Below are 112,123 nucleotides of genomic sequence, written 5' to 3'. Positions count from 1 at the left end.
TATCCACGTTGATCAGCAGCTCGACCGGCAGCAGGTGGACGATGGCATAGGCCACGCCCACGCCGCCCAGCAGCACGCCGAGAAAATTGAAGATCCCCGACAGCACCACCGCCAGGTGCGGCGGCATGGCCTTGGTGTAGATCACCGTGGCGACGGCGTTGGCCGTGTCATGGAAGCCGTTGATGAATTCGAAGGCCAGGACGAAGGTCAGGGCCAGCACGAGGCTGAGGCCGACCCAGAGGTCTAGGCCATGGAAGAGGTCGAACATGGAGGCGGGGGCAGGTTCCGGCGAAGGTGCCGATTATTGCAGATTTGTGACCTGTCCCCGATGAGTCCGGACAAGCTCTCGGCATGGCGCCGGCCCGGGGCGGAAGAATGCGATAGCATCCGGGTTTCGGCGCCGCCCGTGGATACGCGCGGCTAGCCGCCGCCAGTTCCTCCATTACTCGCCATCCCGCCATGAACGCCTCCGCCCGCCTAGTCCGCAGCCACCCCGACGAATTGCTCATCGGCCTGGTATCCGTGTCCGATCGCGCCTCCGCGGGCGCCTACCAGGACCAGGGCCTGCCCGCGCTGCGGGAATGGCTGGGAACGGCGCTGGCCTCGCCCTGGCAGGCGGTGGACCGGCTGATTCCGGATGAGCGCGAGGGGATCACCCGGACGCTGATCGAACTGGTCGACGATTGCGGCTGCGACCTGGTGCTGACCACGGGCGGCACCGGCCCGGCCCGCCGCGACGTGACGCCCGAGGCCACCCTGGACGCCGGCACTCGCGAAATGCCTGGGTTTGGCGAGCAGATGCGCCAGATCAGCCTGCGTTTCGTGCCCACCGCAATCCTGTCGCGCCAGGTCGCGGTGATCAGGGAGACGACCGAGCATGCGGCGTTGATCGTCAACCTGCCGGGCCAGCCCAAGTCCATACGCGAAACCCTGGAGGGGCTGAAGGGCGATGACGGCGCCACCCTGGTGCCGGGCGTGTTCGCCGCCATCCCGTATTGCATCGATCTGATCGGCGGTCCCTACGCCGAGACCCGGCCCGAGGTGATCGCCGCCTTCCGCCCGAAATCGGCGCGCCGCGCGCAGCAGGCCTGAGCGGCCGCTGCGGTATAGTTTTTGACTTGCCGATCAACCCCGTTTTGAGATGCCCGCCGACATGAAGGTCCGCCTCGCCCTGTCCCTTACCGTTCTCGCCGCGCTGTCGGCCTGCGCCAACGTCAAGGACGTGCGCAGCCGCGATCCTGTCTTCTATGGCTCCACCCAACGCAGCGCCGAGGATTACACCGCCTGCGTGGCCAGCGCCTGGAAGGCGCAGGGCATCAAGTTCGAGCAGAAGGCCGTGCGCAACGGTTTCGAGCTGGTCCAAAGCGACAGCCTGGGCGTGGAGGCGGTGCTGACCACTACGCACTGGAAGGGCAAGACCGAGACCCGCCTGTCCACCCGCATCAATCGCCGCGATCAGAGCATGATCGAGCCGGCCAACCTGTGCCTGTGATCATGACGGGCACGCGCCGCGACGTGCTGCGGCTGGGCGTGGCCGCGGCGGCGTTATTCGCCGCCGGGCCGCTGCGCGCGCAGCAACAGCAGGGTTTCATTTCCCGCAAGCTCAACGCTCCGGTTCCCGGTGGCGTGGCCGTGCTGGCGCTGGGCGATGGCCCGGCGGCGCCGGAGGTCACGTTCCTGGAGCGGCGCGCGCTGGTCGTGCGCGAGGAAGGGCGTCAGTGGATCGCCGTGGTGGGCATTCCCCTGTCGGTCAAGGCGGGCGAGCAGCGTGTGTCCATCCGCGATGCCAAGGGCGCGCGCGAACTTGCCTTCACGGTGCGGCCCAAGGAATACGCCGCGCAGCGCATCACGCTGAAGAACCCGCGCCAGGTCAATCCCAGCGACGAGGACATGAAGCGCATCGAGCGTGAAATGGCCGAGCAAAGCGCGGTCAACCGAAGCTATCGCGCCGGCGTGACGCCCAGCAACCTCATCCTGGACCGTCCGGTGCCGGGCGGCCGCCTGTCGAGCCCCTTCGGCCTGCGGCGCATCTTCAACGGCGAAGAGCGCAATCCGCATTCCGGGCTGGATTTCGCCGTGCCTGCCGGCACGCCGATCAAGGCGCCGGCCGCTGGCGTGGTGACGCTGGTGGGGGATTATTTCTTCAACGGCAAGACTGTGTTCCTGGACCACGGCCAGGGCATGGTCAGCATGTTCTGCCACATGTCGGCGATCGACGTGAAGGTGGGGGACGAGGTGCCGCGCGGCGGGGTGGTGGGCAAGGTGGGCGCCACGGGCCGCGCCACGGGGCCGCACCTGCACTGGAACGTCAGCCTGAACGATGCGCGGGTCGATCCCGCGATCTTCATCGGCGCCTTCAAGCCCTGATTGTCGCCGCGCAGGCGCGCGGCGGCCGGACGCTCAACCGGCCAGCGCGGATTCGGTCGGGTCTGGCTGGGCCGAGGGGTGCTGCAGCGCGATCCGGTGCAGCGCGTACTGGTGCATGCGTTCGGCGTAGAGCATCTGTTCGTGGAGCTGCAGCAGTTCGGCTTCCTGTTCGTCCAGGCAGTTGTCGAACTTGATCTTGGCGTCGGCGTAGGTCAGCCCGGTGTTGCGCAGGCTGTTGATGAAAGCCTCGCGCGACTGGCTGAGCAGGCGCAAGCCATTTTCGCCCCTGGCGAATTTCCTGCGCGCGCGGTCAAGCTGATCGGCGGCGGCTTGCAACTCTTGGTTCAGGTCCATCTTGCTTCATGCGTGTGCCGCCGGCAGGGCGCGGGCGGGAATGCGGCATTTTTCCATGAACCGCCGCATCCTGCATTACGGCACGGCGCCGGCCGGGGTTAAGCGGCCGCGCCATCCGTCATTGCGCGCCTTAGCGGCGATGCGCGGGCGGGCGGCTGGTGGGGGCGGGACCGCGCTCGTCCTTGTGACGGAAATTGATGCGGCCCTTGGTCAGGTCGTAGGGGGACATTTCCAGCGTGACGCGATCGCCGGCCAGGATGCGGATGCGGTGCTTGCGGATACGGCCCGACGCGTAGGCGCCGACTTCGATGCCGTTGTCCAGCTTCACGCGGTAGCGGCTGTCGGGCAGTACTTCGTCAACGATGCCGTCCAGTTCGATGAGTTCTTCTTTTGCCATGGTCTACTCCTTGATCATTGCGCGGCGCCATGCGGGCGGCATGGCATGCCGCGTGAGCGGCGACGCGTGCCGGAGGCGGTAAGCCGGGTCCGGCGGTTGGAACGCAAAACGTCCGGGCAGGCGCGGGTAAGGGCCACGGCATCCCGAGTGGATGTCTGAAATGACGGATACCTGCGCCGCGAGGCGCTGGGGTGCGCGCGATGCGCGGCTTGGTCGCAGCCGGGCGCTGTGCGCGAGGCTGGAAGAAGCGTGGGAACGGTTGCCCAAGCCTTGAGGCAAGAGACGCTCGCTCAGGAAAACCAGCCAGGACGCTCGTGGTGCGATGCGGCGTCGAAGTCAGGTTTTTGCGGAAAATCACCGGCTTATGTTAACGCAACGCGCCTTCTTTAGCCAGTTTTTATCCGGCTGATAGCCGCGATAGTAGTAATTGAACGACGCGTTTGGGCGAGGCGCCCGCGTCCGCCAACGGATGCGGCGCGGGCGCCAGGCCCGCCGGCGCGATACAGGGCGCCGGGCTGGCGACGCGCCGGCGTCAGGCGCCCGGAACGTGGGTTTCGTAGTCTTGCGACAGCGTTTCCAGGGCGGACCAGAACGGGCCGGGCTGGCGGCCTTCCAGCCGGGCCGACAGCACGCGCAGATGGGCATGCCAGCCTGCGGCCACGTCGACCATGGCGGCGCGGTCGGCCAGCTTGCGGTGGGTCAGCGTCAGCAGCGTTCCCTTGTCTTGGGCCTTCAGTTCGAACAGGACTTCCGACGGCTGCCCGGGCGAGCCGCCCCAGGTGTAGGCCAGCGCACGCGGCGGCTCGCAGCGCGTGATCACGCCTTGCGTGGTCACGCCGTTTTCATAGGCGCGGAAGGGCTCGGGCGTGGGCTCGTCCACCGACGAGAGCTGATTGTGCAGGAACCGCAGCGTGACGCCGCCGCCCACCCGCAGCTCCATGTCGCCGCTGGCCAGCCACTGGCCGCGCTTGTCGGATTCGGTCAGGTACGCCCAGACCGTTTCGATATCGGCAGGCAGCAGGCGTTGGAAGCGGATGGTGGCGGGGTCCAGCACGGTGCCGTGGTCATTCATGGCTTTCTCCTGTTTGCGGTGTCGGACGCGGGTTCGCCAGCAGCGCGGTTTCCAGCGCGTCCAGCTTGTCCGACCAGAATCGTTCATAAAAGCGCAGCCATTGCATGGCCTCGGCCATGGGTTCGGGATTCAGGCTGCAGACGTGGTTGCGGCCGCGGATCGACCGCCGGATCAGTCCCGCGCGCTCCAGGGCCTGCACATGCTTGGAGGCGCCGGCGAAGCTCATGCGCAGGGGCGCTGCCAGCTCGCCGATGGTCAGGTCGCCCTGCGACAGGCTGCGCAGCATGTCCCGGCGCGTGGGATCGGCCAGGGCGCGGAACACGGCATCCAGATCGGGGGCGGGGAGAGATTCAACCATAAGGTTGAATATAGCGGAGGCTGAGTCGCAAGCTCAACCGTTTGGTTGAATTAATTTGTAAATGGCGCCTGAGCCCTGCGCGGTCGGGCAGACCCGCATCGCGGCGAGGCCGCTAGGGATTGGATTCCGCCGCCGCTCCCAGCGCGCCGTCATGCCTGGGCAGGTCGTCGGTGATCTCGAACCAGGGCGCGCGGTCGGCCACGTGGCAATGCGCCGATGGCCGCACGCCGGGATCATCGTCCAGCGCGCCCAGCGGCAGTCCATAGACCTCCGGCGTCTGGTCCAGGCGGCTCAGCAAGGGCGTGCCGCAGGCCTCGCAGAAGCCGCGATAGTTGCCCGGCGATGAGCAATACCAGGTGATGTGGTTCTCGCCGCGCGTCCATTTGAAGTCGGCGGCCTGGACCGTGGCGCGGGTGCGGAAGGCGGCGCCGTGCGCCTTGCGGCACATGCCGCAATGGCAATTGACGACGTCGGTGAGCGGGCCGGCGATTTCATAGGCCACGCGGCCGCAGAGGCAGGAACCTTTGATCATGATGTCGCCTCGCTCAGGTGTGTAAGGGCACGTCTTCGAATATACCCGCGGCGCGCGGTGCCGGCGTGGCGGCAAATGACAAGAGTCTTTCAGTCGGTTGCCTGACCCCGATTTTCGGCCAATTGTTTCCATCTTCGGGTCATCGCGCTGTCATGCCCCAAAAACAGAATGCCGACATCGACGAACACATCAAGGGGGTCGCGATGAATTACGCCATCGACGTGCAGGGCCTGAGCAAATCCTTCCATGCCGGCGCCAAGGCGCTGGACGATGTCAGTCTGCAGGTGGCCGACGGTGAAATGGTCGCCTTGCTGGGCGCGTCCGGTTCCGGCAAGTCGACGCTGCTGCGCCATCTGGCCGGTTTCGTCGCGGGCGACGCGGGCTCGGGCAGCGTCACGGTCAATGGCCAGCTGATCCAGCGTCGCGGCAAGCTCAGCCGGCAGGTGCGAGGCGCGCGCGCCAGCATCGGCTTCGTGTTCCAGCAGTTCAATCTGGTGGGCCGCCTGCCGGTCATCACCAACGTACTGACCGGCATGCTGCCGCGCGTGCCGCTGTGGCGCAGCCTGACGCGCTGGTTCCGGCGCGACGAAGTCCGCGCCGGCCTGGACGCGCTTGCCCAAGTTGGTATAGACGACTATGCATTCCAGCGCGCCTCGACCCTGTCCGGCGGCCAGCAGCAGCGCGCCGCCATCGCGCGCACGCTGGTGCAGAACGCCCGCGTCATCCTGGCCGACGAGCCGATCGCCTCGCTGGATCCCGAATCCTCGCGCCGCGTGATGGACACGCTGGCGCAGATCAACCGCAGCCGCAAGGTGGCCGTGGTGGTGTCGCTGCACCAGGTCGACGTGGCGCTGCGCTATTGCCCGCGCGTGGTCGCGCTGCGCCACGGCAAGGTCGTCTTCGACGGCCCCAGCGCCAACCTGACGCCGGCCATGCTGAGCGAGCTGTACGGCTCTGAGCTCAACGAACTGCTGCCCGAAACCGCCATCGCCGCTCCCGCCATGCCGGGATTGGCGCCGCTTGCCCGCCTGGTCGCCGCCTGAGCGCATTCACTTTTTCACCCGGAGCCCTTCATGCTACGCAGAACCGCCATTACCTTCATCGGCGCCATCCTCGCCGCCGCCGCGCTGCCCGCGGCCGCGCAGGACGGCAAGACCCTGAACTTCGGCATCATTTCCACCGAGTCCTCGTCCAACCAGAAGCAGGTCTGGCAGCCCGTGATCGACGACCTGAGCCGCGCCATCGGCGTGCCGGTCAAGCCTTTCTTCGCCTCCGACTACGCCGGCATCATCGAAGGCATGCGCTTCAACAAGGTGCAGATGGCCTGGTATGGCAACAAGTCGGCCATCGAGGCGGTGGACCGCGCCAACGGCGAGGTGTTCGCCTCGGTCATCGACAAGGACGGCAACCCGGGCTACTGGTCGCTGCTGATCGTCAACAAGGACAGCGACCTGAAGACGCTGGACGACGTGCTCAAGCGCGGCGCCAGCCTGAGCTACGGCGCGGGCGATCCCAACTCCACGTCCGGCACCGCAGTGCCGGGCTATTACCTGTGGGCCGCCAACAAGATCGAGCCCAAGACCTTCTTCAAGACCGTGCGCGCCAGCAACCACGAAGCCAACCTGCTGTCGGTGATCAACAAGCAGGTGGACGTGGCCGTCAACAACACCGAGTCGCTGGAACGCTATCGCATCAGCACCGGCAAGGACGCCAACGAGCGCGTGCGCGTGTTGTGGAAGTCGCCGCTGATTCCGGCGGATCCGCTGGTCATGCGCAAGGATCTGCCGGCCGATCTGAAGGTCCGCATCCGCGACTTCTTCGTCAACTACGGCAAGGGCAAGGACGCCGAGCGCGAACTGGCCAACCTGAAGGCGCTGACCTACAAGGGCTTCCGCGCGTCCGACGATCAGCAGCTGGTGCCGATCCGCCAGATCGAGCTGGCGCGCGCCAAGGCCAAGGTCGAGGCCGACACCACGCTGGGCCAGGCCGAAAAGCAGAAGCAGCTGGCGGAGCTGGATCGCAAGCTGGCGGACCTGGGTCAACCTACCGCCAAGCAGTAAGCGCTGGCGGCGGACCGGATCCGACATCCCGGTCCGCCGCGACGATGCCGCCGCGCCGCGGGGCGCGCCGGCATGCGAGCTTTGTTCTCTTTCATCCCCGCGGAGCGTGATCAATGAATATGGCCCTCCAGGCTTCCCGTACCTCCGTCGCCCCGCGCTCGTCGCTGCCCATGCTCATCACATGGGCCGTCATCCTGGCCCTGTTGGTCATGTCCTGGCGCGGCGCCGACATGCGGCCGATGGACCTGTTGCGCGATTCCGGCAACATGGCGCAGTTCGCCGCCGACTTCTTCCCGCCGAATTTCCGCGACTGGCGCATGTACCTGGACGAAATGATCGTCACGGTGCAGATCGCTGTCTGGGGCACCTTCCTGGCCATTGTGCTGGCCGTGCCGCTGGGCCTGCTGTGCTCGTCGAACATGGTGCCGGCCTGGGTCTACCAGCCCATGCGCCGGCTGATGGACGCTTGCCGCGCGATCAACGAAATGGTCTTCGCCATGCTGTTCATCGTGGCCGTCGGCCTGGGCCCGTTCGCCGGCGTGCTGGCGTTGTGGGTTCACACCACGGGCGTGCTGGCCAAGCTGTTCTCCGAGGCGGTCGAGGCCATCGACCCGCGCCCCGTGGAGGGCGTGCGGGCGACCGGCGCGAACGCGCTGGAGGAAATCGTCTACGGCGTGATCCCGCAGGTGTTGCCGCTGTGGATCTCGTACTCGCTGTACCGCTTCGAATCCAACGTGCGCTCGGCTTCGGTCGTGGGCATCGTGGGGGCGGGCGGCATCGGCACCGTGCTGTGGGACATCATCCGCAGCTTCCGCTACGCGGAGACCTGCGCGGTCATGATCATCATCGTCGCCTTCGTGGTGGTGATCGACATGACCTCGGCGCGGATCCGCAAGGCCTTGGTGTAGCGCGGATGGGGCCGCGTGTCGCGGCCCCGTTCATGCCCCGGCGCAGAGCGCCCGCAGCGCGGGCAGGGCGACCAGGCCCAGCAGTCGGGCCGTGTGCAGGTTTGATGCCGACACCGCCGGGCGCGGCATCAGGAAGTTCAGCGTGCCCAGGCAGGCGCCGTCCAGCACCACCGGCACGTTGATCACCGAGCGCAGTCCCAGCGCCTGGATGGCGGCATGGTCGTCGAAGAAGGCCTGGATCGCGTCCTCGCCTTCGCCCACGAACACCTTGTGTTCAAGCAGGACATGCCGGCCCCACGCCGTGCCGGCCTTGTCCTTGCCGCCGCCCGGCGGGTAGGCGGACGGATTCGAGCTGTACAGCCGGACCACGCGCATGCGCGCCGCATCATGCCGGTTGACCGTGAACAAGGCGTGGGCCAGCGCCGCGCCGGCGTAGGCGTCGATCGCCGCGAGCGCGGCCAGCGGATCGGCATCGGCGTAGGCCTGCTCGATCCGCCGCAATTCGTCCTGCCCTGCGGCTGGAAGCGGCAGCAAGGCGCTCATTCGGCCGTCACTCCCAGTTCCTTGATCAGCTTGCCGTATTTGTCGGCATCGCGCGTCAGCGTCTTGGCGAACTGCTCGGGCGTGGTGTCCAGCAGCAGCACGCCCATGTCCGCCATCTTCTTGACGACGTCGGGCCGTTTCAGGATCAGGTTGATTTCCTTGTTGAGCCGGGTCGTGAGGTCGGCCGGCAGGCCCGCCGGACCGAACGCGCCGTACCAGACCGACAGCTCGTAGCCGGGCAGGGTCTCGGCCACGGTCGGCGTGCCCGGCAGCAGCGGCGAGCGCTGTTCCTCGGTGACGGCCAGCAGCTTGAGCTTGCCGCTCTGCACGTGCGGCAGCGTCTGCGTGCCGGCGCTGAACAGGACCTGGGTGCGGCCGGCCACTGTGTCCAGCACGGCGGGCGCGCCGCCCCGATAGGGCACGTGCACCATCTTCACGCCCGCGGCCTTCTCGAACAGCGCCGCGCTCAGGTGATTGGTCGAACCCTGTCCGGCCGAGGCGTAGGCGACCTTGTCGGGATTGGCCTTCAGGTAGTCGATGAACTCGCGCACATTGTTCGCGGGCACCGAGGGATGCGTGACCATGGTGTTGGTCACCAGCGCCAGTTCGGCGATGGGCGTGAAGTCTTTCACGCCGTCGAATGGCATGTTGGCGTACAGCGCCTGGTTCATCGTGTGCGTGCTCATCGAGCCCACCAGCAGCGTGTAACCGTCCGGCTTGGCGCGCGCGACATAGGTGCTGCCGATGTTGCCGGACGCGCCCGAGCGGTTCTCCACGATCACCGATTGCTTCAGCGATTGGGTCAGTCCCTCGGACAGCACGCGCGCCAGGATGTCGGTGGAACCGCCGGCTGCCCAGGGCACGATCAGGGTGATCGGCTTGTCGTCGGGCCAGGCGGCCCGGCTCAGTCCGGGCGCCGTCAGCGCGAGACCCAGGGCCGCGGCGGCCAGCTGTTTCAGGAATGCTTGCTTCATTGTGTTTACCCCTTGCGGTGTGTGCCGGTCTCGATGCCGGCTGGAATCCGATATCCGATGGCCGGGATCTAGCGACCCACCGCGTAGCCCTGCATGCCGCGCGGATTCGCGCCCGCGCGCAGCAGCAGCCCGCCTTCCGGCGCCGCTTCGCGGGTACAGGCGCTGATGCGGCCCTCCGACCAGGCCGGACCGATCACCACCTCGTGGCCGGCCTGGCGCAAGGCTTCAATGGTGGCCGCGGGCATGCGCGATTCCACCGTGACGCGGTTGCGCTTGAACGCGCGGGGCCAGAACGAACCCGGGAAGTGATCGACGTGCCACGATGGCGCTTCGATCGCCTCCTGCAGGTTCAGGCCGGCGGCATGGCGCAGGAAGAACTGCACCGTCCATTGGTCCTGCTGGTCGCCGCCGGGAGTGCCGTACACCATGTAGGGCTTGCCGTCGCGCAGCGCCAGACCGGGCGACAGCGTGGTAAGCGGGCGCTTGCCCGGCTGCAGCTGGCCTGGCACGCCGTCGTCCAGCCAGGTCATCTGCAGCCGCGTGGTCAGGGGAAAGCCCAGCGCCGGCACCACCGGGCTGGACGACAGCCAGCCGCCCGAGGGCGTGGCGGCGACCATGTTGCCGTGCCGGTCGATGACGTCGATCTGGCAGGTGTCGCCCACGAACAATTCGCGTTCGGCCCATTCGGCCACGGGCGGCAGGGCGGCGAAGGTGGGCTCGCCCACGCCGAACCGGGTGTCGGACGCCGCCAGCGTGCGCCTTGCCGCGTCCAGGTCGGGCAGGCACGGTGGCCGTCCCTCGGGCTGGCCGGGCCGCCAGTCGGGGCAGGCGGTGTCATTGATCAGCGCCGCGCGCGTGCGCGCGTAAGGCTCGCTCAGCAGCGCCTGCAAGGGCACCTCCACGAAGGCGGGATCGCCGTACCAGGCGGTGCGGTCGGCGAAGGCGAGCTTGGCGGCTTCGGCGATGCGATGCACGAACTGCGGCGATTCCGGGTCCAGCCCGTCCATGCCCAGGTGGCGCAGGATGGCCAGCTGTTGCAGATGCGCGGGGCCTTGCGACCAGGGGCCGCATTTGGCCACGGTGTAGCGGCCGTACTGCACGGTCGCCGGCTCGTCGTAGCCCGGCCGCCACTGCGCCAGGTCGGCCTTGCGCAGCAGGCCGCGGTTGCGCTGGCCCGTGGTGTCGCGCACGGCCGCATGTGTGTAATAGGCGTCGATCTCGTCGGCGACGAAGCCTTCGTGCCAGATATGCAGCGCGGCCTCGATGCGGCCGCGGCGGTCCCGGCCGGCGGCTTGCGCCTGTTCCACGATGCGCGTGTAGGTGGCCGCGATGCCGGGCGTGCGGAACAGGGCGTCCGGCGCCGGCGCGCGGCCATTGCGCAGCCAGACCTCGGCCGAGCTGGTCCATTCGTCGCGGAACAGGGCCTGCACCGCCAGGATGGCCTGGGAGATGCGTGGCACCAATGGAAATCCGTCGCGGGCGTAGGCAATGGCAGGCGCGAGCACGTCGGCCAGCTCCCAGGTGCCGTAGTCGCGCAGCAGCGTGAGCCAGGCGCTGAAGGCGCCCGGCACGGTTGCCGGCAACAGGCCGATGCCGGGCACCAGGTCCAGACCTAGACTACGGAAATAGGCCGGCGTCGCCAGCACGGGCGCCGGTCCCTGGCCGCATAGCGCGCGCATGCGCTGCTCGTCTTCGCTCCAGAACAGGATAGGCACCTCGCCGCCGGGGCCGTTCAGGTGCGGCTCGACGATCTGCAGCGCGAAGCCGCCCGCCGCCGCGGCGTCGAAGGCGTTGCCGCCGCGTTCCAGCACGCCCATGGCGACTTGCGAGGCGAGCCAGTGCGTGGACGACACCACGCCGAAGGTGCCTCGGATTTCGGGGCGGGCGGTGAATGCGGAGGACATGCCGGTCTGCGCCTGAAGCTGGGGACCAGGCCAGTATAGGAGCGTGAAATAACTGCGCGTATATTTGTTGGCATATCTGAATAACCATATGGCTATGGGAGGCCTGCATGGATTGGGATGGGGTTCTAAGCCGGAACCGCCGAAAATTCCGTCAGCCGATCAACGTGGCTTGTCCCGCGCCCGGTCGATGGGGTAGACCCAACAGTCGTGTCACTAGCCGCCATTTCGATCACGGCAATGCCAGCCGGACGTCACGTCCAGATTGTTCCGGTCTGGATGAGGCCGACTGACGTCTCGGATGACGGGTGGCATACAACTGCTGTGAGTCCTGCAGGGGGGCAGCTGCCTGACCGGACGGCGAGCATCAGCCCATCTCATGTATTAGTCATGTCAGCTTTGACACTGCGCACGCGACGGCACCCGACCCGTTGCAGACCCCCAGACATATGGAAAGCTGACGCTCAACGTGGAGTTAGCCGGCGCGGCGCGGCTTCATCGCGCAGCGTCCGTGTTGATGGATGGGTTAGAACTCTCTGGGGCACACATTTGAGAAAGACTATTTTTCAGCCAACGCAAAACCCGCGTTGCCAGATGCAACCACTGAGACAAATACAAACGGCACTGGACTAGTATTTAGAGCGCCATGCACTTGGCCAGGTTTTGCTATGGCAATATCTCCAGCCTTTAGATGAGCGACTTTGCCGCCTCCTTGGTAATACTCAGCCTCTCCAGAGATAACCGTCCAAGTATCTTGGCCGTCCGGGTGAACATGAGCGGTTATTTCTTGCCCAGGATGGGCATGCCAAACAACAACTGCTGAGTCCTTGGTTTCCAGAACCACTGAACGAATTGGTTCGCCGTCAGACGGACGAATATATTCTGTTACCGAAAATATTCTTGATTCCATTTCCATATCCACTCCAAAAATCAATTTGGCTTGAGAAGTTATTACAGAACAACTGTATCCGAGAGTTCTACGTTGCCGATAACCGGCCCGAAACGGCGGCGCAACGCGCCGCTGTTGGGGGTCCGTGTTCATCGGCGGGTTAGACCTGTGCTTGCGTAAGACGAATATCGACTTCTCGGTCGACGTATTTCCATTCCTCTGACGCACGCAGTTCGGAAAGCAGCCTGTTGAACTCAACCTCATGAATTGGCGCGTATTCGAACCAATTCAGAAAATCGAACGGTTCATTCTCTGAGAGGTCGCGGCAGTGGTGGAGCTTGCGCGCTACTGCAGGCAAATACTGAAGCCCGATTTGGACGTGCTTCGACTGTTCGAAAACGCTCCGGCGTTCGTCTTGCGTGAGCTCCCACCAAGCTGCGTTCTTCCGGATCGGTATTAGCGCACCGCACGTTGCTTCTGGGCGCGCCAGACCTTGCTGCTTCGCTACAATTTCATTCTTCTCTGCGCGCATGACATATCGTTCATTGCTGGTTATTCCACGAAGTATCCAGGGTGCATTGGTTTCAGACTGCAACTCTGAAGCGGATACGACGTTGAGCCTTTTGGCTTCAGGCAGGGGCTCGCCAACTCTCGTTTCGGCCCTGACAATCCGCCAAGGGCCAATGTCTGCGCCGACGAAAGCAAATAATCGTGTATCCATTTCAATCTTTCATGTGTGAATGTTTTAACTCTTGCAGCTTCGAAGAACCTATCTGCCGATCCCGTGCTTGTGCATCATCGCCTCCGCGCAACTGCGACGACCGCCCGCAGCAATCACATTGAACTTTCGAATCGAAACTGCTGAAGCGAACCTACGCGGACGTACGGCCGCAGTCTGTGCGCTGCCGGACGGAGCGCTGCCAATTTGCGCCTACTGGCAGGCTGTGAGTGCGCGGATGGGCCAGCGACCTCCCTTCATAGAGGGAGCGAAGCAGGTCAGAGACACTATTGAACGTCCGCTACCGGGAAGATGCTTGACCGTCCGCAACTGGCCGCCTGCCGCCGACCGCGGTCTGGCTCGAAAGCAGTCTGTCAACGCGCCGTTTCATTGTTGCCATGATCATATCTTAATCGCGCACAGGCGGCCACAGGCGGGCAGTATGAACCAGCGTCAGTATCCACACCGTTTCGCCGTCGATCTGATACACCAGGCGATAGCTTTCGTGCGGGATCAACTCGCGGGTCCCGGGAATCTTTCCCGGCTTGCCCAGCATGGGGTGCTGGATCAAGCGGGCGGCCGCGTCGCTGAAAATCTCATCCATCCGGGCCGCCGCGCGCGGATTGTCGGCTGCGATGTAGTCCCACACATCGGCACGGTCTTGCTGCGCTTCGGGCGTCCAAACAACCCTCACGCCTGGCTCGCCACACTGGCACGCCGTGCGGCGAATTCGGCCTCAACTTCATCGTTCGACCGCCCCAATCCAGCGCGCATCGAAGCCCGGCCGGCTTCGACCTTGCGGCGCAGGAACTCGTCGTACTCGCGCGACTCGCGCTGGCGCTGAACGAACTCGCGCATCAGCTCGCGCAGCACTTGCGACGCCGGGCGATGGGCCGCCTCGGCTTCGGCCATAAACTCGGCGCGCAACTCAGGCTCCAGCTTCATCGTGAAAACGGCTTGTTTTGACATGATCGGGGCCTCCTGCCACTTGATACTAACAAAGTATATACGCCGTCATTACTAAGCGCTATTCACAGAACGCTGCAAGGCGGGCGTGCGCTAGGCCAAGGCCTGTCGGAAAACATTTGTTTTTCGACAGGCCTTCAACGGTCCTCTGCACCAACCTCCGAGTGGCCGCAAAATTGTGCGGAAAACTCTGTCGCCAGACGCTACCATACGGAAACCTCGTCTTAATGGTTTTCCGCTTATGTTGGTAGGTTACATGCGCGTGTCGTCGGACTCCGACCGCCAGAGCACGAACTTGCAGCGCGATGCGCTGCTCGCCGTCGGCGTCGATGCGCGGCATCTGTTCGAGGATCATGCTTCCGGCGCGAAGGACGACCGCGCGGGCCTGGCGCGGGCGCTCGAATTCGTTCGCCCTGGCGACGTGTTGGTCGTGTGGAAGCTCGACCGGCTCGGCCGTTCGTTGTCGCACTTGCTCGCCATCGTGACCTCGCTCAAGAAAAAGCAGGTGGCGTTCCGCTCGCTGACGGAGAACCTGGATACCACGACGCCCTCGGGCGAGTTTCTGTTCCAGGTGTTCGGCGCGCTCGCGCAGTACGAACGCGCCTTGATCCAGGAACGTGTCGTCGCCGGTCTGGCTGCCGCCCGCAAACGCGGCCGGATCGGCGGCCGGCCGCAGGCGATCACCGGCGAGAAGCTGGAGGCCATCGTCGCTGCGCTCGATGGCGGCATGTCCAAGGCGGCGGTGTGCCGCAACTTCGGCGTCAAGCGAACCACGCTGATCGAGACCCTGGCACGGGTTGGTTGGACGGGCTCTCGTGGAGCGTCATCGCGATGACGACCAAGAGCGAACGATTGACCGTCCTGTCGGACGCCGAGCAGGAAGCCCTGTACGGCCTGCCGGACTTCGACGACGCCCAGCGGCTGGAATACTTGGCGTTGACTGAAACCGAACTGGCGCTCGCCAGCAGCCGGCCTGGTCTCCATGCCCAGGTCTATTGCATCTTGCAGATCGGTTACTTCAAGGCCAAGCATGCCTTCTTCCGCTTCGACTGGAGTGAGGTCGAGCACGATTGCGCCTTCGTGCTGAGCCGCTACTTCCACGGCGAGTCCTTCGAGCACAAGCCAATCTCCAAGCACGAGCACTACACCCAGCGCGAGTGGATTGCCGATCTGTTCGGCTACCGGCCGTGGGCGGCCGAGTTCCTGGCGCAGCTCGCGCAGCAGGCCGCGCAGACCGTGCGGCGCGACGTGATGCCGGGGTTCATCGCCGCCGAGCTGATCGTCTGGCTAAACGAGCACAAGATCATCCGGCCCGGCTATACCACCCTGCAAGAGCTGGTGAGCGAAGCCCTGTCCGCCGAGCGTCGGCGGCTGGCTGGCCTGCTGTCGGAAGTGTTGGACGAATCGGCCAAGGCCGCGCTGGGTCGGCTTCTAGTGCGTGACGACACCCTGTCGCAATTGGCGGCGCTCAAGCAGGACGCCAAGGACTTTGGCTGGCGTCAGATGGCCCGCGAACGCGAAAAGCGCGCCACGCTGGAGCCGCTGCACCGGATCGCCAAGGCGCTGCTGCCCAAGCTCGGCGTCTCGCAGCAGAATCTGCTGTACTACGCCAGCCTGGCGAACTTCTACACCGTCCACGATCTACGCAACCTGAAGGCCGATCAGACCTACCTCTACCTGCTTTGCTATGCCTGGGTGCGCTACCGGCAGCTTTCCGACAACCTGGTCGATGCGATGGCCTACCACATGAAGCAGTTGGAGGACGAAAGCAGTGCGGGCGCAAAGCAATCCTTTGTCGCCGAGCAGGTGCGCCGTCAGCAAGACACACCGCAGGTCGGCCGCCTGCTGTCGCTTTACATCGACGACAGCGTGCCCGATCCCACGCCGTTCGGCGATGTGCGCCAGCGCGCCTACAAAATCATGCCCCGCGATACGCTGCAAACCACCGCGCAGCGCATGAGCGTGAAGCCGGTGAGCAAGCTGGCTTTGCACTGGCAGGCGGTGGACGGCCTGGCTGAGCGCATCCGCCGCCATCTTCGGCCGCTGTATGTCGCGCTCGACCTCGCTGGCACTGATCCGGGCAGCCCGTGGCTCGTGGCGCTGGCCTGGGCCAAGGACGTGTTCGCCAAACAGCAGCGCCTATCGCAACGGCCGCTCGCCGAATGTCCAGCGGCCACGCTGCCGAAACGCTTGCGACCGTACCTGCTGACCTTCGATGCCGATGGCAAGCCGACGGACCTGCATGCCGACCGCTACGAGTTCTGGCTGTACCGCCAGGTCAGGAAGCGCTTCCAGTCGGGTGAACTCTACCTCGACGACAGCTTGCAGCACCGGCATTTTTCCGACGAGCTGGTTTCGCTGGATGAGAAGGCCGCCGTGCTGGCGCAGATCGACATCCCGTTCCTGCGGCAGCCACTCGATGCCCAGCTCGATGCGCTCGCGACCGAGCTGCGCGCTCAGTGGCTGGCCTTCAACCGCGAGCTGAAGCAGGGCAAGCTGACGCACCTAGAATACGACAAGGACACGCAGAAGCTGACATGGCGCAAGCCCAAGGGCGAGAACCAGAAGGCGCGCGAGAAGGCGTTCTACGAGCAACTGCCGTTCTGCGACGTGGCCGACGTGTTCCGCTTCGTCAACGGCCAGTGCCAGTTCCTGTCGGCGCTGACGCCTTTGCAGCCGCGCTATGCGAAGAAGGTCGCCGACGCCGACAGCCTGATGGCGGTCATCATCGCGCAGGCGATGAACCACGGCAACCAGGTCATGGCACGCACCAGCGACATCCCGTACCACGTGCTGGAGAGCGCCTACCAACAGTACCTGCGCCACGCAACGCTGCACGCGGCCAACGACTGCATCAGCAACGCCATCGCCGCGCTGCCGATCTTCCCGTACTACTCGTTCGACCTCGATGCACTGTACGGTGCCGTCGATGGTCAGAAATTCGGCGTCGAGCGGCCGACCGTGAAAGCGCGCCACTCGCGCAAATACTTTGGGCGCGGCAAGGGCGTGGTCGCCTACACGCTGCTGTGCAACCACGTGCCGCTCAACGGCTACCTGATCGGCGCGCACGATTACGAGGCCCATCACGTGTTCGACATCTGGTATCGCAACACGTCGGACATCGTGCCGACCGCGATCACCGGCGACATGCACAGCGTCAACAAGGCCAACTTCGCTATCCTGCACTGGTTCGGCCTGCGTTTCGAGCCGCGCTTCACCGACCTTGGCGATCAGTTGAAGGAACTCTACAGTGCCGACGATCCGGCGCTGTACGATCAGTGCCTGATCCGGCCGGCCGGGAGAATCGACCGCGATCTCATAGTCAGCGAGAAGCCGAACCTCGACCAGATTGTCGCCACGCTCGGACTGAAGGAGATGACGCAGGGCACGCTGATCCGCAAGCTATGCACCTACACCGCGCCGAACCCCACGCGGCGCGCGGTGTTCGAGTTCGACAAGCTCATCCGCAGCATCTACACGCTGCGCTACCTGCGCGATCCGCAACTGGAGCGCAACGTTCACCGCTCACAGAACCGCATCGAGTCCTATCACCAGCTACGCTCAACCATCGCCCAGGTCGGCGGCAAGAAGGAATTGACCGGGCGCACCGACATCGAAATTGAGATCAGCAACCAGTGCGCCAGGCTGATCGCCAACGCGGTCATCTTCTACAACTCGGCCATCCTCTCGCGGCTGCTGATGAAGTACGAGGCGAGCGGCAACGCCAAGGCGCACGCTCTCCTGACCCAGATATCGCCGGCGGCCTGGCGGCACATCCTGCTGAACGGGCATTACACCTTCCAGAGCGACGGCAAGATGATCGACCTGGATGCGCTCGTGGCGGGGCTGGAGCTGGGATGACGGAAATTTCGGCGGTTCTGGCTTAGAACCCCGGGATGGCGCGCGGCTGGGCAACCGGCTCAAGCCCAGGCATCTGCGCCTGCTGGCCGACATCGCCCGGCTGGGTTCGCTGACGCGCGTGGCCGCGGCGGCGGGCATCAGCCAGCCGGCCGTGACCAAGGCGCTGGCGGAACTGGAAGACATCTTCGGCGCGCCGCTGTTCGAACGCACGGGACGGGGCCTGCGGCCGACGCCGCTGGGCGAGCTGGCGCTGCTGCGCGCCGGCCGCATGCGCCATGACCTGGAACTATGGGCGCGCGAGATCGCGTCGGTGCACGAGGGACGCTCGGCCCATCTGCAGGTGGGCGCGGTGCCCTATGTGTCGGCGACCTTGCTGAGCGCGGCCGCCAGCGGGCTGTACCGGCGGCACGGCGCGACCCTGACCCTGCATCGGGCCACCACCGATCAGCTGGTGCCGATGCTGCGCGGGCATGAACTCGACTGCGTCATCAGCCGGGCCACGTCGACGCTGGTGGCGGACGACCTGACCCACCATGTGCTCTACCGGCAGCGGCCGTGCCTGGTCGCCCATGTGGCATCGGCGCGGCGGCTTGCCCGCCGCAAATCCGACTGGGCGGCCGTGGCCGGCATGGACTGGGTCTTGCCTGCAGCCGGCACGCCGACCCGCCGGTTGATCGCCGAGCATTTCATCCACACGGGCCTGCGCGCGCCCGCGCCGGTGCTGGAAGCCTACTCGACCGACGTGATCGAGGGCATGCTGGCGGCCGACGAGGCGCTGGTTTCCGTGCTGCCGGATGACATCGCGGCGGAGGTCTGCCAGCACGGCAAGCTAGGCAGGGTGCCCTGGGATTTCGGCTGGGAGCTTCCGCCCATCAACCTGATCCGGCGCCGCGAGGCCCGGGCGCTGGTGGCGGAAGAGGCGTTCGCCGCCATCCTGCTGGAATGCTGCGCGGGGCAGAAGCGCCAGGGGCCTGGTCCCGGGGCTTAGCGTGGGGTCGCCGTGGTCGCGGTGACGGCCGCCTTCGGCGCGCCGGACAGGACCGAGCGGACCTGGTCCAGCAGGGCCGCCGCCGCGACGTCGGGCGCCTCGTTGTTGTCCAGCCGTATCAGCCGGCACCCTTCGGGTACTGGAAATTCCTGGGCGGCGCGCGCCAGCCGCTGCGCGATGTCGGCTTCGCTTTCCCGGCCGCGTCCGGCCAGCCGGCGCGCCAGCAGCGCGGGGTCGACACGGATTTCCACGGCGGTCAGCGCAGGATAGCGCGCATGCGCCTGAGGCAGGTGTGCGCGCGAACCGTTGACGATGACCGCCGCGCCGCCGGCCAGCCAGGCATCCATTTCCACGCCGATGCCGTAGCGCAGGCCGTGGCTGGACCAACGCAGCGCGAAACCGCCAAGCGCTTCGCGCCGCGAGAATTCATCTTCCGAGAGCCGCAGCGCGTCCTCGCTGGCGCCGCTGTCGCGCGTGATGTAGCGATGCGCGACGATGACGGGTTCGTCGGCACGCAACTGCGCGCGCAGCAGACGCAGCAAGGTGTCCTTGCCGCTGCCGGACGCGCCCATCAGGTAGATCAGGCGCGCGCCGTTCATGCCGCCGCCTCTCCCTGCATATAGGCCGCGCCGGCCACATCCTCGCGGCCGCCGTCGAAACGGTAATGGCGCGCGGCCAGGAAGTCCTCGCCGGGGCCGGGCTGCACGTAGACGCTGACGCCGTCGACGGGCATGGGCCGGCCGGCGAGCGGATCGGCGTAGCGGGCGATGCAGGCCTGCGCCTGGCGCAGCTCGGCGTCCGCCAGTTTTTCGCTCAGGGTGATGTGGAAGGTGAACTGGTCGAACACATAGGGGTAGCCCCAGCGCTCCAGCAGCGCGTGCTGGGCCGGCGCCAGCGGATGGCGCAGGCGTTTGGCCAGTTCCTCGGGCGTGGGCGGGGCGCGCAGCGGATCCAGTTCGCGCACGGCGGCGTCGGCCAGCGCGTGAATGCGTGCGCGGCCCGCCGGGTCGCTCTCGGTCAGTCGCCAGGCCAGGAAGCCGCGCAGGGGCGCGCATTCCAGTTCGATGGCGAAGGCGCTGTGCTGAGCCGCCAGCGCGGCGGCGGCCCGGTCCACATCCGACGGCGCGGCGCCGGCGATCAGGCGGAAGGGGGGCTTGAGCGTGGCGTGCAGGCCGTAGTGGCGCGGCGCGCGCGTCCATTCCTGCGCGGCGGCGGGCATGCCGGGCTGGCGCTCAAGGGCGGCGCCCGTTTCGGCGCAGCGACCGAGCCAGCGGCTGCCTTGTTCCTGCCAGGGACCGGACGGCGCCAGGTACAGCGCGTAACGATGGGCGAGCGGCATGACCGTCAGGCCGCCTGGCGCGCGGCGGACGCGTCGTCCTGGCCCAGGAAGGCGCCGGTGGCGTAACGCAATTCGCCGCCCACGATGGTTGCGCACACGCGCGGCAGGCCGGGCACGCGATCATCCACCACGATGGCGTCGGCCAGCAGGCCCGGCGCGAGCGCGCCGCGATCGTCCAGTCCCGCCGCGCGGGCGGGATTGCGCGAGATCAGGTCCCAGGCCTGCGGCAAGGGCAGCACGCCGTCGTGGGCCAGGCGCATCGCGGCGGCCAGCGGCGCGGGATAGTAGTAGTCGGACGTCAGGATGTCGCACAGTCCGGCGCGGATCATGTCGGTGGCGTTGGGCGCGTTGGTGTGGCTGCCGCCGCGCACGACGTTGGGGCCGCCGAAGACGATGGCGTCGCCCAGGTCGCGGGCCACGCCAGCCGCTTCACGGGTCAGCGGGAACTCCGCGACGCCGCAGCCCAGCTGGTGGTAGTAGCGGCGGGTGGCGGCGTCCGGATCGTCATGCGAGGCCACTTTCAGGCCGGCGGCCTGCGCGCAGGCGGTGAGTTCGCGCATGGCGTCGGCCACGGCGTCGGCCGCCGCCATGGCCTGGCGGATGCGCGCCTGGAAGGTGTCCAGGTCGCATTCGGCGCGGTTGGCGTATTGCAGCAGCTTGCGGTCGTCGCCCAGGCGGCGCGCCATGCCGGGCAGGTGGTCGTTCAAGGCCAGGAAGCGCACGCGGCCCTGGCGGATCCATTCCTGGGCGGTCTCGACGCCGCCGACGTGGTGGGTCTCGAAGCGCAGATGCACGCAGTGCCGCGCGCCCAGCGCCTCGCGCATGCGTTCCAGCGAATCGAACATGCGCTCGGCATAGGCTTCGCCGCGCAGGCCGCCTTCCCAGGACAGGGTGAGGCCGTGGAATTCGGTGGTGATGCCATTGGCCAGCAACTGTCGGTCGACGTCGAACAGGGCGCTGTCGTAGGGAAAGGTCACGCCGGGACGCGGCATGACGGCGCGTTCGAAGGCGTCGCCATGCAGATCCACGATGCCGGGCAGCACCAGCAGCCCGCCGGCGTCGAACCACGGCGCGTCGGAGGCGGCTTGCGGACTGTCGTCGATCCGTCCCGCGCGAAAGCGCAGGCTGGCGGGCGCGATGCCGCCGGGGGTCAGGATGCGTTGGCCTGCGATGCCGGCCAGGGGCGAGGGGGCGTGTGCGTGCGGGTTCATGGAAGCAAGTTAGCGGCTGTGCGTTACAACCAGATGTCTAGATGAATTAAAGGGCCTGCCCGGTTCGTTCGATCCCCGCCGCGGCGGCCGGCTTCCGGGGCCGGCCCACCGCCACGCCGTACTCAGTTGTCGTCGCTGACCATCAGCTGCACCAGGTCCCCCACGAACCGGGTGATGCTGTACTGCAGGGGCGCGCCTTGCTGGTCCACGTTCAGCGCCTCGACCTGCAGGATAGGGCGCGTCTTCGGCTGGCCCAGCAGCCGCGCCACTTCGGGCGAGGGCAGCGCCGCCGTGATGCGCGACCATTTGCGCGTGTAGTCGTCGATGCCGTAGTGCGCATAGACCTTGGACACCGATTTCAGCGCGGTCAGGCGTTCGGCGAAATCGGGAAAGCGCTTTTCGTCGAAGTAGTGTTCGGACGCGCTGATGGGCCGGTTTTCGGCCTTGCCCGCCAGATGCACGCGCAGCAGCGGCGCGTTGCGCGGCAGGCCCAGGTGCTTGGCGATGTCGGCGGCGCGCAGCGTCTGGCTGCCCAGCGTTTCCAGGTGCCCCAGCACGCCCTGGCTGCGCAGGTTCTCGGAAAAGCGCGTGCGCTTGCCGATGGCGTAGTCGATGGCATGTTCCTGCACGAAGGTGCCGCGGCCCTGCTCGATGCGGACCAGCCCGCTCTGTTCCAGTTCACCCATCGCGCGGCGAATGGTGTGCCGGTTGACGGCGAACTTGGCGGCGAGCTCGGGCTCCGAGGGCAGCTGTTCGCCCGCGAGATAGAGCTTGTTGCGGATGTCGTCCGCCAGCGATTCGCCGATTTGCCGCCAGACGGCGATGCCGGAACCTCTTTCAACCATATGGGCGCTCGTATTGTCGCGTCGTCATCAAGAATGGCAGTGATTGTGCACCAAGCCGGCGCGCCCGTGTAGGCCGCGATTGTCATCAAAAATTCACGCCCGGCTGTTGAACTTCTCTTCAGCACGGATCATACTCCGTCCAGTCGTCTAGACGTGTAGAGGAAAAAATGAATCATCCACAATCCGATCAGGCCGAGGCCAACGCGCAACGCGCGGCCTGGATGCGCGTGCTGGCGCTGGCCGAATCGTCCGAGCTGGATGGCGCCTTTGGCGCCCTGGGCAGCCTGCCCGCGCACCGCATGCTGCGGCCCGCGCAATCCGGCATGGCCATGGTGCGCGCGCGCAGCGGCGGCACCGGCACGCGTTTCAACCTGGGCGAGATGACGCTGACGCGCTGCGCGGTCAGCCTGGAGAACGGCGTGGTCGGCATCGCCTATGTGCAAGGCCGCTCGCTGCGTCACGCCGAGCAGGCCGCCGTGGCCGACGCGCTGCTGCAGTTGTCTGAATGGCATGAGGCCGTGCAACGGCAGCTGATCGCACCGCTGGCGCGCAGCCGCGAGGAACGCGTGGCGCGGCAGGCGCAGGTGGCGGCGCGCACGCGGGTGGAGTTCTTCACCATGGTGCGGGGGGAGTAGATCCCCCCCGAAGCGCCTGCGGCGCTTCCCCCCCAGGGGGGCGCCGGCTGCGGACCGGCGGAGCCGGATCCGCGCGGCCCCGCTTGGGACGGCCGTCGCGGGCTTGCGGCGCTTGTGTGGTGGGGCAGGGATGGATGCGGCTTTGCGGATTTGCGGGTTTGGATCGCAGGGCGGGTGGTTGGATCGGAATCTGGAATGGAAATGGACATGCATGCACACACATTGAGTCCGGCGTTGGCCGGGCGGGCGCCGCAGGCGGGGTTTGCGGATCCGGCGGTCGGGGCGCAGGCGGCGTTCCGGGTGGCGCTGGAGGCGCTGGCGCATCCGGGACGGATGCTGGAGATCGAGGCGGATTGCGGGGTGCCGGCGGGGATGTCGCCGGCGATGGTCGCGCTGTTGCTGACGCTGGTGGATGTGGATACGCCGCTGTGGCTGCCCGCCGGCGTCGATGACGAGGTGCGCGCGTTCTTGCGTTTCCATTGTGGTTGTTCGATGGTTGATCAGCCTGGCGAGGCGCGGTTCGCGGCCTTGCCGCGCGGGCATCGGGCGCCTGCCCTGTCCTTGTTCAATCCGGGGGATCCTGCGTATCCGGACCAGTCGGCCACGCTGCTGATCGAGGCGACGGACCTGGAGCGAGGCCGTGCGCTGACGCTGTCCGGTCCCGGCATCCAGGACCGCGCCGCCTTGCATGTCGACGGACTGGAGGAAGGATTTTGGCGTGAATGGCGTCTGAATCATCAGCGCTTCCCGTTGGGCGTGGATCTCTTCCTGACGCAGGGCCGGCGCATTTGCGGCCTGCCCAGAAGCACTCGAGTGGAGAACTGAAATGTACGTTGCCGTCAAAGGTGGCGAACGCGCCATCCTGAATTCCTACCGCATGTTGGACGACTACCGGCGCGGCGATCGCGAGGTGCCGGAGTTGAGCCTGGCGCAGATCCGCGAGCAGATGCCGCTGGCGGTGTCGCGGGTGATGTCCGAGGGCTCGCTCTACGATCCGCAGCTGGCCGCGCTGGCGCTCAAACAGGCCGCTGGCGACGCGATCGAGGCGGTGTTCCTGCTGCGCGCCTATCGCACTACGTTGTCGCGCTTTGGCTACACGCAGCCTTTGGACACGGGCCGCATGCGCCTGCAGCGCCGCATTTCTTCCACGTTCAAGGACGTGCCGGGCGGCCAGATCCTGGGGCCGACCTACGATTACACCCAGCGCCTGCTGGATTTTTCGCTGGAAGCCGGGCGCGAGGCCGATGCCCTGCCGCCGGGCGAGGAAACGCTGGACTCGTCCATGCCGCGCGTCACCGACCTGCTGGCGCACGAAGACCTGATCGATCCCGAGCTGCCGCCGGAAGGCGATCCCGAGCCCTTCGACCTGACGCGCCAGCCGCTGGATTTTCCCGCCGACCGCGCCGCCCGTCTGCAGAACCTGGCGCGCGCCGATGAAGGTTTCCTGCTGTCGATGGGCTATTCCACGCAGCGGGGCTATGGCAATACTCATCCCTTCGCCGCCGAGATCCGCTACGGCGCGCTGGAAGTGGAAATGCACATCGAGGAACTGGGCTTCGCCGTGACCGTGGGCGAGATCGAGGTCACCGAATGCCAGATGGTGAGCCAGTTCTCGGGCAATGCGCAGGAAGGGCCGAAGTTCACGCGCGGCTACGGCCTGACGTTCGGCTATGGCGAGCGCAAGGCCATGTCGATGGCGCTGGTGGACCGGGCGCTGAAGGCCCGCGACCTGGGGGAAGCCGGTGATTCGCCCGCCAATGACCACGAGTTCGTGCTCTATCACAGCGACAACGTCGAGGCTTCGGGTTTCGTGCAGCACCTGAAGCTGCCGCACTACGTGGACTTCCAGGCCAACCTGGAACTGCTGCGCCGCATGCGCGGCGAACGCCTTGCGGCCGCCGCCGCGCCGAACGACATGATGGACGAGGCCGTCACGCCATGAACCCGCAAGCCACGCAACACACCGCGACGGTCGAACGCGACCCGCACTACAACTTCGCCTACCTGGACGAATCCACCAAGCGCATGCTGCGCCGCGCCTTGCTCAAGGCGGTGGCGGTGCCGGGCTACCAGGTGCCGTTCGGTAGCCGCGAGATGCCGCTGCCCTACGGCTGGGGCACCGGAGGCATCCAGGTCACCGCCGCCATCATCGGCCCGGACGATGTGCTCAAGGTCATCGACCAGGGCTCGGACGACACCACCAACGCCATCAACATCCGCCGCTTCTTCGGTCGGGTGACGGGCGTGGCGACCACCGAAGCGACGCCGGCAGCCACCATCGTGCAGACCCGCCACCGGATCCCGGAGACGCCGCTGCGCGCCGGCCAGATCATGGTGTTCCAGGTGCCGATTCCCGAGCCGCTGCGCTGGCTGGAGCCCAGCGAGACCGAGACCCGCACCATGCACGCGCTGGCCGAATATGGCGGCATGCACGTCAAGCTGTACGAGGACATCGCGCAGCATGGCCATATCGCCGCCACCTATGACTATCCGGTCATGGTGAACGGGCGCTACATGATGCGGCCGTCGCCCATTCCGAAGTTCGACAATCCCAAGCTGGACCAGAGCCCGGCGCTGATGCTGTTCGGCGCCGGCCGCGAAAAGCGCGTCTACGCGGTGCCGCCCTATACATCGGTCAAGAGCCTGGACTTCGAGGACCATCCCTTCGCCGTGCAGCAGTGGGACCAGCATTGCGAGCTTTGCGGCTCGCACCAGAGCTTCCTGGACGAGATCATCCTGGACGACGCCGGCACGCGCCGCTACGTCTGCTCGGACACCGAATATTGCAACGACAGGCAGGCGCGCCAGCGCCAGCAGGAGGAAGCGGCATGAACCTTCAGGCCGATATCGGCGCGGACGTCCGTCCGCGCGGCGTCCACGGACAACCGGAGAAGAACCCCCGGCCGCTGCTGTCCGTGCGCGACATGACGCGCACCTGGGACGGGGTGCATGGCTGCCGCGACGTGAGCTTCGACCTGCACGCCGGCGAAGTCCTGTGCGTGGTGGGCGAGTCCGGCTCGGGCAAGAGCACGCTGCTGTCGGCGGTGTCGTGCCAGGCGCCGCTGGATTCGGGCAGCGTCTGGTACGACACGCGCGACCAGGGCCTGATCGACCTGTCCTCGCTGTCGCAGGCCCGCCTGCGGCTGCTGTCGCGCACCGACTGGGGCTTCGTGCGCCAGCATGCCCGCGACGGCCTGCGTATGCAGGTCAGCGCCGGCGCCAACATCGCCGAGCGCCTGATGGCCGTGGGCGACCGGCATTACGGCGACCTGCGCCGCGTGGCCGGCAACTGGCTCGCCAAGATGGAGATCGACGTCGGCCGGCTGGACGACGCGCCGGCCTCTTTCTCGGGCGGGATGCAGCAGCGCCTGCAGATCGCGCGCAACCTGGTCACGCATCCGCGCCTGGTGTTCATGGACGAGCCCACCGCCTCGCTGGACGTGTCGGTGCAGGCGCGCCTGCTGGATCTGCTGCGCCAGTTGGTCAACGACCTGGGCCTGGCCGCCATCGTGGTCACGCACGACCTGGCGGTGGCCCGCCTGCTGGCGCATCGCACGCTGGTGATGCGCGGCGGCGCGGTGGTCGAAAGCGGCCTGACCGACCAGATTCTCGACGATCCGCAGCATCCCTACACCCAGTTGCTGGTGTCTTCCATCCTGCAGAGCTGATTCATGTCCAACGCCATATCCATGATCGAGGCGCGGGGCCTCGGAAAAATGTTCACCCTGCACAACCAGGGCGGCATCCGGCTGCCGGTGCTGGACGCCGTCGATTTCACCGCGTCCGCCGGCGAATGCCTGGTGCTGGCCGGTCCGTCCGGCGCGGGCAAGAGCACGCTGCTGCGCTGTCTGTATGGCAACTACCTGGCCACCGAGGGCAGCATCCGCGTGCGTAATGGCGAAGAATGGGTGGAGCTGGTCGGCGCGCCCGAACCGCGCATCCTGGCCCTGCGCCGCGAGGTCATTGGCTACGTCAGCCAGTTCCTGCGCGTGATCCCGCGCGTCTCGGCGCTGGACGTGGTGGCCGAGCCGCTGCGGCAGGCCGGCGTGGACGCGGACGAAGCGCGCCAGCGCGCCGGCGCCATGCTGGCGCGGCTGAACGTGCCGCAGCGCTTGTGGGGGCTGGCCCCGGCCACGTTCTCGGGCGGGGAACAGCAGCGCGTGAACATCGCGCGTGGCTTCATCGCCCGCCATCCCATCCTGCTGCTGGACGAACCCACCGCGTCGCTGGACGCGGATAATCGCAAGGTGGTGATCGCGCTGATCCGCGAGGCGCTGGCCGAGGGCCGCTGCCTGCTGGGGATCTTTCACGATGCCGAGGTGCGCGACGCCGTCGCCACCCGCACGCTGGCCCTGAAGCCGGCGTCCGCGGCCAGCCCGGCCGCGCTGGAGGAACTGGAGCAATGATGCAAGGCACCTATCTCACCCATGCCCGCGTGGTGCTGGAAGACCGTGTGCTGGAAGACAGCGCCGTGCTGATCGAGGACGGCCGCATCGCCGCCATCGAACCGGCCGGCGCGCGGCCCGCCCGCGAGATCGCGCTGCGCGGCCAGACGCTGATGCCGGGCCTGATCGACCTGCACAGCGACGCCATCGAAAAAGAGGCCGAGCCTCGTTCGCGCGTGCTGTTCCCGCTGGATTTCGCCGTGGCCCAGGTCGACCGTCGCAACGCGGCCGCCGGCATCACCACGCCGTATCACGCGCTGTCCTTCGCCAATAGCGAATGGGGCGTGCGCAATAACCAGACCGCCGCCGAGGTGGTGCGCGCGCTGCGAGCCCACCGTCGCCACAGCCTGGTGGACAACCGCGTCCATTGCCGCTACGAAGTCACCGACCCCACGGCGGTGGTCGTGTTGCGGGCGTTGATGGACGAGGGCGCGGTGGACCTGCTGTCGGTGATGGATCATTCGCCGGGGCAGGGCCAGTTCAAGACGCTGGAGTCCTATCTGCAATACATGATGGGCAACCACGCGATGAGCCGCGAGCAGGCCGAAGAGGCGGCGCGGGCCAAGACGCGCGCGCTGGACGGTTCGGTGGCGCGGGTCGAGGCGCTGCTGGCGCACGCGCACGCCCTGGGCATTCCCACCGCCAGCCACGACGACGATTCCATCCAGCGCATCGCCACCATGCGCAACCTGGGCGTGGCCATGAGCGAGTTCCCCATCACGCTGGACACGGCGCGCGCCGCAGTGTCTTGCGGGCTGCCCACCATCCTGGGCGCGCCCAATGTGCTGCGCGGCCAGAGCCAGAGCGGCTCGATGCGGGCCATCGACGCGATCCGCGCCGGCGTGGCCAGCTGCCTGTGTTCGGACTATCAGCCGTCCACGATGATCGCCGCCGCCCACGCCGTCGCGTCGCAGACCGATCTGAGCCTGCCGCAGGCCGTCGCGCTGGTGACGGCCAATCCGGCCCGCGCCTGCGGCCTGGATGATCGCGGCCGCATCGCGCCGGGCTTGCGCGCCGATCTGATCGCGGTGGCGCGGGTTGGCGGGCAGCCGCTGGTCAGCCATACCTGGTCGGCTGGGCGGCTGGTGTTCTCGACCCACTATCATCCGGACAGCGCGCACGCGCCGGCCGTGGCCGTGGCCGCCTGATCCCGCAGGAGTCGTCGATGTCAACACACGCCGTTGTGCAAGCCGTGGCCGCCAGCCCCGGGCATGGCTTCAGCAAGCCGTTGCAGCCGGCCATCACGCTGCTGGCCGGGCTGGGCGTGGAGGGCGACGCGCACATGGGCGTCACGGTCAAGCACCGTTCCCGGGTCCGAGCCGATCCCACCCAGCCCAATCTGCGGCAGGTGCATCTGATCCACGGCGAGCTGCTGGACGAGTTGACCGGGGCCGGTTTCCGGGTCGGGCCGGGCGTCATGGGCGAGAACGTCACCACGCGCGGCATCGACCTGCTGGGCCTGCCGCGCGGCGCGCGGCTGCGCATCGGGCCCGAGGCGATCGTCGAGATCACGGGCCTGCGCAATCCCTGCTCGCAGCTGGACGACTATCAACGGGGCCTGACCGCTGCCGTGCTGGGGCGCAACCCCGATGGCAGCCTGATCCGCAAGGCTGGCGTCATGGGCGTGGTGCTGGCGGGCGGCAGGGTGGCCGGGGGCGACCGCATCCTGGTCGAGCTGCCCGCGCCGCCGTACCGGGCGCTGGAACGGGTGTAGCGGCGCCAGCGCCATCCGGCCCTGCCGCTGGGGCGAAGATGCCGCGAGGCAAAAACGTCGCCCTCGGTCACAGACGCGGCGGCGCGGTTCTGCTTAAATGGCGGGCATGGCATGTTGGCATGCCCCAGCCTTACACGGAGCCCGCGATGGCGCGATTCAATTTCACCCAGGATCCCGAAGAGCCCGATTTGTGGGCGGCCGAGCTGGTGCCGGCCGGCGCCGGACGTCCGCCCATCCACGTCATGATCCAGACCGATGGCGAAGAACCCGGCAGCGGCGCGTCCAAGGCGGTCAAGAGCATCATCGACAAGCTGGACGACCACGTCCTGGCCGCGTCCGAATTCCTGCTCGATCATTATTCCTACGAACAGTGCAAGAAGCACGGCTACGAGGACGACCAGCTGCTGGCCGAGGAAACCGCCGAGGCCATGGCCGGCAAGGCGGTGCTGCGCGCGCTGTGGCTGTTCGACGAGGACGGTGAAGGCTACGAGCTATGGTTCACGCTGCCCTGGGACCCGGTCCATACCTACGACGTGGAGTTCGAGGACGGCGAGCCGGTGGCCTGTTCGGTCAATGACTGAACGGCGCGACTGAACCGCGCGACGGAACGGCGGTACAAAAAAAACGGGCCATTCGGCCCGTTTTTGTCTTACACGCTCTGAGAGGCCGGTTTCGCCGGCGCTTCCTGCGCCTGCGGCGCGGCGGCTTCGCCGGCCGCGGCCGTGGTCGGATCATCCTCGCCGCCTTCCATCTTGGCGATCACCGCGGTGGCCAGGCTGTTGCCCACCACGTTGGTGGCGGTGCGGCCCATGTCGAAGAACTGGTCGATGCCCATAATGAGCAGCAGGCCGGCTTCCGGCAGGTGGAACATCGGCAGCGTGGCGGCCACCACCACCAGCGAGGCGCGCGCCACGCCGGCCATGCCCTTGCTGGTCACCATCAGCACCAGCAGCAGCGTCAGCTGTTGCGAGAAGCTCATTTCGATGTTGTAGGCCTGCGCGATGAACAGCACCGCGAAGGACTGGTACATCATCGAGCCGTCCAGGTTGAACGAATAGCCCAGCGGCAGCACGAAGCCCGAGATGCGCTTGGACACGCCGAAACGCGAGAGCGCCTCGATGGTCTTGGGATAGGCCGATTCGCTGCTGGCGGTCGAGAAGGCCAGCAGGGTGGGCTCCTTGATCAGGCCGCCCAGACGGAACGTGGACTTGCCCAGGAACAGGTAGCCGACCGCGAACAGGATGGCCCACAGCAGCGCCAGGCCCAGGTAGAACTCGCCGATCAGCTTGCCGTAGCTGACCAGCACGCCCAGGCCCTCGGTCGTAATGGCGGCGGCCATGGCGGCGAACACGCCCAGCGGCGCGAAGCGCATCACATAGTCGGTGACGCGGAACATGATCTTGGCCAGTTCGTCGATCATGTTGAAGATGGTGTTGTGGCCCTTGCCGCGGATGAACGACAGCGCCGCGCCGAAGAACAGCGAGAACACCAGGATCTGCAGGATCTCGTTATTGGCCATCGCCTCGGCGATGCTCTTGGGGAAGACGTGGGTGATGAAGGTCTTGAGCGTGAAGTCGCCGGTCTTCAGGCCGGAGGTGAGGCTCGTGTCCGGCAGCGCCAGGTTCAGGTGGGCGCCGGGCTGGAACACGTTCACCAGCATCAGGCCCAGCAGCAGCGAGATGGCCGAGGCGGTGATGAACCAGAACATGGCGCGCAGGCCGATGCGGCCGACGGCGCTGGCGTCGCTCATGCTGGCCAGGCCCGAGACCAGGGTGGCGAACACCAGGGGCGCGATGATCATCTTGATCATGCGCAGGAAGATGTCGGTGATCAGGCTGAAGTACGAGGCGATCTGCTTGGCCTCCTGCGCGTTCTGCGCGTACTTGTTGCAGAGGTATCCCACCAAGACGCCGAGCACCATGGCCAGGCCGATGTAGCGCGTCAGTTTTTTCGTATTCATATCGGTAAAACGCAAAACGGAGGACCGGGTCGCCTGGCGTGAAGCCTGCCGCCGGCACGGGGCGGGACTAGCGGTCTGATGATGGAATGCCAGGGCAAGCCAGGCCGGTTCCGCAGGCGGAAACGGCCGTGCGCGGCGTGCTGCGGCTGCGCGGGTTAACCCTCGGGGCGCGATGTTAACCCCGAGTAGCTGACAGTTAGTTGTAAGGTTGGGGACGGTTGAGTCATGACAAAATCATTTGTCCCCGTACCGCCCCGGAAGGAGCGGGAGAGGGCCCGGTCCGCCGGCGCGCCGGCGGCAGTCACGCAAAAATAATGGAGACAGAGCAATGCCGAAACGCGAATTGTCCGTGCTGGCCTCCGGTTATACCTATCTCGAGGGCCTGCGCTGGCGCGACGGGCGCCTGTGGGCGTCGGACTTCTACACCGAGCAGGTGATCGCCGTCGATCTCGAAGGGCGCATCGAGCAGATCTGCAGGGTGCCGCAGCAGCCATCCGGCCTGGGCTGGCTGCCCGACGGCCGCATGCTGGTGTCCTCCATGAAGGACCGCAAGGTGCTGCGCCGGGAGGCGGACGGGACGCTGGTCGTGCACGCCGACCTGAGCGCCCTGACTGGCGGCCCGATCAACGACATGGTGGTCGACGGCCAGGGGCGGGCCTACGTGGGCAATTTCGGCTTCGATCTGATGGCGGGCGAGCCCGTCGCCACCACCACCGTCGTCCGGGTCGATCCGGACGGCTCGGCCCGCGCCGTGGCCGACGGGCTGTGCTTTCCCAACGGCTCCTTCATCACGCCCGACGGCAAGACCCTGATCGTCAACGAGACCTTCGGCAATCGCATCTCGGAATTCGACATCCTGGCCGACGGCGGCCTCGGCCCGCGTCGCGACTGGGCCGACTTCGGCGCGCTGCCGGCCTCGGATGACCTGCACACGCTGATCGCCGCCTCGGCCATCGGTCCGGACGGTGGCGCGCTGGACGCCGAGGGCGCGCTGTGGGTGGCCGACGCCATCGGCAAGCGCATCGTGCGCGTGGCGCGCGGCGGCCGCATCCTGGAGCAGATCGACACCGGCGAACTGGGAATCTTCGCGGCGGCGCTGGGCGGGCCCGATGGCCGCACGTTGTTCATGGCGGCCGCGCCGGATTTCATCGAGGCCAATCGCCGCGCCAAGCCAGAAGGCCGCATCCTGGTCGCCCGGGTCGACGTGCCGCATGCGGGTCTGCCCTGAACATGCGGGCCTGCCCCGAACGTCGGGGGCGGGGGAGCCCGCCTCGACCCGCGCCGGCCGCCGTCAGGCGTTCCCCGAGGGCTTCTCCCGGCGCCGCCGCCCTCGTCCGGAAGCATGTGGACATAGGGTTGCAAGACCTTTCCGCGAATCCCCCGTAAAATCCCTCCTTATCAGCAGGTTTCAATCATCTCTCAATAAACTGCACCCTTAGGAGGACCACTCATGGCCCTAGTCTCCATGCGCCAGTTGCTCGACCATGCCGCCGAGCATGGCTATGGCATCCCGGCTTTCAACGTCAACAACCTGGAACAGGTCCAGGCCATCATGGAAGCCGCGGCGGAGACCGACAGCCCGGTGATCATGCAGGCCTCGGCCGGCGCGCGCAAATACGCGGGCGAAGGTTTCCTGAAGTACCTGATCCAGGCCGCCGTGGAGTCCTACCCCCACATTCCCGTGGTCATGCACCAGGATCACGGCCAGTCGCCGGCCATCTGCCAGGGCGCCATCAACCTGGGCTTCTCCAGCGTGATGATGGACGGCTCGCTGAAGGAAGACGGCAAGACCATCGCCGACTACGACTACAACGTCGACGTGACCAAGAAGGTCGTGGACATCGCCCACAAGCTGGGCGTGACGGTCGAAGGCGAACTGGGCTGCCTGGGTTCGCTGGAAACCATGCAGGGCGACAAGGAAGACGGCCACGGCGCCGACGGCAAGCTGACCATGGACCAGTTGCTGACCGATCCCGAGCAGGCCGCCGACTTCGTGCGCAAGACCCAGCTGGACGCCCTGGCCATCGCCATCGGCACCAGCCACGGCGCCTACAAGTTCACGCGCAAGCCCACCGGCGACATCCTGTCGATCGCCCGCATCAAGGAAATCCACGCCCGCCTGCCCAACACCCACCTGGTGATGCACGGCAGCTCCAGCGTGCCGCAGGAACTGCTGGCCGAGATCCGCGAGTTCGGCGGCGACATGAAGGAAACCTACGGCGTGCCCGTCGAGGAAATCCAGGAAGCCATCAAGTTTGGCGTGCGCAAGATCAACATCGACACCGACATCCGCCTGGCCATGACCGGCGCCGTCCGTCGCTTCTTCGCCGAGAACCCCAGCAAGTTCGATCCGCGCGAATACCTGAAGCCGGCGCGCGCCGCCGCCAAGGCGATCTGTGTCGCCCGCTACACCGAGTTCGGTACCGCCGGCAACGCCAGCAAGATCAAGGCCCTGCCGCTGACCGAGATCGCCGCCCAGTACGCCTCGGGCAAGCTGGCGCAAGTGGTGCAGTAAGCCATGCAAAGATGGACTGCCCTCCATGGCAGTCCTGATGTGGCATGAAGAAAAGGGCGAGTCCTGCAGGACTCGCCCTTTTTGCTGTTTTGCCGCCGCATAGCGCGTCGGCCTCAGGCTATCGGTGGCGCATTGCCTGGAAAACTGGGCGCGGCGGCATCGATGTGGTGCCAGGACGGCGCCGAGCCGGTCCACAGGCTGACCCGCGCGCGGAAGGCTTCCGGGTCGTCCAGCGAGCCGGCGCGGACCACGTCGTAGTTGGCGCCCTCGGTGCCGCCGAATAGCGGCGTGCCACAGTCCGGGCAGAAGCTGCGCATGACGGCGCGGCCCGAACCGCCGCGGTAGCGGTGCTCCTTGGCCGCGCCGCGCAGCAGCGTGACCGATCCCGCCGGGAACAGCAGCGCGTGGGCCGGCGCGCCGCCGCTGGAATACTGGCAGTCGCGGCAATGACAGGTGGCGGCCGTGATCGGCTCGTCGGTGACCGCGTAGCGTATGGCGCCGCATTGGCAGCCGCCGGTGAAGTGCACCTGCGCGTCAGTCTTCGAGGTGCGTTTTTGGAAAGCATCCTGCATACGACTCTGTCTCCGGGCAAGGGATATGCGCCGTTGCGCCCCGGCCTGATCCTGCGTGCCGGTCTGGGCAGGAAACGTCCGGGCGGTCGGCGCGAATGTGTGCTGCGGCCACCGGACCCGGCGGCCGGATCAGAGGCTAACCCGGTCCCGCGCGCGCGGCAAGGCGGGCCTATTTGCAGTAATCTATGCGCTTTGCAGGATCCGCGCTTCCGGCGCCCGCCTCGCCCCGCGGATTCCCGGTTTCGTCTTGTTCCCGCCCTGGCGCTCGGCCCGAGGCGGGAATCTTCATTTTTGCCATAGGCCATTCCCGTGACTTCTGCTTTGCATCAATCCAGCATCAAGTCCTTGCCGCTGCTGGGACGCGGCAAGGTGCGCGACATGTACGCGGTGGGCGACGACAAGTTGCTGATCGTCGCATCGGACCGCATCTCCGCCTTCGACGTGATCCTCGACGATCCCATCCCCGGCAAGGGCCAGGTGCTGACCGAACTGACCGAGTTCTGGCTGCAGAAGCTCGCCCACATCCTGCCCAACCATTCCACCGGCGTGAAGCCGGAAGACGTGGTGGCGGCCGACGAGGTCGACCAGGTGCGCGGCCGCGCCGTGGTGGTCAAGCGCCTCAAGCCCATCCTGGTCGAGGCCGTCGCGCGCGGCTACCTGATCGGTTCGGGCTGGAAGGACTACCAGGCCACCGGCTCGGTCTGCGGCATCAAGCTGCCCGCCGGCCTGCAGCAGGCCAGCCAGTTGCCCGAGCCGATCTTCACGCCGGCCGCCAAGGCGGAGTTCGGCATGCACGATGAAAACGTGGACTTCGCCCACGTGGTCAAGGAAGTCGGTCAGGAAATGGCCGAGCGCATCCGCGACGTGACGCTCAAGCTGTACACCGAAGCCGCGCGCTTTGCCGCGACCAAGGGCATCATCATCGCCGACACCAAGTTCGAGTTCGGCCTGGACGACGACGGCACGCTCTACCTGATGGACGAAGTGCTGACGCCCGATTCCTCGCGCTTCTGGCCGGCCGACGGCTACCGCGTGGGCATCAGCCCGCCGTCGTTCGACAAGCAGTTCGTGCGCGACTGGCTCGAGACCCAGACCTGGGACAAGACGCCGCCGGCCCCGCGCCTGCCTCAGGATGTGCTGGAAAAGACCGCCGCCAAGTACCGCGAGGCGCTGGACCGCCTGATGGCCTGATCGCCGGTTGCCGGCTCTGGCACGATCCGAACCCCTCGCAGCGCAAGCGCTGCGAGGGGTTCTTTTTTTTCCCGGAATCCACCGGGAATAGGCGATGCCGCAAGGTCGGACAAGTCCGAGATTGCCGGCGCCACCTCACGCCTTGCGCCGCATGCTCCTGCCCGCAACCGCGTCTTCATTGATCAATAAAAGCTGGAAAATGCGCATTTTTCGTCTAATTATTTCCTAATGTGACGCTATACTCGCCAGCGCATTCCTTCCCGACGCCGGGCCGAGGCCGCGCGGGAGTTCTTTCGCCATCAACCGGATGCGGCCCGCAGCCGCCGCAGCAGGGCCTCGCCGCCCGCCGGAAACAAGAAAGGAGCTGCGCATGGTAATGATGTTGCCTTTCCTGACCGGACTGGTCGCGGTGTGGTTTGGCATGCTGGGAAAGCGCCGTCCCGCGGTCGCCTTCTGGATCGTCACCCTGGGGATCTTCGCCGCCTGGTGCCAGCACCACATGACCAGTCCGCTGGCGCTGTCGCTGTAGGGGCGGGGCGATGATCTTTTCTCCGAACCCCGCGCGCGGCTCGCGCTTCCTGAACGGCCTGGCCCTGCTGGGCGTCACCGCCGTGCTGATCGTGGCCTTCGTCTGGCAGATCGCCTACGACGAGCCGCCTTGCCCGCTATGCCTGCTGCAGCGCGTCGCCTTCATGCTGGCCGGCGTGGGCTTGCTGTTGAACCTGCGGCTGGGGCCGTCGCCCATGCACTATGCGATGGTCATCGCCGCCGCGCTGGGCGGCATGCTGGCCTCCGGACGGCAGGTGCTGCTGCACATCGCGCCCGGCGATCCCGGCTACGGCACGACGCTGCTGGGCCTGCATTTCTATACCTGGTCGTTCATCGCCTTCGTCGCGCTCATCGCCTTCTGCGTGCTTATGCTGTCGGCCGACCGCAAATGGGGCGACAGCATGCTCAAGAAGCAGGTGCCGCTAGCGGGCTGGCTCGTCATGGCCCTGTTTTTCGTCATCGTGCTGGTCAATCTGGGCGGCACGACGCTGGAATGCGGTTTCGGGCCCTGCCCGGACAATCCGACGGGCTATCTCTGGCTGGATTCGCTGAGGCTGCGGTAGCGGCCGGCCGGCGCCGGGTAAAATACTGGGTTTCGCGGCGCGCGCCGTGGTTCCCCAACTATTTTTCACTCGACATCGGTCATGACAGCCAAGACTTCCGCAGCGGCGCAGGCCACCCCCGTGGTGGGCGTGATTATGGGTTCTTCCAGCGATTGGGAGGTCATGAAACACGCGGTCGCCATGCTTGAAGACTTCGGCGTGCCGTATGAAGCGCAGGTCATCTCCGCGCACCGCATGCCGCAGGACATGGCCGAGTACGGCGCCGCTGCGCGCGCGCGCGGCCTGCGCGGCATCATCGCCGGCGCCGGCGGCGCCGCGCACCTGCCGGGCATGATGGCGGCCCTGACCGAAGTGCCGGTGTTCGGCGTGCCGGTGCCGTCCAAGTACCTGCGCGGCGAGGATTCGCTGCTGTCCATCGTGCAGATGCCCAAGGGCGTGCCGGTGGCCACCTTCGCGATCGGCGAAGCCGGCGCCGCCAACGCCGCCCTGCACGTGATCGCCACGCTGGCGGGCACGGACGCCGGCCTGCATCAGAAGTTGGTGGCGTTCCGCGCCCGCCAGACGCAGGCCGCGCGCGACATGAAGGTTCCGCCCGAGGCTTGATCCGCATGACTCAATCGACTGCTTTCTCCATCGCTCCCGGCGGCTGGCTCGGCTTGCTGGGCGGCGGCCAGCTGGGCCGCATGTTCTGTCACGCCGCCCAGAGCCTGGGCTACAAGGTCGCCGTGCTCGATCCGGCCGAGGAGTGCCCGGCCGGCATGGTCGCCGACCTGCACATCCGCGCGGCCTATGACGACGAGGCCGGCCTTGCGCGCCTGGCGCAGCAATGCCGCGCCGTCACCACCGAATTCGAGAACGTGCCCGCCGACAGCCTGCGCGCGCTGGCCGCGCGTTGCCGCGTCAGCCCGGCCGCCGATGCCGTGGCCGTGGTACAGGATCGCATCGCCGAAAAAACCTTCATCGCCGCGCAGGGCATTCCCGTCGCGCCGCATGCCGCGATCCGAGGCGAGGCCGACCTGCGCGCCGCGCCCGCCAACCTGTTCCCCGGCATCCTCAAGGTTGCCCGCATGGGTTACGACGGCAAGGGCCAGGCCCGCATCGCCACGCGCGAGGAAGCGCTGGCCGCCTATGCCGAATTCGGTGGCGTGCCCTGCGTGCTGGAAGCGCTGATGCCGCTGGACTACGAGATCTCCGTGGTGCTGGCGCGCGGCTTCGACGGCGCCAGCGTGGTGTTTCCGGTGGCGCGCAACGTGCACCGCGACGGCATCCTGGCGGTGTCCACCGCGTCGGCCGCCGGCCAGGACGCGGCCCACGCAGAACGCCAGGCCCGCGCCACGGCGGCGGCGCAGTCCATCGCGCAGGGTCTGGGCTACCACGGCGTGCTGTGCGTGGAATTCTTCGTCCTCAAGGACGGCAGCCTGATCGTCAATGAAATCGCGCCGCGTCCGCACAACAGCGGCCACTACACCATGGACGCCTGCCTGACCAGCCAGTTCGAGCAGCAGGCGCGCGCCATGGCCGGACTGCCGCTGGGTGGCGTCGACCTGCTGGCGCCGGCCGTCATGCTGAACATCCTGGGCGACATCTGGTACGAGTCGGCCGATACGGACGCGCAGCGCGAGCCCGATTGGGCCGGCGCGCTGTCCACGCCCACCGCCAAGCTGCACCTGTACGGCAAGCGCGAAGCGCGCCGTGGCCGCAAGATGGGCCACGTCACCATCGTCGCGCTGACGCTGGCGCAGGCGCAGGCCGATGCCGCCCGCGTCGCCGCGGCGCTGGGCATGCAGGCGCCGGAGTAGGGCGCGTCCATGGCTATTCCTTCGTCCTGTTCAGCCACGCCCGAGGAAATCGCCCGCGCCGCCGGCCTGCTGTTGGCCGGCGAGCTGGCGGCCTTTCCGACTGAAACCGTCTACGGGCTGGGGGCGGACGCGGAGAACCCGCAGGCCGTGGCCAAGATCTACGCCGCCAAGGGGCGGCCGTCCAACCATCCTGTGATCGTCCATATCGCGCCGGGCGCGGACGTGTCGTACTGGGCCGCGCAGGTGCCGGCCGAGGCGCGGCTGCTGATGGACGCGTTCTGGCCGGGCCCGCTGACGCTGATCCTCAAGCGCGCGCCGCACATCGCGGATACCGTCAGCGGCGGGCAGGACAGCATCGGCCTGCGCTGTCCCTCGCATCCCGTGGCCCAGGCCTTGCTGGCGGCTTTCGCCGCCGGCAAGCCGAACGGGCAGGGCGGGGTGGCGGCGCCGTCGGCCAATAAGTTCGGGCAGGTCTCGCCGACGCTGGCCGAGCACGTGCGCGCGGAATTCCCCGACGAGGTCACGGCCGGCATGCCGGTGCTGGAAGGCGGGGCGTCCGAAGTGGGCATCGAATCCACCATCCTGGACCTGTCGCGGCTGGACCAGGGCGCCGGTCCCGTGCTGCTGCGTCCCGGCCATGTCAGCGCCGCGCAGATCGAGGCGGTGCTGGGCGCGCAGGTGTTCGCGCCCGACGCGGCCGCGCCGCGCGCCTCGGGCACGCTCAAGGCGCATTACGCGCCGCGCACCGAGCTGGAACTGGCCGGCGACGCGCGCGTGGCCGACGTCCTGCAAGGCATCGGCCTGCCCTCGGGCCAGGTGGCGCTGGTGTCGTTCGACCCCGCGCCGGCCTCGACCGATGCCCGCGTGCAATGGCGCCAGGTGCCGTCCGATCCGGCGCGCTACGCGCAGGCGCTGTACGCGCTGCTGCGCGAGCTGGACGCCCAGGGCTATGCCCGCATCGTCGTGCAGGCGCCGCCCGCCAACGACGCATGGCATGCGGTCAACGACCGCATCGGCCGCGCCGCCGCCGCCTTCACGCTCGATACCTCCGACCTGTAGTTTTCGGACAGTCCCGCCTTGCTGGCATGCGTCCGGAGCGGCGCTGCGCCAGCCATGGTCGGCTGGCGGCATTTCCTGGCCTGGCTTCAGGTCTGGCTGAACCCACGGGCATTTCATCGCATCTTCTTGACCGGGCGTCGCTGTTGTCGCGGGGCGACGAAGGCGGTAATTTCAATCAAGGGAAGTAATGATAATGATTGTTATTTGTTATTATTTGTCCCGCAAGATTCCCAGCCCCCTTTGGTAAACGGGCTAGTCAGGGCCGGCGCAAGCCACCCTGCGGCAGTACCGGTCGCATAAGCCGAACCGCGCGTGGCCCCATCGGGATTCAGTGTTTCCTTGTTCCGCCTTGCGGACGTCCATTCCCGCCCACATCCCGACATGAAAATCCGTACTCTCGCCTGCATGGCCGCGGCCCTGCCGTGCCTGGCCCATGCGCAGTCCCTGTCTCCATCAGCAACCCCGTCCGCAATGCCAGCCCAAGCCACGGCGCCCACGGTGTCCATGGACGCCATCAAGGTCGAGGCCAGCGCCGACGCCTCGGCCAGCGGCCTGGCCGAGCCCTATGCCGGCGGGCAGGTGGCGCGCGGCGGCCGCGTCGGCCTGCTGGGCACGCGCGATCTGATGGACACGCCGTTCAGCATCACCAGTTACACCAACGAACTGATCCAGGACAGGCAGGCCCGCAGCGTCGGCGACGTGCTGCAGAATGACGCCGGCGTGCGCGTGGCGCGCGGCTTCGGCAATTTCCAGGAGTCGTACTTCATCCGCGGCTTCATCCTCGGCTCGGACGACGTGGCCTACAACGGCCTGTACAGCCTGCTGCCGCGCCAATACATCGCCACCGAGCTGTTCGAGCGGGTGGAGGTGCTGCGCGGCGCATCCACCTTCCTGACCGGCGCCGTGCCCAATGGCGGCGGCATCGGCGGCGTGATCAACCTGGTGCCCAAGCGAGCGCCCAACGAGCCGCTGACCCGCCTGACCACCGGCATCTCCAGCGGCGGCCAGTATCAGATTTCCACCGACATCGCGCGCCGCTTCGGCCCGGGCGACAGCTCCGGCGTGCGCCTGAACGTGGCGCAGCGCAGCGGCGACACCGCCATCGACGACGAGCACTCGCGTACCAGCCTGGTGTCGCTGGGCCTGGATTGGCGCTCGGCCGACACGCGCCTGTCCGCCGACGTGGGCTGGCAGGAGAACAAGCTCAAGCGCGCCCGCCCGAACGTCAGCTTCGCGCCGGGCCTGAAGGATCACGTGCCCGCGCCGCCCGACGCCAGCTCCAACTACGCCCAGCCCTGGTCGTACTCCAACGAGCGTGATGTGTTCGGTACGCTGCGCGCCGAGCATGACTTCAGCGACAAGCTGACCGGCTGGGCCGCCTTCGGCATGCGCCGCAGCGACGAGGCCAATTCGCTGGGCAACGTCACGCTGACCGACGCGCGCACCGGCGCCGGCAATTTCTACCGCTTCGACAATACGCGCGAGGACAGCGTCAACACCGGCGAACTGGGCCTGCGCGCCAAGGTCCGCACTGGTCCGGTCGGCCATGAATTCGTCGTTTCGGCGTCCTTCTTCGACCTGAAGAAAAAGAACGCCTACGTGATGGACTACGCCAACACGTTCCCGACCAACCTCTACGATCCGGTCTCCTACGGCAAGCCGGCCTTCAGCGCCGGCGCGCTGCGCGGCAACGACCTCGACAATCCCGCCTTGCAGGGCCGCACGCGCACCAGCAGCTACGCCATCGGCGACACCCTGTCCTTCCTGGACGACAAGGTGATGCTGACGCTGGGCCTGCGCCATCAGCGCCTGTCCTCGCGCAGCTATGCATACAACACGGGCAAGGAAAACGGCGCCTATGACGACAGCCGCAATTCCCCCGCGGCTGGCCTGGTGGTGAAGGTGGCGCCCAGCGTCTCGCTGTATGCCAACTACATCGAGGCGCTGGTCGCGGGCGACACCGCGCCGGCCAATGCCAATGGCAAGCCGGTGCCCAACGTGGGCACCAGTCTGTCGCCCTATGTCTCCAAGCAGAAGGAAATCGGCGTCAAGTACGACGGCGATGGCCTGGGCGCCGGCCTGGCGCTGTTCTCGACCGACAAGCCGCGCGCCGCGTATGACGCCAACAACAACTTCACGGCGTCCGGCAAGGACCGCCACCAGGGCGTCGAACTGACTGTCTTCGGCGAGGCGAGCAAGCGCGTGCGTGTGCTGGGCGGCCTGACCTGGCTGGATGCCAAGCAGCGCGCCACCGGCAACGCCGCCATCGACGGCAACCGCGTCATCGGCGTGCCGCGCTTTCAGGCCAACTTGGGCGCGGAATGGGACATCCCCGGCGTGCAGGGCCTGACGCTGGATGGCCGTGTGGTGTACACCGGGGCGTCCTACGCGGACGATGCCAACACGCTCAAGGTGCCCGGCTGGACTCGCTTGGACGCGGGCCTGCGCTACATGATGGATGTGGACGGCCATGTGGTGACGCTGCGCGCCCGCGTCGAGAACATCGCCAACCGCAACTACTGGTCCTCGGTGGGCGGCTATCCCGGCAACGGCTATCTGGTGCTGGGCGGCCCGCGCACCTTCATGCTGAGCGCCAGCATGGACTTCTGAGGCCGCATGCGCGGCGGCCGGCCTACCAGAACCAGCCGCCGCGCGTCAGGTCCTGTTCGCAGCTCTTGTACTGCGTGGTGTAGCGCTCGGCGCGCGCCTTGACTTTCTGGGACACGGTCTTGAGCCAGGCCTTGCGGTCGTAGCTGCGGTTGCGGTAACCGGTCCAGCCTTCGTGGTAGTTCAGGTATTGGCCATAGGCATCGGACTTGGCCACGCCGTTCAGGCGCTGGGTCTTGTGCATGTACCAACCCATGAAATCGATCGCGTCGGCGAAGTTGTCGCGGCTGGAGCCCCAGCCGCCGGCGTCCTTCTTGTAGTCGTCCCAGGTCTCGTCCTTGACCTGGGCGTAGCCATAGGCGGAGCTGACGCGGCCCCAGGGAATGAGGCCCAGGAAGTAATAGCGGGGCGGCACCGCGTCCTGTTTGAAGGAGGACTCCTGGTACATCATGGCCATGGGAATGGGCACCGGCGCGCCCCATTTCTTCTGCACCTTGAGGGCGGCGTCGTGCCAGTCCGGCTTTTCCCGGAAGATGGCGCAGATGTTGTCGGGGTTCGAGGGCGGCGCGGTGGCGCAGCCGGCGAGCGCCAGCAGCAGGGGCGGCATCAGGAGCCGGATCATTGGCGGGGGTTCCTCCAGGCGCTCCACCGGCGTCCCGGCGGGCTATCTGTGTCAATGTGTGCCTGGATTGTATAAAAACGTTTCGTCCAAAATGCGCCGGCTTGGTGAAAAATCGTGAAAAAGATCGCTCGGACTGTCATTCCCGATGAATCAGCGCGCGATTTCGGCCGAATCCTCCGAGGCAAGCTCGCGGCGGGCGCGGCGGCCGAGCGCGCTCTAACAGATGGACACACGGCGCCGGCGTCCGATGTTATCGGGGCCAGATGCACGTGTTAATTTATGCGCCCAGGCGCGAGCGCCCGGCCGTTTGGTCCCACCTTTCCTAATCGTTGAACACCATGCACACGAACGTTGATCGCGCCCAGGCGGGCTCCCTTCGGAAAATGCGGGCTTCGGGCATGTTCGCCCTCGCGGTGAGCGCGGCCCTGACCTTCGCCGTCGTGCCGGGCATCGGCGCCGCGCAATCGGCCCATGGACACCAGCCGGCACAACCCGCCGCTGTCCAACCGCCCGCGACGCTGCCGGCGCCCGCGCCCACGGCTGCCGCCCGCGCCGAGCAGTCGGCAAGCGCCGGCGCCTTGGCGCCGGTGCAGAAGACCGACGTCAAGGACCAGGCCGCGTATGAGCGGCTGCTGGGCAACAGCGGCATCACGCTGCAATGGCTCTGGTCGGCTTCGCGCGGCCAGCTGAACGCCAAGGATGAGAACGGCGTGGTGCGCCTGGAAGGCACGCAGTCCAATTTCGAAGGCACGCTTAAGATCAAGGGCGAGGTCGTGTCCATCGGCAGCGACCGCTTCGTTCTGCGTGGCACCATCCTGATCCTGGACGCGCCGGACAAGGGCCGCCGCTGCGAACGCACGGGCGACTACGAGTTCCGCGCGACCGGCAAGCGCAAGTACTGGCGCATGCAGAAGATGGAAGCCTGCGGCGGTCTGACCGACTACGTGGACGTCTACTACTAAGGCCGCAGGCGCCTGCCCGTTCCCCTGCGTGACGGAACGGGCGCGGTCGCCAGCGGGGCGCGCGACGCGCAGCATGAAAAAAGGCCCTGGATCGCTCCAGGGCCTTTTCGCTTGGTCCAGGCCCGAAGGCCTGGAGGGCGGCGTTTACAGCTCGACGACGTCGGCCACGTCCTTGTAGTCCGCGATCTTGTCGAAGTTCAGGTATTGATAGATCTGGTCGCCGCTCTTGTTGATGACGCCCATGTCCACCATGTATTCCTCCTTGGTCGGAATACGGCCCAGCTTCGAGCAGATGGCGGCCAGTTCGGCCGAGCCCAGGTACACGTTGGTGTTCTTGCCCAGGCGGTTCGGGAAGTTGCGGGTGCTGGTCGACATGACCGTCGCGCCTTCGCGCACCTGCGCCTGGTTGCCCATGCACAGCGAGCAGCCCGGCATTTCGGTACGCGCGCCGGCCGTGCCGAACACGCCGTAGTGACCTTCCTCGGTCAGCTGCGTGGCGTCCATCTTGGTCGGCGGGGCCACCCAGAGCTTGACCGGGATGTCGCGCTTGCCTTCCAGCAGCTTGGACGCCGCGCGGAAGTGGCCGATGTTGGTCATGCAGCTGCCGATGAACACTTCGTCGATCTTGGCGCCGGCCACGTCCGACAGCGTCTTGACGTCGTCGGGGTCGTTCGGGCAGGCCACGATGGGTTCGTGCACGTCGGCCAGGTCGATCTCGATCACGGCGGCGTACTCGGCGTCGGCGTCCGGCTGCAGCAGCTTGGGATCGGCCAGCCAGGCTTCCATGGCCTTGATGCGGCGGCCCAGCGAGCGCTCGTCTTCATAGCCGTTGGCGATCATCCACTTCAGCATCACGATGTTGCTGTTGATGTACTCGATGATCGGTTCCTTGTTCAGGCGCACCGTGCAACCGGCGGCCGAACGTTCGGCCGAAGCGTCCGACAGTTCGAAGGCTTGCTCGACCTTCAGGTCCGGCAGGCCTTCGATTTCCAGGATGCGGCCGGAGAAGATGTTCTTCTTGCCCTGCTTGGCCACGGTCAGCAGATCCTGCTTGATCGCGTACAGCGGAATGGCGTTGACCAGGTCGCGCAGCGTGACGCCGGGCTGCATCTTGCCCTTGAAGCGGACCAGCACCGATTCCGGCATGTCCAGCGGCATCACGCCGGTGGCGGCGGCGAAGGCCACCAGGCCCGAACCGGCGGGGAACGAGATGCCGATCGGGAAGCGGGTGTGCGAGTCGCCGCCGGTGCCGACGGTGTCGGGCAGCAGCATGCGGTTCAGCCACGAGTGGATCACGCCGTCGCCCGGACGCAGCGAAATGCCGCCACGGGTGCTGATGAACTCGGGCAGCGTGTGGTGCGTCTTCACGTCCACGGGCTTGGGGTACGCAGCGGTGTGGCAGAACGACTGCATCACCAGGTCGGCCGAGAAGCCCAGGCAGGCCAGGTCCTTCAGCTCGTCGCGGGTCATGGGGCCGGTGGTGTCCTGGCTGCCGACCGAGGTCATCTTCGGTTCGCAGTAGGTGCCCGGGCGCACGCCCTTGCCTTCCGGCAGGCCGCAGGCGCGGCCGACCATCTTCTGGGCCAGCGTGTAGCCCTTGCCGGAATCGACCGGGTCCTTGGGCAGGCGGAACAGCGTCGACGGCGCCAGGCCCAGCGCTTCGCGCGCCTTGGCCGTCAGGCCGCGACCGATGATCAGCGGAATGCGGCCGCCGGCGCGCACTTCGTCGAACAGCACGTCGGACTTCACTTCGAATTCAGCGATGACTTCGCCGTTCTTGATGGCCTTGCCGTCGTAGGGACGCAGTTCGACCACGTCGCCCATTTCCATCTTGGACACGTCCAGCTCGATCGGCAGGGCGCCGGCGTCTTCCATGGTGTTGTAGAAGATCGGGGCGATCTTGCTGCCCAGGCACACGCCGCCGAAGCGCTTGTTCGGCACGAAGGGGATATCTTCGCCGGTGAACCACAGCACCGAGTTGGTGGCGGACTTGCGCGACGAACCCGTGCCGACCACGTCGCCGACGTAGGCGACCAGGTGGCCCTTTTCCTTGAGCGATTCAATGAACTTGACCGGGCCGCGCTTGCCGTCTTCCTCCGGCTGGAACGCGGCGCCTTCGCGCTTGTTCTTCAGCATCGCCAGGGCGTGCATCGGGATGTCGGGACGGGTGGTGGCGTCCGGGGCCGGCGACAGGTCGTCGGTGTTGGTTTCGCCGGGCACCTTGAAGACGGTGATCGTCAGGCTCTGGGGCAGCTCGGGGCGGCTGGTGAACCATTCGGCGTCGGCCCAGCTTTGCAGCACGGCGCGCGCGTTGGCGTTGCCCTTGTCGGCCTTTTCCTTCACGTCGTGGAAGGAGTCGAACATCAGCAGGGTCTTCTTCAGCGCCTCGGCGGCGATGGTGCCGATTTCAGCGTCGTCCAGCAGTTCGATCAGCGGGCCAATGTTGTAGCCGCCGAGCATGGTGCCTAGCAGTTCGGTCGCCTTGGCGCGGCTGATCAGCGCACAAGCTTCCTTGCCCAGCGCCACGGCGGCCAGGTACGAGGCCTTGACCTTGGCGGCGTCGTCCACGCCAGCAGGCACGCGATGCGTCAGCAGCTCGACCAGGTTCTGCTCCTCGCCGGCGGGCGGGTTCTTCAGCAGTTCGATCAGTTCGGCGGTTTGTTTGGCCGTCAAGGGCAGCGGGGGGATCCCCAGGGCCGCGCGCTCGGCGACGTGTTGACGATAAGTATCCAGCATGGAAGGCCTGCTCAAAGTCGGGTTGGAAGAAGGGTTACCGGACGGATTGTAGAGGCAAGGCCGGCCGCTCGCAAATGTCTTATATCTTATATAAGACTTGCGGCGGCGTGACTGTTGCCGGCAGGCGACGGCATGGTCGTCGTCGATCCGGCCCCGGTTGATTCAGGCGTCGCCCTTACTCGGGCACGGCGTCGTAGACCACCGCGACGCGCTTGAAATTGGCGCCGTATTGTTTCACGTCCAGCTGGAACGGCGCGCTCTCGCCGGGCGCCAGGCGCGGCAGCCGCAGCTCCTCGGAACGGGCGCCGGTCAGCTGGTCTTGCGCGTCGTACAGGCTGATCCAGACCTTGACCTTCTTGACCGCGGCCGGGTCGTCATTGCGCACGCGTCCGTGGACCACCACATACTTGTAGCGGAAGCGGTAGCTGAAGTTCAGCGTGCCGGTGCCGACCGCGGCTTCGGTGTTTTCGACCGTCACCGCCAGCTTGGGGCGCGGGCCGGGCAGTTCGGCGCGCTTGGCGGGAGTCCAGTCCGTCTTGACCTCGGTGTAGCGCGCGAAGTCGCGCCCGACCAGCTCCACCGGCACGCGTTCGCCTGGATACAGATAGGCGGGCAGCTCCCAGGACTGGCGCAGTTCCAGCGGCTGCGAGCCGTCGAACACGGCGATCGAGGCGCGCGGCGACAGCGCGACGTAGCGATCGCTGGTGTTGCTGACCTCGGCGTAGAGCCGGGGGCGGTCGATCTCGTCGAGCAGCCGGCGCGGCGCGCTGAGCTTGAGCTGGGCGGGATCGAACAGGGCGAAATTCTCGTCCAGCAGTTCCAGCGCAGTCAGCCGGGGCTTTGGAATCGCTCGGATGGCCGCCGGGCTGATGCGCTGCATCCGGCTGGCGGCGTTGGCCTGCGTGCTGGCGTCCTGGCCGCCGGACGCCGTGGTCTGGACCATGTATTCATAGGATGCGACCGCGCCTTCGCCGTACAGCTCGCAGCGCACGTCGAAGGTGGTGGCGGCGCCGGCCGCCAGCGAGCCCGCCGCTCCGTAGCCGTTGCCGCTGCCGATCAGCTTGCCGCCGGCGTCGTACAGCATCACCGTGACCTGCGCGCCGGAGATGGCGCTGGCGCCTTCATTCTTCAGGATGCCGACCAGCCGGTGCGCGCCGTCATTCTGGACCAGCTGCACCTTGCTGGCGGCGACCTGCCGGGTGATGGCGCTCATCGCGGGGCTGACCGAGCCGATGCGCAGCTCGTAGCGGCTGTAGGGCTGGCTGGGCAGGTCGATCAGCACCGGGCTGTACTCGCCGGGCAGCAGGGTGCGTGACAGCGGCGAGCCGCTGGCCGAGTTCTGCGCCAGATCGCCCTGGTAGAACTGCGCGCTGACGCTGGGCGCGTTGATGGGCTTGCCAGTCTCGTTGCGCATCATCAGCAGCAGCTGCTTGCGGCTGCCGTTGGCGATTTCACGGGTGTCCGTCAGTTTCACCAGCGAGGCGTCGATGGGCGGAACGCGCGGCGCCGCCTGATACGACGTGCGCGAGGAGCCGTTCATCAGCGAGATGACCACGGGAATGGAGATCACGGCCACCGCGATCGCGGCAGCGGTGATGACCAGATTGGGCTTGACGCGCGGCGTTGCCGGCGCCTGCATGCCGCGCAGGATCTGCTCCAGCCGCTCGGCGACGTTGTCCTCGACCAGCGTCACGGCCTGGCAGTGGGTGCAGCGGTACTCGTTCTGGTCCAGCTTGGTGAAGTGGCCGCTGCCGCAATTCGAGCAGGTCAGGGTCACGGTATTGATGGTGGCGTGTTTGGCTGTCATGGACGCGGGCTGCGGGCGTATGGGTGTCTGGTGCGCACGCGGTGCCTGGGAGGGCTGGCGCGGCGGCTGCGCTGGCCGGCAAGGATAGCGGTGGAGCGGCCATCAGACATGGACGCTCGCATCCATTTGTGACAAAAGATGTGGAGCTGTCCGCTGGCGGGGCCGGACTAGGCCCGGTGCTATCATCGCGTCCTTCTCCATACGCCATCTGGCAAGCGCGTCCGCCGTTCCCAATCGTTTCCTCCCTGGCCGCGCCGCGCGGCGGGCAGAGCCGAGGCAGGTCAGGCTCTTTCCCCGCATGAGCATCTACCAACATCTGCTGTTCCTGGCCTGCGTGGCGCTCGCCACCTATGCGCAGACCATGACCGGTTTCGCCTTCGGCCTGGTGCTGCTGGGCCTGTCCGGGGTGTTCCAGCTGGCCTCGGTGTCCGAGGTGGCCAACGTGGTGAGCGTGCTGTCGCTGGTGAACGCGGCCGTCACGCTGGCCCGCGCCAAGCCGCAGGTGAACTGGCGATTGCTGGCGCCGGCGCTGGGCAGCAGCCTTGCCGGCGTGGTCGCGGGCGTGTTCGCGCTGGCCTGGATCAGCGGTTCGATGGCCGTGGCGCTGCAACTGCTGCTGGGCGTGACCATCATGGCCTGCGCCGTCTTGCTGGTGGCGCGCGCCGAACCCTTGCCGCGCCTGTCCTCGCGTGGTTCCTTCGTCTTCTTCGGCAGCGTGTCCGGCCTGCTGGGCGGTTTGTTTTCCAGCGCCGGGCCTCCCATGGTCTATCACCTGTACCGCCAGCCGCTGCCGCTGGCGTCCATCCGCAACAGCCTGCTGATCCTGTTTTCGTTCAATGCGATGGCGCGCCTTGGGCTCGTGACCAGCCAGGGCCAGTTCCAGGCCTCATCCTTCTGGCTGAGCGCGCAGGCGTTGCCGCTGGTGATCGCCGTGACCTGGGCGGCGCGCCGCTACGGCAGCGCCGGATCGATGAAGACCATCAGGCGCATGGTGTTCGTGCTGCTGCTGGCGGCCGGCGCCGGGCTGGTCGTGCCCGCCGCCCGCCAGCTGGCGGGCGGATAAGGCGCTTGGCCGGCGCGTCCGCGCTAGCGTTCGCCGCTGATGTAGCGTTCCAGTTCGGTAATGATGAACTTTTGCTCGCTCATCACATCCTTGACCAGGTCGCCGATCGACACCAGGCCGACCAGTTTCTGTTCATGGATGACGGGCAGGTGCCGGAAGTGGCGCTCGGTCATGAGCGCCATGCAGTGCTCGCGGGTGTCTTCCGGGCGCACGTAGTAGACCGAGTCAGTCATGATGTCGCGGACCTTGGTGGTGCGCGAGGAGCGGTCCTGCAGCACGATCTTGCGGGCGTAGTCGCGTTCGGTGAGCATGCCCAGCACCGTCTCGCCATCCACCACGACCACGGCGCCGATGCCGCGTTCGGCCATGGTGCGGATGGCGTCGTAGACGGAGGAGTCCGGCGCCACCGTCACGACCGCCGGATTGGACTTTTCCCTGAGAATCTCAGCCACTTTCTTCACGATGCGCTCCCGAATCGCTGCCTGGGTTCAAACCCTGGCCGCCCCGCGCGGCTGATGCCTTCATCGCCGCGAGGCGCGGTCCTGGCTCCATCCTAAGCCCGAGCCCCGACTTGCCGCAAGCGCGCCGGCGGAGCCGGGCGTCCGGGCGACTCGGACCTGTCATCCGGCGGCAACATCGTGCGTCCGGGCGGCGGCGGGCGGCTCGGGTAGCCGCCCGCCGCCACCTGTTCCGGATCAACGGATCAGGAAGCCGGCGCCGACCGGATCGTTCTGGTCGATCACCCAACGCGCCGTGCCCAGGATGCTGGCGGTGCCCTTGACCGTGGGACGGACCGCGCGGGTGCCGTTCAGGTCGACCTCGCCCAGCAGGCAGCCTTCGAAGGTGCCGCTGCCCAGCAGGCCCTCGGAGCGGATCGGCTGGTTCAGGCCAAGTTTGCCTCGGGCCTCGAACATGGCCATCATCGCGCTGGTGCCGGTGCCGCCGGGCGAGCGGTCGAGCTGGCCGGCGCTGAACACGTGCACGTTCTTGTAGAAGGCGCCCTCGATGGTGGGCTCGTGCCAGAACGTGATGAAGTTCAGATTGTTGATATGGGCCTCGGTCGGGTGCTGGATGCGCTGGCGGGCGTTGAGCTGGTCGCGCACGATCAGGCCCATGCGCGACAGCTCGGTGCCATTGTCCGGCGAGATGCGCAGGCCGCAGCGCGACAGGTCGACGATGCCGAAGTAGTTGCCGCCCCACACGATGTCGGCCGACAGCGCGCCGTAGCCGGGCAGTTCCACCGGGATATCCTGCGCGGCCACATAGGCCGGCACGTTCTCGAAGCGCGTCCACAGCACCTGCTCGCCTTCCGAGGCGACTTCCGACACGACCAGGCCGGCGGTGGTCTCGAAGCGGATGCGGGTGATGCCGTCCGGACCGCGCGGCACCAGGCCGTTGGCCACCATCGCCATGCTGACCGCGATGGTGCCATGGCCGCACATGTGCGAATACTCGGTGCCGTCGATATAGATCAGGCCAGCGTCGAACTCGGGGCTGGACGGCGGCGTCAGGAACACGCCGAACATGTCCTTGTGGCCGCGCGGCTCGCGCATCAGCGCCTTGCGCAGCCAGTCATAGCGCTGTTCCAGGAAGGCGCGCTTTTCCAGGATGGTCGAGCCGGCGGGATAGGGGATGCCGCTGTGGACGATGCACAGGGGCTCGCCCTCGGTATGGGTATAGATGACGTCGAACGCGTCTTGCTTGCGCATGGCGTGTGCTCCAGGCTTGGGGGTAGGGTAAGGGTTCATTGGCCGCGTTCGGACAGCATGTCCAGCCCGACGGTCAAATCGAGGATGACGATGGCGATCACCGCTGCCGCGATCGTGGCGCCCGAGACGGCGGCGATGGTCGGATCGATCGTGTACTGCACGTAGTTGAAAAGCTTGACGGGGATGGTGTTCAGGTCCGCCGTGGTGTTGAAGATCGACAGCTCCACGTTGATCCACGACGAGATGAAGGCGAAGATCGATCCGGTCACGATGCCGGGCCGGATCTGCGGCAGCGTCACCAGGAAGAAGGTGGTCCAGGGACTGGCGCCCAGGTCCGCCGAGGCTTCCTCCAGCGCGCGCTGCTCCGGCGTCAGCAGGCCCAGCGTGGCGCGCAGCACGAAAGGGGCGATGATGACGACGTGGCCGATCAGCAGGGACAGGAAGCTGCGCGTCAGGCCGAAATACGCGCCGTACTGCAGCAGCGCCGCGCCCAGCACGATGTGCGGCAGGACCAGCGGTGACATCAGCACCGACGACAGCGCCGCCTTGCCCGGGAATTCGTGGCGCGCCAGCGCCAGGGCGGCGGGCACCGTAAGCAGCACCGCCGCCGCGGTGGCGGCCAGCGCCAGCACGGTGCTGGTGGCGAAAGCCGCCGCGTAGCCGGGCTCGGCCAGCATGGCGCGATACCAGTCCAGCGTCCATCCCTGCGGCGGGAAGGCCAGGTAGGGCGTGGCCGTGAAGGACGCGCCCAGGATCACCAGCAGCGGCAGGGCCAGGTAGGCGAGCACGCCCAGGGCGGACAGGCGGATCAGGCAGCGGGCGATCATCGTGCGCCTCCGGGCGGAACGGCGGCGCGGTTGGCCAGCGCCACCAGGATCAGGGTCAGGACCAGCAGCACCATGCTCAGCGCGCCGCCGTAGTGGAAGTCGAACACCGTGCTGTACTGCTGGAAGATCAGCATGGACAGCACCGTGACGCGCCCGCCGGACAGCAGCGCCGGCGTCACGTAGGCGCTGACCGCCAGCGTGAAGACGATGATGGCGCCGGATATCACGCCCGGCAGCGTCAGCGGCCAGGTGACGTGCACGAAGGTGGCCGCGGGGCTGGCGCCCAGGTCCGCCGAGGCCTGCTCGCAGGCCGGGTCGACGCGCGCCAGCGCATTGCCCACGGCCAGCACCACGAAGGGCAGCAGCACGTAGACTATGCCGATCAGGATGCCCAGCTCCGCGCCGATGAAGCGCACCGGACGGTCGGCGGCGCCGGTCGCCATCAGCGCCTGGTTGATCAGCCCGTTGCGGCCCAGTAGCACCATCCAGCCGAAGGCGCGCACGATGTTGCTGGTGAACAGCGGCACCACCAGCAGGATCACGCAGGCCCGACGCCATGCCCGCCAGCGCACCACCCGCACCAGATACCAGGCCAGCGGATAGCCCAGCGCCACGCAGATCAGGGTGGTGTAGAAGGCCAGCCGGAACGTCACCAGGATCACGTCCCAGTGGTACTGATCCGCCAGCACGCGCAGGTAGTTGGCCGGTGTCAGGGCGGTGCCCGACGGGCCGCCGGTGATGCTGGCCAGCGCCACCACGGCCAGCGGGGCCAGGAAGAAGGCCGCGAAGAACAGCGCGGGCGCGGCCAGCAGCAGGGCGGGCGCGCGCAGGGAGCGGCGCGTCATGATTGTCCGCCGATCAGGTGCAGGTCCGTGGCCGCGAAGGCCAGCGTGGCGGCGTCACCCGCGCGCAGCCCCGCCGGCGCGGCGCCGCCGTGCCGCGCCACCAGCGTCTGTCCGTCCACGTCCACGTGGATCATGCAGTGGCTGCCCACGTTGATCACGTCGCGCACCGTGCCGCTCAGCGCGCAGTCCGCGCCGGGTCCGTCCTGCGCGAGGCGCAGGTCTTCCGGACGCAGCAGCGCCAGGCCGCTGGCCGGCGCGTCGCCGGCCGCGCGCGTCACGCGCAGGCCCTGCGCCTGCAGCCGCAACGCGCCGCCCGCCTCGACGGCGTAGGGGATCAGGTTGGCGTCGCCGATGAACTCGGCCACGAAGCGCGAGGCCGGACGCCGGTAGATGTCGGCGCCCGCGCCGGCCTGTTCGATGGCGCCGGCGCGCATCACGACAATGCGGTCGGCCATGGTCATGGCCTCTTCCTGGTCGTGCGTGACAAAGACGAAGGCGATGCCCAGCCTGGCTTGCAGGTGCTTGAGCTCCAGCTGCATGCGCTTGCGCAGCTTCAGGTCCAGCGCCGACAGCGGCTCGTCCAGCAGCAGCAGCTTGGGCCGGTTGACGATGGCGCGCGCCAGCGCCACGCGCTGCTGCTGTCCTCCGGACATCTCGCGCGGGTAGCGCGGGCCGAACTCGGCCAGGCCCACCATGTCCAGCGCAGCCCGCGCGCGCTCTGCGGCTACGGCCCGCGACGCGCCCTGGCGGCGCGGGCCGTAGGCCACGTTGTCCAGCACGCTCATGTGCGGGAACAGAGCATAGTTCTGGAACACCGTGTTCAGCGGGCGATGATGGGGCGGCAGGCGGCTGACGTCGCGGCCTTCGATCAGGATGCGGCCGGCATCCGGCGTGAGGAAACCGGCGATCGAGCGCAGCAGCGTGGTCTTGCCGCAGCCGCTGGGGCCCAGCAGCGCGACGAACTCGCCCTGGTTGATGGCCAGATCGATGCGGTCCAGCGCCTGGTAGGCGCCGAAGCGCGTCGACACGCCTTCTATGGATAGCAAAGCGGACATGGCGGTTCCTGCATTCAGCGCTTGCGGGCGACCTGGCGGTTCCAGGCCTCGGTGACTTCGGCGCGGCGGCTGTTGATCAGGTTCCAGTCGAACAGGCTCAGGTTCTGCACCGAGCCTTCGGCGCCCCAGGGCAGCTTGCGCGCCACGTCGGGCGGCACCTGGGTGTTCCTGACGGCCGGCCCCAGGTAGAGCCGCTGCGCCAGGCAGGCCGCGGCCTGCGGCGTGAGCGCGGTATCGATGAAGCGCTGCGCGGCGGCCTTGTTCGGCGCGCCCTTGACCAGGTGCAGCCGGGCGTCGGTGGCCCAGGCGCCTTCCTTGGGCACGGCGAAGCCGATCGGCAGGCCCTTGTCGATCAGGTCCCAGGCGCCCACGTTGAAATGCGCGCCGATCACCGCTTCGCCGCTCTGGTAGGCATTGGTGGCCGCACCCGAACTGTCGAAGTACAGCGCCGTGTCCAGCGTGGCGAGCTTGGCGTAGAGCGGGGCCAGGTTGGACGGATCCACCGACCAGACGCGCGCCAGGAAGAACAGGAAAGGCACGCCGGAGGAATTGGCGGGCGAGGGCAGGGCCACCGCGCCGGCGTATTCGGGCCGCCACAGGTCCTTCCAGCTGGCCGGCGGCTGCTTGACCTCGCGCGTGTTGTAGACGATGCCCAGCGAGTAATAGCCGGAGCTGACCGCATAGGCGGCCCCGTCCTTGCGATACACGCCCTGGTCGATCACGTTTTTCAGGTTCGGGATGGCCGCCGGGTCCAGCGTGTCCAGCACGCCCGCCTGCTCGGCCAGCTCGCTGATGCCGCCGTCCAGCCAGGCCACGTCGATGGTGGGCGCGGCCTTCTGCTGCTGGAGCTTGGCCAGCGTCGTGGTCGAGGTGCCGACCTCGGGCGATACCTGCACGCCGGTCGCCTGGGTGTAGGGCTCGGCGACGCAGGCGCGGAACGCGTCTCCCCAGTTGCCGCCGTACCAGGCGACGGTGATCTTCTGCTGCTGCGCGCCCGCCAGCGGGGCCGTGATCAGCCCCGCGGCGAGCAAGGCGGCGCCAACGGCGCCGCGGACGAATGTTGCCATGTCGGATTCCCCTTGTCGTTTGTCGATCCGTGATCTGGACACTGCCTAGCCACATCCGCATCTTGGTGGATGCCCGGGAAAACCAGCTTGAAGGCGCGGGACATAAATTTGAATAATTGCGTCATGCAGCCGCCGCTTTCCGCCCCAACCGAGCCCGTTCCCTATGAAGACGATGCCGATGCCCCGGCTCGGGGAAAACCCGCGCTCGCGGTTGGCATCGTGTTGCTGGACCAGTTCACGCTGGCCGCCTTCGCGGGTTTTGTCGACGCCTTGCGCCTGGCCGGCGATCACGGCGGACGCAGCCGGCAGATCCACACGTCCTGGCGGGTGATGAGCTGGGACGGCAAGCCGCGCTGCTCCAGCGCGGGCCTGACCATCGACGTGGCGGCGGGCCTGCCGGACGATCCCGAGCAGTTCGACTACGTGGCGGTATGCGGCGGCAATGACTACATCAACGGGCGCATGCCCGAGCCCTTGCGGGACTGGCTCCGGCTGGCCGCCGAGCGGCGCGTGCGGCTGCTGGGCATCTGCACCGGCACTTTCGCGTTGGCGCAGGCCGGCGTGGTCGGGCCGCGCACGGTCTGCGTGCACTGGAACGTGCTGGAAGCTTTTCGCGAGCGCTTTCCGCAGACCCGCGCCGTGGTGGACCGGCTGTTCATCGACGAGGGCGACTTGATTTCCTGCGCGGGGTCGACCGCCGCGATCGACCTGGGCCTGTACCTGGTGGCGCGCCATTGCGGCCGCGACAAGGCGCAACAGGCCATGCGCCACATGATGCTGCAGGGCGTGCGGCCGGCGCGCGTGCCGCAGGCGCATTTCCGCAGCGATCTCTCCGGCATCCAGGATCTGCGCGTCAGGCAGGCCGCGCATTTCATCGAGCAGCGCATCGACAATCCGCCGCCGCTGGACGCCATCGCCCGTTATGTCGGCGTCGGGCGCAGGCAGCTGGAACGGGCGTTCCGCCTGGCCACGGGTTTATCGCCGATGGCTTTCCAGCGCCAGTTACGCCTGGAATATGGCTGCTGGCTGCTGCTGAACAAGCCCAGCAGCATTACCCAGGTTGCGCTGGATTGCGGTTTCGCCGACGGCGCGCATTTCTCGCGCGACTTCCGCGCGCATTTTGGCGTATCCCCGCGTCAATATCTGCAATCCGGGGCGGCCGTCGCGCGCGAACCCGATTCCGTGGGCGGTCTGGCGACAGTCTGAATCAATCGGGTTTTACGGGGCGCATGCCGGTTGCTCGCCGGCATATACGGGGCGCACCCGTGATAACCCAGGGAAATTAATGCGCTTTCAGCTTTCCGCAAGACTCGCGCGGCGGGTTTCCCTATTTTTGTAACCCGTTGATATTTTTTTGGAAACCGCGCCCTGGAAAATATTGAGAATGGCGCCTTTTTGAGATTAAATATTTTCGACTGGATACATTCTGCTGTTTTTTGTTTTCAGTAGACCTACCGTCATCGCGGGGATGGCGGAAAACGTAGGCGGCCTGTGGCGCGGCGCGGCGCGCACAGCCGGATCGCGGGCGCGCAGACGGTTTTCCTGATTGTTTTGCGGTTGTTTGTCGGTGTCAGCAGTTTCGTCCATCCCTCGCAGGAGGCGTCATAATGCATTGGCTTACCCTCAACCGCCTGCTCCGCGTCGAACGCGGCATGCAGAAAGCGGATCTATACGGTCAGATCGCGGCAATTCACAAAGCCCAGGCAGTCATCGAGTTCGATCTTCAGGGTCATGTCCTGATGGCCAATCAGAATTTCCTGGACACCATGGGTTATTCCCTGGACGAGGTTCTGGGACAGCATCACCGCATGTTCATACGCCCGGAAGAACGTGATTCCGCCGCCTATGCCGAGTTCTGGGAAAAACTGGGGCAGGGCGCCTACGATGCCGGCCGTTATCGGCGCGTGCGCAAGGACGGCAGCGATGTCTGGCTGCAAGCCACCTACAGTCCGATCTGTGACAAGCGCGGTCGCCCGTTGAAAGTGATCAAGTACGCGACCGATATCAGCGAACAGCAGCAGCGGCAGGCCGATTTCGAAGGCCAGCTGGCGGCGATTTCGAAAGTCCAGGCGATCATCGAATTCGAGCTGGACGGCACGATACTACGCGCCAATGAGCTGTTCCTGGATGCCATGGGCTACCGCGCCGACGAAGTCGTCGGCCGTCATCACAGCATGTTCGTCACGCCGGAGGAGGCGCGCGGCGCCGCCTACCAGGAATTCTGGCGCAAGCTGCGCGAAGGCCGCCATGACGCCGGACAGTATCTGCGCATCGGCAAGGGCGGCCGGCAGGTCTGGATCGAGGCCAGCTACAACCCCATCCTCGATGCCGAGGGTCGGCCCTTCAAGGTGGTCAAGTACGCCACGGACATCACCAAGCGCTTCACCGCCGCGCAGACGCTGCGGGTCACGGTGCAGGGCTTGACCGAGAATGCCGAACGCGCGTCCCAGGCCAACACGCTGGCGCAGGATGCCTGCAAGGTGGCCGAAGAGGGAGGCCGCACGGTGCAGGACGTGGTGCGCACGATGTCCGCCATCACCGACAGCTCGCGCCGCATTTCCGAAATCATCGGCGTGATGGACGGCATCGCCTTCCAGACCAACATCCTGGCGCTCAACGCCGCGGTCGAGGCGGCCCGGGCCGGCCCGCACGGCAAGGGTTTCGCCGTGGTCGCGGCCGAGGTGCGCAGCCTGGCGCAGAACAGCGCCGCGGCGGCCAAGGAGATCAAGGGGCTGATCACCACGTCGGTGGAGCAGATCCAGGCGGGAGCGGTCCAGGTCCAGTCGGCCGGCAGCACCATGGATGACATCGTCACGTCGTCGCACCGGGTCACCGAGATCATGGGCGAGGTGGTCCAGGCATCGCTGGCGCAGTCGTCCAAGCTTGGCGACGTGACCGAAGACATCACTGCGATGACCGCCGACGCCGCCCAGGTGCTCAGGCAATCGACGGCCGAGCGCGAGCTGCGGCCGGTCTCCGTGGTCAAGCCGGTGGCGCAGGGCGTGCGGGCGCGCCCCGCGGCCAATACGCCCATGCCGTCCAAGCCGGTGCTGGAGTACGTCCGCTACTGAGGGGCGCGGCAGGCGGACGGCGGGATGCGCTATAAAGTGCGTCTTGCCTGAACTTCGCGGGCCCGGGCGGCAAGATCTCCGTCCGGGTCCGCCGCCATTGCCACGCCCATGACCGAATCCGAAGCCCTGGCCCTTGCCTCGCACCGTCATTACAAGGGCGGTCTGTACCGCTATGTGGGCGAAGCCCGCCATTCCGAAACGCTGGAAACCATGGTGGTGTACGAACACCTGTGGCCGCATGCGCGCGGCCTGTGGGTGCGGCCGGCGGACATGTTCTTCGGCCAGCTGGCCGACGGTTCGCCGCGCTTCGCGCCGCTGGACGCTAAGTGAGCGGCGCGCGGGCCTTGCCGGCGCCCCTGGCCGCCGCGCTGCATGCGCTGCGCGGCCCTTTCGTCGTGGCCGACCTGGAAACCACCGGCCTGTCCACCGCCAGTTGCGAGATTCTTGAAATCGCCGCGGTGCGCGTGCAGGCCGATGGCGTTTGCGAGCGGGAATATGCGCAGGTGGTACGCACAAGGGGCCGGGTGCCGCCGTTCATCAGCCAACTGACCGGCATCACGCAGGCCGAAGTGGACCGGTTTGGCATCCCCGTGAGGCAGGCGTTCTCGTCCTTCCTGGATTTCGTCGAGGACCTGCCGGTGTTCTTTCACAACGCCTCGTTCGACCGACGCTTCCTGGCGGCCGCCTCGGACCAGACCGGGCTGGCCTTCGCCAACCCGGTGCACTGCACGCTGGCGCTGGCGCGACGCGCCTGGCCGGAACTGCCGTCCCATAAACTGGATATCCTGGCCCGTCACGTGGGCGCGTCGGATCCGACTCACCGCGCCCTGGCCGATGTGCGTACGACCGTGGCGGTGGCGCTGGCCGCCGGGGCCAGGCTGGCGCGGGCTTGATGCCCGCCCGATGACTGCGGGAGCGCGACATGAGCGATTTGCGGGAGATCACGGCGGCGGTGCGCCGATTCGCCGAGGAACGGGAATGGCAGCCCTTTCATACGCCCAAGAATCTGGCGATGGCCCTGGCCGGCGAGGCGGGCGAGCTGCTGGCCCTGTTCCAGTGGCTGACCGCTGAAGAGTCTCGCGGCCTGTCGCCGGCGCGCCTGGCCGAGGTCGCCGACGAGATCGCCGACGTGCAGATGTATCTGGCGGCGCTGGCCGATCAGCTGGACATCGACATCGCCGGCGCGGTCTCGGCCAAGATGGCCAAGAACGCGCTGAAGTATGCGGCGGATCGTTTTCGCGGCAGCGCGCGCAAGTATGACGATCCGCCCGAAGCGGACTGAAGGCTACAGGACTTTCTGCTCGTGATGCACCTGGGGCGGCTCGACGAAGAAGCCTGCCACGAGCTTGCGCCATTCCTGGAAATCGGTGGATTCGCGGAAGTCCACCATGTGGTTTTCCACGGTTTCCCAGTCGACCACGAGCGTGTAGCGCTGCGGTTGTTCGATGCTGCGATAGAGCTGCATGTCGTGGCAGCCGCGGGCGCGCAGGAACAAGGGCCTGGCTTGGGCCACGCCGGCCTCGAACAGCGCCTCCTGGCCTTCACGGACGTGAATGCTGGCGATCTCCTGGATCATTCTGGGTCTCCGTAGGAATGGTGCCGGGCGCAATCCCGCCGGCCGGAGTAGTATGGCTGAAAAACTCCGCACGCGTCGCCCGATGGCAGGCGCGCCAACCCCGTTCCGGCCCCACCGATGACCCGAGTCGCCACCTTGCCGCGCCTCATCGCTGTCCGACTGCTGTGGTATGCGGCTGTCGGTGCGGTTGCGCTGCTTGCCTTCAAGTTGCACACGCAGTTCGGGGCAGATGTGCTGCTGACGGCGATCGCCGCCTACGTGCCCTTGTCCCTGTCGTTCCTGCCCGTCCTGGCCTGGCTGTGCGGTCGCCGCCGCGAATCCGGACGAGCGGACGCGCAAGCCGCGCCGGGTTGGCCGGGATACCTGGCCGCCGCGACCGGCATTGTCATGCTGGCCGGCTATCATGTGGCGGCCGCGCCGTACCTGGCCGAATGCGGCATCCTGCTGTTGCTGGTGGCAGCCGATCTGTGGCTGGTTCGCAAGGAGTCGGCGTACTTCCTGGCCCTCGCCGGCTGACATTCCCTTTCCCGGCCAGATTCTCTCCCGACGCTTCCGACGCCGTGCCCGCCGCCTTTGCTCCGCGACGCCATGTACGCGTCCGTCCGGGGCGAGACGTTCGCCCGTGAAACCTATGCCTGGACCGTCACTTGCATCATCCTGGCCTATGCCCGCGCGGGCCCGACCCGGGATGGCGTAGTCCGCTGGTTTGCGCGGTGCAGCACCTGCTGCTTTCGTCGGCGCCGGCTGACAAACAGCCTAACGCGCATCTGCCATCCACGGACCCGCATGCGCGCTAGGCAAGGCGGGCGAGTCGCGCGGCTGCTTTGCCCTCCATAGTGCTGAGCCGCTCCGGCGGATCAGGCCAAGCCGCCCTCCATTCATCCTCCATATGCATGGCCCGCGCATCCGCGCACGCAAGATGCCCGCAACTTTGGCGAGATTGTGGCGTGCTTGCGCATGGCGCCAGCCGGACGGTCCGCCGTTTAACCGATATCGACACACTTTGGACGGCGCAATCATTCCGTACCAATACGAAAGTTCCACGCGTCCTGCCGCGGCATGACGGGACTGCTGGAGAAGTAGAGGTCCGCGCCGGTCGGCCACCGGCAGCCTGTACATCCGTATCCACGGATCAGGAGGAGCTCAAATGAAAAAGCTCGCAGCAGTCGCAGTCCTGTCGATGTGCGCCGCTTCCGCGTACGCGGCGGGTCCCGGACCCAGCGTATCCATCTCGGGTTATAGCGGGAACATCCATGGCACCGTGTCGTCCGTGTCGACTGGCAGTTCGGTGGTTTCCACCCAGGTCAACGGCTACGGTTCGTCCAGCCAGACCTCGTTCGGCGAAACGGGCGGCGTGGCGCAAGCCAGCGGGTCGTTCAGCCACAACGGCATCGAAACCGTCACCAGCACGCGGCAATACGCCACCAGCGATACCTACGGCCACGTGAGCGGCAATGCGCCGATCATGGTGGGCGACAGCATCGCCAATGGCGGCGCCACGTTCGAGAAGACCGACACGAACGCTTCCGCCACGGGATCGTTCCATGCGGCGACTTTCGGCGCGACGGCGTCGATCCAAGGGATCGGAGGGATTGGCCACTTCCAAGGGTTCAACCACTGAGCCAGCGTTCCGGACGGCTTCGGCCGTCCGGGCAAGGGGACATCATGAAGACCATTGTTCTTGCCCTATCCCTGTCGCTCGCGGCGTTCTCAGCCACGGCGCAGACCAACAGCGCCTCGTCGTCCACCACGTCCGCGACCTCGGGCGCGACCAACGCCGGCAACACGCAAGGCATCACGTTCAATTCCAAATCCGACGCTTCCGGCACCTTGCGCACGGCGCCCGCCATGGGTGGGCAGAGCTTCTACGGCTCGTTCTCTTCGGACAGCTGCATGGTGTCGGCGGGCGGGGGCGGCTCGGTCGTCGGCTTCGGCATGAACGTCGCGTTCCCGATCGAGGATCAGAAGTGCAGCCTGCGGCGCAACTTCGAACGCACCATGCAGGCGGCGGCGTCCACCAAGGATCCCGACCGCTCGCGCCGGCTGGAAACCGCGGCCATCGACATTCTGTGCCAGACGGACGATCGGACCAAGGCCGCGCTGGTGGCGCAGGGGCTGTGCACCAATCCCGCCCTGACCACGGCTGATCACCGCTTCGACAATTCCGCCGTGGCGCAGACCTCGGCGCCGGCCGCCGCGCCGCCCGCCTCGCCGGCCGCGCTCGCGCCCACGCCGCAGACGCCTGTCGCCCAGGCTTTCCCGGTGCAATCGGTGCAGAGCGGCGCCATGAATTCGCCGCCCTTGCGTAACCCGCGCCTGGATCGGCAGGGCATGCTGGATATGTACTCGCCGGGCTGACGCGCGTGGGCAGCGGACCCGGCGGCTAGGACGTGGCGGGCGGAGCCGCCAGGCCCGGCGCGTCCACGGTCCGGGCCGGCGGGGTGGGGGCAAGCAGCACGGTGGTCGGCGATGACACCTCCAGTCCCGCCTCGCGCAGGCGACTCAGCACCGTGAACAACAGTGCGCTGCGCACGCCATAGGCCGCGCGCGGCGATGAGACGTAGCCCTTGGCGTTGAAGATCAGGTTGCCGCCATCCAGGCCATCCAGGAAGACATTCGGCGCGGGCGTGGCCAGGATATCGGCGTGGTCGGCGAAGGCTTGCAGGATGGCGTCGCGGGCGCGTTCGGCGTCCGTCGACAGGGGCATGGGCAGCTTGATCTGCACCAGGCCCAACGGGCTGGAGCGCGTCACGTTGCGCACCGTCTTGGTGATGAATTCCGAATTCGGCACGATCACGGTCGAACGGTCGCTCATCTGGATTTCGGTCGCGCGGACGTTGATGCGCAGGATGTCGCCTTCCACGCCGCCCAGCGAGACCCAGTCGCCGACCTGGACAGGACGTTCCGCCAGCAGGATCAGGCCCGACACGAAGTTCTGCACAATGGCCTGCAGGCCGAAACCGATACCCACGGACAAGGCGCTGGCGATCCAGGCCACCCGTTCCAGTCCGATGCCGGCGGCCGACAGAGCCAGCGCCACCGCCACCACGAAGCCGGCATACCCGAACAGCGTGACCGCTGACAGCTGCATGCCCGGATCCAGTTCCGTGGTGGGCAGATAGCGGTTGGACAGCCAGCGCTTGAGCATCTTCACGCCCAGCAGGGCCAGCGCCAGCACGATGAGCGCCTGCAGCACGGCGCCCGGATGAATCTGCGCCTCGCCGATGGCCAGTCCCTTGCGCAGCTGGTCGAAGCGCTGCAGCAGGTCGGTGGGGCCTTCGCCGAATGGCGCCAGCAGCAGCGTGATGGTCAGCAGTCCCACTGCCACCCGGCCGACGCCGGACAGCAGCACGGCCGCCTGGTCGCGCAGGGTGGGCCGGGCCTTTTCGCCGGTCTCGGGTCGGGGCGAGCTTAGCAGCGAACTGAAGACGTCTTCGATCAGCGTGGACGCCAGATAGCCCGAGGCCAGCACGATCAGCACCCACAGGACCTGCTTGGCCAGGAAGTTGGCGATTGCGACGTAGCCCGCGAGCAGGCTGCCCAGGCTCACGATCAGCACGGCCCAGGCGATGCCGGTCAGCGCCGGCACCCAGGCCGGAATGGTGGCGTCTTCCTGTTTCCGGGCCTGGCGGCGCAGCTTGCGGCCGATGGCGAGCGCGGTCGCCATGGTGGCCATGATCAGGGTGGACACGATCCCGGTCAGCGTGATGGTGGTGGTCAGGCTGGTGTTCAGCAGCACCGTCAGGCGTTCGGCCAGCCAGATCAGCACGATCAGCGCGCCCATCGTTGCCGGCACCCAGCTCAGCCTCTGCGCCACGGCATCGCTGATGGGCGGCAGGCGCCAGGACGGATGGCGGGCCGACAGCAGGGCGCTGCCCAGCCCCGAGGTGTAGCCGCCGAAAAAGACCGTAATGACCATCGCGGCCAGCAGGTTGGAGGTGCTGTCGGACAGCTGTGAATTCCAGTCCAGGCCGACATGGACCAGCACGGCGATGAGGCCGGGCGTGGCGGTCGACAGCGCCACCTGGGCTGCTGCCAGCGCCGATCGGCGCAGGCGTCCTGGCGGCACGCGGTTCGCGGTCAGTCTGAGCAGCGCGCGGCCGATCCCCATCCGCAGCGCGATCACCAGGGCGGTAATGCCCGCCAGCAGCAGCCAGCCCCAGGCGGGTGTCTGCTGCACGGCTTCATAGAGATCGTCTCGCAGCGTGCTTAGGCGTTCCAGGTCGCGCGGAAGCTCGCCCTTGAATTCGTTCCAGAACTGTCCGGACAGGAAGGCGTCGCGGCGCTCGCCCAGGCGGGCCTTGAACTGCGTGCGCAGCTGCGCCGATACCTGCTCGGCGGTCTGTCCCGCGTCCACGGACAGCAGCTTGGCGAGCTTGATCTGTGCGTCCAGCCCGCGCCGGCTGGTTTCCAGGCTCAGGCGCTGGGCGGCGACGTCGGGCGCTTCCTTGCTGCCTTCCGGGGGCGCGCCCAGCTCGTTCAGCCTGGCCGCCACGCTGGCCAGCTGCGGCGCCAGGGTTTCGGCGGCGGCCTCCGCCTTGGCCTGGATGTCCACCGCCGTGCCATAGAGCTGCTGCAGATTGGCATCGTCGGCTTCGTTCGCGATGCGCTTGCGCATGTCGTCGATCTGCTTGCGGGCGCTGGCCAGGTCAGCCTCGATTTCTGCCGGCGTGCCCGGCGTCGCGGCATGGGCGGCGGCGGACCATGCGCCCGACAGCAGCAGCGCCATGGCCAACGCCAGTGATGCGAGCAGGGCGGACGCGCGCGAGCGGCCGGCGCGCGTCAGGGGCAGGGAGGTGTTCGGAAACATAAAGGGTTTGATGAGCGGCTTGCGCCAGGGGAGGCCAGCATAGCAAGGCCGGGGCCGGCGGCTGCAACAAAATTGCGAGCCTGTTTCTTTTATGTGACAGGGGGATGGTGGAGTCGGCCGGTCCGCTTTGTCGGGGTGAGCATCTTTCGCCTTCGCGTTCGCGCGGGGCGTACAAGACTGGGCCTATCCCGGGAGCGGTTCTCGTTTCGCCGCGGGTGGTTCGCCATGTCGAGGTCGTCCCGATTTTGGCCTCCCTAGCACTTCGTCACACACTTCCAGCCAGGCGCGGGCGGCGTAGGACAGGTAGCCGGACTGCTGCCAGATGTGGCCGACCTCCCATTGCAGGCCCGACTTGGCCAGTTTCGCCGTGCTCAGGCCGCGCGTCTTCATGCGGCCCATCAGCGGTTCGGGCAGCAGCGCGACGCCCAGGCCGACCGAGGCCATCGCCACCAGGAAATCCCAGTGCGCGCTCTGGGCTGCGATGGCGGGCTGCATGCCGGCGTCGGCAAAGGCCTGGCGCAGCCGGCGTGTCATGGCGAAGTCATCCGTGGGAACCAGCAGGCGGGAATCGCGCAGGGCCGTCAGCGGCAGGGATGTCTTGCCCGCCCAGGCGGCGTCCGGCGGGCCGATGACCCAGATCGGATGGCTGCCGAAGGCCCGGGCCGCCAGGCCGTGGTCCGGCGCGACGGGCAGGACGGTGGCGCCCACTTCCAGCTCGCCGTCGGCGACCAGGTTTTCCACCGCCTGGCCCGTGCCTTCGCGCAGCGTCAGATGGATGTCCGGATGGCGCTCGCGAAAGCGCTTGACCACGGGCGTGAACAGCAGATTGATCATGGGCGGAATGCCCACTTCCAGCGCGCCGCGGCGCAGGTCCGCCGTTTCACGGATTTCCTCGGACAGCTGGCGCATGGTCTCCAGCACCTGCAAGCCGCGTTGGTACATCACGCGGCCGGTGTCCGTGGGGCGGGCCGTATGTCCGTCGCGGATCAGCAGCTGCGCGCCAGCTTCCTCTTCCAGTTGCCGGATCATCTTGCTGACGGTGGACTGCGTGACGAATAAGGCGCGTGCCGCCTGCGTGAAGCTGGCGTGCCTGACCGTCTCGACAAAGTAGCGCAGCGCGCGCACATCCATGGAGCCATCCCGTCCGCATCGGCGCGGAATTTCAATTAATGAAAAAAGCGACTTGAATGAATGATTTTAAGTCATTACGAGATTTGAAGCCGCGTTCCTATACTGCCGGAAAATCGTCCGCCTTCCCGTGATCCGGGATTGCGGACATCGGGAAACGCCGCGTCAGACGGCGTCCGGACAGAAGGCTGCCGTGCCCGGTCCGGTCGCCGGCCGTCGGCCCTCAAATCTGGAGACACCATGCATCTCGACCGTATCCGCCATTCCGGCCTGCACGCCAGGATCACTTCCGCCGAAGAGGCGGCCCTGCTGATCGAGGACGGCATGACCGTCGGCATGAGCGGATTCACCCGCGCGGGCGACTGCAAGTCGGTGCCTGCGGCGCTGGCCCGGCGGGCGGAGCGCGAGCCGCTGTCGATCACGCTGATCACCGGCGCCTCGTTGGGCCACGATACCGACAAGATGCTGGCGCAGGCCAATGCGCTGGCGCGTCGCATGCCGTTCCAGGTCGACACCACGCTGCGGCGCAAGATCAACCAGGGCGAGATCGCCTTCATCGACCAGCATCTTTCGGAAACCGCCGAACAGCTGCGCGCCGGCCATATCGGGCCCGTCGACGTGGCCATCATCGAAGCCGCCGCCATTACCGAAAGCGGCGCCATCGTGCCCACCATGTCCGTGGGCAATTCGGCGTCCTTCGCCTTGCAGGCCAAGCGCATCATCATCGAGCTGAACGTCGGCGTGCCGGCCGCCATCGAAGGGCTGCACGACATCTATGTGCCGCAGGATCGTCCCGCGCGCGAACCCATCGGCCTGATGGCGGTGGACCAGCGCATCGGCAAGCCCTACATCGAAGTGGATCCTTCCCGGATCGCGGCCATCGTTGTCACCGAGAAGCCGGACAGCCCGTCCAATGCCTTGCCGCCCGACGATGAGACCAACGCCATCGCCGGCCACATCAATGATTTCCTGCGCGCCGAGGTCAACGCGGGCCGGCTGGGCAATGGCCTGTTGCCGCTGCAGGCCGGCATCGGCACCATTGCCAACGCGGTGCTGCACGGTTTCGAATCCTCGGAGTTCGAGCAGCTGTCCATGTATTCCGAAGTGCTGCAGGACAGCGCCATCGAGCTGCTGGACCAGGGCAAGCTGCAATTCGCCTCGGCCTCGTCCATCACCGTATCCAAGCCGGTCTACGACAAGATCCTGGCCAACATCGAGCACTATCGCGAACGCATCGTGCTGCGTCCGCAGGAGATCAGCAACGCGCCCGAGATCGTGCGCCGGCTGGGAATCATCGCCATCAACACGGCGCTGGAGTTCGATATCTACGGCAATGTCAACTCCACGCATGTGGGCGGCACGCACATGATGAATGGCATCGGCGGGTCGGGCGATTTCGCCCGCAACGCGCATCTGGCGATCTTCGTGTCCAAGTCCATGGCCAAGAACGGCGACATTTCCAGCGTGGTGCCCATGGTGTCGCACGTGGACCATACCGAGCACGACGTCGACGTGCTGGTCACCGAGTGCGGCCTGGCCGACCTGCGCGGCCTGGCGCCGCGCGAGCGCGCCCGCGCCATCATCCGCCACTGCGTGCATCCGTCGTACCGCGAGGCCTTGCAGGACTACTTCGACCGGGCCTGTGAACGCGGCGGCCAGACGCCGCATCTGCTGGAAGAGGCGTTCTCCTGGCACCAGCGTTTCAGCGAAACCGATTCCATGCGCCTGTCCAAGGCTGAGGTGCGCAAGGTCGCCTGAAGCGCGCCGCGGCCCGGTCCACTATCGCCGCGAGGCGTGGTGCCGGGCCGGTTTCATGTCTTGTCGTCGCCGGGGCGGCGTTCTTCGGGTTTCTCGGGCGCGGGCACATGACCGCGCCTCGCGCCTTACAGGCCGCGCGCGAGGCTGAGCCTGGCCGAGGGCGTTGTCTTGGATTGGGGCGGAGCGGCGCTTGCCGCTCCGCCTATTTTTTTGGGTTCTCGCCTTCGGCGCAATCTTCGGGCTGGTACGTGACCAGCGACTTGCGCGACAGCTCGAGTTCATCGCGCAGCCATTGCTTGAGCGCGACCAGCGGCGGCCAGTCGCGCAGACTGGGGCGGTAGACCAGATGATAGGTCTGCGCCTGTTCATACTGCACGCGTACCGTCGACAGCTGCACCAGCCTGCCTGCGCATAACGCGTCCGCGGCCAGCAGTTCGCGGCCGAGCGCGATGCCCAATCCTTGTTCCGCCGCCTGCAGCATCATGCCCGCGTCATTGAAGGTCGCGACGGGGTTCACCGGAATGCGCAGCCCGGCCGAGTTGAACCAGTGTTGCCAGACATCGCGCTCGCCCAGCAGGGGCTGTCCGGCGAGTGTCTCGGGCGTGTGGTCCGGCAGGGCGCGCGCCGTTTCGGGGGATGCCAGCGCGATGAGCGGCAGCGGCACATCGAATAGCGGTTCGGATTCGACCCCCGCCCAGGGGCCGCGCCCGAAGCGCAGCGCCGCATGGAATCCATCGCGCAGCAGGTCCACCACCTGCTGCGAGGTTTCCATTTCCAACGTCAGCTCCGGATGACGGGCGCGCCAGCGCGCCATGCGCGGCAGCATCCAGCGCTGCGCGAACGAGGGCAGCACCGAAACCCGCAGTTGCAGGGAACTGCCCGCAGCCGCGGCGGCGGCCGTGCGCATGCCGTCGTCCAGCAGCGCCAGCGCTTCCTGCACGCTGCACAGCAGTGCCGCGCCGGCGGGGTTCAGCACGATGCCCCGGCCGCTGCGCTCGAACAGGTCGAAACCCAGCTGTTCTTCCAGGCCACGGATCTGCTGGCTGACGGCGCTATGGGTCAGGTGCAGGCGTTCGGCCGCGGCGCGCAGGTTCTGCAGTTCGGCCACCGCGCGAAAGGCGGGCAGGGCGTTCAGGGATAGTCGCATGGCTGGAATAAGGGTATATGGATCGCTGGTCAGTTAGTGGTTAGATTAACTGACCAAATCAGGCAAAACAATTTGATTTTCTCTGGGGATTTGGGCGGATACGCTAACCAAAACATTCCAAATCCGGAGCAAATCATGAGTCATCTGCAATCCAGCCCCGCTACTTCCTGCCTTGTCGCCTGCGACGCCGTGCCACCGGCGCGGGATGCCCAGGAACGCTGGGCTCCCTCCAGCCTGCTTGGCCGTCTGCTGCAGGTCTGCCTGCAATGGCGGAACAGGAACCGGCTGCGCAATACGGCGGAAGGCTTGGACGAGCATATCCTGAAGGACATGGGGGCGCCCGATTGGCTGGTCAGCGAGGCCAGTGTCAGCCGGGAGTTCAAGCGTTTGCGCAATATCGACTATTTCCGGTGGTAGTTTCGGCTTGCCGCCCCTAGGGACGCCTGCCAAAGCTCGGCCTGAGCCGGTCGATTCATCATGGCGCCAGGTGCATGCCAGCCGCCCGATGGGGGCGAGGCGGGGGTGAGGTCGACTTCCCTTTAGCAGTCCCTGGGATGTGCTGACGGCCGAAACGCGGTGCTATCTATATATAGAGACGCCATTGTCCATGGGTGGCAAGCAGGAAGGGGGGGCTGGCGCGGCTGGAGCAGGGGTAGGTCGCTGGCTTTGCGCGGTCCTGGGCGATCCGGCAGGTGTCGCTACTCAGACTTGAGCTCGCTCTCTATATAGAGAGATCCCTATAGGAACCATCTGCATACTAGAAGAGGGTTCCTATGGAAGAAAAATGGCCTGGCGTGCCTGACGAGCCAGGACTATCCTGCTCTTGTCAGGCCTTTGCCATGGATGGCGGCGAGCTAAGCGCAGATTTCTTCACTCTTTTTGCGTCGCGCTGATGACAAGCGAAATTTCTGTGCTATAGTCTCGCTCCTTCGCAGTTCAAGCAGTTTTCTGAACCGCGAAGCCAAGCAGGACGCAACGGGTTGTTGGTTTTTCCAGCGATCTGCCGCAGCGGCAAACGAGGTCCTTCGGGGCGTTGAGCGCCAAGCGGTTATTGCAAGGTTCGGTGCAAATCAGGCAGAAGCCAGTTGCACAGACTGCAATAGTGTGTTATAGTTTTGGGCTTGGCTGGTGATGTTGATTCAGGGTTAACCCGGGTGGGCAGTCTGAACAAGATGGCAAGCCAACCGAGGTGTAGCCAACCTTCGATGCGATGCAAATTGAATCGAAGCTGCGGATAGGAAGTTTGAGCGAAAGCACAGGCGACCAGAAAGCAGGGTTGCAAGATAGGATGCAAATTAGGCAAAAGCCGGTTGCATAATCTGCAAAAGTTGTGTTATAGTTTCGGGCTTGGCGGTTGCCGAAAGGTTAGGGAATACCCTGATGTTTCGATAGCTGCTAAGAGGGAGATCCGAAAGGGTTTTCCGGCGAGACCTGAAGGGGTCGCCGTCAAGTGGGTGAAGCGAAATTAAACGCGACGCTGACTTGACAAGCGATAAAAACTTCTTCATAATCTCGTTTCTCTGCTGCTGAGACAGCAGCGACGCGAAAGCGGGTTGAAAGACCTGATTCTTCGAAAGTCGCTGAAGTTAACGGCAGTTGAGGCGAAGTAGTACAGAATTTGGCAGTACCGCTCTTTAACAATTAAACAACCGATAAGTGTGGGCGCTTGATGCGAGTGCGCAGTGATCGGGCCGGGTTTACCTGGTTTGATCGCAAGCACAAGAAATCAAGTGCTCACTAGAAGTGAAGTGCCTTAGATGTCAAGTCTAAGAACATACCTCACTTCCTTTGAGTAGCGACGTATGACTCGGTTCTTCGGAACTAAGAAATACGAATTTATACAGAGATTAAACTGAAGAGTTTGATCCTGGCTCAGATTGAACGCTAGCGGGATGCTTTACACATGCAAGTCGAACGGCAGCGCGGACTTCGGTCTGGCGGCGAGTGGCGAACGGGTGAGTAATGTATCGGAACGTGCCCAGTAGCGGGGGATAACTACGCGAAAGCGTAGCTAATACCGCATACGCCCTACGGGGGAAAGCAGGGGATCGTAAGACCTTGCACTATTGGAGCGGCCGATATCGGATTAGCTAGTTGGTGAGGTAACGGCTCACCAAGGCGACGATCCGTAGCTGGTTTGAGAGGACGACCAGCCACACTGGGACTGAGACACGGCCCAGACTCCTACGGGAGGCAGCAGTGGGGAATTTTGGACAATGGGGGCAACCCTGATCCAGCCATCCCGCGTGTGCGATGAAGGCCTTCGGGTTGTAAAGCACTTTTGGCAGGAAAGAAACGTCGCGGGCTAATACCCCGTGGAACTGACGGTACCTGCAGAATAAGCACCGGCTAACTACGTGCCAGCAGCCGCGGTAATACGTAGGGTGCAAGCGTTAATCGGAATTACTGGGCGTAAAGCGTGCGCAGGCGGTTCGGAAAGAAAGATGTGAAATCCCAGAGCTTAACTTTGGAACTGCATTTTTAACTACCGAGCTAGAGTGTGTCAGAGGGAGGTGGAATTCCGCGTGTAGCAGTGAAATGCGTAGATATGCGGAGGAACACCGATGGCGAAGGCAGCCTCCTGGGATAACACTGACGCTCATGCACGAAAGCGTGGGGAGCAAACAGGATTAGATACCCTGGTAGTCCACGCCCTAAACGATGTCAACTAGCTGTTGGGGCCTTCGGGCCTTGGTAGCGCAGCTAACGCGTGAAGTTGACCGCCTGGGGAGTACGGTCGCAAGATTAAAACTCAAAGGAATTGACGGGGACCCGCACAAGCGGTGGATGATGTGGATTAATTCGATGCAACGCGAAAAACCTTACCTACCCTTGACATGTCTGGAATCCTGAAGAGATTTAGGAGTGCTCGCAAGAGAACCGGAACACAGGTGCTGCATGGCTGTCGTCAGCTCGTGTCGTGAGATGTTGGGTTAAGTCCCGCAACGAGCGCAACCCTTGTCATTAGTTGCTACGAAAGGGCACTCTAATGAGACTGCCGGTGACAAACCGGAGGAAGGTGGGGATGACGTCAAGTCCTCATGGCCCTTATGGGTAGGGCTTCACACGTCATACAATGGTCGGGACAGAGGGTCGCCAACCCGCGAGGGGGAGCCAATCCCAGAAACCCGATCGTAGTCCGGATCGCAGTCTGCAACTCGACTGCGTGAAGTCGGAATCGCTAGTAATCGCGGATCAGCATGTCGCGGTGAATACGTTCCCGGGTCTTGTACACACCGCCCGTCACACCATGGGAGTGGGTTTTACCAGAAGTAGTTAGCCTAACCGCAAGGGGGGCGATTACCACGGTAGGATTCATGACTGGGGTGAAGTCGTAACAAGGTAGCCGTATCGGAAGGTGCGGCTGGATCACCTCCTTTCAGAGCTTAGTGCTCGTGTTAAGCGTCCACTCTTATCGGTTGTTTGATATAGCTGGGATCGGTTGTGGGCTTGGGTAGAGGGATTCCTCCCTGTGTCCATGACTTCTGACTACTGATCCGAGAAGGTTTTGGGTCTGTAGCTCAGTCGGTTAGAGCACCGTCTTGATAAGGCGGGGGTCGTTGGTTCGAATCCAACCAGACCCACCAGGTATTCGCAGGGCGCGGTAAGCGTCGTGGGATATGGGGGTGTAGCTCAGCTGGGAGAGCGCCTGCTTTGCAAGCAGGATGTCATCGGTTCGATCCCGTTCACCTCCACCACTGATTGACGAAGGTTGATCGCCTGGTGAGAAGTAGAGGCTAACTCATAGCGTCGTGTGCAGATTGCAGACGGTTTTATGAGTTAGGTTTTACCTGACAGCTATATTTGTTCTTTAACAATCTGGAAGAAGCACAACAAAATGTGCTCATCGAGTAGTCAGCTTGGCTGATGAAGATGGGTACGGGTTGTGATTGCATTAATTTTGTTCCAAGTTCTCAAGACTGAAGTGAATAACTTCAGACTGCTTTGAAACTTATGAACGGCACAAACGCTAATACTCAGGTCCTATAGCCTACAGCGTTATAGGATCAAGCGACTAAGTGCATATGGTGGATGCCTTGGCGATCACAGGCGATGAAGGACGTAGTAGCCTGCGAAAAGCTGCGGGGAGCTGGCAAACAAGCTTTGATCCGCAGATATCCGAATGGGGAAACCCACTCCGCAAGGAGTATCCCTGACTGAATACATAGGTCAGTGGAAGCGAACCGGGTGAACTGAAACATCTCAGTAGCTCGAGGAAAAGAAATCAACCGAGATTCCGAAAGTAGTGGCGAGCGAAATCGGAAGAGCCTTTACGTTTTAGCATTCAGGATAATCGAACGGGATGGAAAGCCCGGCCGTAGCAGGTGATAGCCCTGTAGATGAAATCTTGAGTGTGGAACTAAGCGTAAGAAAAGTAGGGCGGGACACGTGAAATCCTGTTTGAAGATGGGGGGACCATCCTCCAAGGCTAAATACTCGTGATCGACCGATAGTGAACCAGTACCGTGAGGGAAAGGCGAAAAGAACCCCGGAAGGGGAGTGAAATAGATCCTGAAACCGTATGCATACAAACAGTAGGAGCCTCGTAAGGGGTGACTGCGTACCTTTTGTATAATGGGTCAGCGACTTACATTCAGTGGCAAGGTTAACCGAATAGGGAAGCCGTAGCGAAAGCGAGTCCGAATAGGGCGATTCAGTCGCTGGGTGTAGACCCGAAACCAGATGATCTATCCATGGCCAGGTTGAAGGCACGGTAACACGTGCTGGAGGACCGAACCCACTAATGTTGAAAAATTAGGGGATGAGCTGTGGATAGGGGTGAAAGGCTAAACAAATCTGGAAATAGCTGGTTCTCTCCGAAAACTATTTAGGTAGTGCCTCAAGTATTACTGCAGGGGGTAGAGCACTGTTATAGCTAGGGGGTCATGGCGACTTACCAAACTATGGCAAACTCCGAATACCTGCAAGTACAGCTTGGGAGACAGAGCACCGGGTGCTAACGTCCGGACTCAAGAGGGAAACAACCCAGACCGCCAGCTAAGGTCCCGAATTATCGCTAAGTGGGAAACGAAGTGGGAAGGCATAGACAGTCAGGAGGTTGGCTTAGAAGCAGCCATCCTTTAAAGAAAGCGTAATAGCTCACTGATCGAGTCGTCCTGCGCGGAAGATGTAACGGGGCTAAGCGATAAACCGAAGCTGCGGGTGTGCACTTTGTGCACGCGGTAGGAGAGCGTTCTGTAAGCCTGCGAAGGTGGCTTGTAAAGGCTGCTGGAGGTATCAGAAGTGCGAATGCTGACATGAGTAGCGATAAAGGGGGTGAAAAGCCCCCTCGCCGTAAGTCCAAGGTTTCCTGCGCAACGTTCATCGGCGCAGGGTGAGTCGGCCCCTAAGGCGAGGCAGAGATGCGTAGCTGATGGGAAGCTGGTTAATATTCCAGCACCGTCGTACAGTGCGATGGGGGGACGGATCGCGGAAGATCATCAGGGTGTTGGATGTCCCTGTTGCTGTATCGAAGATGGCGCTTAGGCAAATCCGGGCGCGTAAATCAAGGGTATGGCACGAGCGAGCATAGCTTGCGAAGTGATTGGAAGTGGTTCCAAGAAAAGCCTCTAAGCTTCAGCTGTACGAGACCGTACCGCAAACCGACACAGGTGGACGGGATGAATATTCCAAGGCGCTTGAGAGAACTCAGGAGAAGGAACTCGGCAAATTGATACCGTAACTTCGGGAGAAGGTATACCCCGGTAGTGTGAAGCGCCTGCGCGCTTAGCATGATGGGGTCGCAGAGAATCGGTGGCTGCGACTGTTTATTAAAAACACAGCACTCTGCAAAGACGAAAGTCGACGTATAGGGTGTGACGCCTGCCCGGTGCCGGAAGGTTAAGTGATGGGGTGCAAGCTCTTGATCGAAGCCCCGGTAAACGGCGGCCGTAACTATAACGGTCCTAAGGTAGCGAAATTCCTTGTCGGGTAAGTTCCGACCTGCACGAATGGCGTAACGATGGCCACACTGTCTCCTCCTGAGACTCAGCGAAGTTGAAGTGTTTGTGATGATGCAATCTACCCGCGGCTAGACGGAAAGACCCCATGAACCTTTACTGTAGCTTTGCATTGGACTGTGAACCGGCCTGTGTAGGATAGGTGGGAGGCTTTGAAGCGTGGTCGCTAGATCACGTGGAGCCATCCTTGAAATACCACCCTGGTTTGTTTGCGGTTCTAACCTTGGTCCGTTATCCGGATCGGGGACAGTGCATGGTGGGCAGTTTGACTGGGGCGGTCTCCTCCCAAAGTGTAACGGAGGAGTTCGAAGGTACGCTAGGTACGGTCGGAAATCGTGCTGATAGTGCAATGGCATAAGCGTGCTTGACTGTGAGACTGACAAGTCGAACAGGTGCGAAAGCAGGACATAGTGATCCGGTGGTTCTGAATGGAAGGGCCATCGCTCAACGGATAAAAGGTACTCTGGGGATAACAGGCTGATACCGCCCAAGAGTTCATATCGACGGCGGTGTTTGGCACCTCGATGTCGGCTCATCTCATCCTGGGGCTGTAGCCGGTCCCAAGGGTATGGCTGTTCGCCATTTAAAGAGGTACGTGAGCTGGGTTTAAAACGTCGTGAGACAGTTTGGTCCCTATCTGCCGTGGGCGTTGGATACTTGACGGAGCCTGCTCCTAGTACGAGAGGACCGGAGTGGACGTACCTCTGGTGTACCGGTTGTCATGCCAATGGCATTGCCGGGTAGCTAAGTACGGAAGAGATAACCGCTGAAGGCATCTAAGCGGGAAACTCGTCTGAAGATTAGGTATCCCGGGGACTTGATCCCCCTAAAGAGTCGTTCGAGACCAGGACGTTGATAGGTCGGGTGTGGAAGCGCAGTAATGCGTTAAGCTAACCGATACTAATTGCTCGTGAGGCTTGATCCTATAACACTGATGGTTATGACCTGGTGTATAGCGTATACAAGTGTCGTTCAATACAAAATCTGGCTGCCCCGTCAGCAGCCAGCCAACATCGATTACAACCCGAGTGCGCGATCATCGAGAGAACTCTCTGATGCGCCTGTTGTGTTTCTTCCAAGATTGGAGCGCATGCCCTAGGCGCGCGCTCAACCGGTTACGCCTGACGACCATAGCGAGTTGGTCCCACTCCTTCCCATCCCGAACAGGACAGTGAAACGACTTTGCGCCGATGATAGTGGACGGACGTCTGTGAAAGTAGGTCATCGTCAGGCTTTTATTGCTCAGAACCCCGCAGCTCACCGCTGCGGGGTTTTGTTTTTGTGCGCACGCAAATGCTGTGGCGCCTCGAGGGCGGACAGACCAGCGCCAGGCACAGGCCCGCTACAGCCATGGCTCGCGCAAGACATGAACACAAGAAAGGCCCCGCGGCTCGCGCCGCGGGGCCTTTTACGTTGCATCGCTGTGCGCGCGAACCGGGCGCCTGCCATCGCGGCCGCATGCGGGTCGCCTGCTGGTGACCACACGCCCCGTCCGCGAGGCTCTGGCGGGAATGCGGGCCGCACCGGTCTATCCGGGATGCGGACGCTACAAGCGCCTCGAAGAACAGCGCCGACTGCAAGCGCTCGGATTGCACCTGCGCCGCCACCTTGCCGGCCAGCTCCGGATCTTAAAAAGTTCGATCACAGGACCGCGACGGCGTCGCCCGGCAGCGCGGGCATCGGGTTTTCTCTAGGCCCGGTTCCGTTGTTCACTCCATGGACATGGCGTAATCTGGCGACCGGTCCGCAATCCTGGACCTGGATTTCAATGCGCGGGGCGGTCTACGAGGTCGCCGCGCGCGCATTCTGGAGAGTCAATAATATGAAGCGGTTCTTCTCGTTGGCGGCCGGCGCTCTTGCCCTGGCCTGTGCGTCCCAAGCGGCGGTTGCCGGCCCCACGCTGGATGCGGTCAAGAAAAAGGGTTTCGTGCAATGCGGCCTGACCGACGGTGTGTCGGGCTTCTCCGCCACCAACAGCAAGGGCGAGTGGGAAGGCATGGACGTGGACATCTGCCGCGCCGTGGCGGCGGCGGTGTTTGGCGATCCGACCAAGTTCAAGGGCACCGCGCTGTCGACGCAGCAACGCTTTACCGCCCTGCAGTCGGGGGAAGTCGATGTGCTGCTGCGCACCGTGACGCTGACGCAGACCCGCGATACCTCGCTGGGCCTGTCGGCCGTGGCGGTCAGCTTCTATGACGGCCAGGGCATCCTGGTGAACAAGAAGCTGGGCGTCAAGAGCGCCAAGGAACTCAACGGCGCTACGGTCTGCGTGCAGCCGGGCACGACCACCGAGTTGAACCTGGCGGACTGGTTCCGCGCCAACAAGATCGAATTCAAGCCGGTGGTGATCGACAAGGTCACCGAGGTCGTGCGCGCCTTCGAATCAGGCCGTTGCGACGCCTTCACCGACGACGCTTCGCAGCTGGCCGCCGTGCGCGCCACGCAGGTCGCCAAGCCGGACGACTACGAGATCCTGCCGGAACGCTTCTCGAAGGAACCGCTGGGCCCCATGGTGCGCCAGGGCGACGAGAACTGGCTGGGCATCGTTCGCTGGACGCTGTTCGCGCTGCTGGAAGCCGAGGAATACGGCATCACGCAGAAGAACGTGGATGAAATGCTCAAGAGCAACAATCCCAACGTCGCGCGCATCCTGGGCGTGACGCCGGGCGCGGGCAAGAACATGGGGCTGGACGAGAAGTGGGCCTATAACGCCATCAAGGCGGTGGGCAACTACAGCGAAGTGTTCGAGCGCAACGTGGGCAAGGACAGCAAGCTGAACCTGCAACGCGGCACCAATGCGCTGTGGAGCAAGGGCGGCGCCATGTATCCGTGGCCGATCCGCTGATCCGCTGAGCATTGATGGTCCAGAACGGCCCGCGATCGCGGGCCGTTTTCCATTGCGCGCGAGATGGGCCTCGCTTTCACCGGCATTCGGCGCTCGGGTCTCGTTGCCGGCCACGACGAAAAGGATCGCCAGCCGATATGTATGCAGCGTAATGCGGTACGCTATCGCCTTTCCCATGCCTGTTTCGCGCACCATGACGCAGTTCCCATCCGCCGAGGATTCTCCCTTGTTCGTCGCCGCGCTGGCGCGTGGCGTCTCCGTGCTCAGGGCATTCAGCGAAGGGCGACCGGCGATGACGCTGCCCGAGCTGGCGGAGGCCACGGGCCTGAGCAAGAGTTCGGTGCAGCGCTTCACGCATACGCTCTGGACCTTGGGCTATCTGCGCAAGGATCCCGCCAGCAAGAAGTTCTCGCTGGGACCCTGGTCGCTGGAACTGGGCATGAAGTACGTGCAGACCAGTCCGCTGGTGCTGGGCGGCAATCCGTTCCTTCATTCGCTCAACCGCAACTGCCAGGAAACCTGCAGCCTGGCCGAGCCCGACGGCTTGGACATGGTGTACGTGGCGCGTTTCGCCACGCACAAGGAAATGTTCGTGAACATGCCGGTCGGCATGCGCCTGCCGCTGTATTGCACGGCGGCGGGGCGCGCGGTGCTGTCGCGGCTGGATCCGGACGTGGCCCACGGGCTGCTGGAGCGCAGCGACCGTAGATCTCATACCGCCGCCACGATCACCGGCATGGACGCCTTGCTGGCTGAGCTGGAGTTCGCGCGCCGGCACGGCTATGCACGTTCCAATGGCGAGTTCTACCCGGGCGACATCACCGTCAGCGCCGCCGTGCTGGATGCCGGCGGCATCCCCCTGGGCGCGGTCAATGTGTCGGTTCCATCCAGCCGCTGGTCGTTCGAACAGGCGCAGGCCGTGTTTGGTCCGCAGGTGGTCGAAACCGCGCATGCCATCAGCGTGTCGCGCACCTTGGGACGTTCTCATCCCTTCTACGAGCTGGAGCCTCCCGGCGGCGCGCTGCGCGCCACGCCGATATCCGTGGCCGGCGAAGCCTGATATCCGTTAGGCGGACTGCGGGTCCGCGACGGCGCGGAGGCCCTCCGAGCGGCGCCTGCGCTGCGTATTCCATATTATTTTGATCAAGTATTTGGGCCACGCTTAAGGGAAACTCCCTAATTGGCGCTGCCACTTCTTGCGCGTTAATCTAATTTCGACATGACCGTATCGTATATCGATTCGATCAAATCTAAATTAACGGCCGCTCATGACAGGTGAGCGGCCGGCGCCAAGGAGCCGCGCTGTGTCGCAGTCCGCCGAAGTCCGCTTTCATCCCGTGCCGGGATTCATGGGGTTGCCGCCGGCCCGTTCCCCGGAGTCCGGCGCGGCGCGCGCCTGCGTGGTCGGGATTCCCTTCGATTGCGGCACGCATCCCTTCCGGGTGGGATCGCGCCAGGGACCCGACGCGATCCGCGAGCAGTCGCGGCTGCTGCGGCCGGTGGACATCTTCCGCCGGCATGGCATCGACAATCCATCCGAGTTCCTGCGCGCCGTCGATGTGGGCAACGTGGCCTGCCATCCCGGCGATCCTGACGCCTCGTTTCCGCTGATCGAGGCCGGCATCGGCGCGATCCTGGACGCGGGCGCCATTCCCATTTCGATGGGCGGCGATGGCGCGGTGACACTGCCGCAGCTGCGCGCCGTCGCGCGGCGCCATCCGGACTTCGCGGTGCTGCATTTCGATTCGCACACCGACACCTATCCCATCCCGGGCTACAACACCGCCACCACCTTCACCCGCGCCGCGGAGGAAGGTCTGCTGGATGTGGCGCGCAGTTTCCATGTTGGCACGCGCGGCAGCTCCTTCATGCCCGGCGTGCTGGAATTCGGCCGTGAGGTCGGCTACACGATCGTGCCTTTCGATGACTTCGATGCCGACCGGACCGGCGCGCTGGACGCGATCCGGCAGCGCATCGGCCAGCGGCCGGTGTATCTGTGCTTCGACATGGACATCTTCGACCCATCCTGCGCGCCGGGCGTCTGCACACCGGAGTGGGGCGGCCTGTCGCCAAAGGAAGGGCTGGCGCTGCTGCGTCAGCTTGCGGGGCTGAACTTCGTGGCCTTCGATGTCAACACCGTGTCGCCGCCTCAGGACGTGCAGGGCGCCACGGCCTTTCTGGCCGCGACCGTCATGCAGGAATTCTGCGCGCTGGCGGCGGCCGCGGTGCAGCGGTATCCGCAAGGGCGTCCGGCCTGATCCGGCGCGCTGGCGGCATTCATACATTCCAGGGGAAATCCATGACACTCAAATCCATTCTGCTCGGCCTGGCGTCGGCCGCGCTGCTGGCGCAAGCCGCCGCGGGCCATGCGCGCACGCTGGACGAAGTGCGCGCCGACAAGACGTTGAATGTGGTCACGACGGCCTCCGCGCCGCCGCACGGTTTCAAGAACCCGCAATCCAATCGCCTGGAGGGCATCATGGTGGATGTGGCGGCGGCCGTCGCCCGGCACCTGGGCGTGGCCGACAAGCTGTCGGACGTGCCGTTCTCGGGCCTGATCCCGACCCTGACCTCGGGCCGTGCCGACGTCATGTCCGCGCCCTTGTTCATCACCGAGGAACGCGCGCGCGCCATCGATTTCTCGGCGCCGGTCTATGAATGGGGCGAAGGCATCGTGGTCAGCGACAAGGCGACCCGGCGCTACGGCAAGTTCGAGGACATGCGCGGCCAGCGCGTCGGCGTGCTGGTCGATTCCGTGCAGTTCAACATGATCAAGGACATGCCGGACACCAAGGTGTCCACCTATCAGGACTACTCCACGCTGCTGGCCGACGTGCGCGCCGGCCGCATCGACCTGGGCATCGTCGATCCGCCCAGCATCGTCTATCAGATCAAGACCAAGAACATCCCGGGCGTGAAGCTGGATACCGGCTACCAGCCGCAACGCAAATGGCAGGTCGGCATGGCGGTGCAGAAGGGCAATGCCGCGTTGCTCGGGGCCGTCAATGCCGCCCTGGCCGAGATGAAGCGCAACGGAGAGCTGGCCGCCATCGGGCAGAAGTGGGGCGTGCAGGACCTGATCAGCAAGTAAGGCCGCCAGGCCACGGACGAGGAGCACGAATTGGACTTCGCTACCCTGCGCATGTACCTGACCCCGCTGGCCGAAGGCACGGTCTGGACCCTGGCGCTGTTCTTCTGTTCGGCCTTTCTGGCCGTGGCGCTGGGCCTCGTGGTCTGCCTGTGCCGGCTGTCGAGGCATGCGGCCTTGAGCCGCGCGGCGCGCGTGTACATCGACATCATCCGTGGCACGCCCCTGCTGCTGCAGCTGTTCTACATCTACTACGGCCTGCCCGAGATGGGCGTGGTGATCAACGGCTTCGTGGCTGGCGTGCTGGGCCTGACGCTGAACTTCGGCGCCTATCTGGCCGAGCTGTTCCGCAGCGGCATCCAGTCGGTGGACGCGGGCCAGTACGAAGCGGCCCGCGCGCTCGGCCTGCGCCGCTGGCAGCGGCTGCGCCGCATCGTGCTGCCGCAGGCATTGCGCACGATCTTTCCCGCGCTGGGCAACTACGCGCTGGTGCTGATCAAGGAGACGTCGCTGGTGGCGGTGATCAGCGTGTACGAACTGATGCGCGCCGGTGAAATGCTGGCCGGCGCGACCTTCCAGGCCTTGACCGTCTACACCATGGTCGGGGTCATCTATTTCGCGCTGTGCAGCGTGCTGGCGTATCTGTTCCGTCGCTCCGAAAAGCGGCTGACCGTGCCGGGCTACTGGAGCGGGGCCGGCGACAACCACGATATCTCGAAGGCCTGACGCCATGGACGGATTGAACTGCGCGGCGCCCATCATCACGATGCGGGACGTGTCGAAATGGTATGGCGATTTCCAGGTGCTGGACGGGCTGGACCTGGATGTGCGGGCCGGCGAGAAGCTGATCCTGTGCGGGCCTTCAGGATCCGGAAAGTCCACCACCATCCGGCTGCTGAACCGGCTGGAGGAACATCAGCGGGGCCGCATCGTGATCGACGGCATCGAGTTGGACGGGGAGCTGGGCAACATCGAGCGGATACGCGCCGAGGTGGGCATGGTGTTCCAGCACTTCAATCTGTTCCCGCACCTGACCGTGCTCGAGAACTGCACGCTGGCGCCGATGCTAGTCAAGGGCGTGGCGCAGCGGGACGCCGAGCATCATGCCATGCAGTATCTGGAGCGCGTCCGCATTCCGCAGCATGCCGCCAAGTATCCGGGCCAGCTTTCCGGCGGCCAGAAGCAGCGCGTGGCCATCGCGCGCGCGCTCTGCATGCAGCCGAAGATCATGCTGTTCGACGAGCCGACGTCGGCGCTGGATCCCGAGATGGTCAAGGAAGTGCTGGACACCATGGTGGCGCTGGCGCGCGATGGCATGACCATGATCTGCGTGACACATGAAATGGGCTTCGCGCGCGAGGTCGGCGACCGGGTGGTGTTCATGGACCAGGGCGCGATCGTCGAGATCGACACTCCGGACAACTTCTTCCGCGCGCCGCGCTCCGAGCGGGCGCAGGCGTTCCTGGGCCAGATCCTGGCGTAGCGCGGGCGGAAATTCCGGCAGCCGGAATCGGCGGAATGGTTCCATGGCCAGCCGCGCAGATGGCCCCACCGGGTTTGCGTTACCCTACCTATCATGCCTGTCGGGCCCGCGCGCAGCCGCCGGCCCGCACTCGATATAACAACCAGGGAAACACGATGAACGGCGCTGACAGTCTTTGCGATACCCTTCTTGCCAACGATGTGGACGTCTGCTTTGCCAATCCGGGCACGTCCGAGATGCACTTTGTGGCGGCGTTGGATCGCAAGCCAGACATGCGCTGCGTGCTGGGCCTGTTCGAAGGTGTCGTGACCGGCGCCGCCGACGGTTATGCGCGCATGGCCGACAAGCCCGCCGCCACGCTGCTGCACCTGGGGCCGGGCCTGGGCAATGGCCTGGCCAACCTGCATAACGCCAAGCGCGCGCGCACGCCCATGGTCAATGTCGTGGGCGATCATGCCACCTATCATGTGCAGTACGACGCACCGCTGACCAGTGATGTCGAGGGCGTGGCGCGGCCCATGTCGCATTGGGTGCGGCGCACGCTCACCGCTGGCGCGATCTCGGCCGACGCGGCCGAGGCCGTCGCCATCGCGCGACGCGAGCCTGGCAATATTGCCACGCTGATCCTGCCGGCCGACGCCGCCTGGACGGACCTGCCAGCGGGCGCGTCTGCGCCCGTGATCGCGGCGCGCGACGCCGCGCCGCGCACCTCGGCCGAGGCCGTGCGCGCGGCCGCCGATGCCATCCGCAGCGGCGAGAACACCGTGCTGATGCTGGGCGGCGCCGCGCTGCGCGGCCGCGCGCTGGAAGCGGCGGGCCGGATCGCCCGCGCCACCGGCGTGCGCCTGATCTCCGAGACCTCCAATCGCCGCATCGAGCGCGGCCGTACCCGCACGCCGGTGGACCGGCTGCCCTATCCGATCGATCTGGCCGTGGCCAAGCTCAAGGACGCGCGGCGCCTGGTGCTGGCCGGCGCGCGCGCGCCGGTGGGCTTCTTCGCCTATCCCGGCAAGCCCAGCCTGCTGGCGCCGCCCGACTGCGCACAGGTCGTGCTGGCCACGCAGGAACAGGATCTGGCGCAGGCGCTGGAATGGCTGGCCGATGAGCTGGGCATCGCCGCCGACGCGCCGCGCCTGGCCGCGCCGGTTCCGACCTACGAGGTGCCCGCCAGCGGCAAGCTTACCGGCGCCGCCGTCAATATCCTGGTCGCGCATACCTTGCCCGAGCAGGCCATCGTGTGCGATGAATCCATCACCCAGGGACGTGAATTTCCGCTGTACAGCGTCAGCAGCGCGCCGCACGACTGGCTCATGCTTACCGGCGGCGCCATCGGCATCGGCCTGCCGCTGGCCACCGGCGCGGCGGTCGCGTGCCCGGACCGCAAGGTGGTCACGCTGCAGGCCGACGGCAGCGGCATGTACACGCTGCAGGCGCTGTGGACCCAGGCGCGCGAGAACCTGGATTGCCTGACCATCATCCTGGCCAATCGCTCCTACGCCACGCTGCACGGCGAAATGAAGAATGTGGGCGTTCAGGAGCCCGGCCGCAACGCGCGCCGCATGCTGGACCTGCAGGAACCGAGCCTGGAGTGGGTGTCGCTGGCGCGTGGCATGGGCGTGGACGCGGTCAGCGTGGATACCATCGAGGGTTTTGCCGATGCCCTGCGCGCGGGACTGAAGCGGCGTGGACCGTTCTTGATCGAAGCGCTAATCTGAGGCGCTCGATTCAAATCAAGAAAGGGGAAAGCGCATCATGAAGTTCGCCGAGTTCAAGGACGGCATGCTGATCAAGGCCGGACCCGTCATCGTGACGGAGGCCGAGATCCTGGAGTTCGCCCGCAAGTTCGATCCGCAGTGGTTCCACACGGATCCCAAGCGCGCGGCCGAGGGGCGCTGGGGCGGGCTGATCGCCAGCGGCTGGCATACCTGCGCGCTGGCCATGCGCATGGCGGTGGACGCTGCGCTGCATGATTCAGAGTCCTTCGGCTCGCCCGGCCTGGGCGAGGTGCGCTGGCGCGTGCCGGTGCGCCCCGGCGACCAGCTGAGGCTGGACGCCAGGGTGCAGGGCGTGCGCAAGTCTTCCTCGCGTCCGGACCTGGGCATCATCACCTGGGCCTGGACGGTGCTCAACCAGCACGACGAAGCCGTGCTGGAGCTGGACGCGACCAGCCTGTTCGACCTGTCCGGCAACGCCTGAATCCGGGGCGGGCCGTCGCTAGCGCTTGCCGACCTGCCCGATGATTGCCACGGCGTCAGGGCCGGCGGTCGCCTTCCAGGCGTTCACGGATTCCGCCGCCGCGTCTTTCAACGCCTTGCGCACGGACGCCGGCACCTTGGTATTGATGGTCACGCCGTTCTTGCGCATGTTGGCGTAGTTCTGCCGCAGCCGGCCGTCGATGCGTTTCCATTGCTCGCTTTCCGTCTGCGCGGCGGCCTGGTCGATGGCGCGGCGCGCGCGGGCATCCAGCGACTGGTAGGCCTGCAGGTTCATCGTCGCCACCGAGACCGGCATGGCGTAGTTGATCTCGGCGAAGTGAGGCAGGTGTTCCCACAGCTTGCGGCCGGCGCCGCCGTCGCCCGAGGACAGCACGGCGTTGACCTCGCCCGAGGCGATGCGCGGCATGGCGTCGGCGAAGGAAATGTTCTGCGCTTGCGCGCCGGCCTTGCGCAGCACGTCCTGCGAGGTGGCGTCGTAGGCGCGGATGTTCAATGACTTGAGCGTGGCCAGGCCGTCGATCTTGCGCTTGGACCAGATGCCCGAGGCCGGCCACGGCGTGGTGTAGAGCAACTTCTGGCCATGTTCGGCCAGCAGCTTTTCATAGGCCGGCCGCGCGGTCTTGTTGAGGCTGCGCGCCTTGGCCAGCGAGTCGGCCAGGAAGGGCAGCGAAGACACGCCGAACAGCGGGTACTTTTCCGCCAGCGCGCCGGCGAAGGCATCGCCCGCGTCGACCTTGCGCGTTTGCACGGCGGCGATCATGTCGCCGGACTTGATGCCCTTGGCCGCGTCATAGCTGGCCTCGATGATCACCTCGCCGCCGCTCTTGACCCGCACCAGCTCGGCGAAGGTGGACACGCCTTGTCCGGGCATGGATGTGGCCGGGTATTCGGTGGCCATGGTGAGGGTGGTGGTGGCGTGCGCGCCATGGCCGATGAATGCCATGGCGATGCACGCCATCAGGCGCTGGGATGGGTTGCCTTGCATGCGCGACTCCTGGTCGGTCGAAAAAAGCCGGGGTCGGACACGCAAAAGGGGGGCGCAAACGCCAGGGAAAGTGCCAGGCCAATATGCCTACAGCGTACGGCGCGGGCCAGATTGTCGCCATGCGGGCTTTCGCGGATACGGCGAACGCCAGGCGAAAAAAAACCGGCGCTAGGGCCGGTTTTCTTCGAGGGCAGGGCGGATCAATAGAACGCCTGAATGCCCGTCTGCGCGCGACCCAGGATCAGGGCGTGCACGTCGTGGGTGCCTTCGTAGGTGTTGACCACTTCCAGGTTGACCAGGTGGCGCGCCACGCCGAATTCGTCGGAGATGCCGTTGCCGCCCAGCATGTCGCGCGCCAGGCGGGCGATGTCCAGGGCCTTGCCGCAGGAGTTGCGCTTCATGATGGAAGTGATTTCCACCGCGGCCGAGCCCTCGTCCTTCATGCGGCCCAGGCGCAGGCAGCCTTGCAGCGCCAGCGTGATCTCGGTCTGCATGTCGGCCAGCTTCTTCTGGATCAGCTGGTTGGCGGCCAGCGGGCGGCCGAACTGCTTGCGGTCCAGCGTGTACTGGCGGGCGGTGTGCCAGCAGGCTTCGGCGGCGCCGACAGCGCCCCAGGCGATGCCGTAGCGGGCCGAGTTCAGGCAGGTGAAGGGGCCCTTCAGGCCGGCCACGCCGGGCATCATCTGCTCGGCCGACACTTCCACTTCGTCCATGACGATTTCGCCGGTGATCGAGGCGCGCAGGCCGACCTTGCCGTGGATGGCCGGGGCCGACAGGCCCTTCATGCCCTTGTCGAGGATGAAGCCGCGGATCTTGCCGTCGAAGTCGCCGCCCACGCACTTGGCCCACACCACGAACACGTCGGCGATGGGGGAGTTGGTGATCCACATCTTGTTGCCGGTCAGCTTGTAGCCGTCGGCGGTCTTGACCGCGCGCGTTTCCATGCCGCCGGGGTCGGAACCGTGGTTGGGCTCGGTCAGGCCGAAGCAGCCGATCCATTCGCCGCGGGCCAGCTTGGGCAGGTACTTCTGCTTTTGCGCTTCGCTGCCGAATTCGTTGATGGGCACCATCACCAGCGAGGACTGCACGCTCATCATGGAGCGGTAGCCGGAATCCACGCGCTCGACTTCACGGGCGATCAGGCCGTAGCTGACGTAGTTCAGGCCGGCGCCGCCGTACTCGGCGGGGATGGTCGCGCCCAGCAGGCCCAGTTCGCCCATTTCGGAGAAGATCGCCGGATCGGTCTGCTCGTTGCGGAACGCGTTCAGCACGCGCGGGGCCAGCTTGTCCTGCGCGTAGGCCTGGGCGGCGTCGCGCACCATGCGTTCTTCTTCGGTCAGCTGCTGGTCCAGCAACAGGGGATCTTGCCAGTGAAACGAGGGATTCGAGGACATGCTGGGTCTCCGTGATGGATTTCCGTATTCGGAATCGGAATGCTGAAAAGTTTAAACCTAAAATAATTCGGGCGGCAAGTCGGGTTTGCGCGGCCCCGCGCGGGGCCGCGCCGCAACGCCTGGCGGCGCTAGGACTTGGCCTGCAGGGCGGCGTCGCGGATCCGGGCCAGCGTGGTCGACGGGGAAATGGTCTCCGGATCGATCAGGCAATGCAGGATGGCCGGCTTGCCGCTGGCCAGCGCGCGTTCGAAGGCCGGGCCGAACTGTTCGCTGCTTTCCACCCGCTCGCCATGGCCGCCGAAGGCGCGCGCGTAGTCGGCGAAGTCGGGGTTCTTGAGCGCGGTGGCGGAAACGCGGCCGGGATAGTGTTTTTCCTGGTGCATGCGGATGGTGCCGTACATGCCGTTGTCGACCAGCACCACGATGATGGGCAGGTCGTATTGCACGGCGGTGGCGAATTCCTGGCCGTGCATCAGGAAGCAGCCGTCGCCGGCGAAGCAGACCACGGTCTTGTCGGGATGCACGCGCTTGGCGCCCACCGCCGCGGGCAGGCCATAGCCCATCGAGCCCGAGGTCGGGGCGAGCTGCGTGCCGTACCGGGTATAGCGGTGGAAGCGGTGCAGCCAGGTGGCGTAGTTGCCGGCGCCGTTGGTCATGATGGCGTCGGCCGGCAGCGTTTTTTCCAGGTAGGCCATGACCTCGCCCATCTGCAGCGCGCCGGGCGTGCGGATGGCGGCGGGGTCGCTCCATTTCAGGTACGACTCGCGCATGGCGCGGGTGTCGTCGGCCCAGGCGGGGGCGGCCGGCGCCTTCAGGCCGGCCAGCGCCTCGGCGAAAGCGGCGGGCGAGGTATTGATCGCCAGCGTGGGGCGGTACACGCGCGCCAGCTCGGCGCTGTCGGGATGCACATGGACCAGCTTCTGGCGCGGCACCGGGATGTCCAGCAGGGTGTAGGCCTGGCTGGGGTTTTCGGACATGCGGCCGCCGACCAGCAGGATCAGGTCGGCGTCGGCCACGCGCTTGAGCAGCGCCGGGTTGATGCCCAGGCCCACGTCGCCGATGTAGCAGGGATGGTCGGCCGGGAACAGCATCTGGCGCCGGAACGACACCGAGGTCGGCAGCGCGTGGCGCTCGGCGAACGCGGCGAACTGCTGCACGGCTTGCTCGCTCCAGCGGCTGCCGCCCAGGATGGCGACGGGCCGGGTGGCCTTGGCCAGCAGTTGTTCCAGGTCGGCCAGCTGGCCGACCGAGGGCGCGGCGTCGATGGGCGCGTAGCGCGGCGCGTCGGCCACCGCGGCGGCCTCGACCAGCATGTCCTCGGGCAGCGCGATCACCACGGGGCCGGGGCGGCCCGAGGTGGCGATGTGGAAGGCGCGCGAGACCAGCTCGGGAATGCGTTCGACCTGATCGATCTCGGTGACCCATTTGGCCTGGGTGCCGAAGACGGCGCGGTAATCCATTTCCTGGAAGGCTTCGCGTTCGCGCATGCCGCGCTCGATCTGGCCCACGAACAGGATCAGCGGCGTGGAGTCCTGCTTGGCGATATGCACGCCGGCCAGCGCGTTCGATGCGCCCGGGCCGCGCGTGACCATGCAGATGCCGGGTTCGCCGGTCAGCTTGCCGTGCGCGTCGGCCATCATCGCGGCGCCGCCTTCCTGGCGGCAGACCGTGACCTGGATGTCGGCGTCGTGCAGGCCGTCCAGCACCGCCAGGTAGCTTTCGCCCGGCACGCAGAAAACGTGTTTGACGCCCTGGGCGACCAGCTGGTCTACCAGGATGTGACCGCCGAGACGGGATGCTTGCTGGGCCATAGGGGTATCGTCGCGATGAGCCGAGAATGAGATGACTGAGCATATGTGCCATCAGCGCACAATGCAATTGATAAAATTGCACAATCTATTGATCCCCCGGCACGTCGAGGCCGGCCATTCGGGGTTCCGTCCGCCATGAGAAACGGCATTCCCAATCTGAGCGCGCTGCAGGCTTTCGAGGCCTCGGCACGGCTGGGCAGTTTTTCCCGCGCGGCCGAGGAACTGTCCCTGACCCATAGCGCCGTCTACCGGCAGGTCGCCAGCCTGGAGGCGCGGCTGGGCGTGCAGTTGTTCACCCGGGTGCGACGCCGCATTGCGCTGACCGAACACGGCGCCGAGTACGCTGGGCGGATCCGTCACCATCTGGATCAGATCGAGAAGGACACTTTTGGCCTGGTCAGTCGCACCGGCATGGGCCGCAGCATCCATATCGCGGTCGTGCCCACGCTGGCGACCACCTGGCTGATTCCCCGGCTGCCCGATTTCCAGCGCGCCCACCCGGACATCACCGTGAGCCTGTCGGTGCGCACGCTGCCCTTCCAGTTCAAGGACCAGCCCTTCGACGGCGCGCTGTATCACGGCGATGGCCTGTGGCCGGGCACCCAGGGCGCGCTGCTGTTCCCCGAGCGCGAGTTGGTGCCGGTGTGCGCGCCCGAGCTGGCCGCGCGCATCACCGGCCGAGGCGCCGAGGCGCTGGCCGGCCTGACGCACCTGCACCTGAGCTCGCGGCCGGACGCCTGGCGTCAGTGGTACGCGGCCAATCAGTACCTGTATGGTCCGCAGGCGGCGGGCGGGCCGCGCTACGAACTGTTCACGATGGTGATGGCGGCGGTGCAGGCCGGACTGGGCGTGGGCCTGATGCCGCGTTTCCTGGCGCAGCCCGCGCTGGACCAGGGGGCGCTGGCCTTGCCCGTGCCGCAATCGCTGACCGTCAGCCAGGGCTACTTCTTCGGCTATCCGCAGCGCAGCGAGCGCTCGGAAGCGCTCAAGCTGTTCGAGGCCTGGCTCCAGGCCGCGGCGGCGGGCGTGGGCGCGCGTTGAATGCGTAGAATGTGCGCCAGCCTTCTTCCCATGCCGCCTTCATGACTGAGACCCGCGCGCCGCTCGCTTCCCAGGCCGACATCGACGCTTTCATCGACGCCGTCTGGCTGGAGGACGGCCTGTCCGCCAATACGCTGGCGGCCTATCGGCGCGACCTGACCGGCTTCGCGCGCTGGCTGGAAGACCCGGAAAGCTACGCGCGCGAGATGGCCGACCGCTACGGCGAGGCGGCCGGCGGCCAGGCGCTGCCGGCCGGGCCGGCCAGGACGCTGGCGCAGGCCGGCAAGGCCGACATCGAAGCCTGGTTCGCGTTCCGCCACGAAGAGACCCGCGCGGCCACGGCCAACCGGCGGCTGGCGGCGCTGCGCCGCTTCTACGCCTGGGCCTTGCGCGAGCATCGCGCCGAGCGCGATCCCTGCCTGACGCTGGAGGCGGCCAAGCAGGCGCCGCGCATGCCCAAGATCCTGTCGGAGGCGCAGGTGGATGCCTTGCTGCGCGCCCCCGACCTGGAACAGCCCCGTGGCCTGCGCGACCGGGCCATGCTGGAAACGCTGTATGCCACCGGCCTGCGCGTGTCCGAGCTGGTCGGCGTGCGCGCGCTGGATGTGAGCCTGAACGAGGGCGTGGTCCGCGTGGTGCTGGGCAAGGGCGGCAAGGACCGGCTGGTGCCGCTGGGCGCCGAGGCGGCGCACTGGATCGACCAGTATCTGGCGCGCGCCCGTCCCGAGCTGGCCGCCGGGCGCGTCAGCGACGCGCTCTTCATCACCGGCCGTGGCGAGGCCATGACGCGCCAGGCGTTCTGGCAGCTCGTCAAGAAATACGCGGTGCTGGCCGACGTGCGCGCGCCGCTGTCGCCGCACGTGCTGCGGCACGCCTTCGCCACGCATCTGCTGAACCACGGCGCCGATCTGCGCGTGGTGCAGATGTTGCTGGGCCATGCCGATATCTCCACCACGCAGATCTACACCCACGTCGCGCGCGAGCGCCTGAAGGCGCTGCACGCGGCCCACCACCCCCGAGGCTGAGCGACGACCCGCCGCCTATTTTCCTTCCCGTCCCGATCCATGAGCAAAGCCCGCCACGTTTCCGAAACGCCCGCCACGCAGTTCCTCAAGCAGAACAAGGTGGCCTACACGGAGCACACCTACGACTACGTGGACCATGGCGGCGCGGGCGAGGCCGCGCGCCAGTTGGGGCTGGACCCGCACGCGGTGGTCAAGACGCTGGTGATGGAGGACGAGGCCGCGCGTCCGCTGATCGTGGTCATGCACGGCGATCGCGAAGTCTCCACCAAGAATCTGGCGCGCCAGGCCGGGCTGAAAAAGGTCGCGCCCTGCCATCCCGACGTGGCGCAGCGGCATTCCGGCTATCAGGTCGGCGGCACGTCGCCGTTCGGCACGCGCAAGCGCATGCCGGTCTGGGTCGAGGCCGAGGTGCTGGATTACCCGGTGGTCTATATCAACGGCGGCCGTCGCGGTTATCTGGTCGGCATCGATCCCAAGGTGCTGGTCAGCCTGCTGGACGCCAAGCCCGTGACCGTCGCGCTGGAATAGGGGGCGTTCGACGCGTGGTAGCGGGATACCACCCGCGCCGGCGCGAGCAAGGCCACAATGGGCCGCAGGCAGAAGAACCGGCGTTGAAGCCGGCGCCCAGCCCCCATCCCCAGGAGACGAGAATGAGCAAGACTTTGCTGATGCTGGTCGGCGACTACGCCGAAGACTACGAAACCATGGTGCCGTTCCAGACGCTGCAGGCGGTCGGCTACGCGGTGCATGCCGTGTGTCCGGGCAAGAAGGCCGGCGAATCCGTGGCCACCGCGATCCATGATTTCGAAGGCGCGCAGACCTACAGCGAGAAGCGCGGCCACAATTTCGCGCTGAACTACGACTTCGACCGCGTCGAGCCGTCCTCCTACGCAGGGCTGGTGATTCCCGGCGGCCGCGCGCCGGAATACCTGCGCCTGAACGACAAGGTACTGGATATCGTGCGGGCCTTCGACCAGGCGAAAAAGCCGATCGCGGCCGTGTGCCACGGCGCGCAGCTGCTTGCGGCCGCCGGCATCCTGAAGGGACGCACCTGCTCGGCCTATCCGGCCTGCGCGCCCGAGGTGCGGCTGGCGGGCGGCACCTATGCCGAGATCGCCATCGATCAGGCCCATACCGACGGCAATCTGGTGACCGCGCCGGCCTGGCCCGCGCATCCGGCCTGGCTGGCCCAGTTCCTGGCCGTGCTTGGCACGAAGATCACGCATTGAGCTGAACGCGCCGCGGGCCATGTGCGGCGCGCCTGTGCGACGGATCCGGGATGACGCTTCGCGTCATCCCGGATCCGCTTTTTTTGGCGAACCCCGCGCGTGTCGCGCCGGGAAGGCCGTGCTCAGGCGAAGTCCAGCACCACGCGGCCCTCGATCTGGCCGCTGCGCATGCGGTCGAACACGTGGTTGATGTTCTCCAGCCGTTCGGTCGCGACTGTGGCGCGCACCTTGCCCTCGGCGGCGAATTGCAGCGATTCCTGCAGGTCCAGCCGCGAGCCGACGATGGATCCGCGCACGGTCACGCCATTGAGCACCATGTCGAAGATCGACAGCGGGAAATCGCCGGGCGGCAGGCCGTTGAGCGCGACAGTGCCGCCGCGCCGCACCATGCCCAGCGCCTGCTCGAAGGCCTTGGGCGAGACGGCGGTGATCAGCGCGCCGTGGGCGCCGCCGATCTCGCGCTTGAGGTAGGCGGCCGGGTCCGTGGTCCGCGCGTTGACGGCCACCTGGGCGCCCAGCTTGCGGGCCAGCTCCAGCTTGGCGTCGTCGATGTCGACGGCCGCCACGTTCAGGCCCATGGCGCGGGCATACTGCACCGCCATGTGGCCCAGCCCGCCGATGCCCGAGATCACCACCCAGTTGCCCGGGCGCGTGTCTGTCATCTTCAGGCCCTTGTACACGGTGACGCCGGCGCACAGCACGGGCGCGATGTCCACGAAGCCGATGTTGGCGGGCAGCAGCCCCACGTAGTCGGCCGCGGCCAGCGCATATTCGGCGAAGCCGCCGTTGACCGAATAGCCGGCGTTCTGCTGCTGTTCGCACAGCGTTTCCCAGCCGCCCAGGCAATGCTCGCAATGGCCGCAGGCGGAGTACAGCCAAGGGATGCCGACGCGGTCGCCTTCCTTGACGTGGGTGACGCCGGCGCCTACGGCCACCACATGGCCCACGCCTTCATGGCCGGGAATGAACGGAGGGTTGGGCTTGACCGGCCAGTCGCCTTCCACGGCGTGCAGGTCGGTATGGCAGACGCCGCAGGCCTCGATCTTCACCAGCAGCTCGCCCGCGCCGGGTCGGGGCACCGCGACTTCCTCGATGGCCAGCGGCTTGCCGAACGCCCTGGCCACGGCGGCTTTCATGGTCTTGTCCATAGGATCCTCCGTTGTGTGGTCGATATTTCTATCGTCGGCCGTCTGGCCACGGACGGCCATGACATGGATCAAGATGCCGGCGTCGGGGACGGGGCCCGGCAGCGCCTTGCCGCTGCCGTGTCTATCGTCGTACATTGGACGGCGGGCGTCCCCGCCTGAATGGCACGCCGTTCCGTCCCTCGCATCCGGAGCTCCCATGTGTGAAATCTTCATCCGCGCCAGCGAGCAGTCCTATGCGCCGGAAACCCGTTCGCTGCGCCTGCACGGCGTGGCCACCAGCCTGCGGCTGGAGCAGCTGTTCTGGCAGGTGCTGGAGGAAATCGCCGGCCGCGACGGCATGCGGGTCACGCAGCTCATCGAACGCCTCTACGACGAGTTGATCGAATACCGCGGCCAGGCGGCCAATTTCACGTCCTTCCTGCGCGTGTGCTGCCTGCGCTACCAGCTGTTGCAGGCCGAGGGTCGCATTCCGCTGGACGCGGCGGTGCCGATCCGCTCGCTCAACGCCAAGGCCGTGCTGGAGGGCCTGCCCGCCACGCTCTATGACGCGCAGCCGCTGCCCTCCCGGCGACGCGCGGCCGCCTGATCCTGATGCAAAGGAAAAGGGCCCGATCATCTGATCGGGCCCTTTCGGTGTCTGGCGATTGCGCCGGTCTCAGCCGCCGGGCTGGGCCTGCGCCAGCGCGACTTCGCTCTGCACGATGCGGCGGATGCGTACCGCGTCGCCAATGCGCGAGAGCTTGCCCTGCGAGTCCAGCAGCACGATGGCCAGGTCGCGGCCGTTGATGCGGGCCAGCATGACCAGGCACTCGCCGGCCTCGTTGATGAAACCGGTCTTGGAGACCTTGATATCCCAGTCGGGCTTGCGCACCAGCAGGTTGGTGTTGCGGAAGGTCTGCGTGCGGTTGTTGATCTCGACGTCGTACTCGGTGTCGGTGGAGTAGCGGTGGATCAGCGGTCGCTGCGATGCGGCGCGCAGCAGGCGGGCCAGGTCGTGCGGCGAGGATACGTTGTCGCTGGACAGGCCGGTGGGCTCGATGAAGCGCGTGCTGGTCATGCCCAGCGCCTGCGCCTTGGCGTTCATGGCGGCCACGAAAGCCGGCAGGCCGCCCGGGTAGTTGCGGCCCAGCGCGTTGGCGGCGCGGTTCTCGGAAGACATTAGCGCCAGGTGCAGCATGTCGCCGCGGCTCAGCCGGGTGCCCACGCGCAGGCGCGAGGTCGTGTGCTTGAGGCCGTCGATGTCGTCATCGGTGATTTCCAGCATTTCGTTCATGGGCTGGTTGGCATCCACCACCACCACGGCCGTCATCAGCTTGGAGATCGAGGCGATCGGGCGCACCACATTCTCGTTCTTGGCGAACAGCACGGTGGAGGTTTCCAGGTCCTGCACGTAGGCGGTGCTGGAGCGCAGTGCGGCGGCTTCGGCGCGCACCGACGATGCCGGCGGCGGCATGGCGGCCGAGGATGCCGCGGCGACCGCCGCCCGGCCACGGCCGGGTTTGTTGGGCTTGTCGTTCTTGCCACCCTTGCCGCCCTTGCCGGCGGCGTTGGCCTTGGGCGTGCCTTTCTGCGCCACGGCGGCGGGTTTGCCGCCCTTGGGCGCGGCGGCCTTCTTGCCGGCCGGCTGCTTGGGCGCGGCGGCATGCTTGGGGGCGGGCGCCTTGCCCGCGGCCTGCTTGGAGGCGGGGCCCTTGCCAGCGGCTTGCTTGGGGGACGAGGCCTTGCCGGCGGCCTGTTTCGGCGATGCGCCCTTGCCGGCGGCGGGTTTGCCAGCGGCGGCTTTGCCAGCGCCGGACTTGGCGGACGGGGCGGGGGCTTTCTTGGCTTGTTGCGCCTTGCAGGCCGCCGATTTGGCGTTGGTCTTGCAAGGATCGGAATTTTTCGCGGCTTGCGCGGCGGGGGGCAGGAGCGCGCACATCGCCAGCGCCATGGGCGCTATCGCGTTCGCAATTGCACGTGTCCAGGTAAATGCCATGGTTTCAGCAGGCTTGTCAGTCTGTATAGAGATGTTTCGTACGCCGTTCGTCGGGCACTTCAAAAAAAGTCCAGATGAATTAGAGGCTTACGCGTCGAATTTAAACAGTAATTTCAAGTAGTAGGCAAGACGAATTACCATCATCGCCGAAAAAAATTATGGGGACGTATTGACGTCGGAAAGATTCGTCACAATTGGCGTCCCGAGACGCTACCGTCGCGCGGCGCGTGAGCGTAGCCCGGAATAACCCTCATCCTGCTGAACGCGGGCAATTTTCACGCGTGGCGGGAGGGCGCGGGGGAGGGGAACTGAAGGGGGATGAAGTGGCCTCGCCGGGTGGAATCGAACCACCAATTGACCCTTAGGAGGGGCCGGTTATATCCATTTAACTACGGCGAGACGGATGCTGGCGTGAGAGGCGCCAGTCCTGGCCTGGCGCCATGCGCCCGAGCCTCGATGCTGCGTTGAAACGTCCGGGAAAAGTGTAGCGCACCCGTATGGTCCGCCGTGTGTCGCCTGGGGCGCGCAAGCGCGTCACCGGCAACCCGGTCGTTTCAAGCCGGACGCAAGTCTATCAGCAGGACGGCCAAGCCCCAAATCGGAGCCGGATCTTGACGGCTCCGGCCCAAGCCGGCGCGGCGGAAAGCCACGGACGCGCCGCGCCGATCCGGCCAAGGACGATGCGGCGACAAGGATATTGCCGGGGCGGCGCCCGCAGTTGTTTATCATGTTCATGTTTGCGCCCGGCCGGTCTGGCCCCAGGCGCCGCGCCGTCCCATGGAGGGGAGCGGCGTTTCGACAATCAATAACGATTCAATAAGAGACACGGCTTTCATGTCCAGCCAAACTGACAAGATTTCCATGCGCACCCTGATCCTGGGCACGCTGGTGGTGCTGCTCGCCATGGGCGTGCGGGCCACGTTCGGGCTGTTCATGCAGCCCATGGGGCTGGCCCATGGCTGGGGACGCGACGTGTTCTCGATGGCCTTCGCGCTGCAGAACCTGGTCTGGGGCGGCGCCTGTATCTTCATGGGCATCCTGGCCGACCGCTACGGCTCGGGCCGCACCATCGCGCTGGGCGCGGTGCTGTACATGCTGGGCATGATCGGCACGCGCTTCGCCACCGACGAGACCACGCTGTACCTGACGGCGGGCGTGCTGGTGGGGCTGGGCCAGGCCGGCACGACCTTTCCGGTGATCCTGCCCGTGGTGGCGCGGTCGGTCCCGCCCGCTTACCGCAGCACGGCGATGGGCATCGCCAGCGCCGGCGGCTCGATGGGGCAGTTCGCGGTGGTGCCGACCGGGCAGGTGCTGATCAACGGCCTGGACTGGCCGGGCGCGCTGTGGGTGCTGTCCCTGTTCGTGGCCTGCGCCGCGCCGCTGGCCTATTACCTGCGCGGTCGTCCGCAGGTCCATGCGGGTCCGCATCAGTCGCTGGCTGCGGCGGTGCGTCAGGCCGTGCGGCATCCGTCGTTCCATTTCCTGTTCTGGAGCTACTTCGTCTGCGGCTTCCATACCGCCTTCATCACGCTGCACCTGCCGGCCTATGTCACCGACGGCGGCCTGACGGCGGCGCAGGGGGCCACCGCGATTGCGCTGATCGGCCTGTTCAACGTGCTGGGTTCGTTCTATGCCGGCAAGCTGGGCGGCAAGTACAGCAAGAAGCGCTTGCTCGCCGTGGTCTACGGCATGCGCGCCTTCGGTATCCTGCTGCTGCTCTGGCTGCCGCTGTCGTCGTGGGTGCTGTACGTCTTCGCCGCCTGGATGGGACTGTTCTGGCTGGGCACGGTGCCGTTGACGCAGGGGTTGATCGGGCAGATCTACGGCCTGCGCTATGCGGCCACCCTGTCGGGCATCGTGTTCCTGGGTCATCAGCTGGGCAGCTTCGTTGGGGTCTGGCTGGGCGGCTACGCCTATGCCAAGACCGGCAACTACGATATGGTCTGGTGGCTGGGCGTGGTGCTGGCCGTGCTGGCCGCGCTGCTGTGCCTGCCAGTGCGCGAGCAGCCGGTGGCGCAGCCCGCCGCCGCCTGACGCGCATCCCCGTCCCGGCCGATCATGGAATCCGATATGAGCCCGCATCCGCCTGAAAGCAAGCTCCCGATCCGCCGAGGCTGGCGGATCGCGGGCGGCCTGGCGCTGGTCCTGGCGCTGGGCCTGGCGTTCTGGGGGTACACCACGCCCGACATGCAGATCCATTGGGAAAACCTGGCCGCGCTCTGCGGTTTTTGACTCGCCCGGACGCAAACAGGCCGCGGCGCTCGCGGTATCCTACGGCCTGGCCTTCTTTCGCCGCCGCGCGCGCCATGCTCGCGGCGGGTGCCCATGCAGGACGCACCGCTTTCCTATCCTGAACTGTCATTGCCGGATATCGGCGGCCTGCCAGCGGCCGGCACGTTGGTGCTGACCGTGAACAACCGCCTCGCCCGCCGCCTGACGCTGGAGCTGGCGGGCCTGTTGCGCGCCGAGCGGCAGGTCAGCGAGCTGCCGCGCATCGTGCCCCTGTCCGCCTGGCTGGCTGAGTCGGCTAATGAGCTGGCGTTCGACGCCGGCGGCGACATGCCCGCATATCGGCTGGACAGCTTCGCCACGCAGATGGTGTGGACCGAGGCGATCCGCGCCGAGGAGGCCGAGCGCGTGCTGCTGGACGCGCGCCAGGCGGCGCGGCTGGCCATGGACGCCGACCTGCTCATGGACGAGTGGGAGCTGCGCGTGCCATCGGGCGCGGACACCGATGAATACAAGGGCTTTGCCCGCTGGCGCCTGCGCTACCGCGAGGCCCTGGCCGAGCTGGACGCCGAGGATGCGAACCAGGGTTATGCGCGCGTGCTGGACGCGCTGGGCCAGGGCCGGCTGGCAACGCCGCAGCGGCTGGTGCTGGCCGGCTTCACCGAGGTCTCGCCGCGCTTCGCGCGCCTGCTGGACGCGTTCGCGGCCCAGGGCTCGGACATCGGCCAGTGGCGCGACGCGCAGCGCGCGCCCGCGCAACCGCGTCGCTTCGAGGCCCCGGATCAGGGCAGCGAGTGGCGCGCCGCCGCGAGTTGGGCCGCGACGCAATTGCAGGTCCATCCGACAGGTCGCTACGCCATCGTCTCGCCGCAACTGGAAGCCGAATCCGTGTTCGCCCGGCGCGTGCTGGGCCAGGCGCTGGCCGGCCGCGACGGCGCGCCCGCGCTGGCGTTCAACGTGGCCGTGGGCCGGCCACTGGATGAATGGCCGATGGCGCGCGCGGCGCTGGCCTGGCTGCGCGCGCTGGCCGAATGCGCGGACGGCAAGGGCTGCGGCGTGCAGACGCTGGGCGCCGCGCTGCTGGCCGGCCATTGCGCCGGCGATGTGCGCGAGCGCTCGCGCCTGTCCGCCATCGACGCGCGCTGGCGGCGCGATGCCCGCCAGCGCGTCAGCGCGCAGGAATGGCGCAGGCAGCTCTCGATGACGCCGGTATTGGCGCAGGCCTGGAACCAGGCCATGGACATCTGGACGCAAGGCGGCCGCAAGGCCAGTTGCGACGTATGGATGCCGCGCATGAAGGCGGCCCTGACGGCGCTGGGCTTTCCGGGCGAAGCCGCGCTGGACAGCGTGGCCTATCAGGTGATGGGCGCGCTGGGCGAGGCGCTGGGCAGTTTCTCGGCGCTGGCGCCGGCGGCCGGCAAGCTGGGCGGGCAGGCCGCCGTGCGCCTGTTGGAAAGCGTGGCCAGGACGGCCACCTTCCAGCCGCAGCGCGACCCGTCGGCGCGGTTGGACGTGCTGGGCCTGTTGGAGGCCGAGGGCGGTTATTGGGATGGGGTCTGGGTGCTGGGCCTGACCGACGACGTGCTGCCGGCCTCGCCCAAGCCCAATCCGCTGCTGCCGCTGGCGGTGCTGCGCCAGGCGCGCGCGCCGCGCGCCACGCCCGAACGCGAACGCGAATGGGCCGAAGGCATGTATGCGGCGCTGTGCCGCTGCGCGCCCGAGATCATTGTCAGCCATGCGCACATGGACGGCGAGCGAGAACTGCGCCCGTCGCCGCTGATCGCGGGCGCCGCGCCGCTGGACTGGACGCCCGCCCGGCCGGCGGCGGCCGAGCCCCTGCCGCAGGAGTCGCTGGACGACCGGCAAGGCCCGCCGCTGGCGCCGGGCGGCCGTGGCGGCGGCGGTCTGGACGTGCTCGACACGCAGGCGCGCAACCCCCTGTGGGCCTTCGTGCGCCACCGCCTCGGCGGCCGCGCGATGGCGGCCTATGCCGACGTGGCCGCCATCAGCGTGCGCGGACAGTTCCTGCATCGCGCGCTGGAACTGGCCTGGGGCATGCTGCCTGACCAGGACGCGCTGCACGCGGCCATGGCCGAGGCGCGGGTGGAGCCCCTGCTGGAGCAGGCCGTGGCGCAGGCCGCCGACGAGACCCTGACCAATTACGCCCCCGCGCTCAAGACGCTGGAATGCGAGCGCGCGCGGCGCGTGCTCGCCAACTGGCTGGACCTGGAGGCGCGGCGCCTGCCGTTCTCCGTCGCGCAGGTCGAGAAGGACCAGCAATGGCAGCGCGGCGCGCTGATGCTCAAGCTGCGGCTGGACCGCATCGACGCGCTGGACGACGGCCGCAAGGTCATCGTCGACTACAAGACCGGCGCGTCCGCCGCCAAGCCCGAACCCGACTGGTCGCGCCGCCGGCCCGTGAACGTGCAACTGCCGTTCTATGCCTCCGTGCTGGCTGACGCCTCTGGCGCCGAGGTGGCCGGGCTGGTGCTGGCGCAGATCCATGCGCGGCAGGTGGCGGCGCAGGGCCTGGCCGATGTCGACCTGGGCATGGCGGGCGTCACGCTGGCCGAGGACAGCAAGTATTTCGACGGCCTGTCCTGGCCCGAGATCCGCCAGCGCTGGCGCGAGGCGATCGAGGCGCTGGCCGACGAATACGCCGCGGGCGTGGCCCCCAACGTGGCCTATCGTCGCGACGACCTGAAATACTGCGACGCCTTGCCGTTCCTGCGGCTGCACCTGGACGACGAGGACGCCTAGATGGCGGAACAAGAACGCCTGCCCCACGACCACGCCGCGCGCGCCGAGGCGCTGGACCCGTTGCGCTCGTTCCTGGTGCAGGCGCCGGCGGGATCCGGCAAGACCGAGCTGTTGACCGATCGCATCCTGGCGCTGCTGGCCACGGTGAACCGGCCCGAGGAAATCGTGGCCATTACCTTCACGCGCAAGGCCGCCTCGGAAATGCACGCGCGCGTGCTGAGCAAGCTGCGGCGCGGCCTGGAGCCCATGCCCGAGCCCATGCACGAGCGCCGCAGCTGGGAACTGGCGCGCGACGCGCTGGCGCGCAACGACGAGCTGGGCTGGCATCTGCTGGAGCACCCGGCGCGGCTGGCCATCCGCACCATCGACTCGTTCTGCGCCGGCCTGGTGCGCAGCATGCCCTGGCTGTCCGAGCTGGGCGGCATGCCGGAGATCACCGACGACGCGCGCGCGCACTACGAGGCCGCGGCCCGCGCCACGCTGGATCTGGCCGACGATTTCGAGGAAGTCCGCATCCTGCTGGAACACCTGGATGTGGACGTGCAGGCCGCCAAGGACGCCATCGCCGACATGCTCGGCCAGCGCGACCAGTGGCTGCCGCTGCTGGCCCACGGTTCGGACCGCGAGAGCATGGAGGAATGGCTGGCCGATGCCATCGGCGAGGACTTGCTGGCGCTGTCCGACGCCATGCCGTTGGGCTGGGCCGAGGCGCTGAGCGGCCCGGCGCGGCTGGCCGCGACGCAGCTGCAGGAGGGCGGGGAAGACAACAAGCTCGCGGCGCTGCTCGATTGGACCGACGAGCTGCCGCCCGACGCCTTTGCGCTGGACGCGTGGCGCGCGCTGGCCCATCTGCTGCTGACCGGCACCGGCTCGTTGCGCAAGACGGTCAACAAGAACCTGGGCTTTCCAGCCAAGTGCGCGCACAAGGAACCCTTCGTCGCCTGGCTCGAAGGCGCCGATGCCGACGCGCCATGGGTGCGCCGGCTGGATGCCGCGCGCGACATTCCCGATCCCGCCTTCACCGACGCGCAGTGGCGGGTGCTGGGCGCGCAGCTCATGACCTTGAAGCTGGCGGTGGCGCAGCTGCGGCTGCGCTTCTCCGACACAGGCGAAATCGACTTCATCGAGATCGCCCAGCGCGCGGCGTCGGCGCTGGGCCATGCCGACGATCCCGGCGAACTGCTGCTGAAGCTGGATGCCTCGATCCGCCATCTGCTGATCGACGAGTTCCAGGACACCAGCCAGACGCAGCTGGACCTGTTGAACACGCTGACCTCGGGCTGGCAGGAAGGGGACGGCCGCAGCCTGTTCCTGGTCGGCGACCCGATGCAGTCGATCTACCGCTTCCGTAAGGCCGAGGTGCGCCTGTTCCTGCAGGTTAAGGAAGAGGGCGTGGGCTTGCTGCAACCGGAATTTCTGAACCTCACCGACAACTTCCGTTCGCAGGCCGGCGTGGTGAACTGGGTGAATCGTTCCTTCGTCGGCCTGATGCCCCGCAGCAACGATCCGATCGCGGGCGCCATCGCCTACAGCGCGTCGACGGCCTTTCATGATGCGCTGCCCGGCACGGCCGTCGAGTTCCATCCCGCCTGGTCGCGGGGCGACGCCGAGGCCGCCGAGCAGCAGGCCGAGGACATCGCGGTGACGCTGGTGCGGCAGGCGCTCAAGGAACACAAGGGCAGCAAGCATCCAGTGGCGGTGCTGGTGCGCGCGCGCAGCCATCTGGGCAACCTGACGCGCCGGTTGACGCAGGAGGGCATCAGCTGCCGCGCGGTGGACCTGGTGCCGCTGGCCCTGCGGCCGGTGGTGGCGGATCTGGTGCAACTGCTGCGGGCGCTGTCGCATCCGGCCGACCGGCTGGCCTGGCTGTCGGTGTTGCGCGCGCCGTTCTGCGGCCTGACCCTGACCTCGCTGCAACGCCTGTTCGGCGAGGATCACGTCACGCCCGTGCCCGTGCTGCTGGAGCGCGCGCTGCGCGAACCGGATCCGGAGTCAGCCGCCTCGCAGACGCCCGTACAGGGCTCGCTGTTCGACGCGCCGCCCGCTGTGCGGGAGGACGAGGGCCGGGCCGGACCACGCGCGCGCGACGTGCTGGGCGCGGACGAGTACGAACGCCTGCGCCAGGCCGCCGCCGTCCTGCTGGACGCGCGCAACGATTCCGGCGCCATGCCCTTCGCGGCCTGGGTCGAGGCCTGTTGGCGACGCCTCGGCGGTCCGGCGCTGTACACGGGGCTGTCCGTCGCCAATGACGCGGAAAGCCTGTTCCAGCTGGTCGAGCGCCTGGCGCCGCACGGCGCGATCGACATGGCCGCGCTGGAAGCCGGCATCGCGCGGCTGTTCGCCGCGCCTGACGCGGCTGGCGAGGACGGCGCGGTCGAGATCATGACCATGCACAAGTCCAAGGGCCTGCAATTCGAGACGGTCATCCTTTATGGTCTGCACCGCGCGCCGCGCGGTGATCAGGCGCCGCTGGTGCGCTTCGAGCAGAACGCCGACCGGGTGCTGTTCGGCCCGGTCAAGCCGCGCGCCGAGACCGAGGCCGATCCCGTGTCCCGCTACCTGGGCGCGCGCGAGGCGCGCCGCGCGTCCTATGAGGTGGACCGGCTGCTGTACGTGGCCGCCACGCGCGCGCGCAAGCGCCTGCATCTGGTCGGCCATGTGTCGGTGGACGACGCCGGACAGGCCAAGGCCCCGCCAGCGGCCAGCCTGCTTGGCCGCCTGTGGCCCTGGCTGACGCCGCCCGAGCCGCCGGCGCGCGAGGGCGAGGCCGCGCGCCAAGCCGACGACGGCCCGGAATGGCAGGGCGATCCCCTGCGTCGCATCTCCGCCGCCGGACTGGCGCAGCTGGCCGGCCGCGCCGAGCCCAGTTTCAGCCCGGGCTTCTCGGCCGGCGCGCGCGACGGCTGGGGCGACGCGGCCGAGCATCCCGCCTGGCAGCTGGAGGCCGGCTATGACGCCGCCATCGGCACGCTGGCGCACGCCTGGCTCGAACGCATCGGCCGCGACGGCATCGCCGCCTGGCCGGCCACGGCGCTGGCCAGCCGCCTGTCCGCCATGCGGCGCCAGCTGACCCGCGCCGGCATCCCCGCCAGTCAGGCCGACGCGGCCGCCGAAGCCGTGCTGGAAACGCTGCAGGCCACCTTGTCCGACCCGCGCGGCCAATGGCTGCTGTCCCAATCCGGTGCGCGCCGAGAATGGCCGCTGATCGACGCCGCCGGCAAGGTCTCCGTCATCGACCTGGCGCTCAGCACCGAGGACGGCTGGCTCATCGTCGACTACAAGACCGGCCGTTCCCAGCCCGGCGAATCCGCCGAGGCCTTTGCCGCGCGCATGCGCCAACGCCACGGCGAGCAGCTGCGCCGCTACTGTGCCCAGGTCACCGCCCTGGACGGCCGCCCGACCCGTGCCGCGCTGTACTTCCCCCGGGCGCGCGCGTGGATAGACCTTTGACCCAGGAGCCCCCGAGCATGCACTGTCCCGTCCCGCGCCAGACCCGGCTCGTCGCCCTTTGTCTCGCGCGGTGCGTGGTCGTCGCCATCGTCGCGCTGCCCGCCGCCAGCCACGCCCTGTCGCCCGCCACCCACGCCGAGCGCACCTCCTGCGCCGGTGAAGGCAAGACCCTGCGCTCGCGCGACGCCGCCCGCCCGACCCAGGTCGAATTCATCAACCACGGCAAAGAAATCAAAACGATCTACTGGCTCAACTACGAAGGTCGCCGCGTCTACTACACCCGCCTGCAACCCGGCGACAGCTACATCCAGAAAACCTACGTCTCGCATCCCTGGGTCGTGACCTCCGACGACCTGGGCACCTGCGAAACCGCCGTGCTCCCCGTCCGCACCCCCAGCATCACCATCCTGAACTAGCCATCCAAGCCAAGGCAAAGAGAGCAAGGCAGAGCCGGCAAGGCGATGCCGGGCAAGCAGGGCAAGCAGGGCAAGCAGGGCAAGCAGGGCAAGCAGGGCAAGCAGGGCAAGCAGGGCAAGCAGGGCAGATCGGGCAAAGCAAGCAAGGCAAAGCGAAGCAAGCCACCCAGGCAAAGCGAAGCGAGCCAAAGCGGGCAAGCGAAGCAAAGCCCGCCCTCCCTCCCCCTCGGGGGGAGGGCCGGGGAGGGGGCGCACATCCAGGCCCCCTCGGGGGCCCACCAGCACGAATTCGCAGGCAGAGCGCAGCTCTGCTAGAATTCGTGCTGGCGGGCCCCTCCGCATGGTTCGACGGTGAACCTGGTCAGGTCGGGAACGAAGCAGCCATAGTCGTTTAGGGTCAGTGCCGGAGTCAGGCTCGCCAACCGGTTTTCGCAAAGGGGACGGGGTTATTTTCCACGGGGGATTCCCCGGAAGATGATTCCGTCCCTTTTGCATTTCGCGGGGGTAGGCAACGGCTCTTGCAAAGGCTCTACAATCCAGCCATGACTTATCTGGTACTGGCCCGCAAGTGGCGGCCGCGATCGTTCGATACCCTCGTGGGACAGGATCACGTGGTGCGCGCGCTCACGCACGCGCTGGACACCCAGCGACTGCACCACGCCTGGCTGTTCACCGGCACCCGAGGCGTGGGCAAGACCACGCTGTCGCGCATCCTGGCCAAGTCGCTCAACTGCGAAACCGGCATCACCTCCAAGCCCTGCGGCGTCTGTCGCGCCTGCACCGAGATCGATTCCGGCCGTTTCGTCGACTACCTCGAACTGGACGCGGCCTCGAACCGTGGCGTCGAGGAAATGACCCAGCTGCTCGAGCAGGCCGTCTACGCGCCGGGCGCGGGCCGCTTCAAGGTCTACATGATCGACGAAGTCCACATGCTGACCGGGCATGCGTTCAACGCCATGCTCAAGACGCTGGAAGAGCCGCCGCCGCACGTCAAATTCATCCTCGCGACCACCGATCCGCAGAAGATCCCGGTGACCGTGCTGTCGCGCTGCCTGCAGTTCAACCTGAAGCAGATGCCGGCCGACTCCATTGTCGGCCATCTGCAGGCCGTGCTGGGCCAGGAGCAGGTCGGCTTCGAGATTCCCGCGCTGCGCCTGATCGGCCAGGCGGCAGCCGGCTCCATGCGCGACGCCCTGTCGCTGACCGACCAGGCCATCGCCTACAGCGCCGGCAACCTGACCGAAGAAGCCGTGCGCGGCATGTTGGGCACGATCGACCAGCGTCATCTGGTGCGGCTGCTGGACGCACTGGCCACCGGCGACGCCAAGGGCGTGCTGGCCGTGGCCGACGAACTGGCCATCCGTGGTCTGTCCTATGCCGGCGCGCTGGCGGACCTGGCGGTGCTGCTCTCGCGCGTGGCGATCGAGCAGCGCGTGACCGGCGTGACGCCGGCGGAAGACCCGCTGGCCGCCGATATCTCGCGGCTGGCGCAGGCCCTGCATCCGGACGCCGTCCAGCTGTTCTATTCCGTCGCCGTGCACAGCCGTGGCGAGTTGACGCTGGCGCCCGACGAATACGCCGGCTTCATCATGGCCTGCCTGCGCATGCTGGCGCTGAACGGCGAGGCCGGCCCGCAGACCGCGCTGGAAGCGCCGGCCGCGCCGGCGCGCCAGACGGCCGAACCCGCCGTTGCCGCCGCCGCGCCTGTCTCGACCCCGGCGCCCGTGGCTGCGCCGCATCCGCAAGCGGCAGAGGTCGAAGCGTCGGTTGCACCGGCCCCGGCGCCTGTCGTCGCGCCTGAATCTGCTGCGCCCGCGCAGCCGACGCCGGCCGTCGCGCCGCAAGCGGCCGCGTCCCAGGCCGTTGCCCCGCAATCCGGCATGCCTGCCGCGCCAGCCACGGAGGAATCCGCAAGCGTTGCCCCCGTGGTTCAGGCCGCGCCTGCAAGGCCGGCCGAGCCTTCCGCCGCGCCCGAGTCCGCGCCGGAAGGCGTGCCGCCTTGGGAAGAGTTGCCCGATGCCGCGCCTGCCGCCGTACAAGCCAAGCCCGGCGCCGCCGCGCTGGCAGTGACGCCGGCGGCCTCCGCCGTCACGGCGCCCGCGCCGGCGCAGGATGAACCCGATGGCCCGCCGTCCTGGGTCGATGAGGAAATTCCCTACGAAGCCGAAGGCGGCTTCGTGCCGGACAGCGGCTTCACGTCCGATCCGGATGACGAATTCGAAACGCTGGCCAGCGCGCCGTCATCGGCCGCGCCGGCCGCCGCCGCGCCGGTCCGCCGAGAAGCGCCGCCCACGCGCAAGCGCCAGTCCCGCGCCCGCATCGCCGACATGACGCAGGCTTCCTGGCCCGAGCTGGCCGCGCGCCTGCCGGTCACCGGCCTGGCGGCCGAACTGGCGCGCCAGAGCGAATGGGTCGGCGTGCAGGGCGACGCCATCGTGCTGCGCGTGGCCGTGAAGACGCTGGCCGAAAGCGAAAGCCGCGTGCGCCTGCAGACCGTGCTGTGCGAACACTTCGGCCAGGGCATCCGCCTGGACGTGGACGTGGGCGCGGTCGGCGATGCCACTGCGCATGCCGTGGCCCAGGCCGAGCGTGCCGCGCGCCAGCAGGCCGCCGAGGACGCGGTCGCCGTCGATCCCTTCGTGCAGGCCCTGGTATCCGATTTCGGCGGCCAGGTGGTGGCCGGTTCGGTCCGCCACGTGGACGCCTCCGCCGCCCGCTAGCGCGGCGGCACATTCCCGATCACACCCCTTAGTTCAAGGAACATCGCCATGATGAAAGGACAACTGGCCGGCCTGATGCGCCAGGCGCAGCAGATGCAGGAAAACATGAAGAAGGCGCAGGACGCGCTGGCCGAGATCCAGGTCGAGGGCGCCTCGGGCGGCGGCCTGGTCAAGGTCACCATGACCTGCCGCCACGACGTCAAGCGCGTCGCCATCGACCCGTCGCTGCTGGGCGACGACAAGGACATGCTGGAAGACCTGGTGGCCGCGGCGTTCAACGACGCGCTGCGCAAGGCCGAGGCGACCTCGCAGGAAAAGATGGCGTCGGTGACCGCCGGCATGCCCATGCCCCCGGGCATGAAGTTCCCCTTCTGATGTCGCGCGCCCGCGCCACGGACAACTGACTAGCCTGGTTGAGGCCGCCGCGTCATGGATCCCCAACTGCCTGAACCCGAACCACTGGTCTCGCTGATCGAGGCCCTGCGGCGCCTGCCCGGCGTGGGCGTGCGTTCGGCCCGGCGCATGGCCTACCACCTGATGCAGCACGATCTGCAGGGTGCGGACATGCTGGGCCGGGCGCTGGCAGGCGCGGTGCAGAACCTGCGCCACTGCGCGCGCTGCAACAGCTTCACCGAAGACGAGATCTGCTCCACCTGCGCCAATCCCAAGCGCGATCCCTCGCTGCTGTGCATCGTCGAGACGCCGGCGGACCAGAACATGATCGAGTCCAGCCACGGCTACCGTGGCCTGTACTACGTGCTGATGGGCCGGGTCGCGCCGCTGGAGGGCATCGGCCCGCGCGAGCTGGATTTCGACCGCGTCATCCGTCGCGCCACCGACGGCGTGGTGCAGGAAGTCATCCTGGCCACCAACTTCACCGCCGAGGGCGAGACCACCGCCCACTTCCTGGGCGAGGCCCTGTCCGAGCGCGGGCTGAAGGTCACGCGGTTGGCGCGCGGCGTGCCGGCGGGCAGCGAGCTTGAGTACGTGGACGCCGGCACCATCGCCTGGGCACTGATGGAGCGCAAGAGCACCTAGACCTATCGCGTCGCCCAGGCGACGCGGCGCACGGCCGCGGCAATGTATCGCGGCTGGCGTCATCCACCAGAGGAAGACAAACCATGTCGGCTTTGACAGGGCTGAAAGTCCTGGAGTTGGGCACGCTCATCGCGGGCCCATTCGCGGCGCGCATCTTCGGCGAATTCGGCGCCGACGTCATCAAGGTGGAAACCCCGCACGGCCCGGACGGCTCGGGCGGCGGCGACCCCATACGCAGCTGGCGCCATTTGCACCAGGGCAACTCGCTGTGGTGGTCGGTGCAGGCGCGCAACAAGCGCTCCATCGCGCTCAACCTCAAGGATCCGCGCGCCCGCGACATCGCGCGTCAGCTGGCGCTGGAGGCCGACGTGGTGGTCGAGAACTACCGTCCCGGCGTGCTGGAGAAGTGGGGCCTGGGCTACGAGCAGCTGCGCGCGCTGAATCCCGCGACCATCATGGTGCGCCTGTCCGGTTACGGGCAGACCGGGCCGATGAAGGACCAGCCGGGTTTCGGCGCCATCGGCGAATCCATGGGCGGCCTGCGCTATGTGTCGGGCCATCCGGACCGGCCGCCCCTGCGGGTCGGCATCTCCATCGGCGATTCGATCGCCGCGCTGCATGGCGTGATCGGCGCGATGATGGCGCTGCGCCATCGCGACGCCACAGGCGGCCGCTGGAACGGCCAGGCTGGCGAGGCCTGCCGGGCGGGGCAGGGCCAGATGGTGGACGTGGCGCTGTACGAGGCCGTGTTCAACATGATGGAAAGCCTGGTGCCCGAGTACGACGTGGCCGGCGTGGTGCGCGAGCGCACCGGCGGCGCGCTGCCGGGTATCGTGCCATCCAACACCTACACCACCCGCGACGGCCAGAACGTGGTCATCGCCGGCAACGGCGACGCCATCTTCCGCCGCCTGATGCAGGCCATCGGCCGCGAGGACCTGGCCGCCGATCCCGACCTGGCGCGCAACGACGGCCGCGCCCGCCGCGTCGAGGAGATCGACGGCGCCATCCAGCAATGGTGCGGCGGACGCGACATCGACGAGGCGCTGGGCACGCTCAAACGGGCCGATGTGCCCGTGGGCAAGATCTACAGCGTGGCCGACATGTTCGCCGATCCGCAGTTCCTGGCGCGCGGCATGATCGAGCAGCATCGCTTCACCGACGGCTCACCGGTCAAGCTGCCGGCGGTGGTGCCGAAGCTGTCCGAAACGCCTGGCGGCACGCGCTGGATCGGGCCGGAATTAGGGGAACATACCGAGGAAGTCCTGAAATCGCTGGGGTATGATTCAGCGGCTATCGACGAGCTGGCGAAGACCGGCGCCATCGGTAGGCCCGAGAACCAGGAGACAAGCAATGACAGTCACTCGTCGTGATCTGCTCAAGATGGCCGGCGCCGCCGGCGTCATGGGCATGGCCCCCGCCATCGTGCGCGCGCAGAAGCTGGAAAAGACCAAGGTTCAGATCGCCGTCGGCGGCAAGCCGCTGATCTACTACCTGCCGCTATCCATCGCCGAAGCGCGGGGCTATTTCAAGGACGAAGGGCTGGACGTGAGCATCGCCGACTTCGCCGGCGGCTCCAAGGCCCTGCAGGCCGTGGTGGGAGGCAGCGCCGACGTGGTGTCGGGCGCCTTCGAGCACACGCTGGCCATGCAGTCCAAGGGTCAGTTCTACCGCGCCTTCGCTCTGCAAGGCTGCGCGCCCATGATCGGCGTGGGTGTGTCGAAGAAGGCCATGCCTGGCTACAAGGGCCCGGCGGACCTCAAGGGCAAGAAGATCGGCGTGACCGCGCCGGGCTCGTCCACCAACATGGTGGTCAACTTCTTCCTGGCCAGGCACGGCCTGAAGGCCTCCGACGTGTCCATCATCGGCGTGGGCGCCGGCGCGGGCGCGGTGACCGCGCTGCGCAGCGGCCAGATCGACGCCATCTCGAATACCGACCCGGTGGTGTCCATGCTGGAGATGCCGGGCGAGATCCAGATCATCGTCGACACGCGCACGCTCAAGGACACGCAGGCGATCTTCGGCGGCAATATGCCGGCCGGCTGCCTGTATGCGCCGCAGGCCTTCATCGACGCCAATCCCAACACCACCCAGGCATTGGCCAACGCGCTGGTGCGCGCCGACAAGTGGATCCAGAAGGCCGGCCCCGATGAAATCGCCAAGGTCGTGCCCGAAAGCTATCTGCTGGGCGACCCGGCCGTGTACAAGACCGCCATCTCCAAGAGCCTGGAAGGCCTGTCGCCCGACGGGCTGATCCCGGAAGACGGCGCGGCCACCGCGCTCAAGGCGCTGGCTGCCTACCAGGCCGATTTCGACGCCGCCAAGATCGACGCCTCGAAGGTCTGGACCAACGATTTCGCGCGCCGCGCCAACGAGAAGTACCCCAATGGCTGAAGCCGCGCTCGCGCTGGAAAACATCAGCTGCACCTTTGTTTCCCGCGACGACCGCTCGCAACGCTACACCGCGGTCAGCGACACCTCCCTGGCCATCGCGCCGGGGGAGTTCGTGTCCGTGGTCGGCCCCACCGGCTGCGGCAAGTCCACCTTGCTGAACGTCGGCGCCGGCCTGCTGGCGCCGTCTTCGGGGCAGGTCAAGGTCTTCGGCCAGCCGCTGTCGGGCATCAATGCCCGCGCCGGCTACATGTTCCAGGGCGAGGCGCTGCTGCCGTGGCGCAGCGCGCTGGACAACGTGATGGCCGGCCTGGATTTCGCCGGCGTGCCGCGCCAGGAAGGCGAGACGCGGGGCCGCGAATGGATGCGCCGCGTCGGCCTGGGCGGTTTCGAGGACCGCTACCCGCACCAGATGTCCGGCGGCATGCGCAAGCGCGTGATGCTGGCGCAGACGCTGATCCGCGATCCCGACATCATCCTGATGGACGAGCCGTTCTCGGCGCTGGACATCCAGACGCGCCAGCTGATGGAAAACGAAGTGCTGGACCTGTGGATGGCCAAGCGCAAGGCCGTGCTCTTCATCACTCACGACCTGGACGAGGCCATCGCCATGAGCGACCGCGTGGTGGTGCTGTCGGCCGGGCCCGGCACGCATCCGATCGGCGAGTTCGCCATCGACCTGCCGCGTCCGCGCGACGTGGCCGAGGTGCGCACTCATCCGCGTTTCGTCGAGCTGCACGCCGCGATCTGGGGCGTGCTGCGCGAGGAAGTGCTCAAGGGCTATGCGCAACAAAGGAAATGATCCCCCCCGAAGCGCCTGCGGCGCTTCCCCCCCAGGGGGGCGCCGCGGGCGGCCCGGCAAAGCCGGCTCCGCGGCGGCCCCGCTTTGACGGCAGTCTGGCTTTGATGGCGGCCGTTACTTTGGTCGTGAGGCGTGTCTGTGGCAAAAGGGGGGTGCAATTGCAGAACGGAAGATTGACATGTCGAAGTCTCTGATCAAACCGGGTTCGGCCAGCCTGCGCTTCTGGCAGTTGCTGCTGCTGGTCGTGATCCTGGGCGTCTGGCATCTGGCCTCGCGCGATCCCAAGGTGGCGTTCTTCTTCGGCGAGCCGCTGAAGGTGTGGGGCCGCATCTGGGCGTGGTTCGTCACCAACGCCGACATCTACACGCATCTGTGGGTGACGCTGACCGAGACCGTGCTGGCGTTCTTCATCGGCACGGCGGCGGGCCTGGGGGCGGGGCTGTGGCTGGGGCTGTCGCCGCTGGCCAGCGCGATCCTGGATCCCTACATCAAGGCGGCCAACTCGATGCCGCGAGTGATCCTGGCGCCCATCTTCGGCATGTGGTTCGGCCTGGGCATCTGGTCCAAGGTGGCGCTGGCCGTGACGCTGGTGTTCTTCATCGTGTTCTTCAACGTCTACCAGGGCGTGCGCGAGGTCAGCCCCACGCTGCTGGACAACGCGCGCATGCTGGGCGCGCGCCGCCGCCAGCTGCTGCGCCACGTGTACCTGCCGTCCGCCACCAGCTGGGTGTTCTCCAGCCTGCACACCTCCGTCGGCCTGGCCTTCGTGGGCGCGGTGGTGGGCGAGTACCTGGGTTCGGCCAGCGGCGTGGGCTACCTGATCCTGCAGGCCGAGGGCACTTTCGATGTGAACACCGTGTTCGCGGGCATCGTGGTGCTGACGGCGTTCGCGCTGGCGCTGGACTACATGGTCGGCCTGAGCGAGAAGCGCCTGATGAAGTGGCAGCCCAAGTCGGGCGAAACCGAAAAGATCTGAACGGAGCCAGACCATGGCGCGCATCCCCTACGCAGACCTGTCCCATCCCGAGGCCCAGCCGCTGGTCGAGCGCATCGTCGCCGAGCGCGGCAGCGTGCTGCATCTGTACCAGATGCTGCTGCACAGCCCGGCGGTGGCCGGCGGCTGGCTCAACTACCTGACCTCGATCCGCCAGCTCAGCACCTTGCCGGGCGACCTGCGCGAGCTGGTCATCATGCGGGTGGCGGTGCTGAACGGCGCGCCCTACGAGGCCGACCAGCATGCGCCGATCGCGTTGAAGGAAGGCGTGACGCAGGCGCAGCTGGATGCGCTGGACGGCTGGCAGGACTCGGCGCTGTTCGACGCGCGCGAGCGCGCCGTGCTGGCCTATACCGACGCCATGACGCGTCAGGTGCAGGTGCCCGACGCCGTGTTCCAGGCCGCGCGCCAGGCCATGGGCAGCGACAAGCTGCTGGTCGAGCTGACGGCCACGGTGGCTGCCTACAACATGGTGTCGCGCTTCCTGGAAGCCTTGCAGGTCCATACGCACGATCACCGCTGATGGCGAGCTCGGCTGCAGGCGGCTGCGGCGCGAGACAGGATGAAAAAGGCCGGGCTTGCCGCCCGGCCTTTGTTTGCCCGCCGTGGAGCCTAGCCGCGCTGCGCTTCGATCAGCGCGTCCAGCTTGACCGCGTCCGCGACGAACAGCCGGATGCCTTCGGACAGTTTTTCCGTGGCCATGGCGTCCTCGTTGAGCAGGCCGCGGAAGCTGATCTCGTCCGAAGCGATGCGCGCGATGCCGTCGGCGCCATCGCCGGCGCGCAGCTGCGCGGGCGCGTCGCCTTCGGTGGCCGCCAGCTTGTTCAGCAGCTCGGGGCTGATGGTGAGCAGGTCGCAGCCCGACAGCGCCAGGATCTGGCCCACGTTGCGGAAGCTGGCGCCCATGATCTCGGTGGCGATGCCGAACTGCTTGTAGTAGCGGTAGATGCGGGTCACCGACAGCACGCCGGGATCGTTCGGGCCGGCGTTGGCGGCCTCGTCCCAGCCGGCGCCGGCGGCCTTCTTGTGCCAGTCGTAGATGCGGCCC

At 66.6% G+C, this 112,123-nt stretch carries 103 protein-coding genes, 3 tRNA genes, 3 rRNA genes and 1 other RNA gene (2 of these 110 cut by a window edge); 71 read left to right on the top strand and 39 right to left on the bottom strand.

Going from position 1 to position 112,123, the window contains the following annotated elements:
- A protein-coding gene (locus C2U31_RS28315) for an inorganic phosphate transporter (protein WP_103275831.1) crosses the window boundary here: on the bottom strand, window positions 1-268 show its beginning. The gene continues 1,208 nt to the left of window position 1, outside the view; 268 of the gene's 1,476 nt are visible here — the first part of the coding sequence; it begins with the start codon at window positions 266-268; its stop codon lies beyond the left edge, outside the window.
- Window positions 269-459: 191 nt separating this feature from the next.
- On the opposite strand from C2U31_RS28315, the gene mog reads away from it, so the two are divergent.
- The 3 genes from mog (at window position 460) to C2U31_RS28300 (ending at window position 2,367) form a co-directional block, all read left to right on the top strand.
- Window positions 460-1,092 (top strand): molybdopterin adenylyltransferase, encoded by a 633-nt coding sequence (gene mog / locus C2U31_RS28310; RefSeq protein ID WP_103275830.1) that lies wholly within the window; start codon window positions 460-462, stop codon window positions 1,090-1,092.
- A 61-nt stretch (window positions 1,093-1,153) separates the two neighbouring features.
- Entirely contained in the window at window positions 1,154-1,492 is a 339-nt protein-coding gene (locus C2U31_RS28305; RefSeq protein ID WP_103276624.1) for a hypothetical protein, read from the top strand.
- Between the two features lie 2 nt (window positions 1,493-1,494).
- Window positions 1,495-2,367 (top strand): peptidoglycan DD-metalloendopeptidase family protein, encoded by an 873-nt coding sequence (locus tag C2U31_RS28300; protein WP_103275829.1) that lies wholly within the window; start codon window positions 1,495-1,497, stop codon window positions 2,365-2,367.
- Window positions 2,368-2,400: 33 nt separating this feature from the next.
- Here C2U31_RS28300 and C2U31_RS28295 read toward each other — a convergent pair whose 3' ends face one another.
- The 5 genes from C2U31_RS28295 to C2U31_RS28275 form a co-directional block, all read right to left on the bottom strand.
- Window positions 2,401-2,721, bottom strand: a complete 321-nt coding sequence (locus C2U31_RS28295) for a hypothetical protein (protein WP_103275828.1) — start codon at window positions 2,719-2,721, stop codon at window positions 2,401-2,403.
- A gap of 130 nt (window positions 2,722-2,851) precedes the next feature.
- Window positions 2,852-3,118: a translation initiation factor IF-1 gene (gene infA, locus C2U31_RS28290; protein WP_103275827.1), complete on the bottom strand. Its 267-nt coding sequence runs from the start codon at window positions 3,116-3,118 to the stop codon at window positions 2,852-2,854.
- 532 nt (window positions 3,119-3,650) lie between these two features.
- Entirely contained in the window at window positions 3,651-4,190 is a 540-nt protein-coding gene (locus C2U31_RS28285; protein ID WP_103275826.1) for an SRPBCC family protein, read from the bottom strand.
- On the bottom strand, window positions 4,183-4,548 hold the full coding sequence (locus C2U31_RS28280; protein ID WP_103275825.1) for a helix-turn-helix transcriptional regulator: 366 nt from the start codon (window positions 4,546-4,548) through the stop codon (window positions 4,183-4,185). Before C2U31_RS28280 ends, C2U31_RS28285 begins: the two co-directional genes overlap by 8 nt.
- A gap of 112 nt (window positions 4,549-4,660) precedes the next feature.
- Entirely contained in the window at window positions 4,661-5,080 is a 420-nt protein-coding gene (locus C2U31_RS28275) for a GFA family protein (RefSeq protein WP_103275824.1), read from the bottom strand.
- Between the two features lie 203 nt (window positions 5,081-5,283).
- Between C2U31_RS28275 and phnC the strand changes: the two genes are divergently transcribed.
- The 3 genes from phnC (at window position 5,284) to phnE (ending at window position 8,048) form a co-directional block, all read left to right on the top strand.
- Window positions 5,284-6,123, top strand: coding sequence for a phosphonate ABC transporter ATP-binding protein (gene phnC, locus C2U31_RS28270; RefSeq protein ID WP_103276623.1), 840 nt, complete (start codon window positions 5,284-5,286; stop codon window positions 6,121-6,123).
- A 30-nt stretch (window positions 6,124-6,153) separates the two neighbouring features.
- The gene (gene phnD, locus C2U31_RS28265) at window positions 6,154-7,140 is read left to right on the top strand and encodes a phosphonate ABC transporter substrate-binding protein (RefSeq protein WP_103275823.1); all 987 of its coding nucleotides are present in this window, start codon (window positions 6,154-6,156) and stop codon (window positions 7,138-7,140) included.
- A 113-nt stretch (window positions 7,141-7,253) separates the two neighbouring features.
- Window positions 7,254-8,048, top strand: a complete 795-nt coding sequence (gene phnE / locus C2U31_RS28260) for a phosphonate ABC transporter, permease protein PhnE (protein ID WP_103275822.1) — start codon at window positions 7,254-7,256, stop codon at window positions 8,046-8,048.
- A 30-nt stretch (window positions 8,049-8,078) separates the two neighbouring features.
- Here phnE and C2U31_RS28255 read toward each other — a convergent pair whose 3' ends face one another.
- From C2U31_RS28255 to C2U31_RS28220, 7 genes are all read right to left on the bottom strand, one after another.
- The gene (locus C2U31_RS28255; RefSeq protein ID WP_103275821.1) at window positions 8,079-8,591 is read right to left on the bottom strand and encodes a GAF domain-containing protein; all 513 of its coding nucleotides are present in this window, start codon (window positions 8,589-8,591) and stop codon (window positions 8,079-8,081) included.
- Window positions 8,588-9,565 carry a tripartite tricarboxylate transporter substrate binding protein gene (locus C2U31_RS28250; protein ID WP_103275820.1) on the bottom strand — a complete coding sequence of 326 codons (978 nt, stop codon included), beginning with the start codon at window positions 9,563-9,565 and terminating at the stop codon, window positions 8,588-8,590. Before C2U31_RS28250 ends, C2U31_RS28255 begins: the two co-directional genes overlap by 4 nt.
- Before the next feature lie 68 nt (window positions 9,566-9,633).
- Window positions 9,634-11,469, bottom strand: coding sequence for a gamma-glutamyltransferase family protein (locus C2U31_RS28245; RefSeq protein WP_103275819.1), 1,836 nt, complete (start codon window positions 11,467-11,469; stop codon window positions 9,634-9,636).
- Window positions 11,470-12,025: 556 nt separating this feature from the next.
- Window positions 12,026-12,382 (bottom strand): cupin domain-containing protein, encoded by a 357-nt coding sequence (locus C2U31_RS28235; protein ID WP_012435589.1) that lies wholly within the window; start codon window positions 12,380-12,382, stop codon window positions 12,026-12,028.
- Window positions 12,383-12,515: 133 nt separating this feature from the next.
- On the bottom strand, window positions 12,516-13,076 hold the full coding sequence (locus C2U31_RS28230; protein WP_011514928.1) for a chlorite dismutase family protein: 561 nt from the start codon (window positions 13,074-13,076) through the stop codon (window positions 12,516-12,518).
- A 406-nt stretch (window positions 13,077-13,482) separates the two neighbouring features.
- Complete coding sequence (locus tag C2U31_RS28225; RefSeq protein ID WP_011342942.1) at window positions 13,483-13,767, bottom strand: type II toxin-antitoxin system mRNA interferase toxin, RelE/StbE family; 285 nt, start codon at window positions 13,765-13,767, stop codon at window positions 13,483-13,485.
- Window positions 13,764-14,042 carry a hypothetical protein gene (locus C2U31_RS28220; protein WP_011342941.1) on the bottom strand — a complete coding sequence of 93 codons (279 nt, stop codon included), beginning with the start codon at window positions 14,040-14,042 and terminating at the stop codon, window positions 13,764-13,766. Before C2U31_RS28220 ends, C2U31_RS28225 begins: the two co-directional genes overlap by 4 nt.
- 238 nt (window positions 14,043-14,280) lie before the next feature.
- On the opposite strand from C2U31_RS28220, the gene C2U31_RS28215 reads away from it, so the two are divergent.
- The 3 genes from C2U31_RS28215 to C2U31_RS28205 are packed head-to-tail and all read left to right on the top strand — an operon-like array spanning window position 14,281 to window position 18,888.
- Entirely contained in the window at window positions 14,281-14,874 is a 594-nt protein-coding gene (locus tag C2U31_RS28215) for a recombinase family protein (RefSeq protein WP_012435588.1), read from the top strand.
- A complete protein-coding gene (locus C2U31_RS28210; protein ID WP_012077404.1) occupies window positions 14,871-17,900 on the top strand; it encodes a Tn3 family transposase in 3,030 nt (1,009 codons plus the stop codon). The genes C2U31_RS28215 and C2U31_RS28210 overlap by 4 nt, the downstream gene beginning before the upstream one ends.
- A complete protein-coding gene (locus C2U31_RS28205) occupies window positions 17,869-18,888 on the top strand; it encodes a LysR family transcriptional regulator (RefSeq protein WP_103275817.1) in 1,020 nt (339 codons plus the stop codon). Before C2U31_RS28210 ends, C2U31_RS28205 begins: the two co-directional genes overlap by 32 nt.
- Here C2U31_RS28205 and phnN read toward each other — a convergent pair.
- The 4 genes from phnN to phnF form a co-directional block, all read right to left on the bottom strand.
- Window positions 18,885-19,487, bottom strand: coding sequence for a phosphonate metabolism protein/1,5-bisphosphokinase (PRPP-forming) PhnN (gene phnN, locus C2U31_RS28200; RefSeq protein ID WP_103275816.1), 603 nt, complete (start codon window positions 19,485-19,487; stop codon window positions 18,885-18,887). The two genes, C2U31_RS28205 and phnN, sit on opposite strands and share 4 nt — an antisense overlap.
- A complete protein-coding gene (locus C2U31_RS28195) occupies window positions 19,484-20,227 on the bottom strand; it encodes a DUF1045 domain-containing protein (RefSeq protein ID WP_103275815.1) in 744 nt (247 codons plus the stop codon). Before C2U31_RS28195 ends, phnN begins: the two co-directional genes overlap by 4 nt.
- 5 nt (window positions 20,228-20,232) lie before the next feature.
- Window positions 20,233-21,438, bottom strand: coding sequence for an alpha-D-ribose 1-methylphosphonate 5-triphosphate diphosphatase (locus C2U31_RS28190; protein WP_103275814.1), 1,206 nt, complete (start codon window positions 21,436-21,438; stop codon window positions 20,233-20,235).
- Window positions 21,439-21,560: 122 nt separating this feature from the next.
- On the bottom strand, window positions 21,561-22,283 hold the full coding sequence (phnF, locus tag C2U31_RS28185) for a phosphonate metabolism transcriptional regulator PhnF (protein ID WP_103275813.1): 723 nt from the start codon (window positions 22,281-22,283) through the stop codon (window positions 21,561-21,563).
- Window positions 22,284-22,450: 167 nt separating this feature from the next.
- Between phnF and phnG the strand changes: the two genes are divergently transcribed.
- The 9 genes from phnG (at window position 22,451) to C2U31_RS28140 (ending at window position 29,658) form a co-directional block, all read left to right on the top strand.
- The gene (phnG, locus tag C2U31_RS28180; protein WP_103275812.1) at window positions 22,451-22,918 is read left to right on the top strand and encodes a phosphonate C-P lyase system protein PhnG; all 468 of its coding nucleotides are present in this window, start codon (window positions 22,451-22,453) and stop codon (window positions 22,916-22,918) included.
- A 201-nt stretch (window positions 22,919-23,119) separates the two neighbouring features.
- Window positions 23,120-23,743, top strand: coding sequence for a phosphonate C-P lyase system protein PhnH (gene phnH / locus C2U31_RS28175; protein WP_233772944.1), 624 nt, complete (start codon window positions 23,120-23,122; stop codon window positions 23,741-23,743).
- Window position 23,744: 1 nt separating this feature from the next.
- Window positions 23,745-24,860 (top strand): carbon-phosphorus lyase complex subunit PhnI, encoded by a 1,116-nt coding sequence (locus tag C2U31_RS28170; RefSeq protein ID WP_103275811.1) that lies wholly within the window; start codon window positions 23,745-23,747, stop codon window positions 24,858-24,860.
- Entirely contained in the window at window positions 24,857-25,750 is an 894-nt protein-coding gene (locus tag C2U31_RS28165; protein WP_103275810.1) for an alpha-D-ribose 1-methylphosphonate 5-phosphate C-P-lyase PhnJ, read from the top strand. The genes C2U31_RS28170 and C2U31_RS28165 overlap by 4 nt, the downstream gene beginning before the upstream one ends.
- Window positions 25,751-25,842: 92 nt before the next feature.
- On the top strand, window positions 25,843-26,586 hold the full coding sequence (gene phnK / locus C2U31_RS28160; RefSeq protein WP_103276621.1) for a phosphonate C-P lyase system protein PhnK: 744 nt from the start codon (window positions 25,843-25,845) through the stop codon (window positions 26,584-26,586).
- A gap of 3 nt (window positions 26,587-26,589) precedes the next feature.
- Complete coding sequence (gene phnL, locus C2U31_RS28155) at window positions 26,590-27,324, top strand: phosphonate C-P lyase system protein PhnL (protein ID WP_103275809.1); 735 nt, start codon at window positions 26,590-26,592, stop codon at window positions 27,322-27,324.
- Complete coding sequence (locus C2U31_RS28150) at window positions 27,324-28,511, top strand: alpha-D-ribose 1-methylphosphonate 5-triphosphate diphosphatase (protein ID WP_103276620.1); 1,188 nt, start codon at window positions 27,324-27,326, stop codon at window positions 28,509-28,511. The genes phnL and C2U31_RS28150 overlap by 1 nt, the downstream gene beginning before the upstream one ends.
- A gap of 17 nt (window positions 28,512-28,528) precedes the next feature.
- Window positions 28,529-29,077: an MOSC domain-containing protein gene (locus tag C2U31_RS28145; RefSeq protein WP_103275808.1), complete on the top strand. Its 549-nt coding sequence runs from the start codon at window positions 28,529-28,531 to the stop codon at window positions 29,075-29,077.
- A 146-nt stretch (window positions 29,078-29,223) separates the two neighbouring features.
- The gene (locus tag C2U31_RS28140) at window positions 29,224-29,658 is read left to right on the top strand and encodes a hypothetical protein (RefSeq protein ID WP_103275807.1); all 435 of its coding nucleotides are present in this window, start codon (window positions 29,224-29,226) and stop codon (window positions 29,656-29,658) included.
- A gap of 68 nt (window positions 29,659-29,726) precedes the next feature.
- On the opposite strand, the gene C2U31_RS28135 is transcribed toward C2U31_RS28140, so the two are convergent.
- Entirely contained in the window at window positions 29,727-31,037 is a 1,311-nt protein-coding gene (locus C2U31_RS28135; RefSeq protein WP_103275806.1) for a dicarboxylate/amino acid:cation symporter, read from the bottom strand.
- 328 nt (window positions 31,038-31,365) lie between these two features.
- On the opposite strand from C2U31_RS28135, the gene C2U31_RS28130 reads away from it, so the two are divergent.
- Together C2U31_RS28130 and fba are read left to right on the top strand one after the other, a co-directional pair.
- Window positions 31,366-32,265 (top strand): SMP-30/gluconolactonase/LRE family protein, encoded by a 900-nt coding sequence (locus C2U31_RS28130; RefSeq protein WP_103275805.1) that lies wholly within the window; start codon window positions 31,366-31,368, stop codon window positions 32,263-32,265.
- A 222-nt stretch (window positions 32,266-32,487) separates the two neighbouring features.
- Window positions 32,488-33,552: a class II fructose-bisphosphate aldolase gene (gene fba, locus C2U31_RS28125; protein ID WP_103275804.1), complete on the top strand. Its 1,065-nt coding sequence runs from the start codon at window positions 32,488-32,490 to the stop codon at window positions 33,550-33,552.
- A gap of 113 nt (window positions 33,553-33,665) precedes the next feature.
- On the opposite strand, the gene C2U31_RS28120 is transcribed toward fba, so the two are convergent.
- Complete coding sequence (locus C2U31_RS28120; protein ID WP_103275803.1) at window positions 33,666-34,124, bottom strand: GFA family protein; 459 nt, start codon at window positions 34,122-34,124, stop codon at window positions 33,666-33,668.
- A gap of 309 nt (window positions 34,125-34,433) precedes the next feature.
- Here C2U31_RS28120 and C2U31_RS28115 point away from each other — a divergent pair, with 309 nt between their 5' ends.
- The 7 genes from C2U31_RS28115 to C2U31_RS28090 all read left to right on the top strand — a co-directional run bounded on the left by C2U31_RS28115 (window position 34,434) and on the right by C2U31_RS28090 (window position 41,895).
- Window positions 34,434-35,315: a phosphoribosylaminoimidazolesuccinocarboxamide synthase gene (locus C2U31_RS28115; RefSeq protein WP_103275802.1), complete on the top strand. Its 882-nt coding sequence runs from the start codon at window positions 34,434-34,436 to the stop codon at window positions 35,313-35,315.
- 370 nt (window positions 35,316-35,685) lie between these two features.
- Complete coding sequence (locus tag C2U31_RS30880) at window positions 35,686-35,844, top strand: DUF5993 family protein (RefSeq protein WP_369869712.1); 159 nt, start codon at window positions 35,686-35,688, stop codon at window positions 35,842-35,844.
- Window positions 35,845-35,854: 10 nt separating this feature from the next.
- On the top strand, window positions 35,855-36,427 hold the full coding sequence (locus C2U31_RS28110) for a disulfide bond formation protein B (protein ID WP_103275801.1): 573 nt from the start codon (window positions 35,855-35,857) through the stop codon (window positions 36,425-36,427).
- Window positions 36,428-36,508: 81 nt separating this feature from the next.
- Window positions 36,509-37,030 carry a 5-(carboxyamino)imidazole ribonucleotide mutase gene (gene purE, locus C2U31_RS28105; RefSeq protein ID WP_199770911.1) on the top strand — a complete coding sequence of 174 codons (522 nt, stop codon included), beginning with the start codon at window positions 36,509-36,511 and terminating at the stop codon, window positions 37,028-37,030.
- A 5-nt stretch (window positions 37,031-37,035) separates the two neighbouring features.
- A complete protein-coding gene (locus C2U31_RS28100; RefSeq protein WP_103276618.1) occupies window positions 37,036-38,226 on the top strand; it encodes a 5-(carboxyamino)imidazole ribonucleotide synthase in 1,191 nt (396 codons plus the stop codon).
- 9 nt (window positions 38,227-38,235) lie between these two features.
- Window positions 38,236-39,285, top strand: a complete 1,050-nt coding sequence (locus tag C2U31_RS28095; RefSeq protein ID WP_103275800.1) for an L-threonylcarbamoyladenylate synthase — start codon at window positions 38,236-38,238, stop codon at window positions 39,283-39,285.
- 381 nt (window positions 39,286-39,666) lie between these two features.
- Window positions 39,667-41,895, top strand: coding sequence for a TonB-dependent siderophore receptor (locus tag C2U31_RS28090; protein WP_103275799.1), 2,229 nt, complete (start codon window positions 39,667-39,669; stop codon window positions 41,893-41,895).
- 22 nt (window positions 41,896-41,917) lie between these two features.
- Here the strand turns inward: C2U31_RS28090 and C2U31_RS28085 are convergent, their stop codons facing one another.
- Window positions 41,918-42,514, bottom strand: coding sequence for a hypothetical protein (locus tag C2U31_RS28085; RefSeq protein WP_103275798.1), 597 nt, complete (start codon window positions 42,512-42,514; stop codon window positions 41,918-41,920).
- Window positions 42,515-42,912: 398 nt separating this feature from the next.
- Between C2U31_RS28085 and C2U31_RS28080 the strand changes: the two genes are divergently transcribed.
- Window positions 42,913-43,476 (top strand): hypothetical protein, encoded by a 564-nt coding sequence (locus C2U31_RS28080; RefSeq protein WP_233772532.1) that lies wholly within the window; start codon window positions 42,913-42,915, stop codon window positions 43,474-43,476.
- Window positions 43,477-43,620: 144 nt separating this feature from the next.
- Here C2U31_RS28080 and acnB read toward each other — a convergent pair whose 3' ends face one another.
- Both acnB and C2U31_RS30875 read right to left on the bottom strand, forming a co-directional pair.
- Complete coding sequence (acnB, locus tag C2U31_RS28075) at window positions 43,621-46,212, bottom strand: bifunctional aconitate hydratase 2/2-methylisocitrate dehydratase (RefSeq protein WP_103275796.1); 2,592 nt, start codon at window positions 46,210-46,212, stop codon at window positions 43,621-43,623.
- A gap of 175 nt (window positions 46,213-46,387) precedes the next feature.
- Window positions 46,388-48,019 carry an FxLYD domain-containing protein gene (locus C2U31_RS30875; protein WP_199770910.1) on the bottom strand — a complete coding sequence of 544 codons (1,632 nt, stop codon included), beginning with the start codon at window positions 48,017-48,019 and terminating at the stop codon, window positions 46,388-46,390.
- A 298-nt stretch (window positions 48,020-48,317) separates the two neighbouring features.
- Between C2U31_RS30875 and C2U31_RS28060 the strand changes: the two genes are divergently transcribed.
- Window positions 48,318-49,082, top strand: a complete 765-nt coding sequence (locus tag C2U31_RS28060; RefSeq protein ID WP_103275795.1) for a sulfite exporter TauE/SafE family protein — start codon at window positions 48,318-48,320, stop codon at window positions 49,080-49,082.
- A gap of 23 nt (window positions 49,083-49,105) precedes the next feature.
- Here the strand turns inward: C2U31_RS28060 and C2U31_RS28055 are convergent, their stop codons facing one another.
- From C2U31_RS28055 to C2U31_RS28030, 6 genes are all read right to left on the bottom strand, one after another.
- Window positions 49,106-49,543, bottom strand: coding sequence for a CBS domain-containing protein (locus C2U31_RS28055; protein WP_103275794.1), 438 nt, complete (start codon window positions 49,541-49,543; stop codon window positions 49,106-49,108).
- A gap of 234 nt (window positions 49,544-49,777) precedes the next feature.
- Complete coding sequence (locus C2U31_RS28050) at window positions 49,778-50,791, bottom strand: proline racemase family protein (protein WP_103275793.1); 1,014 nt, start codon at window positions 50,789-50,791, stop codon at window positions 49,778-49,780.
- A gap of 35 nt (window positions 50,792-50,826) precedes the next feature.
- On the bottom strand, window positions 50,827-51,618 hold the full coding sequence (locus C2U31_RS28045) for an ABC transporter permease (protein WP_103275792.1): 792 nt from the start codon (window positions 51,616-51,618) through the stop codon (window positions 50,827-50,829).
- Entirely contained in the window at window positions 51,615-52,463 is an 849-nt protein-coding gene (locus C2U31_RS28040) for an ABC transporter permease (protein WP_103275791.1), read from the bottom strand. The genes C2U31_RS28045 and C2U31_RS28040 overlap by 4 nt, the downstream gene beginning before the upstream one ends.
- Complete coding sequence (locus C2U31_RS28035) at window positions 52,460-53,518, bottom strand: ABC transporter ATP-binding protein (protein ID WP_103275790.1); 1,059 nt, start codon at window positions 53,516-53,518, stop codon at window positions 52,460-52,462. The genes C2U31_RS28040 and C2U31_RS28035 overlap by 4 nt, the downstream gene beginning before the upstream one ends.
- Window positions 53,519-53,532: 14 nt before the next feature.
- Complete coding sequence (locus C2U31_RS28030; protein ID WP_103275789.1) at window positions 53,533-54,585, bottom strand: ABC transporter substrate-binding protein; 1,053 nt, start codon at window positions 54,583-54,585, stop codon at window positions 53,533-53,535.
- Between the two features lie 123 nt (window positions 54,586-54,708).
- Between C2U31_RS28030 and C2U31_RS28025 the strand changes: the two genes are divergently transcribed.
- From C2U31_RS28025 to C2U31_RS28005, 5 genes are all read left to right on the top strand, one after another.
- Window positions 54,709-55,791: a GlxA family transcriptional regulator gene (locus C2U31_RS28025; protein ID WP_233772530.1), complete on the top strand. Its 1,083-nt coding sequence runs from the start codon at window positions 54,709-54,711 to the stop codon at window positions 55,789-55,791.
- Between the two features lie 401 nt (window positions 55,792-56,192).
- Entirely contained in the window at window positions 56,193-57,656 is a 1,464-nt protein-coding gene (locus C2U31_RS28020) for a methyl-accepting chemotaxis protein (RefSeq protein ID WP_103275787.1), read from the top strand.
- A 108-nt stretch (window positions 57,657-57,764) separates the two neighbouring features.
- Window positions 57,765-57,986 carry a DUF1653 domain-containing protein gene (locus tag C2U31_RS28015; RefSeq protein ID WP_103275786.1) on the top strand — a complete coding sequence of 74 codons (222 nt, stop codon included), beginning with the start codon at window positions 57,765-57,767 and terminating at the stop codon, window positions 57,984-57,986.
- Window positions 57,983-58,549 carry a PolC-type DNA polymerase III gene (locus tag C2U31_RS28010; RefSeq protein ID WP_103275785.1) on the top strand — a complete coding sequence of 189 codons (567 nt, stop codon included), beginning with the start codon at window positions 57,983-57,985 and terminating at the stop codon, window positions 58,547-58,549. Before C2U31_RS28015 ends, C2U31_RS28010 begins: the two co-directional genes overlap by 4 nt.
- Window positions 58,550-58,578: 29 nt before the next feature.
- Window positions 58,579-58,938 (top strand): nucleotide pyrophosphohydrolase, encoded by a 360-nt coding sequence (locus C2U31_RS28005; RefSeq protein WP_103275784.1) that lies wholly within the window; start codon window positions 58,579-58,581, stop codon window positions 58,936-58,938.
- A 3-nt stretch (window positions 58,939-58,941) separates the two neighbouring features.
- On the opposite strand, the gene C2U31_RS28000 is transcribed toward C2U31_RS28005, so the two are convergent.
- Window positions 58,942-59,232, bottom strand: a complete 291-nt coding sequence (locus C2U31_RS28000; RefSeq protein ID WP_103275783.1) for an antibiotic biosynthesis monooxygenase — start codon at window positions 59,230-59,232, stop codon at window positions 58,942-58,944.
- A gap of 117 nt (window positions 59,233-59,349) precedes the next feature.
- Between C2U31_RS28000 and C2U31_RS27995 the strand changes: the two genes are divergently transcribed.
- The 3 genes from C2U31_RS27995 (at window position 59,350) to C2U31_RS27985 (ending at window position 61,590) form a co-directional block, all read left to right on the top strand.
- Window positions 59,350-59,748, top strand: coding sequence for a hypothetical protein (locus C2U31_RS27995; protein WP_103275782.1), 399 nt, complete (start codon window positions 59,350-59,352; stop codon window positions 59,746-59,748).
- Window positions 59,749-60,379: 631 nt separating this feature from the next.
- Window positions 60,380-60,853 (top strand): hypothetical protein, encoded by a 474-nt coding sequence (locus tag C2U31_RS27990; protein ID WP_103275781.1) that lies wholly within the window; start codon window positions 60,380-60,382, stop codon window positions 60,851-60,853.
- Between the two features lie 44 nt (window positions 60,854-60,897).
- Entirely contained in the window at window positions 60,898-61,590 is a 693-nt protein-coding gene (locus tag C2U31_RS27985) for a hypothetical protein (RefSeq protein WP_103275780.1), read from the top strand.
- Between the two features lie 25 nt (window positions 61,591-61,615).
- Here C2U31_RS27985 and C2U31_RS27980 read toward each other — a convergent pair whose 3' ends face one another.
- Window positions 61,616-64,042, bottom strand: a complete 2,427-nt coding sequence (locus C2U31_RS27980) for a DUF3772 domain-containing protein (RefSeq protein WP_103275779.1) — start codon at window positions 64,040-64,042, stop codon at window positions 61,616-61,618.
- 183 nt (window positions 64,043-64,225) lie between these two features.
- Window positions 64,226-65,173 carry a LysR family transcriptional regulator gene (locus C2U31_RS27975; RefSeq protein ID WP_103275778.1) on the bottom strand — a complete coding sequence of 316 codons (948 nt, stop codon included), beginning with the start codon at window positions 65,171-65,173 and terminating at the stop codon, window positions 64,226-64,228.
- Window positions 65,174-65,410: 237 nt separating this feature from the next.
- Here C2U31_RS27975 and C2U31_RS27970 point away from each other — a divergent pair, with 237 nt between their 5' ends.
- Entirely contained in the window at window positions 65,411-66,928 is a 1,518-nt protein-coding gene (locus C2U31_RS27970) for an acetyl-CoA hydrolase/transferase family protein (protein ID WP_103275777.1), read from the top strand.
- Window positions 66,929-67,130: 202 nt separating this feature from the next.
- Here C2U31_RS27970 and C2U31_RS27965 read toward each other — a convergent pair whose 3' ends face one another.
- Window positions 67,131-68,075, bottom strand: coding sequence for a LysR substrate-binding domain-containing protein (locus tag C2U31_RS27965; protein WP_103275776.1), 945 nt, complete (start codon window positions 68,073-68,075; stop codon window positions 67,131-67,133).
- Between the two features lie 135 nt (window positions 68,076-68,210).
- On the opposite strand from C2U31_RS27965, the gene C2U31_RS31095 reads away from it, so the two are divergent.
- The 14 genes from C2U31_RS31095 to C2U31_RS27890 all read left to right on the top strand — a co-directional run bounded on the left by C2U31_RS31095 (window position 68,211) and on the right by C2U31_RS27890 (window position 83,647).
- Window positions 68,211-68,492 carry a hypothetical protein gene (locus tag C2U31_RS31095; protein ID WP_233772528.1) on the top strand — a complete coding sequence of 94 codons (282 nt, stop codon included), beginning with the start codon at window positions 68,211-68,213 and terminating at the stop codon, window positions 68,490-68,492.
- Between the two features lie 1,432 nt (window positions 68,493-69,924).
- A 16S ribosomal RNA gene (locus C2U31_RS27955) occupies window positions 69,925-71,455 on the top strand.
- A 130-nt stretch (window positions 71,456-71,585) separates the two neighbouring features.
- Window positions 71,586-71,662: transfer RNA gene (locus C2U31_RS27950), tRNA-Ile, on the top strand.
- Between the two features lie 35 nt (window positions 71,663-71,697).
- Window positions 71,698-71,773: transfer RNA gene (locus tag C2U31_RS27945), tRNA-Ala, on the top strand.
- Between the two features lie 307 nt (window positions 71,774-72,080).
- Window positions 72,081-74,960, top strand: a 23S ribosomal RNA gene (locus C2U31_RS27940).
- Between the two features lie 195 nt (window positions 74,961-75,155).
- Window positions 75,156-75,268 (top strand): 5S ribosomal RNA (gene rrf, locus C2U31_RS27935).
- The 16S, 23S and 5S rRNA genes sit together here with 2 tRNA genes alongside, the layout of an rRNA operon.
- A gap of 589 nt (window positions 75,269-75,857) precedes the next feature.
- A complete protein-coding gene (locus tag C2U31_RS27925; protein ID WP_103275774.1) occupies window positions 75,858-76,880 on the top strand; it encodes an amino acid ABC transporter substrate-binding protein in 1,023 nt (340 codons plus the stop codon).
- Window positions 76,881-77,073: 193 nt separating this feature from the next.
- Window positions 77,074-77,940 (top strand): IclR family transcriptional regulator, encoded by an 867-nt coding sequence (locus C2U31_RS27920; protein WP_103276616.1) that lies wholly within the window; start codon window positions 77,074-77,076, stop codon window positions 77,938-77,940.
- A 289-nt stretch (window positions 77,941-78,229) separates the two neighbouring features.
- Entirely contained in the window at window positions 78,230-79,138 is a 909-nt protein-coding gene (locus tag C2U31_RS27915; protein ID WP_103276615.1) for an arginase family protein, read from the top strand.
- A 41-nt stretch (window positions 79,139-79,179) separates the two neighbouring features.
- Window positions 79,180-79,971: an ABC transporter substrate-binding protein gene (locus C2U31_RS27910; protein WP_103275773.1), complete on the top strand. Its 792-nt coding sequence runs from the start codon at window positions 79,180-79,182 to the stop codon at window positions 79,969-79,971.
- Window positions 79,972-80,001: 30 nt separating this feature from the next.
- Complete coding sequence (locus C2U31_RS27905; RefSeq protein ID WP_103275772.1) at window positions 80,002-80,694, top strand: amino acid ABC transporter permease; 693 nt, start codon at window positions 80,002-80,004, stop codon at window positions 80,692-80,694.
- Between the two features lie 4 nt (window positions 80,695-80,698).
- On the top strand, window positions 80,699-81,451 hold the full coding sequence (locus tag C2U31_RS27900) for an amino acid ABC transporter ATP-binding protein (RefSeq protein ID WP_103275771.1): 753 nt from the start codon (window positions 80,699-80,701) through the stop codon (window positions 81,449-81,451).
- A gap of 155 nt (window positions 81,452-81,606) precedes the next feature.
- Entirely contained in the window at window positions 81,607-83,166 is a 1,560-nt protein-coding gene (locus C2U31_RS27895; RefSeq protein ID WP_103275770.1) for an acetolactate synthase large subunit, read from the top strand.
- A 37-nt stretch (window positions 83,167-83,203) separates the two neighbouring features.
- Complete coding sequence (locus C2U31_RS27890) at window positions 83,204-83,647, top strand: MaoC family dehydratase (protein ID WP_103275769.1); 444 nt, start codon at window positions 83,204-83,206, stop codon at window positions 83,645-83,647.
- 18 nt (window positions 83,648-83,665) lie between these two features.
- Here C2U31_RS27890 and C2U31_RS27885 read toward each other — a convergent pair whose 3' ends face one another.
- From C2U31_RS27885 to C2U31_RS27875, 3 genes are all read right to left on the bottom strand, one after another.
- Window positions 83,666-84,652 (bottom strand): TRAP transporter substrate-binding protein, encoded by a 987-nt coding sequence (locus C2U31_RS27885; RefSeq protein ID WP_103275768.1) that lies wholly within the window; start codon window positions 84,650-84,652, stop codon window positions 83,666-83,668.
- Between the two features lie 200 nt (window positions 84,653-84,852).
- The gene (locus C2U31_RS27880) at window positions 84,853-86,046 is read right to left on the bottom strand and encodes an acyl-CoA dehydrogenase (protein WP_103275767.1); all 1,194 of its coding nucleotides are present in this window, start codon (window positions 86,044-86,046) and stop codon (window positions 84,853-84,855) included.
- Between the two features lie 128 nt (window positions 86,047-86,174).
- Window positions 86,175-87,857 carry a thiamine pyrophosphate-binding protein gene (locus tag C2U31_RS27875; protein ID WP_103275766.1) on the bottom strand — a complete coding sequence of 561 codons (1,683 nt, stop codon included), beginning with the start codon at window positions 87,855-87,857 and terminating at the stop codon, window positions 86,175-86,177.
- A gap of 135 nt (window positions 87,858-87,992) precedes the next feature.
- Here C2U31_RS27875 and C2U31_RS27870 point away from each other — a divergent pair, with 135 nt between their 5' ends.
- The 4 genes from C2U31_RS27870 (at window position 87,993) to C2U31_RS27855 (ending at window position 91,152) form a co-directional block, all read left to right on the top strand.
- Window positions 87,993-88,898, top strand: coding sequence for a LysR substrate-binding domain-containing protein (locus C2U31_RS27870; RefSeq protein WP_103275765.1), 906 nt, complete (start codon window positions 87,993-87,995; stop codon window positions 88,896-88,898).
- 41 nt (window positions 88,899-88,939) lie between these two features.
- Window positions 88,940-89,923 carry a site-specific tyrosine recombinase XerD gene (gene xerD, locus C2U31_RS27865; protein WP_103276614.1) on the top strand — a complete coding sequence of 328 codons (984 nt, stop codon included), beginning with the start codon at window positions 88,940-88,942 and terminating at the stop codon, window positions 89,921-89,923.
- A 39-nt stretch (window positions 89,924-89,962) separates the two neighbouring features.
- Window positions 89,963-90,451 carry a Cys-tRNA(Pro) deacylase gene (gene ybaK, locus C2U31_RS27860; RefSeq protein ID WP_103275764.1) on the top strand — a complete coding sequence of 163 codons (489 nt, stop codon included), beginning with the start codon at window positions 89,963-89,965 and terminating at the stop codon, window positions 90,449-90,451.
- A gap of 122 nt (window positions 90,452-90,573) precedes the next feature.
- The gene (locus C2U31_RS27855) at window positions 90,574-91,152 is read left to right on the top strand and encodes a DJ-1/PfpI family protein (RefSeq protein WP_103275763.1); all 579 of its coding nucleotides are present in this window, start codon (window positions 90,574-90,576) and stop codon (window positions 91,150-91,152) included.
- A 122-nt stretch (window positions 91,153-91,274) separates the two neighbouring features.
- Here C2U31_RS27855 and adhP read toward each other — a convergent pair whose 3' ends face one another.
- Window positions 91,275-92,300, bottom strand: coding sequence for an alcohol dehydrogenase AdhP (adhP, locus tag C2U31_RS27850; RefSeq protein ID WP_103276613.1), 1,026 nt, complete (start codon window positions 92,298-92,300; stop codon window positions 91,275-91,277).
- A 196-nt stretch (window positions 92,301-92,496) separates the two neighbouring features.
- On the opposite strand from adhP, the gene C2U31_RS27845 reads away from it, so the two are divergent.
- A complete protein-coding gene (locus tag C2U31_RS27845) occupies window positions 92,497-92,886 on the top strand; it encodes a ribbon-helix-helix domain-containing protein (RefSeq protein ID WP_103275762.1) in 390 nt (129 codons plus the stop codon).
- A 69-nt stretch (window positions 92,887-92,955) separates the two neighbouring features.
- On the opposite strand, the gene pbpG is transcribed toward C2U31_RS27845, so the two are convergent.
- Window positions 92,956-94,275: a D-alanyl-D-alanine endopeptidase gene (pbpG, locus tag C2U31_RS27840; RefSeq protein WP_103275761.1), complete on the bottom strand. Its 1,320-nt coding sequence runs from the start codon at window positions 94,273-94,275 to the stop codon at window positions 92,956-92,958.
- Window positions 94,276-94,599: 324 nt separating this feature from the next.
- Window positions 94,600-94,674, bottom strand: a tRNA-Arg gene (locus C2U31_RS27835).
- Between the two features lie 435 nt (window positions 94,675-95,109).
- Here C2U31_RS27835 and C2U31_RS27830 point away from each other — a divergent pair.
- The 14 genes from C2U31_RS27830 (at window position 95,110) to C2U31_RS27765 (ending at window position 111,598) form a co-directional block, all read left to right on the top strand.
- A complete protein-coding gene (locus tag C2U31_RS27830; protein WP_103275760.1) occupies window positions 95,110-96,309 on the top strand; it encodes an MFS transporter in 1,200 nt (399 codons plus the stop codon).
- Window positions 96,310-96,345: 36 nt separating this feature from the next.
- Window positions 96,346-96,507, top strand: a complete 162-nt coding sequence (locus tag C2U31_RS30870) for a hypothetical protein (RefSeq protein ID WP_199770909.1) — start codon at window positions 96,346-96,348, stop codon at window positions 96,505-96,507.
- Window positions 96,508-96,600: 93 nt separating this feature from the next.
- On the top strand, window positions 96,601-99,264 hold the full coding sequence (locus C2U31_RS27825) for a PD-(D/E)XK nuclease family protein (RefSeq protein ID WP_103275759.1): 2,664 nt from the start codon (window positions 96,601-96,603) through the stop codon (window positions 99,262-99,264).
- Window positions 99,265-102,714 (top strand): exodeoxyribonuclease V subunit beta, encoded by a 3,450-nt coding sequence (locus tag C2U31_RS27820; RefSeq protein WP_103275758.1) that lies wholly within the window; start codon window positions 99,265-99,267, stop codon window positions 102,712-102,714.
- 17 nt (window positions 102,715-102,731) lie between these two features.
- The gene (locus tag C2U31_RS27815) at window positions 102,732-103,130 is read left to right on the top strand and encodes a hypothetical protein (RefSeq protein WP_103275757.1); all 399 of its coding nucleotides are present in this window, start codon (window positions 102,732-102,734) and stop codon (window positions 103,128-103,130) included.
- Between the two features lie 325 nt (window positions 103,131-103,455).
- Window positions 103,456-103,553, top strand: an RNA gene (gene ffs / locus C2U31_RS27805) — signal recognition particle sRNA small type.
- Between the two features lie 119 nt (window positions 103,554-103,672).
- Window positions 103,673-105,850, top strand: a complete 2,178-nt coding sequence (locus C2U31_RS27800; protein ID WP_103275755.1) for a DNA polymerase III subunit gamma/tau — start codon at window positions 103,673-103,675, stop codon at window positions 105,848-105,850.
- 48 nt (window positions 105,851-105,898) lie between these two features.
- Window positions 105,899-106,225: a YbaB/EbfC family nucleoid-associated protein gene (locus C2U31_RS27795; protein ID WP_103275754.1), complete on the top strand. Its 327-nt coding sequence runs from the start codon at window positions 105,899-105,901 to the stop codon at window positions 106,223-106,225.
- Window positions 106,226-106,279: 54 nt separating this feature from the next.
- Window positions 106,280-106,888, top strand: a complete 609-nt coding sequence (gene recR, locus C2U31_RS27790) for a recombination mediator RecR (RefSeq protein WP_103275753.1) — start codon at window positions 106,280-106,282, stop codon at window positions 106,886-106,888.
- 83 nt (window positions 106,889-106,971) lie between these two features.
- Window positions 106,972-108,261 (top strand): CaiB/BaiF CoA-transferase family protein, encoded by a 1,290-nt coding sequence (locus C2U31_RS27785; RefSeq protein ID WP_103275752.1) that lies wholly within the window; start codon window positions 106,972-106,974, stop codon window positions 108,259-108,261.
- Window positions 108,242-109,282, top strand: a complete 1,041-nt coding sequence (locus C2U31_RS27780; RefSeq protein ID WP_103275751.1) for an ABC transporter substrate-binding protein — start codon at window positions 108,242-108,244, stop codon at window positions 109,280-109,282. Before C2U31_RS27785 ends, C2U31_RS27780 begins: the two co-directional genes overlap by 20 nt.
- The gene (locus tag C2U31_RS27775) at window positions 109,275-110,081 is read left to right on the top strand and encodes an ABC transporter ATP-binding protein (RefSeq protein ID WP_103275750.1); all 807 of its coding nucleotides are present in this window, start codon (window positions 109,275-109,277) and stop codon (window positions 110,079-110,081) included. The genes C2U31_RS27780 and C2U31_RS27775 overlap by 8 nt, the downstream gene beginning before the upstream one ends.
- Before the next feature lie 178 nt (window positions 110,082-110,259).
- Window positions 110,260-111,057, top strand: coding sequence for an ABC transporter permease (locus C2U31_RS27770; RefSeq protein WP_103275749.1), 798 nt, complete (start codon window positions 110,260-110,262; stop codon window positions 111,055-111,057).
- Between the two features lie 13 nt (window positions 111,058-111,070).
- A complete protein-coding gene (locus C2U31_RS27765; RefSeq protein WP_103275748.1) occupies window positions 111,071-111,598 on the top strand; it encodes a carboxymuconolactone decarboxylase family protein in 528 nt (175 codons plus the stop codon).
- Between the two features lie 89 nt (window positions 111,599-111,687).
- Here C2U31_RS27765 and tal read toward each other — a convergent pair whose 3' ends face one another.
- Window positions 111,688-112,123: the 3' portion of a transaldolase gene (gene tal / locus C2U31_RS27760; RefSeq protein ID WP_103275747.1), read on the bottom strand. Its footprint extends 518 nt past the window's final position; only the last 436 of its 954 coding nucleotides appear in the window; the start codon falls outside the window, past its right edge; the stop codon is at window positions 111,688-111,690.

Source organism: Achromobacter sp. AONIH1 (assembly GCF_002902905.1).
GTDB lineage: Bacteria > Pseudomonadota > Gammaproteobacteria > Burkholderiales > Burkholderiaceae_B > Achromobacter.
Note: the sequence above shows the minus strand (reverse complement) of the source record. Positions and strands in the feature narration are given on the sequence as shown.

Bases quoted from the DNA above. Each gene is read 5' to 3' on its own strand.
- C2U31_RS28165 (WP_103275810.1), top strand. From the start codon at position 24,857: ATGAACCCGCAAGCCACGCAACACACCGCGACGGTCGAACGCGACCCG.
- C2U31_RS28140 (WP_103275807.1), top strand. From the start codon at position 29,224: ATGGCGCGATTCAATTTCACCCAGGATCCCGAAGAGCCCGATTTGTGG.
- C2U31_RS28300 (WP_103275829.1), top strand. From the start codon at position 1,495: ATGACGGGCACGCGCCGCGACGTGCTGCGGCTGGGCGTGGCCGCGGCG.
- C2U31_RS31095 (WP_233772528.1), top strand. From the start codon at position 68,211: ATGAGTCATCTGCAATCCAGCCCCGCTACTTCCTGCCTTGTCGCCTGC.
- C2U31_RS27815 (WP_103275757.1), top strand. From the start codon at position 102,732: ATGCACTGTCCCGTCCCGCGCCAGACCCGGCTCGTCGCCCTTTGTCTC.
- phnD (WP_103275823.1), top strand. From the start codon at position 6,154: ATGCTACGCAGAACCGCCATTACCTTCATCGGCGCCATCCTCGCCGCC.
- C2U31_RS27995 (WP_103275782.1), top strand. From the start codon at position 59,350: ATGACCCGAGTCGCCACCTTGCCGCGCCTCATCGCTGTCCGACTGCTG.
- C2U31_RS27820 (WP_103275758.1), top strand. From the start codon at position 99,265: ATGGCGGAACAAGAACGCCTGCCCCACGACCACGCCGCGCGCGCCGAG.
- C2U31_RS27920 (WP_103276616.1), top strand. From the start codon at position 77,074: ATGACGCAGTTCCCATCCGCCGAGGATTCTCCCTTGTTCGTCGCCGCG.
- C2U31_RS27875 (WP_103275766.1), bottom strand. From the start codon at position 87,857: ATGGCCCAGCAAGCATCCCGTCTCGGCGGTCACATCCTGGTAGACCAG.
- C2U31_RS27845 (WP_103275762.1), top strand. From the start codon at position 92,497: ATGTGTGAAATCTTCATCCGCGCCAGCGAGCAGTCCTATGCGCCGGAA.
- C2U31_RS27855 (WP_103275763.1), top strand. From the start codon at position 90,574: ATGAGCAAGACTTTGCTGATGCTGGTCGGCGACTACGCCGAAGACTAC.
- C2U31_RS28000 (WP_103275783.1), bottom strand. From the start codon at position 59,232: ATGATCCAGGAGATCGCCAGCATTCACGTCCGTGAAGGCCAGGAGGCG.
- C2U31_RS28245 (WP_103275819.1), bottom strand. From the start codon at position 11,469: ATGTCCTCCGCATTCACCGCCCGCCCCGAAATCCGAGGCACCTTCGGC.
- adhP (WP_103276613.1), bottom strand. From the start codon at position 92,300: ATGGACAAGACCATGAAAGCCGCCGTGGCCAGGGCGTTCGGCAAGCCG.
- phnH (WP_233772944.1), top strand. From the start codon at position 23,120: ATGGACATGCATGCACACACATTGAGTCCGGCGTTGGCCGGGCGGGCG.
- C2U31_RS28210 (WP_012077404.1), top strand. From the start codon at position 14,871: ATGACGACCAAGAGCGAACGATTGACCGTCCTGTCGGACGCCGAGCAG.
- C2U31_RS28170 (WP_103275811.1), top strand. From the start codon at position 23,745: ATGTACGTTGCCGTCAAAGGTGGCGAACGCGCCATCCTGAATTCCTAC.
- phnG (WP_103275812.1), top strand. From the start codon at position 22,451: ATGAATCATCCACAATCCGATCAGGCCGAGGCCAACGCGCAACGCGCG.
- C2U31_RS27975 (WP_103275778.1), bottom strand. From the start codon at position 65,173: ATGGATGTGCGCGCGCTGCGCTACTTTGTCGAGACGGTCAGGCACGCC.
- C2U31_RS27890 (WP_103275769.1), top strand. From the start codon at position 83,204: ATGAAGTTCGCCGAGTTCAAGGACGGCATGCTGATCAAGGCCGGACCC.
- C2U31_RS28090 (WP_103275799.1), top strand. From the start codon at position 39,667: ATGAAAATCCGTACTCTCGCCTGCATGGCCGCGGCCCTGCCGTGCCTG.
- C2U31_RS27965 (WP_103275776.1), bottom strand. From the start codon at position 68,075: ATGCGACTATCCCTGAACGCCCTGCCCGCCTTTCGCGCGGTGGCCGAA.
- C2U31_RS28195 (WP_103275815.1), bottom strand. From the start codon at position 20,227: ATGCCGCTCGCCCATCGTTACGCGCTGTACCTGGCGCCGTCCGGTCCC.
- C2U31_RS28120 (WP_103275803.1), bottom strand. From the start codon at position 34,124: ATGCAGGATGCTTTCCAAAAACGCACCTCGAAGACTGACGCGCAGGTG.
- mog (WP_103275830.1), top strand. From the start codon at position 460: ATGAACGCCTCCGCCCGCCTAGTCCGCAGCCACCCCGACGAATTGCTC.
- C2U31_RS28050 (WP_103275793.1), bottom strand. From the start codon at position 50,791: ATGCGCAAGCAAGACGCGTTCGACGTCATCTATACCCATACCGAGGGC.
- C2U31_RS27910 (WP_103275773.1), top strand. From the start codon at position 79,180: ATGACACTCAAATCCATTCTGCTCGGCCTGGCGTCGGCCGCGCTGCTG.
- C2U31_RS27770 (WP_103275749.1), top strand. From the start codon at position 110,260: ATGTCGAAGTCTCTGATCAAACCGGGTTCGGCCAGCCTGCGCTTCTGG.
- phnL (WP_103275809.1), top strand. From the start codon at position 26,590: ATGTCCAACGCCATATCCATGATCGAGGCGCGGGGCCTCGGAAAAATG.
- C2U31_RS28040 (WP_103275791.1), bottom strand. From the start codon at position 52,463: ATGACGCGCCGCTCCCTGCGCGCGCCCGCCCTGCTGCTGGCCGCGCCC.
- C2U31_RS28025 (WP_233772530.1), top strand. From the start codon at position 54,709: ATGCAGCCGCCGCTTTCCGCCCCAACCGAGCCCGTTCCCTATGAAGAC.
- phnE (WP_103275822.1), top strand. From the start codon at position 7,254: ATGAATATGGCCCTCCAGGCTTCCCGTACCTCCGTCGCCCCGCGCTCG.
- C2U31_RS28005 (WP_103275784.1), top strand. From the start codon at position 58,579: ATGAGCGATTTGCGGGAGATCACGGCGGCGGTGCGCCGATTCGCCGAG.
- C2U31_RS27870 (WP_103275765.1), top strand. From the start codon at position 87,993: ATGAGAAACGGCATTCCCAATCTGAGCGCGCTGCAGGCTTTCGAGGCC.
- C2U31_RS27795 (WP_103275754.1), top strand. From the start codon at position 105,899: ATGATGAAAGGACAACTGGCCGGCCTGATGCGCCAGGCGCAGCAGATG.
- pbpG (WP_103275761.1), bottom strand. From the start codon at position 94,275: ATGGCATTTACCTGGACACGTGCAATTGCGAACGCGATAGCGCCCATG.
- C2U31_RS28150 (WP_103276620.1), top strand. From the start codon at position 27,324: ATGCAAGGCACCTATCTCACCCATGCCCGCGTGGTGCTGGAAGACCGT.
- C2U31_RS28100 (WP_103276618.1), top strand. From the start codon at position 37,036: ATGACTCAATCGACTGCTTTCTCCATCGCTCCCGGCGGCTGGCTCGGC.
- C2U31_RS28250 (WP_103275820.1), bottom strand. From the start codon at position 9,565: ATGAAGCAAGCATTCCTGAAACAGCTGGCCGCCGCGGCCCTGGGTCTC.
- C2U31_RS27885 (WP_103275768.1), bottom strand. From the start codon at position 84,652: ATGCAAGGCAACCCATCCCAGCGCCTGATGGCGTGCATCGCCATGGCA.
- C2U31_RS28230 (WP_011514928.1), bottom strand. From the start codon at position 13,076: ATGGATACACGATTATTTGCTTTCGTCGGCGCAGACATTGGCCCTTGG.
- C2U31_RS30880 (WP_369869712.1), top strand. From the start codon at position 35,686: ATGGTAATGATGTTGCCTTTCCTGACCGGACTGGTCGCGGTGTGGTTT.
- C2U31_RS28220 (WP_011342941.1), bottom strand. From the start codon at position 14,042: ATGTCAAAACAAGCCGTTTTCACGATGAAGCTGGAGCCTGAGTTGCGC.
- recR (WP_103275753.1), top strand. From the start codon at position 106,280: ATGGATCCCCAACTGCCTGAACCCGAACCACTGGTCTCGCTGATCGAG.
- C2U31_RS27915 (WP_103276615.1), top strand. From the start codon at position 78,230: ATGGGGTTGCCGCCGGCCCGTTCCCCGGAGTCCGGCGCGGCGCGCGCC.
- purE (WP_199770911.1), top strand. From the start codon at position 36,509: ATGACAGCCAAGACTTCCGCAGCGGCGCAGGCCACCCCCGTGGTGGGC.
- C2U31_RS27765 (WP_103275748.1), top strand. From the start codon at position 111,071: ATGGCGCGCATCCCCTACGCAGACCTGTCCCATCCCGAGGCCCAGCCG.
- C2U31_RS27985 (WP_103275780.1), top strand. From the start codon at position 60,898: ATGAAGACCATTGTTCTTGCCCTATCCCTGTCGCTCGCGGCGTTCTCA.
- C2U31_RS28085 (WP_103275798.1), bottom strand. From the start codon at position 42,514: ATGATCCGGCTCCTGATGCCGCCCCTGCTGCTGGCGCTCGCCGGCTGC.
- C2U31_RS28130 (WP_103275805.1), top strand. From the start codon at position 31,366: ATGCCGAAACGCGAATTGTCCGTGCTGGCCTCCGGTTATACCTATCTC.
- C2U31_RS28045 (WP_103275792.1), bottom strand. From the start codon at position 51,618: ATGATCGCCCGCTGCCTGATCCGCCTGTCCGCCCTGGGCGTGCTCGCC.
- C2U31_RS28135 (WP_103275806.1), bottom strand. From the start codon at position 31,037: ATGAATACGAAAAAACTGACGCGCTACATCGGCCTGGCCATGGTGCTC.
- C2U31_RS27980 (WP_103275779.1), bottom strand. From the start codon at position 64,042: ATGTTTCCGAACACCTCCCTGCCCCTGACGCGCGCCGGCCGCTCGCGC.
- C2U31_RS27825 (WP_103275759.1), top strand. From the start codon at position 96,601: ATGCAGGACGCACCGCTTTCCTATCCTGAACTGTCATTGCCGGATATC.
- fba (WP_103275804.1), top strand. From the start codon at position 32,488: ATGGCCCTAGTCTCCATGCGCCAGTTGCTCGACCATGCCGCCGAGCAT.
- C2U31_RS28280 (WP_103275825.1), bottom strand. From the start codon at position 4,548: ATGGTTGAATCTCTCCCCGCCCCCGATCTGGATGCCGTGTTCCGCGCC.
- C2U31_RS27970 (WP_103275777.1), top strand. From the start codon at position 65,411: ATGCATCTCGACCGTATCCGCCATTCCGGCCTGCACGCCAGGATCACT.
- C2U31_RS28030 (WP_103275789.1), bottom strand. From the start codon at position 54,585: ATGGCAACATTCGTCCGCGGCGCCGTTGGCGCCGCCTTGCTCGCCGCG.
- C2U31_RS28095 (WP_103275800.1), top strand. From the start codon at position 38,236: ATGGCTATTCCTTCGTCCTGTTCAGCCACGCCCGAGGAAATCGCCCGC.
- ybaK (WP_103275764.1), top strand. From the start codon at position 89,963: ATGAGCAAAGCCCGCCACGTTTCCGAAACGCCCGCCACGCAGTTCCTC.
- C2U31_RS28295 (WP_103275828.1), bottom strand. From the start codon at position 2,721: ATGGACCTGAACCAAGAGTTGCAAGCCGCCGCCGATCAGCTTGACCGC.
- C2U31_RS28305 (WP_103276624.1), top strand. From the start codon at position 1,154: ATGAAGGTCCGCCTCGCCCTGTCCCTTACCGTTCTCGCCGCGCTGTCG.
- C2U31_RS27775 (WP_103275750.1), top strand. From the start codon at position 109,275: ATGGCTGAAGCCGCGCTCGCGCTGGAAAACATCAGCTGCACCTTTGTT.
- C2U31_RS28080 (WP_233772532.1), top strand. From the start codon at position 42,913: ATGTTCGCCCTCGCGGTGAGCGCGGCCCTGACCTTCGCCGTCGTGCCG.
- C2U31_RS30870 (WP_199770909.1), top strand. From the start codon at position 96,346: ATGAGCCCGCATCCGCCTGAAAGCAAGCTCCCGATCCGCCGAGGCTGG.
- acnB (WP_103275796.1), bottom strand. From the start codon at position 46,212: ATGCTGGATACTTATCGTCAACACGTCGCCGAGCGCGCGGCCCTGGGG.
- C2U31_RS27880 (WP_103275767.1), bottom strand. From the start codon at position 86,046: ATGTCCTCGAATCCCTCGTTTCACTGGCAAGATCCCCTGTTGCTGGAC.
- C2U31_RS28110 (WP_103275801.1), top strand. From the start codon at position 35,855: ATGATCTTTTCTCCGAACCCCGCGCGCGGCTCGCGCTTCCTGAACGGC.
- C2U31_RS28035 (WP_103275790.1), bottom strand. From the start codon at position 53,518: ATGTCCGCTTTGCTATCCATAGAAGGCGTGTCGACGCGCTTCGGCGCC.
- C2U31_RS30875 (WP_199770910.1), bottom strand. From the start codon at position 48,019: ATGACAGCCAAACACGCCACCATCAATACCGTGACCCTGACCTGCTCG.
- C2U31_RS28060 (WP_103275795.1), top strand. From the start codon at position 48,318: ATGAGCATCTACCAACATCTGCTGTTCCTGGCCTGCGTGGCGCTCGCC.
- phnF (WP_103275813.1), bottom strand. From the start codon at position 22,283: ATGGTTGAAAGAGGTTCCGGCATCGCCGTCTGGCGGCAAATCGGCGAA.
- C2U31_RS28190 (WP_103275814.1), bottom strand. From the start codon at position 21,438: ATGAACCCGCACGCACACGCCCCCTCGCCCCTGGCCGGCATCGCAGGC.
- C2U31_RS27780 (WP_103275751.1), top strand. From the start codon at position 108,242: ATGACAGTCACTCGTCGTGATCTGCTCAAGATGGCCGGCGCCGCCGGC.
- C2U31_RS27895 (WP_103275770.1), top strand. From the start codon at position 81,607: ATGAACGGCGCTGACAGTCTTTGCGATACCCTTCTTGCCAACGATGTG.
- C2U31_RS27830 (WP_103275760.1), top strand. From the start codon at position 95,110: ATGTCCAGCCAAACTGACAAGATTTCCATGCGCACCCTGATCCTGGGC.
- C2U31_RS28020 (WP_103275787.1), top strand. From the start codon at position 56,193: ATGCATTGGCTTACCCTCAACCGCCTGCTCCGCGTCGAACGCGGCATG.
- C2U31_RS28275 (WP_103275824.1), bottom strand. From the start codon at position 5,080: ATGATCAAAGGTTCCTGCCTCTGCGGCCGCGTGGCCTATGAAATCGCC.
- C2U31_RS27925 (WP_103275774.1), top strand. From the start codon at position 75,858: ATGAAGCGGTTCTTCTCGTTGGCGGCCGGCGCTCTTGCCCTGGCCTGT.
- C2U31_RS28285 (WP_103275826.1), bottom strand. From the start codon at position 4,190: ATGAATGACCACGGCACCGTGCTGGACCCCGCCACCATCCGCTTCCAA.
- C2U31_RS28235 (WP_012435589.1), bottom strand. From the start codon at position 12,382: ATGGAAATGGAATCAAGAATATTTTCGGTAACAGAATATATTCGTCCG.
- phnC (WP_103276623.1), top strand. From the start codon at position 5,284: ATGAATTACGCCATCGACGTGCAGGGCCTGAGCAAATCCTTCCATGCC.
- C2U31_RS28215 (WP_012435588.1), top strand. From the start codon at position 14,281: ATGTTGGTAGGTTACATGCGCGTGTCGTCGGACTCCGACCGCCAGAGC.
- infA (WP_103275827.1), bottom strand. From the start codon at position 3,118: ATGGCAAAAGAAGAACTCATCGAACTGGACGGCATCGTTGACGAAGTA.
- C2U31_RS27800 (WP_103275755.1), top strand. From the start codon at position 103,673: ATGACTTATCTGGTACTGGCCCGCAAGTGGCGGCCGCGATCGTTCGAT.
- C2U31_RS28255 (WP_103275821.1), bottom strand. From the start codon at position 8,591: ATGAGCGCCTTGCTGCCGCTTCCAGCCGCAGGGCAGGACGAATTGCGG.
- C2U31_RS27990 (WP_103275781.1), top strand. From the start codon at position 60,380: ATGAAAAAGCTCGCAGCAGTCGCAGTCCTGTCGATGTGCGCCGCTTCC.
- C2U31_RS28145 (WP_103275808.1), top strand. From the start codon at position 28,529: ATGTCAACACACGCCGTTGTGCAAGCCGTGGCCGCCAGCCCCGGGCAT.
- C2U31_RS28205 (WP_103275817.1), top strand. From the start codon at position 17,869: ATGCGCTCGTGGCGGGGCTGGAGCTGGGATGACGGAAATTTCGGCGGT.
- xerD (WP_103276614.1), top strand. From the start codon at position 88,940: ATGACTGAGACCCGCGCGCCGCTCGCTTCCCAGGCCGACATCGACGCT.
- C2U31_RS27785 (WP_103275752.1), top strand. From the start codon at position 106,972: ATGTCGGCTTTGACAGGGCTGAAAGTCCTGGAGTTGGGCACGCTCATC.
- C2U31_RS28015 (WP_103275786.1), top strand. From the start codon at position 57,765: ATGACCGAATCCGAAGCCCTGGCCCTTGCCTCGCACCGTCATTACAAG.
- phnK (WP_103276621.1), top strand. From the start codon at position 25,843: ATGACGCGCACCTGGGACGGGGTGCATGGCTGCCGCGACGTGAGCTTC.
- phnN (WP_103275816.1), bottom strand. From the start codon at position 19,487: ATGAACGGCGCGCGCCTGATCTACCTGATGGGCGCGTCCGGCAGCGGC.
- C2U31_RS27900 (WP_103275771.1), top strand. From the start codon at position 80,699: ATGGACGGATTGAACTGCGCGGCGCCCATCATCACGATGCGGGACGTG.